A 115,343-nucleotide genomic window follows, 5' to 3' on the forward strand; every position below is an offset into this window, starting at 1 on the left:
ATGGGCACAGGTTGGATCAACCGGAACAGCAAATTCAAATATTGCAGCTAACACTGCATTGAATGGAAGCATAACTGTTACCGGAATTGGAACAGTTACATTACGCTTAACATCAACAAGCAACGCAACACCAAGTTGCGGCACAGCAGAGAATGACGTGGTGTTGACAGTGAATCCAAATCCAACAGCAGATGCTGGTATCGATCAGGCTCTTTGTCAAACAAAACCAAGTGGTCCCACAGTATTCAACATAAGCGGTAGCGGAACAAACGGCACAGGTGTATGGAGTAAGTTCGCTTCTACAGGAACTGCCGACGTGACCTTTGGTAATGTGAACGATGCAGCAACAACAGCAAGTGTGACAGGCGTGGGTACTGTAACAGTTCGTTATACAATAACAAATACAAATTGTGGTACAGCTTTTAATGATGCTGTACTGACTGTTAACCCTAATCCTGTAATTTCATGCAGTGCAACTCCTTCGCTGATTGATATTACATCAGCCGCACATAACTCTCAACTTAATGTTGACCTTAGTGCAAATGCTGATACTGATCCTACACACTATACATATGCATGGACAGAAGATGGTGCTGGTTATTTTAACTTCAATGATATCAAGAATCCTGTTTACATCGCAGCAGTATTAGATGCAGGTCAAACAGTTTCATTTACTGTAACTGTTACACATACTGAAACAGGTTGCTCAACAGTATCGGAATGTTCATTGACAGTAAATACAGCAGGTATATGTCCAATAGTTGAAACCTCATCCATTTGTGCTGGCACAACTACAAGTTATAGCGCAAACAGAGCGCCTGCTGCAAATGAAACATGGACATGGAGCGCTGTCGGAGCGACCATCAATGCGCCAAACGGACAACAAACAGTTTCTGTTACTGCAGGTAATCAAAGCTTTACATTAACGCTTCGAATTGCTTATGCCAATACAGAATTATCGCCTATAGAATGTCCATACGAGGTAACAGTAACATCATGCGCTGTCAATTGTACATATACGCAAGGTAAGTATGGTAATACAAGTCCTGCTTGCGATGCAGATGGATCAAATGGCACAGCATATGTTTACCCAACAGTGGTTGATATGATCAAAGCAATGTTAGGAGTAGGTGGCACTGCAAATCCATTAGTGATAGGTAGCAATGGTAAGTTCGTCACTATTCCTTCAACAGCTAGTGCCGCAACATTGTTGAACGCATCAATGCCAGGCGGAAGTACTGCAAGAGAATTGATTAGTAATTGTACAGTAGATAATGCCGGAGGTTTACCAGCATGCTGGACACCGGGAACAAACCCTCTTGCAACTTATATCACTAAACAAGGAAAGATCAATAATGTGCTGTTGTCACAAACAATAGCATTGGGATTGAATATGCGGTTGAGTGGCGGATTGGCAGGATTTGTTTTGCAGGCCGGTACATTTGCAACTGCAACACGTGATGGTGATTGTAGTTCAAATGTTGCAAAAGTTCGCAGTTGTGTTTACGATCCAATATTGTTGCAATGGGTAGTAACAAATGAATACACTTTCAAAACAATTAAACAAAGTGTAATTGATGCACTCAACTGCAAACAATATTCATTGAATGTTGACGGTTTGTATAAATTGGCAAATGATGCTTTGGGTAATGCTGAAGTAAGTGCGGAAATTGGTAAAGAATGTGGAGCATCACTCAGCGATATCAACGATGCGGTATCTGCTATTAACGAAGGTTTTGATAATTGCAGAATATTCATTGGCTGGAGTGAAACACCATGTGGTGCAACATCAGGCAGAATTGATATTACCGGATCTGGTGTTATCAACAATAGTATCGGCACAATTTCGAAGCTTAGTGTATCAGCGTATCCAAATCCGTTCAGAGATAACGTGAACTTTGTTATTGCTTCACCTGAATCAGGAAAAGCAGTGCTTGAAGTTTATAATCTCTTTGGACAAAAACTGCAAACAGTTTATGAAGGGTTTATTTATGCAGGAAGAAGCCAGGTTGTTCAATTTAATGCGCCAACAACAGCAAGCGGTGTATTAATTTATAAGCTAAGAATAAACGATAATCAGGTTACAGGAAGGATCATCAACAACAAGGAGTAATAGGATAGCAACGGACAATAAAAAAAGGCTGCCTTACAAGGCAGCCTTTTTCCTATCGAAAATTGTTTAGTTAATAGCGTAACAATAAGTTCCTGTTTTTGTTAGGAAGAAATCATAATCTATCCAGCTATAACCTGCATCGCCCCAGGCTGTGCCCCATGAGTTAAACACGAGGTAAGCATTTTTTGCATCATCATATCCGCAAATAACAAGTGCATGTGCAAGTGAACCTGAACCGGAATAGGTTTTCCAGATGAAGCCGGTTTTTGCACTGATGAATGAATTGTCAGCAAGTATGTTGATGATCACCGGATGATTTTGCGACACCATTGCTTTAATAGCAGCTCTGTCGGTAGTATACATCTTCGCATAAGAACTGATCTTGTAGTTCTGCGCTTCTGATGACTGTGAAGACGTTGGTAACAATGAACAGCCGTTACTGCTGCTGTAAGGCATTGACTGGAATGTGCAGATGCCATTCAGCTTAATAAAATCAAGTGCTGTTTGCATTGCTGAACCTGAACTACAATCGGTGCTGAATTTGATCTGGTTGTATAAGAATTCAGGACTGAAAATATTTGTACTGTTACTGTACGATGATGCACCTGATCTGTAATACTGCTCAGCAGAACGTGCAGCATAACCAACTGCAAATGCCACGCATGAACCTTCACTGCCCTGGCTGATAACAGGAGGCATCATTAATCTTACTTCTGAACCAGTAGGAGGCGGAGGAAGAATAACAGTTGTGTTAAGTGTTACACTGATAGAACGTACCGATTGATTACCGGCTGCATCTCTTGCTGTTGCTGTAATTGTGTGAATTCCACTGGCAGCAGAAGATGTATTCCATGAATAAGAGTTAGATGAAGAAGCACTGCTGCTAACTACGTTGCCATTAATGCTGATGCTTAAGTTGCTGATACCAACATTATCAGAAGCAGAAGAACTGATGCTGATAATATCGCCTGTGTTATACGATGCACCATTAGCTGGTGAAAGTAAGTTGACAGTTGGAGCTGTGAGATCGCCTGGAATTACAACTGTGTTGCTTACTGAAACAATGATAGATGCGCTGGTTCTGTTATTGGAAGCATCTCTTGCTGTTAACGTGAGCGTGTGTGTGCCGTTTGCAACGGTAGCAGAATTCCATGTAGTAGTAAAAGGTGCAACGCTGCTGCTTGTAACCGCTACGCCATCAACATCAAGCGATACACTTGATACAGCTACATTATCACTTGCATTTACTGATACATTTACAACCCCTGTTACAGCTGCTCCATAGGCAGGAGACGAAATGCTGATGGTGGGTGCAATTGCATCACGCTTTCCTCTTGCTGCTACGTTTGATAATGTAACCGCTTTTAAAGAAGCATCGGGTGCGTCTTTAATAAAAGCTGATGAAACAATTAATGGAACTTTTGCCTGTAATGCGGCGTTGTCATCTACTACGCCGGGTACGGTTAATGAAGTTACCTCTGTTTCGTTTTCTGGTACTTGTGTTGATTTTTCTTTGGAACAGGATATCCATAAAACTGATACCACTAATAACCATAACAAGCCCTGCGGCCTTGTGACTTTTTTCATTAATCTCTGTTGGTTTTCGAAGTAAATAAAATTGTTGCCTGGTGAAAGGCATAGGTGTGCAACCGTGGTAGATGTTTTCTGTAGTTGGCAAGCACGCACTTATCTCATCTGCAAATACGCTGTACTTGCAGTAAAGTGCTCTTTGATAAGTTTGTTGGAATTACTGGTACTGTCTGTAGGAAAATGGTTCTTCGCTGATCTGGATATTGTTCGCTGGTTCTTTCTTTAAACGTTTCAATCCCGTTTTACTTCAAAGTTTCAATGCTGTTGTTCTTCTCCGTTATTGTTCGCTTATTCTTCAAGAATTATGCCATCTATGTCTAACAATCGTTCTTTGTGCCTTTCGATTGCAAAGATATTTTGTTTTGTATACGCAAATCACTAACTGACTTTTGAGGATAGCAAAATCATCTTTTGTACTACATGCTAAACACAACTTTTGAAGGCACGATTAAACTCTATTTGAGTTGATCTAATTTATCCCACAATTAAAGCGTTGATTAGTTAATATAAATGCATGTAATTAAAATAAACTTTGTTCGTACTTGATCAAACTCAAACGCCCAATTGATTTTGTTAATTTATTCCCACATTCTCCACAATAGAAATTAATGAACTAATGGAATCAGTGATTTGTTTTTTGCAAGCACCCGTTGGACTTATTGCATAAAAAAAGAGAACTATTATGAGTAGCTCTCTTTTATAATATTAGATGAAGTTTTTACCTGCTGTTCGCATCATTCATGCGAATGTTTCTTCCTTTGAATTTTTTGCCATCAATTGCCTTCATCATTTGCTTGGCTGCTTTGCTGTCCACTTCAACCCAGCTGTTCATTTCACGCATATCAATTTTGCCGAGTACTTCTTTTTTCAAATCACTCATATCTAAAATGAATTGCAGGAAACTGGCTTTGTAAAAACCATCTTTAGTACCAAGGTTTACAAACAGTCTTGCATAGCTGCCCGATCCGGCACCATTAAAATCACGGCCCTGTGTATCACGGTAAGGCTGGCGTTCACGAGTGCGGCCGGCACCTGGTCTTTCTCTTTCTGCACCACGACCCCCATCACGTTTGAATTTATCAAACTCACGACCACGTTCACGAATGTTGAGGTCTTCCGCATTTTCGTAATACTTCAGGAAGCGATCGAACTCCATTGAAGCAACACGTTTCAGAATATCTTCTTTGCTGATGTCTGCAAATTTTTCCTGCAGCATCGGCACATAAGTTTCATATTCTTCATTGCTCACATCCATGTTAATGAGCTTATCCATAAATGAGAAAAACTGTTTGCGGCAAACATCTTTACCGCTTGGTATTTCCAGTTTATTAAAACGGGATTGTACAATGCGTTCAATCTGGCGAATCTTGCCGATTTCACGACTATGAACAATGCTCATACAAATTCCTGTTTTACCGGCACGACCGGTACGACCACTACGATGCGTGTAAACTTCAATATCATCAGGTAATTCAAAATTGATCACATGCGTAATATCTTTTACATCAATACCACGTGCAGCTACATCCGTTGCAATAAGCAACTGCAATGTTCTGTCACGAAACTGGCCCATTACAGTGTCACGTTGTTGTTGCGTAAGATCACCGTGCAATGCATCAATATCGTAACCTTCACGAGTTAATTTTTCAGAGATCTGCTGCGCATCAATTTTTGTGCGGGTGAAAATGATCCCATAAATGCCTGGGTTGAAGTCGATCAAACGCTTCAAAGCCTCGTAACGGTGTTGTGATGACACCACGAAATACTGGTGATCGATATTAACGTTCGCCGTATTCATTTTACCAACCGTTACTTCAACCGGCTCTTTCATGTACTTGCGGCTCACCTTGCGAATTTCAGGTGGCATAGTAGCACTAAACAACCAGGTACTTTCTTTCTTAGGCGTGTTCTGTAAGATAAATTCAATATCATCCTGGAAACCCATGTTCAGCATTTCATCTGCTTCATCGAGTACCACGTATTGAATTTCGGCCAGGTTAATGGCTTTACGTTCAATCAAATCAATCAAACGTCCGGGTGTTGCCACTACGATCTGTACGCCACGCTTAATATCACGGATCTGCATGCCAATAGATGTGCCGCCGTAAACAGCCACCACGTTCATGCCCTTCATGTGTTTCTTAAACAGTTCGATCTCTTTTACGATCTGCAAGCAAAGTTCACGGGTGGGACAAACCACCAATGCCTGGGGATACTTTTTGCTTTCATCTAATAATTGCAGCATGGGCAAGCCAAATGCTGCTGTTTTGCCTGTACCCGTTTGGGCAAGGCCGATTAAATCCGTTGTTCCGCTCAAAAGAACGGGGATTGCTTTTTCCTGTATAGGAGTGGGAGTTGTAAAACCGAGTTCACTAATCGCTTTCATCAATCTTTCATCCAGTCCAAGCGCTTCAAATGTGTTCATTCTTATTTTCTTGTTATAATAAGCGGCAAAGGTAAGGTTTTGAGGGGAGAATGAGGCTGGAAGCAGGGAGTATGTAAGCGGGTTGAGGATGGCTGATGGCAACTTAAAGCCCCAATGCATGATTTCTGATGTAGTATTTAAGAGGCACTTGCAACCCATAACCCATAACTCTTAACATCCTAACTTTGCGCCATGCGAAAACTGGGCATGGATGAGCTAAACCGGAAATCGGTTGATGAATTTAAGGAAGCGGAGAAGAACAAAGTGATCGTTGTGCTCGAAAACATCCGTAGTATGCAGAATGTAGGCAGTGTGTTCCGTACCGCCGATGCTTTTTTGGTGGAAGCCATTTACCTGATTGGTTACACGCCTCAGCCTCCTCACCGTGATATTCACAAAACAGCACTTGGTGCAACAGAAACCGTGACCTGGAAATATTTCGCCAAGACCAGCGATGCCATTGTTGAATTAAAAGCAAACGGTTACAAGTTGTTTGGCATCGAGCAAACAGAGGGAAGCATTTTACTCCAGGATTTTGAAAAAGAACAGGAAGAAAAAATTGCGCTCATTTTTGGCAACGAAGCCGAAGGAGTAGAGCAGGAAACATTGCATGCCTGCGAAGGCTGTATTGAAATACCACAGTTTGGGATGAAGCATTCGCTGAATATTAGTGTAGCAGCAGGGGTGGTGCTTTGGGAAATGGCAAGAAAAGGTATATTGAACCAATAATCTGGATTGAACAACATGAGTACAGTTAAGAGCTATTTATCGCTGATAAAGTTTTCGCATACCATTTTTGCATTGCCATTTGCGTTGATTGGATTTTGTTTGGCTTTGTTAAGTGGAGATATTGAGCATGGACATTGGAATCTAAACGAAACCATCGGATGGGGAGCGAGACCTTTTGATCCAGGTTTTCTTGAACATTATGGAAGGGCCATAATTACAAAATTCATTCTTGTCCTCCTCTGCATGATCTTCGCCCGCAGTGCAGCCATGGCCTTCAATCGTTATCTCGATAGAAGTTTTGATGCAAAAAACCCACGTACAGCCATCCGTGAAATACCTGCGGGAATTATTTCGGCTAATAGTGCTTTGCTGTTTACGATCATCAACAGCGTGTTGTTTGTTGTTGCCACTTTTTTCATCAATACACTTTGTTTTGCATTGTCGCCGGTAGCATTATTTGTGGTGCTTGGTTATAGCTATACCAAACGTTTTACTCCGCTTTGTCATTTGGTATTAGGACTTGGGTTATCACTTGCTCCCATTGGTGCATACCTTGCTATAACAGGGGCGTTTGCTGTATTACCGATTCTTTTTTCATTCACCGTTTTATTTTGGGTGAGTGGTTTCGATATTATTTATGCCTTGCAGGATGAAGAGTTTGATAAAAAGTATGAATTAAAATCGATCCCTGCGTGGCTTGGTAAAACAAAAGCATTACGTGTATCTGAATTATTACATGTGCTTTCTGCTTTTTGTGTTACGGCAGCAGGTTACTATGGAGGTTTTGGTGTGTTGTATTGGATCGGTGTAGCTGTATTTATCGGAATGCTTATCTATCAGCATTCCATTGTAAAGCCCAACGACCTCAGTAAAGTGAACATTGCATTTATGACTGCGAATGGCATTGCAAGCGTGGTGTTTGCGGTGTTTGTGATTACAGATATATTGCTCATCAAAGGTTCATGGAATTTAAATGGCTAGAATCATCTGCATCGACTACGGCGGCAAACGAACCGGCATTGCGATAACTGATCCTTTCCAGATCATTGCCACGGGTTTAACCACCATCGAAACAAAAAACTTTATTCCTTTTCTGAAAGATTACTTCAGCAAAGAACAAGTAGAACTGATCCTTATTGGTATGCCCACCAATTGGGATGATTCTGACACGCACGCCACACCGTTAGTGAAACGTGCAATTGAACAATTGAAGAAAAACTTTCCAAATATTCCCATTGAAACAGTTGACGAACGTTATACTTCCAAAATGGCCAAAGATGCCATGCTCGAAATGGGTCTCAAGAAGAGTCAGCGCCGGGATAAAAAACTGGTTGATGAAATTGCAGCTACCATTATGCTGCAGGAATACCTGGCCAGGACGTAGGATGGCGGATTTATGATCTCCGATGTTATCAGCGCTTCGGCCTGAGTGCTTATATTTGCAGCTGTTTTTACTTAATCTGACTGATTTATAAATCCTAAATCAGCCATCCTAAATCAGAAATTCCATGATTCTTCCCATTGTCGCCTACGGCTTTGATGTACTTCGTAAAACAGCAAAAGATATTACGCCGGATTACCCGCGGTTGGAAAAACTGATCGCTGATATGTGGGAAACCATGTATTCATCAAATGGTGTTGGTCTAGCGGCTCCGCAGATCAACAAGGATATCCGTTTGTTTGTTGTTGATAGCGCACAGATGTTTGCAAATATGGATGAAGAAGAAACATTGCTTTATCCGGACAGACCAGGTGTGAAGCAAGTGTTCATCAATGCACAGGTGGAAGAGTTGTTGGGCGATGATTGGTTATACAACGAAGGTTGTTTAAGCATTCCTAAGATCCGTGAAGATGTATACCGTGCCGAAGAAGTAACGATCCGTTACATGGATGAAAATTTCAAAGAGCATGTAAAAACATTTGATGGCATTACCGCCCGAGTTATTTTACATGAATACGATCATATTGAAGGAAAACTGTTCATCGATTACCTCAAACCGTTGAAGCGTAAAATGCTTAAGGGAAAACTGGATGATATTTCAAGAGGAAAAGTGAGTGTGGATTATAAGATGATGTTTCCTAAATAAACTGCGGGATAAATGATCAGCTGATTTTAAGTACAAAGCCCCGATATCAATTGTATCGGGGCTTCTTTTTATTCATCATCTCCAGTGAGATTCTTTGCTTTCGTATACACTCTCCATTTTTCAATTACCTGTTGAATGTCTTTCGCCAGTTCGCTTTCAAACAGCATTCGCTCTTGAGTTTTTGGATGTGTAAATCCCAATGTTTGCGCATGCAAGGTATGGCGTGGACAAATAGCAAAACAATTATCTACAAACTGTTTATACTTGGTATAAACTGTCCCTTTCACAATACGATCGCCACCATAAGTGTCATCATTAAATAAAGGATGGCCGACATGCTGCATGTGTACCCGTATCTGGTGTGTACGTCCGGTTTCCAAACGGCATTCTACCAGTGTAGTGTAGCCGAAACGTTCTAACACCGTGTAATGTGTAATGGCTTCTTTTCCGTATTCGCCATCCGGATATACATCCATGATCTTGCGAAAACGTTGATGCCTGCCCACATGACCAGTGATTGTTCCACTATCTTCTTTAATATCGCCCCAAACCAATGCAACATATTTACGTTCTACTGTATGATTGAAAAACTGTTTGGCTAAATGCACACTGGCTTGTTCTGTTTTCGCCATAATCACTAAACCGCTGGTGTTTTTATCAATGCGATGCACCATGCCAAAACGGGGAAGTTCATCTTCAGTAATGTTTGGTTGTTGCTGTTGAAAATGCCACAAGGCACCATTCACCAACGTGCCTGAATAATTACCACAACCGGGATGCATCACCATGCCGGGTTCTTTATTCACCAGCATTACATGATCATCTTCATAAACGATATTAAGCGGAAGTTCTTCCGCTTTTAAATTCGTATCCTCAGGAGCCGTATCTGTAAACGTAATAATATCATCACCCGGTTTTACTTTATAGTTGGCCTTGACAAGAGTATTGTTAACCAGCACCATACCTGTTTCAATACCACGCTGCACTTTATTACGTGTGGCACCTTCAATTTTTGTCATCAGGTATTTGTCTATACGCAAGGGTTCCTGGCCCTTTGTTACCACAAAACGTTTCTTCTCGAACAGTTCTTCCGAGCCATCACCATTCTCCAGTTCACTGTCTTCGTCTAATAATTCTTCGTCGATCATAATCTGCAAAAGTAAGCCCTGTGTTTCATCCGTTCAAATGATTGTAAATTTGCAGGCTATGACACAATTGGTGCAGTTTGAAGATTTAGGAAATATGCCCTACAAGGAAGCCTGGGATTACCAGGAAACTTTGTTGAAGAAGAATATTGATTTGAAGGCGGAATTACGTAACAGAGCCGGTAGTCCTGAGCCGGCAGTTGATAATGAAAGCCACTCACCACTCACCACTCACCATTCACTTCTTTTCGTTGAACATCCACCTGTGTACACTTTAGGTAAAAGCGGTGATGTGAAAAACATCCTGATCAGTGAAGAGGAGCGTGCTGAAAAAGGGATCGAGTATTATCCAACCAATCGGGGAGGTGATATTACTTTTCACGGACCGCAACAAATTGTTGGTTATCCTATTCTTGATTTAGAAAAATTTGAAACCGACATTGGTAAATACCTACGAAAACTCGAAGAGGTTATTATATTAACGATGGCCGGGTATGGTTTGAAAGGTGAACGCAGCAAAGGTGAAACAGGAGTGTGGCTTGATCCTGATATAAAAGGTAAGGAGCGTAAAATATGTGCAATGGGTGTGCGTTGCAGTCGTTGGGTTACCATGCATGGATTTGCATTCAATGTTAATACAGATCTGAATTATTTCAACTACATCATACCCTGTGGAATTGAAAACAAACAAGTGACTTCTTTAGAAAAAGAACTTGGTCACGCTGTAGATTTTGAAGAAGCAAAAGAAAAAGTGAAGCGAAATTTCGAAAAAGTATTTGATGTAAAATTATAGCGGCTTTGCAAAGTAAAGCAGGGTTTTGTGATCCCCGAAAATCAATTCATCTTTCTCTACTTTGTAAACATACATGAGCCATGAATGATCACCTGATTTTATCTCGATCTGGTTATTGACAACGGTGATAGTGCACGGCAATACTTCAGTTTTATCCTTTGTATAAAAAGTAAGTTCTGCAGTTGCGTTTTTTGTACCGTTAGTTTTTATTGATTTAATATAGCGAATCAGAACAGCATCGTTTGCTACAGCTCCCGGTTTCGAGCGCCGACGGTAAATGGTCCAGTCAACGTTTGAAAGATCTGCAAGATTGGGATCTAACGGAGTATCAAGAATAGGATCAGTCACTGCATTTTTGCCCAACGTTTCTCGCCAGAAAATTTCTTTTTTAATTAGTGTGTGAACGGTGCCATCATCATCGAGCAACCACAATTCATTTGCTGATACAGAGCCAATGGTATACACATCTGCCGCAGCCACCAATATGTTTCCGGGCTCATCTATAAAAGCCACACCACGCATGATTGTTTTTGTGCCGTCTCTTGTTTCTACTTTATCCGCTTCAGTAAAATGTAAATAAATTGTATCATTAATTGGCATTGCTGCCTTATCAGCATCGGTGCGTTTTATTTCCTGCCATCTGCCTTGCAATTGTGCTAATGTAAAATTGTAAACAGCACCTTTTTTTCCGGCAGTTGTGTTAACAGGCGTAACGCCTCTTCTTCCTACACGTTGAGCCAATAAAAATTCGGGAGTTAAAATTAATGCGGCAAGTAGTAAGGGTAAGTACATCTGTTTCATAAGTGGGTATACAGGGGCTATCTGTACGGCAGAGCAAAATACAAAAACAAGGCCATTCTTCAAATAAGTAAAAAAAATAATTAGTAATCCCTTGTAATCAAGAACTTGTTTTTCTCTTTCAGCTTACCATCTTCAAATAATTCAAAATAGTACCAGCCTGATTTCATAAAGTTTACTTTATCCAGCGTGAGGTATGTGTCTGTTATTTTTGGAATAATAAATAATTGGGCGCCGTTTTCTTTCAGGAAGCGTACACTGTATTTTTTTGATAGGGCATCAGGAATGCGAATAACCGGATTGCCATCATCACCTGTAAAAATATACAAGGAGGGTACCCATACCGGCTTAGGAGCAACATATGGTCTGTCTTCCTTTTCGGTTTCCTTTTGTTGTTGAATGGGTTTATTCACCGGTTCTTTAAATACAGCTGTTGCCGAATTTGTATCGAGCACTAATTTTCTTGAAGGAGTAAACACATAGTTTGAACCTTCAAATAAAATGAACACACGATAATAACCGCTATCGTTCTTTGCTGTTTTATCAATATAGCTGTAAGAACGAACATTGGGGTTTGGTAAAGTATGAATAGTGCTGAAGTTGCGTAAACTGTCTTTTGAACGTTGAATATTGATCTGCGAAACGTTTTTGAATGTACTGATCCAGCCAAGGATAATTTCACCATTCAGTTTTTTTACTGCATTAAATTTTGGAAGTGTGTCTTGCTGCGCCGTAGCAGTTAAACCAATAAAAAGAAGAATGGGTAAGATCAGTTTATTCATGGAATTGATGAGTTCTGTTAGTTGTTCTCTGGTGCACAAATATAATGCCGTTCAGAATAATAACGTTCCCTTTGGCAAACTGTTGTTTCCCTGTAAACCACCCGAGTGAATGACCAATACGTTGCTTGTTTCGGGAAAATAGTTTTCTTCCGCTAATGAAATAATGGCCTGCATCAGTTTGCCTGTGTACACAATATCGGTAGGAATAAATGTTTCAGTATAAAATGAATTCATAAAGTTGAGTAAATGCTCATCATACCTGGCGTAACCTTTACCTGCAAACTGAAACAATACAATTTGTTTTGCTGCTGATGTAGCTGTTGCATGCTGCGCTATGAACTGATGCTGTTCTTCTTCTTTTATTTTCAGAGCAGCAATACCGATCACTTTTTGATTTGAATTGGCAGAAGCAGCAATTCCTTTAAATGTGGTGCCGGTTCCCATAGAGCAAACGATATGTGTAAATTTATCTGCACTTTGTATATGCTGTAGAATTTCTTTGCAACCTTTCATTGCCATTTCATTATTTCCTCCTTCGGGAACAAAAAGAAAATCGGGATGTTCACTTGTAAATTTTTGAACAGTTTCACTGGCTGATGAATAATCCTCACGCTTCACAGCTATTAATTTCATTTGATGTTGCCCACAAAATGCGAGCGTGTCATTTAACGGCTCAACTATTTCACCACGCACAATACCAATAGAGCTGACGCCTTCTTCAAAACACGCAAATGCAGTGGCAGCAAGGTGATTGGAATAAGCACCACCCATTGTAATAATCCCTTGCTTGTGTTGTTCTTTTACTTCCTGAAGATTATACTTCAGCTTAAAATATTTATTGCCTGAGATAAAAGGATGCAGCAGATCGAGTCTTGCAACAGTAAAATGAAAAGTATTGCCGTTTTGTAAAGGCCAATCAATCCTATTTTGAACAACTATGCGTGGTATCGTTTGCATGATGTGGCGCAACTTTTGTTTCCTATCTTCGCAACGCTCAAAAATAAAAGAATATATGCAACCTACATTATTGATCCTGGCTGCGGGTATGGCCAGCCGTTACGGTAGTATGAAACAGATAGAGGGATTTGGTCCTTCAGGTGAAACGATCATGGATTATTCCATTTATGATGCTATTCGTGCCGGGTTTGGAAAAGTGGTGTTTATTATACGTAAAGATTTTGCAGACAACTTCAAAGCTATTTTTGAACCCAAGTTAAAAGGTAAGATCGAAACTGATTACGTATACCAGCAACTCGATTCATTAACGAACGATTATGCAACACCTGCCAGTCGCACAAAACCATGGGGAACTGCACATGCGGTGCTTTGTGCGAAAGATGCCATCAACGAACCTTTTGCTGTAATTAATGCCGATGATTTTTATGGTCGTGATGCATTTGAAAAAGCCTATAATTTTTTAATGAACGATTGCACACCTAAACAGCAAGCCATCATTGGATACGAACTTGCAAGAACATTGAGCGCAAATGGCACTGTTAGTCGTGGTGTATGTGAGGTTGATGAAAATAAAAACCTGGTAAGTATTTCTGAACGTACCAAGATTTATGCAGAAGGGGATAGGATCGTGTATGAAGATGCAGCAGGTAAGCATGAAGTGCCTTACAATTCAAGCGTGAGTATGAACTTCTGGTGTTTCGATTCTACCATCTTCGGCATTACTGAAAATATGTTTGCTAACTTTTTGCAAGAGCATGGCCAGGAAGAAAAATCTGAATTTTTTATTCCTATTGTGGCAGACAAATATATTAAGAAGGGGTTCGGTGTTGTAAAAGTAATTCCCACTTTATCACAATGGTTTGGTGTTACGTATAAAGAAGATGCACCAGGAGTTCAGAAAAGTGTCGATGATCTTGTTGCTGCAGGAGAATATCCTTCTTCGTTGTGGGGTTAATTTAAAATCAACTTTCCGTTTACTTTTTTCCCAGAGCTATTTGTTGCTCTGTATATGTACAATCCTTTTTGCAGTTTCAAAACATTAATGCGCTGCGGAAAGGATTGTAATTTTTCCTGCAAAACCAACCTGCCGCTGATGTCGAAAAGCTGAAAGATGTACTCCTCTCTTGTGTTTGATAAAACAAGCACTGGTTCTCCCGCATGCGCAGGATTAGGATAAACAACAATGTCTCTCGACCCCGCAAAATAGACTATGGCCTTGGCGGAATAATAGATCCGTCCATCCAATAAAACAACTGCAACTCTATATGTATTGCTGCCGTTTATCAGTGACATGTCTTCGTAATTAAACAGTAATCCGTTTTGTAAGGTTTGTTCATTTATTGTAACAAATCCGGCAGTAGTTAATTTTTCAAAACGTATTTTACTTACCTGGTAACCTGTGCCTAATTCTAAAGAAAGTAAAACGCTGTTGTTGAGGGTGATGTTTGCAAGAAAGCTTTTAATGTAACATGTTACTCCCTGCAAGTCGTAATTAAAAGTATAAGAAGGAACGGCCGATTTACCATTGAGTAACGGTGTTATGTTATAAAATTTTTCAGGATTATTTTTTTTGGCAAGTAAAAGGAATGTATCGGTTGTTATTAGTAATTGCTCCATGTAGTTTGGTCCAAGCCTGCTAATCTTATATGCAGTTGCTTCATAAATTTTTGGCCATACAAGCAGAAACGAATCTTTGCAATTAAAACCTATTGATGGAATTATACGGTTACCAATTGTAAATGTATCAGACACGTAACGAATTCCATTTGTTGTTACTGCTACTAATGCTTTGCCGAATATATTTGGTGCTGTCCATTTATAATATCCTTTTGAAAGATCGGCTGATGCGTCAATATTTTGCCAACTGTTCCCGTTGTCGAGGCTATATTCCAGTAAACCGGTGCTATTGGTAAAAGATGATTGAAAACGTAGAAAATGCGAGTTAGAAGGAAAGAGATAGTCTGAAGATGTTGGAAAGAGCCAGTTAAACCTGTTTATTGTATCGAATTGATATGCTATCGCAAATGATTGCGGCCCGCTTTGCACTAATGAAGACTTAACAACTATTTGATAGTTGCCCGAAATAGGATCATCGAGAGTAATCTGTTCGGTGACATTAAGTGTATCCTTTTTACGAACAGGCAGTTCTTCCAGTGATGAAATCGAAGGAGACGGATTTAATACCCATGGCAGCCAAGTGGTACCAGTAGCAATGTGCTTTAATTCCAGATCAAGATCATTTGTAAGCGCCTTAGCAACTCCTGGAGATGCGGCAGGATCAGTCCAGGCTAATGTTACTTTGAGTTTTTTTACTCCAGAGGGTACCGTCAGGTTAAAAGTTCGCTGCCCGCTGGCGCTAATGTTTTCTGTCAAGTAATGATTTTGCAAAAGAGTGTTTATTGCACTTACTGCATTTAGTTTTCCAAACCCCGATCTGTAATCAATACCGGTTGAATCAATGTCATCAGCACTGTTGAGCAGAACCGCCTTAATAACTGAAGCGGGAGCGTTATTATTACTATTTAAAGTACGATAGGTATTATGAAGAACTGTCGCTACTCCGGAAACTAAGGCTGCAGCTCCCGAACTTCCATCTTCACCAAAGGCAACAAGTTCTGGTTTTATGCGGCCATCAAATGCGGGTCCTTTAGAACTGGGCGATAACACACGACCAATCGAATCTGTATGTCCGACTGTAATGATATTTTTTGCTTGTTTAAAATTGCCGGTGAGGTTCGCATAACCATTCATATTTGAGTAAGCTCCCGTTGGAGAAAAGGCGTTACCTGAATTGCCTGCAGAGAAAACATGTACAACGGAAGGGTTTACTATTACAGATGCATCATAGGCAGCAGCCTCTGCTCCATAGTAGCTTTCAATAACAGTTCCATAGGAATGATTTTGCACCAGTATAGGCGTTTGATAATAGGAGTTGGGTTCGGGTAAAAGATTTAAAAAACTGGCAGAACTTATCTTTGATTTCCAGCCAGCACCTTTGGTATTATACCAGGCATTGCCGCCACCAGAAACAATTGTTGCAATCAACGATGCGTGTGCACTAACAGAAGAGGCACTGTGTGCCGACGGTAAAATTCTCCCTGTAAAATCAATATCAGAACTATCAAACATCTGTTCTTTAATTGACACATAAATATTTTCCCCGTTTAGCTGAGGAAATCGATTTTGTATAGTTGTGATGTTATTTGCCGAGTAATCGACAAAGCCTAAAAGCAACTCTTCTTTGGCAATCTGTTTTTCATCAGCCCATAAAATATTTTCATCCTGGAGAAGTTCTGTAAGGTCCGCCAACGTGCAAGTGATTACTAAAATATTGGATTGAGTGTAAGTACCAAGTAGTTTTACTTTTTTATAAAGTTTCTTCCAATCAACAGAATCAATTGAACGTAATACTACAGTAAAGGTGGCAGTGGTATTTGTAGTTTGACGATTGTTTAATTTGAGGCGTAATGTTTGCGAAACTTTATACTCAGTTTTTTTGCTTAGTATTTGAGCATGAACATTTTGGAGTAGTAATGCCTGTAACAAAACAACTGCTGTTAAGCGCAGGCAGTTTGCTCTGATAAGTGTACAGATAATTGCATTCATTGATTACTCACAGTCATCGTTTTGTCAGCTAACTTGTTTTTCTTTTACCCGCAAGAAAAAATAACAAGTGTGTATAAAATACTGCGATGTTTAAAATAAAATTAATAATTTAAAGTTCATTTTAAACCTAAATCGAATAAACATGAGAAAAGTATTATTAGGCACGGCTGCAATTTTATTTGCAGGATTATTTATTGTAGCCTGTTCCAAATCGGCGAAGGAAGTAAAGGCCGATGCTGTATCAGATGAAATTTTAAGTTTGATTGCTTACCAGGGATTGTCAACGGATAATGTAAAAGCAATGAATGGCGGCTATTTGGTTGAAGGAGATATTTTCCTTAGCGCAGATCAATTAAAATCTGTACCGGGTGGTGCAAACATGACGATTGCAAGCGAAGAACAGTATCGTACGTTTAACTTGGTTACAGTTAATGGCACAAGAACAGTTAACGTTTATCTTGAGCTAGCTGATCCAAATGCAGGAACGTATTTTGGCCCGGCTTTAGATGAAGCAATTAAACGTTATAACGACTTAAGTTTGACACTTAAGTTTGCCCGTGTTACTACCCCCCCGGGCACTGGTGGTATGACCGTAAAGGCTTATTATGAAAACAGCAATACAATTGGCTTTGGTGGTTTTCCTTCTGGTGGTAATCCTTACAATCTTATTAGTCTTAATACAAAGTATTTTACAGCAAGCGCAAATACCAATTGGTTAGCGACTGTAATAGCTCATGAAATGGGTCATTGCATTGGTTTCCGTCATACTGATTATATGCGTCGTGCTTATAGCTGTGGCTCGGGTGGTAACGAGGGACAAGCTAAAAATGGTGTGGGCGCCGTTCTTATCCCGGGAACTCCCTCAGGTCCCGATGCATTAAGCTGGATGCTGGCATGTTCAGATGGCAGCAACCGCCCATTTAATGCTAATGATATTACAGCTTTAAACTTCCTCTATTAATTAAGTAATCGTATAAAAGCATAAATGAAAAGTCCCCCGTTTTTGCTGGGGACTTTCTTATTTGCGGAATGTTTTGTATTGATTGATGAGTGCGTTGGTGGATGCATCATGTGATGATACTTTATCGTCATTTATTAACTCAGGCAAAATTTTATTTGCTAACTGTTTGCCAAGTTCAACGCCCCATTGATCGAAACTGTAAATGTTCCATATAACGCCTTGCACAAAAATTTTGTGCTCATAAAATGCAACAAGCTGTCCCAATGTGAACGGTGTAATCTGTTTTATAAGAATAGAGTTAGTAGGGCGATTACCCTCAAATACTTTATAGGGCACTAATTCTTCTTTCACTCCTTCGGCAATTACCTCTTCTTTTGATTTACCATTCATGAGCGCTTCTGTTTGTGCAAAGAAATTACTCATGAGTTTATTGTGATGATCACTCAATGGGTTATGACTAATGGCCGGGGCTATAAAATCAGCTGGTATTAAATGTGTGCCCTGGTGAATTAGTTGATAGAATGAATGCTGGCCGTTTGTTCCCGGTTCACCCCAAATAATTGGACCGGTGCTGTATTCTACTTTGTTTCCATTGCGATCAACATATTTGCCATTACTCTCCATATTTCCCTGTTGGAAGTAGGCAGCAAAACGATGCAGGTATTGATCGTAAGGAAGTATTGCTTCGCTCTTTGCATCAAAAAAGTTTACATACCATGTGCCGAGTAACGCCATGATCACCGGAATATTTTTATCGAACGAAGTTGTTTTGAAATGATCATCAGCAGCGTACGCCCCCCTCAAAAGTTGTTCAAAATTATCGTAGCCAATTGTAAGTGCGATGGACAAACCGATTGCACTCCATAAACTATAACGACCGCCAACCCAGTCCCAGAACTCGAACATATTTGTTTTATCAATACCAAACTTCACTACTTCTTTTTCATTGGTAGATAAAGCAGCGAAATGTTTTGCAACAAACAATTCATCTTTTGCAAACTGCAGAAACCAGCTTCTTGCACTATGCGCATTGGTCATTGTTTCTTGCGTCGTAAATGTTTTTGAAGCGATCAGGAACAACGTTTCATCTGCAGTTACTTTCTTTAATGTTTCAGCAATATGTGTTCCATCAACATTGCTTACAAAAAATGTTTCAATGCCTTCAATCCAATAAGGTTTTAATGCTTCAGTTACCATCACGGGGCCAAGGTCACTACCGCCAATCCCAATATTGACAATGTATTTTATTTTTTTTCCTGTATAACCTTTCCATGTTCCGTTGTGAATGTTTGAACAGAAATTCTGCATTTGCACAAGTACCCTTTGTATATCCGGCATTACATCTTTGGCCTCAACCAAAACAGGTTTGCCTGAAAAATTACGAAGGGCTGTATGAAGCACCGCTCGTTTTTCTGTGTGGTTGATCACATCACCGTCAAACAACTTTTCAATTGCTTCCTTCACTTTGCAATCGTCAGCAAGTTGCAGAAGTAACTGCATCGTTTTATTTTCAATGATATTTTTTGAATAATCAAAAATGATATCACCTGTAGCGATATTGAACTGTTCAAAACGAGTGTTGTCTTTTGCAAATAATTCTTTCATGTGCAGCTTCTTCATGTCGGCCGCATGTGCACTTAATTCTTTCCAGGCGTTTGTTGTAGTTGGGTTAATCGATGAAAGCATAGTAAGTAGTTTAGTTTTGTCTTAAGTTCATTGATCAGCCAATTTGCTGATGGAGATTTCTTTGTCTTTGTGCAGTTGCTCGATCAGTTTATCCAGTCCGTCGAATTTCACTTCATCACGTAAATGATATTTTACAAACACTTTTAAGTGACGGTTATAAATGTCTTCTGCAAAATCAAACAGGTTTACTTCCACAGTTCTTGTTGTGCCGTCAACTGTTGGTCTTGTGCCGATGTTCATCATACCTTTCAATATTTTTGGCTCACCTTCAACCTGCGCCTCTACAGCATACACACCATTTGCTGGTACAAGTTTATCTGCATCCTGTATTTGCAGGTTAGCAGTAGGGTAGCCTAATTTGCGACCAAGTTTATTTCCTTCCACCACGTAACCACGAAAGAAATACGTGTAGCCTAACAGTTGATTGGCTTTTTCTACATCGCCCACAGCAATTGCTTCTCTTATTTTAGTGGAACTAACAATCACTTCATTTCTCAATTGCTGCGGAATTTCTTTCACTACGTAATTGTATTCTTCACCCATTTTTTCCAAAAGCCGATAATCGCCTTCACGATTGTTGCCAAACTTATGATCGTAACCTATAATGATCAATGAAGGATGAAACCGATCGACAAGGAAATTCTTGATGTATTGCTGGGCTGTTTGTTGAGAAAATTCTTTGTCGAAAGGAACGACAACGAGATTATCCAGACCCTGCTGTTTTAATAATTCAATTCTTTCTTCAAGCGTAGTTAGTTCTGCAACATGCCGGTCGGGCTGCACAATTTTGCGGGGGTGAGGGTAGAAGCTGATCAGCACCGATTCGCCTCCTTTTTCTTTTGCTTCGGCACATAACTGTCTTATGATTTGTTGGTGGCCGAGATGCACACCATCGAAAGTGCCGATTGTAACAACGGCGTTTGTGAAAACGGGCAACTGCTGCAAACTTCTGTAAACCTTCATAATTTGAAGGCACAAAAGTAACACATTTGATGTGTGGAAGTGTTAGTTTTGCGGCTCACAAACAAAGCGGCATGTCATTATACAACAAACGGGGCGTTTCGGCACAGAAGGAAGAAGTACATAAGGCAGTAGAACATCTCGACCAGGGACTATATCCTAATGCGTTTTGCAAACTCTATCCCGATTATTTAGGGGGAGATGCAGATTGGGTGAATGTAACGCATGCCGATGGAGCCGGAACCAAAAGTATTTTGGCTTATCTGTATTGGAAAGAAACAGGCAATGCTTCCGTTTGGAAAGGGATAGCGCAAGATGCGATCGTCATGAATCTTGATGACTTGCTTTGTGTTGGTATTTATGATAATATTTTATTCTCCTCTACTGTTGATCGTAATAAAACACTCATCCCCGGTGAAGTGCTGGAACAAATCATTAATGGCTCTGCAGAATTGTTTGCACAATTGAAGGAGTATGGTGTAAACATTCACTATCTCGGTGGCGAAACTGCTGATGTGGGTGATGTGGTGCGTACAATAGCAGTAAACGGAACAATGACGGCTCGTTGGCCAAAGAATAAAGTGATCAGTAATGATAAAATAAAAGCAGGTGATGTAATTGTTGGGCTTGCAGGTTTTGGACAGGCGAATTATGAAACATCATACAACAGCGGTTTGGGCAGTAATGGTTTAACAAGCGCACGACATGATGTGTTGGAAAAATATTATGCGCACCATTTTCCTGAAACATTTGAACACAAGCTGAGTGATGATGTGGTGTATATTGGTAAGCATCGTTTGGCTGATGAAGTTCAATTGCCAAACGGTGAAACTTCATTGATCGGCCGATTACTGTTATCGCCCACAAGAACTTTTGCGCCGGTATTAAAAGAAATATTGGAGAATCATTTTGATGCGGTACATGGCTTGATCCACTGCAGTGGTGGCGGACAAACAAAGTGTATGAAGTATTTGCCGGGGCCAATGAAGATTGTAAAAGACAATCTCTTTACGCCACCAATTATTTTTAATTTGATACAGGAAGCTTCCGGCGCTGATGCCCGTGAAATGTACCAGGTGTTCAACATGGGTACAAGACTGGAGATCTATACCAATGAAAAAGATGCTGATACATTGATCAACATCTCAAAATCATTTGGTGTAGATGCTCAGGTGATTGGCAGGGTAGAGGCGAGTGAGAAGAAGGAGTTATTGATTAAGTTGGATGGGGAAGAGTTGGTGTTTTGATTAAGGCATTCTGAATGTTACTTTTTGCCTTCGCCATGCTTTTACCGGTTTTCCGGATTGATAGGCTGGAACCCATTTAGGCCCATCTTTAATAGCTTCCACAAGAATTTTTGCTAAGAGTGAACCTTTCAAAGTAAGTGCTTCCACATTTGTGACGGTACCATCGTTGTCAACAATAAACTGTACCTCGCAAGTGCCAGCACTTTTTTTATTTCTAAAAATCTTGTCAATATTCTTTTCAATTTGTATCTGCACATAGCGGTTCCAGGCATGTTCTCCTCCAGGAAAATAAGCTTCAACTTCAACTTTTTGAAAAATTGAATCTGTGATTTGTTTAGAGGTTGCTAAACTGTCTGCTTGTTGCGCATAAACAATAGAATAGAGTGACAAAGAGAGTAGAAGCAATAACTTTTTCATAAAATCAAAACAGTGTCTTTATAAGTTTGTGAAATGTCTATTTTTGCCAAAAGCCAAATATAATGCCCCCAATAGTAGAAATAAAGAACGCTAATATATACCAGAGCGGTAATCTTATTCTGAATGATGTAAATCTTACAGTGAACCAGGGTGAATTTGTGTATCTCGTTGGTAAAACAGGTACAGGTAAATCTTCTTTGCTAAAAACCTTGTATGGTGAATTGCCTTTAACCGAAGGTGATGCTACGGTGGCTGGTTTTAATCTGCGTGAAATGGATTGGAAAAAAGTTCCCTTCCTGCGCAGGAGCCTGGGTGTGGTGTTCCAGGATTTTCAATTGCTCACTGATCGTAATGTGCACGAGAATTTAAAATTTGTGCTGAAGGCAACCGGTTGGAAAGATGAAAACCTGATGGAAGAAAAGATCAACGATGTATTAGATAAAGTGGGTTTGAAGTCAAAAGGATTTAAAATGACGTTTGAAATGAGTGGTGGCGAACAACAACGTGTTGACATTGCACGTGCGCTGCTCAACTCCCCTAAATTAATATTGGCTGATGAGCCTACAGGTAATCTTGATCCTGAAACAAGTGATGAGATCATGAACTTACTGATACAGGTTGCAAGAGATTACAACACTACTGTTATTATGGCTACGCATGATTTTATGGTGATCAGAAAATTCCCTGCCCGCCTGGTGAAAACTGAAGGCGGTAAAGTGTGGGATAATGCTACTGTAGAGCACGCATAAGCTGCTCTGCATTTTTCTTATTATTAAATTGTTGCTGCAGTAAATTTTCTCTTAATTGAACATCATCGTCCGTGAATTCTTTATGGAATAAACGGAATGCATGGTATTTGAATTCCGTTGGATTATTCGCCAGTTGACAAACGCTTTCAAGGCCTGTACCTTTTATCATAGCATCATTCGCCAGCACATGACGGCCTTTAAATAAAGCGTTCAGCAATTTTAATTTAATACCCGAATGGGTGAACGACGGAAGAATATGAAGCTGGGCTTTTTGAATTAAGTCATTTAATTCAGCTTCGGTAGGATTGGCAACTATACAGGTGTGAGGCCATTTATGAGAAAGTTCAACCAGTTTATCGGATGGATTTTTTCCTGCAATCACCAGTGGTATATCAAGGTCCCGGAAAATTTTTTCCAATAACCACGCAGCAGTCTTTTCATTTTCAGCAACAGATAAGTTGCCATGGTAAAGAATAAAATTTCCTTTACCTGTTTTTCCTGTAACAATATCATTGGGAATAAATGCAGGCAGGTATTGAATATTGCTTGCTTTAAAAAGCTTAACGTATGAAGCACAATCGTCTTGCGACAACGAAAGAATGCAATAGTCTTTTAATTTTTCTTCGTATCGTTTTAACAGGCGGCTTTCATGTTGCATGTAGGCCTTACGAACCAATGAGGTTTCCCACTTGCCCAACTGTTTGTAATACTCAAACTCCGTGTTGTGAAGACGAATAGCAATATTTTTTTTACTGATCGCTCCATTGGTTAATCCATACGTACAATGCACACCTTCAAACAAAATTGGATGATCATCAGCATTCAAACGCTTCCATAGTTGTTCATCATTGCGTGAAGCAACGATGTAGGGGAATTGTAAAGAAAAACCTTTGTGTCCTTCTTGCCTGGAATAATAGTGAACCTCAGCACAATATTTCTCCAGTTCAGGTTGTTCGCCACGACCGTATTCAAAACAATGTAAATGAACTTGTACTCCCGATTCATGCAATGCTTTTACTTTACAAAACACATCAACTACGCCTCCATAATCGGCAGGATAGGGCACATCAAATGAAACAATATGTAAATGTTCAGCCAAGGAGTTTTTTGTAAAAGTTAATGACAATTTTTTCTTCTTCCTGCCAGTTAAGTACCGCTGCTGCTTTCACACAATTTGCTTTCATCCTTTCATGCAACTCTTTATCATTTATCAAACGGGTTAAGCCATTCGCAATTGTTTCCTCTTTTGTATCAGGTATCAACAAAGCGATTTCATATTCTTCATTGATCTTTTGGTAAGCAGGATAATTCATGCACAGCTGTGGCACACCTGCCTGTATATAATCAAAGAACCGATTGGCGAGCGAAAGATAGTTACTCAATCCGTTGTTTTCAAATAATGTAATTCCTGCATGAGCGGTTGATGTAATTTTTCGGAGATCAGCAGGAGAGAGCTTTCCTTTTAATTCAACTTTGTTTTGCAGCTGGTGCTGATGAATTAAAGATCGTGTCTGTTCTAAAAAATTTCCGTCGCCGTAAATGTGTAAAGGAGCGTCAACATTTCTCATTGCAGGAATCAATGTTTCAAAACTTCTTCCTTCGTTTACGGCTCCCTGGTAGAGGAAGAATATTGAAGGTTGAGTATTATGCATTAAAGGTTGTTCGTAACCCTTAACTCTTAACTCGTGATTTTTTCGAAAAGGAACATTACGTACCACTTCATATTTTACCCCATACATCTTTTCAAACTCTTTGGCTATGGGTTCGCAAACTGTATAACCATATTTGAATTTCGGCACTGTAAACCTTTCGATCCATTTCCACATACGATAGCGTGATGGACGTGTTACGATTTCTTTCATCTCACAAAATAATTCATGTGCATCGTAAACACGTTTGCTTTTTCTTAATTGAGATACAAATAAGCAAGGTAGGATTGTATCAAGATCAATGGCGCAAATGCAATCAACTTTTTGAAACAGCAACCAGAAAAATAGGCGCAGGTTATATTCAGCATAAAACAATGCTCCTTTGGTAAAAAAGCAATACAGCCTTTTTTGTTTGAATAATTGTTGTTGTAAAGGAGCTGATGCATTTAGTTTGCGGCCAACCAATGTTACAGTGTATCCTTGTTGGGCAAGTGTTGTGCAGATACGGATCATACGTTGATCGTAGGTAAGATCATTAGTAACTGTACAGATGAAGTTTGCCAAGCGTTAGTTGGTTTTGTGCAAATTAATGAAATGAAAAGGTAATCACTGTTCATGTTTTTTGCCGAGCCATATTCCCAGCGATATATCGGCAATTAAATTGAATTCATTATTAACTATTGGAGCATATAGACCTGGCCCTACACTGCAATCAAGACTAAAGCGATTTTTATAATTACGTTGAATGCCCCAAACAATTCCAAAATTGGCAAGGTTGGAAGCTTGTTTAATAGAATAATTTCCCAGGTCGCCATAATAATAGGTAATACCTGAATAACCATATCTCGCCAAAAATGAAATATAGTTCGCAGAATTATGGTCGATGTTTTTTTCTTTCCGCTCACGTTGAGCAAAGTTGTAATAATATCGGAACTGGCCGGCAATTGCGGCAGTAGGAGCAATGGAATAATTTTGGCCCAATGAAGAGGAGGCAGAAAATGACCAGCCAACCACAAATGCTGCTTTTGCTTTTACGGTAAATTTATTTGCTACCGGATGTTCATAGGTAATACCCGGGGAAAGAAGGGTAGCCGTTAAAACAGGCGTGGTATAAGTCTTTTGTTGAGCAGTTGATGAAAAGGAATTCCAAACGAAGAACATCAGGATAAGGTATCGCATCGATTTTTTTGAGAAAGATAAATAAACAAATCCAACCATGTTTGCTGCCTATTTTTTATCTTGATAGAATGAACATCATTGAAACCTTCTACACTGCATTTGCTAACGGCGACGCACAAACCATGGCGGCCTGCTATCATCCCGAAGCTGAGTTTACCGATGAAGTATTTGTTGGCTTAAAAGGCAGAGAAGTGCCAGCCATGTGGAAAATGTTGATCGAACGAAGCAAGGGAGAAATGGAAATTACCTTCAGCCATGTACAGGAAAACGGGCAAACGGGCAGCGCCGATTGGGTAGCGGTGTATATATTTTCAGCTACAGGAAGGAGGGTGATCAACCGCATTCATGCGGAGTTTGAATTTAAAGACGGGAAGATTTACAGGCATAGGGACAGCTTCAACCTACATAAATGGGCAGCTCAGGCCATGGGGCTCAAGGGTAAATTGTTGGGGGGTACTTCTTTTTTCCGGAAAAAAATACAAAAAACGGCCGGAGATGGCCTCAATCGCTATATTAGCCGGAATATTTAATGCCTCACTTGCTCCTTTTTTTAACTATTTCCCCTACCTTTGCCGCCAATTTATAGATGTACAATTTGGATGTCAATTAAAAAAATCTGAGATGTCAGCAATTACAAAAGAAAAAAAAGCAAGCATTTTCGCAACTTTCGGTGGTTCTGAAAAAAACACCGGTTCTATTGAAGGACAAATCGCTCTTCTTACTGAGCGTATTAACCACATCGCCACTCATCAGAGAGAAAATAAGAAAGATTTCTCTACTAACCGTGGTTTGATGCAGCTGGTTGGCCAACGCAAGAGTTTACTCAGCTACCTGAGCAAAACCGACCTGCAAGGCTACCGTGCTTTGATTGAGAAATTAGGTCTCCGTAAATAATTACGGCTATGTAATAAATCATTATTCCCAACACGTTTTTAATGCGGTTGGGAATTTTGTTTTTCCTACAGGTTTCTCCCTTCATTCATTTTTCACAGAATTGCCTGTAAGGCTTTCTCCCCGCCTGCCTGCTTGTCAATTCACAAACAACATGTTCTATGTTATCACAACCTATCAGTAAATCATTTGATCTGGGTGGTGGACGCATTGTTACCATTGAAACCGGTAAACTTGCCCGCCAGGCCGATGGCGCTGTAACTGTTCGCCAGGGCAATTGCGTATTGCTCGCCACAGTAGTAGCCAATAAAGAACCAAGAGAAGGACAGGATTTCTTTCCATTGTCAGTAGATTACCAGGAAAAGTTTGCATCTGCAGGCCGTATTCCCGGTTCATTTTTTAAGCGTGAAGCAAGATTGAACGATTACGAAGTTTTGACAAGTCGTTTGATCGATCGTGCTTTGCGTCCATTATTCCCTGAAGATTATTTATGCGATGTGCAGGTATTGATCAGCCTTGTTTCATCTGATGCAGAGGTTATGCCTGATGCATTAGCTTGTTTGGCTGCATCGGCTGCATTAGCTGTTTCAGATATTCCCATCAAAGAAATTATTTCTGAAGTACGTATTGCAACAATTGATGGCGAAATGGTGATCAACCCAACACGCTCACAATTGACAAAAGCAACTTCTGAATTCATCATTGCAGCAACTGAAAAAAACCTGATGATGGTGGAAGGTGAAGCGAAAGAATGCAGTGAAGAAGACTTAGTGAAAGCATTGGAATTAGCACATGATGCCATTCGTTTGCAGATCAAAGCACAGCAGGAATTGAGAGATGCAAAAGGCATCACTACCAAACGTGATTATAAAAAGCCGGAAGGAAACGAAGAGATCAACCAAAAAGTTATTGCATTTGCTAAAGAGAAAGTATACCAAATTTCTAAACAAGCCAGTGCAAAGCATGATCGCAGCGATGCTTACAGCGCATTGAAAGATGAGTTGATCGCAAGCCTGGGTGAAGAAGCAACAGATGCAGAAAAGAAATTGGCAAAGAAATATTACGAAGATCTGAAGTGGGAAGTTGTGCGTGATATGATTCTTGAAGATCGTGTACGTTTGGATGGCCGTCAGTTAGACCAGGTGCGTCCATTGGCAATGGAAATTGAACCATTACCAACACCACACGGTTCGGCGTTGTTTACACGTGGCGAAACACAATCATTAACAACAGTAACATTAGGTACTAAGCTTGATGAGTTATTGGTTGAAAGTGCAGCGAACAGCAACTATTCAAAATTCTTCCTGCATTATAATTTCCCACCGTTCTCAACTGGTGAAGTAAAGATGATGCGTGGCGCCGGCCGTCGTGAAATTGGTCATGGTATGCTTGCTCAACGTTCATTAAAACAAATGATGCCTGGTAGTGAATATCCTTACACCGTTCGTGTAGTGAGTGATATTCTTGAATCAAATGGTTCATCATCTATGGCAACTGTTTGTGCAGGTTCATTAGCATTGATGGATGCTGGTGTTCCAGTGCAAAAACACGTGAGTGGTGTTGCAATGGGATTGATCACACGTGGTGATGGTAAGTATGCGATCTTAACTGATATCCTTGGTGATGAAGATCATCTTGGTGATATGGACTTTAAAGTTACCGGTACACGTGAAGGAATTTGTGGTGTGCAGATGGATATTAAAGTTGATGGTTTGAGCATGGATGTAATGCGTGAAGCATTAAACCAGGCGAAAGCTGGTCGTTTGCATATCCTTGATGCAATGTATGAGTGTGTTTCGGAGGCTCGTCCTGAAGTGAAACCACATGCACCACGCATGGAGAAACTGATCATCGATAAAGAATTTATTGGTGCAGTTATCGGGCCCGGTGGTAAAGTGATCCAGGAAATTCAACGTGAAACAGGTACTACAATCACAATTGAAGAAGTAGGTAACTACGGCGAAGTAAGCATCTTCTCTCAGGAAAAATCTGGTTTGGAAAAAGCAGTTGCCTGGGTAAAAGGTATTGTGGCTGTTCCTGAAGTTGGTGCAGTGTACGAAGCAACTGTAAAAGGTATTAAAGAGTTCGGTGCCTTTGTTGAATTCCTGCCGAAGAAAGAAGGTTTATTACACATCAGCGAAATAAGCTGGAAGCGTTTAGATAGCATGGAAGGTGTGTTGAATGTTGGAGATGTGGTGAAAGTAAAACTCATTGGTCTTGATCCAAGAACCGGTAAGTTTAAACTCAGCCGCAAAGTGTTGATGCCAAAACCTGAAAGTGCTCCACGCCCGCAAGCTCAGCCTAAACAGGATGAGAGTAATGGTGAAGAGCGTCTCTAAACTTTCAATGAAATAAGTGAACTTTACAGTCCCGCTGAAAAGCGGGACTTTTTTATTCTTAGGTATGCCATATTTGTTCAACATCAGAAATACTTATACTGCATTACAAAGTATAGCATACCTATATAGCTTTTTATTATGAATAATTACATCAAAATAACACTGCCGGTCAGCAGCGATGAACAGCAAGAGATTTTATTAGCATTGTTAAGCGAAGAAGGTTATGAGGGATTTGAAGAAACAACTGATGTGCTGAATGCTTACATCAGCGAAGAACAATACAATGAAGAACAGTTGATAGAATTGTTGTCAGCTTTTTCAAAAACATTTTCGAAAGAAGTAATAGCGCCCAAGAATTGGAATGCAGAGTGGGAGAGCAATTATGAACCGGTGATCGTTGATGATTTTGTTGCAGTGCGTGCACATTTTCATCATCCTATTGCAACGGTTGAACATGAAATTGTTATTACGCCTAAGATGAGTTTTGGCACGGGTCATCATGCAACCACATGGCAGGTAATGAAACTGATGCAGCGCATTGATTTCGATAACAAGTCAGTTTTTGATTTTGGTTGCGGCACTGCTGTGTTAGCTATTCTTGCAGAAAAGTTAGGGGCAGCTGCTGTACTTGCAGTTGATAATGATGATTGGTGTATTGAAAATTCAATCGAGAACGTGGAAACTAATCGTTGTAACAACATCACTGTGCAAAAAGCAGACACTCCTGTTATGCAACAATTCGATATCATACTTGCAAATATTAACCGCCATATTCTATTACAATACATGGAAACAATGGCCGCTACGCTCAACCCACATGGTTTTATCATCATCAGTGGTTTTTATAAAGAGGAAGATTCGATGCTGATTGATGCAGCCGCTGCTCAGCAATTAACATTGATCGCTTCATCTGATCGTACAAACTGGAGTGCTTTACTGTTTCAAAAGATAGCGTAAGATGAATCTGCTGCTGCTTATAATCTCAGCTTATCTTATTGGTTCAATCCCCACTGCTTACTGGATAGGGAAATGGTTTTTTAATATCGACATACGTGAACATGGAAGTAAGAATATGGGAGCATCCAACACATTTCGTGTGCTTGGATCAGTATGGGGAATTATTGTATTGATTATTGACATGGGAAAAGGCATTGCAGCAGTACAGCTTGCGCATGCGGTTGAGTCATCCGATTGGTTAGGAAGCGAATCATCATTTTGGAAATTGTTGTTCGGATTAGTGGCAGTAGGCGGGCATATCTTCCCCATATTTGCAGGCTTTAAAGGTGGTAAAGGTGTTGCAACTTTGTTTGGCGTGGTATTGGCCATTCAACCATGGACAGCTCTTATAAGTGTTGCTGCGTTCATGATAGTGGTTTTTTTAACAAAGTATATTTCATTAGGATCCATTATCGCCGTTATAGTTTTTGCAGGGTGTGTATGGTTTGCGGTACAGGAAACAAATGTGTACATGCGTTGGTTTTCAATAGTTGCTGCTTTACTTGTAGTGCTAATGCATTGGACAAATATTAAACGGTTGCTGGCGGGGACTGAAAATAAATTTAAAGGGTTGCGTAAGAAAAAATAATCTTAGCCTTTTTTCAAAATAGGTCGTTTTAAACTTGGTACGTAAATTGGAATCAATAAGGGAAATACACATAAGATGAAAAAGATACTCAGCTCATTTACATTAATGGTTTTCCTGATGATCGGTTGTGCAAAGAACCAGATCACAGGCCGTAACCAATTGAAATTACTACCCGAAAGTGAACTGCAGTCAATGGCAACGCAGCAATACCAGCAGTTCCTGGCTGAAAACCGTGTAGTGTCAGTGGGAGTAAATAAAGATGCGGAAATGGTTCGACGTGTGGGTACACGTATTGCATCAGCCATCACCAGGTATTTGCAAGATCAGGGAAAAGGCGATATACTTGAAGGTTATAAATGGGAATTCAATCTCATCGATAATAAAGAAGTTAACGCATGGTGTATGCCAGGTGGGAAAGTGGTAGCCTACACAGGACTGTTACCCGTTACGCAAAACGAAGCAGCACTTGCTGTAGTAATGGGGCATGAAATTGCACACGCTATCGCCCTTCACGGTAACGAACGTATGAGCCAGGGGTTGATACAGCAGCTAGGAGGTGTGGCACTACAAGTAGCCGTGGCGAATAAACCTGCTGAAACACAAAACCTGTTTATGACGGCCTATGGTATTGGTACAACAGTGGGCGGCACATTGCCCTTCTCCCGTAAGCAGGAGTTAGAGGCCGACCAGTTTGGATTGCGTTTCGCAGCCATGGCCGGTTACAACCCACAGGAAGCTATTCCTTTCTGGCAAAGAATGGCGCAGGCCAGCAGCGGACAGAAGCCGCCCGAAATTTTGAGCACTCACCCGTCCGATGAAACACGTATTACTAAAATGCAGCAATATGTAAAAGAGGCAATGCCTTACTACAAACCGATTGGTAAATAATTGATTCGTAGTCTATTAATATAAAATGCCCGGCTCGTTAGCCGGGCATTTCTGTTTCTTTCTTTTTAAAATATTTAGCTAACGACCCGTAGAAATAGTAAAAAACGCCTACCTTTGCAATCCACTTTAGTTCTCATCAAAATTTACATTGGCATGTCTATTTCTCTCTTGGAAAAACTCCAATTGAACGAAGAAAAGAACTTATTAATCCAGGGCTTACCCTCTTCAATCGAAAAGCAATTTGTAAAGTTATCATTCGCTAAGAATGTTACTCCATTGCTGCGTAGTAAGAAGATTGATTTCGCCCTGATCTTTGCGGTAAATCAAAATCAATTAAACGGAATCTTAAAGGAAGTGTTACCAGCTTTGGGCCCCAACGCCAAATTCTGGGTGGCATATCCTAAATCAGCTTCCAAAATTGTGAGTGATTTGAACCGTGATGGAAGCTGGCAATTTGTTTGCCAGTGCGGATTTGAAACTTCAGAAGAAGTAGTGTTGGATCATGTTTGGACAGCAATGCGTTTTGAACGTGCAATTGCGTTAGCTCCAAAACCAACCAGAACAAACAGAACTTCAAGGTTAACTCCAGCTGAAGCTTAAATCCGGTTTCACCAACTAATTACACTAGCCGTCTGCAAAGGCGGCTTTTTAGTTTACATGAGTCATCATAATATCGAAATAAAAGCACGTTGTGCCGATGCTTCGTTTATACGAAACTACCTGCAGCAAAATAAGGCAAGGCTTGTTGGTATAGATGAGCAAACAGACACCTATTTCAACACGGCCAATGGCAGATTAAAAATGCGGCAGGGCCCAATTGAAAATGCACTCATTTATTATAACAGGGAAAATAAAGCAGGTCCAAAATTAAGCGAGGTTAAATTGTTGCCACTTGGCAATAATGCCGAATCATTGAAAGAGTTATTGATGAAGGCGCACGGAATAAAAGTAATTGTAAAAAAGAAACGTGAGATCTGGTTTATTGATAATGTAAAGTTTCACATTGATGAAGTGGAAAGCCTTGGCAGTTTTGTAGAAATTGAAGCCATTGACGTAGATGGAACCTTAGGACTTGAAAAAATAAAACAGCAATGCTATTTTTATTTGCAGCAATTCCAGATCGGTGATGACGATCTTTTAACGCATTCTTACAGCGATCTGTTGCTGAATCAACCTTAGTTTTGTAATTGGTATGAATTGGAAATATAATCATCCCGTACGCAATCTTTTTACATACGCAACAATCTTCTTGTTGCTTTTTGGTGTAGCAGCATTATTCTATTGGAATAAAGAACAGATTTTTATTGCGCTCAATAATCAACACACCGATTTTGCAGATGTGGTATTGAAATATTTCACTTATGTAGGGGATGGAATTTTTATGGCCGCTCTTGGTGTTATTATGTTTTTGATCGGCAAAAGAAAACTTGGCTTGTTGCTGATCTTATCTTTCCTGTTAAGTGGATTGCTTGCACAAACAATTAAACGCATTGAACAACGACCCCGGCCGGGTGCTTATTTCAAACAGCCCGAACGCATTCATCGGGTTGATGAAAAATTGCTGAAAGGAAATAACAGTTTCCCCAGTGGTCACACCACTACCGCATTCGCCACATTTAGTTTACTTGCTTTTGCTACCCGCAATAAAATGGTGCAGCTTTTCTTTTTTGCAGTTGCAGTAATTGTTGGCTATTCCCGTATCTATTTAGGAGCACACTTTGCTGAAGATGTGTTGGCAGGAGCGGCCTTAGGTTTTGTAAGCTCTTATTTTTTGTGTTGGTTGTTGCGAAAGAAAGAGTGGGATTAGCGGAATATAACGGTACCCATCACTTTGGTCAATTCCATTTCAAGTTGTTTCAAATGCTGATGCGTTTTGATGAGCGTCACCAATTCTTCTGATGTATGTTCACGTTCCATGTCACGCTGGTTTTCATCCATCATCTTTTTGATTTTACGCAACTTTAAATAAGTGAGAATCGATTGCATTTCCTGTAAATACAATTCATCTTTTGTAGGAAATGGTTTTTCATAAATGCGTATCCAGTTCGGACTAAGCTCTTCACTAAAATCAGCCAACGAAACAACATGCTTACTTACTGCTTGGTCTTCGTGAAAAAGAAAACCTTTCATGGTCGGTTCTTGTCCCTCATTGTATAACTGGCGATACAACTCAACCAGGTTAACAAGATCAGGATGCTCAACCATACTCCATTCATCAATTTCAGCTAATGCATGTTGGGCAACTGTTGTTTCTTCATCCCATGGCTGTAATCCAAAATCTAGCAAACATCGCACTAGTGCACGCTCATGCACTTCATCTGTATTGAGCAGCTGAAGTGTTGAATCTTCATAATTGTCGGTTCCAGGAAAATCAGGAAGCTGTTCTTTTTCACGTGTGTTTTTTTCTTCCAGCTTCGTCATCCGTTCACGAATGAACTTATTCACCAATGAATGCAAACCTGCTTCATCGATCTTTAACAGCTCCGCACTTTTATGAATATAATCCTGCTGACGGGTGAAGTCTTCAACCTTATTAATTCTGCTGATACTTTCAGCAATAGTATTAACAGCCGCCGCTTTCTTGCTTGTATCGTTGCCTGCATCTTTCAGCATCACCTCAAGCTGAAAGAGAATAACATCTTTTTTATTCTGTTTAATGAAATCAACAAAACCGGAAGCGCCAACTTTGTTAACGTAGCTATCAGGATCTTCTTTATCTGGGATCAATACAAGATGAACATTCAGTCCTTCTTCCAATGCCAGATCTAACCCCCGCATGGCTGCTTTAACACCTGCAGCATCACCATCATATAAGATCGTAAGATTGTTACTGTATTTTTTGATCAATCGTAATTGATCAGGTGTTAATGAAGTACCACCACTTGCAACAACATTTTCGATGCCCGCCTGGTGAAGTGAGATTACATCGGTATAACCTTCCACCAATAAACATTCATCGTTTTTATCAATCGCCTGTCGTGCGAAATAAGTGCCGTAAAGAATTTTACTCTTGATGTATACTTCGTTCTCAGGTGTATTGATGTACTTCGGGGCATTTTCTTTTTTACCAATGATACGTGCACCAAAGCCTATGATCTTGCCGGTGTTATTATGAACAGGAAAAATAATACGCTCACGGTAATTATCCATCAACTCACCATTACGTTCAGCAACAATACCTGTTTTGGTAAGAAGCTCCGCATTGTATTGTTGTTTCAACGCTTCACTTGTAAACGCATCACGCTGGCGTGGTGAATAACCCAGTTGAAATTTGTGAATGATATCTTCTCTGAAGCCACGTTCTTTTAAATAGCTTAAAGCAACAGCTTGTCCCTCTTCTGTGTCAAACAATTGTTTGCTGAAAAATTGCTGAGCAAAAGAGTTAATGATATAAAGACTGTCTGCAGTTTGGCGTTGTTCTTTTACTTCAGGCGAGGAATACGTTTCTTCTACAGTTACATTGTACTTGGCTGCGAGAAATTTTAATGCATCAACATAGCTGTACTTTTCATGCTCCATCAAAAAACTCACGGCATTACCACTCTTGCCACAACCAAAACATTTGTACAATTCTTTGGCGGGAGATACAGTAAACGATGGGCTTTTTTCATTATGAAAAGGGCAGAGGCCAAGGTAATTTGCGCCTCGCTTCTTAAGCTTAACAAAACCGCCTACAATTTCCACAATATCAATGCGGCTTAAAATCTGTTGTATGGTATCCTGTGAGATCAAGGCGGGCAAATTACGAAAAAGATTCTTGCTGCTGTCCATCACTGTGCAATCGTTTGGGCGTGGAAACTGCTGCAATCTCCTTACATTTGCACCCGTTATGACACTAGAAAAATTAAACGATATAAGGGAACGCATTCTTGTCCTGAGGAGGTTTCTTTGACGTCGAGAACCGACTATATAAAATTGCAGAAGACAAGCAACTCTCACTAAGTCCCGGTTTTTGGGACGATAATAAGCGTGCAACCGAAATTCTGAAAGAAACAAAGAACAACGAGTACTGGGTATCTCTCTATGAGGACACCAATACGGCCGTTGAAGACTTTGCTGTACTCTTTGAATTCTGGAAGGCAGGCGATGCTACCGAAGAGGAAACAAAAGAAGCATACGATAAAGCAGTAAATGCAATTGAAGATGCTGAATTTAAAAGCACGCTCAACCAGCCCGAAGATGAATTGCCTGCAGTACTTCAAATAAACTCAGGTGCAGGTGGAACCGAAAGCCAGGATTGGGCCGAAATGCTTGCACGTATGTATCGCATGTACGGCGAAAAGCAGGGCTGGAAAGTAACCGAAATGGATTGGCAGGATGGTGATGGTGCAGGTATTAAAACATGTACTTACCAATTTGATGGTCCGTTTGCTTATGGTTTTCTGAAAGCTGAAAGCGGTGTGCATCGTTTGGTGCGCATTTCGCCATTCGACAGTAATGCACGCAGGCACACTTCTTTTGTAAGCGTGTATGTTTACCCGTTAGTTGATGATACAATTACAATTGAAATCAACCCTGCTGATGTGAAGATGGAAACATCACGAAGCGGTGGCGCTGGTGGACAAAACGTAAACAAGGTAGAAACGAAAGTACAGTTAACGCATATTCCAACGGGTATTGTGGTGGTTTGCCAGCAGGACAGAAGCCAGCTGGGCAACCGTGAACTGGCCATGCAGATGTTGAAGAGTAGATTGTACGAAATGGAATTGCAGAAACGCAATGAGCTGAAGGACGCAACAAATGCCAAGAAGAAAAAGATCGAGTGGGGCAGCCAGATACGCAGCTATGTATTTCATCCATACAAGATGATCAAAGATCATCGCACTGATTATGAAGTGGGGAATGTTGGTCCGGTTATGGATGGTGAGCTCGATGGATTCATCAAAGCTTACTTGATGAGTGAAAAAGAAGCAGAAGCGAATTAGGGAATTTGAAAATTTGAAAATGACTATTGAAAATTGGTCAATGCTCAGTTAGTACGTTTTTTATTTTCAAATTTTCAAATTGATAAATTTTCAAATTACTATTGTATGAATCTTGGTTATTTCAACTATCCTTTACCGGCAAATGAGCCTGTTTTAAATTACGCCCCCGGTTCAGCAGAAAAGAAACGTTTGAAAGAAGTATTAGCTGAATTAAAAAGTGCTGAAGTGGATGTACCCATGTACATTGGCGGAAAAGAAATACGTACTAATAAAAAGTTTGCATTAAGAGCTCCACATGAGCACAAGCATATATTAGGTTATTATCACGAAGGTGAAGAAAAACATGTACGCCAGGCCGTTGATGCAGCCTTAGCAGCAAAGCAAGCATGGGCTGCTATGAGTTGGGAAAACCGTGCAAACATCTTCCTGCGTGCAGCAGATCTAATTGCAACAAAGTATCGTCCTTACATGAACGGCACAACGATGTTGGGCCAAAGTAAGAATGCTTTCCAGGCAGAAATTGATGCTGCTTGTGAGATCATCGACTTCCTCAAATTCAATGTTCATTTCTTAAGCGAAATTTATCGCCAGCAACCTGTCAGCAGTACGGGTATGCATAACCGTATGGAATATCGTCCGCTGGAAGGATTTGTATTGGCTGTAACTCCGTTCAACTTTACGGCAATAGGTGGCAATCTGCCAACCAGTGCTGCTATGTGTGGTAACGTGGTTATCTGGAAACCTGCACACACACAGATCTACAGTGCGCAGATGTTCATGCAAATATTGAAAGAAGCAGGCTTGCCCGATGGTGTTATCAATCTTATTTATGTTGATGGACCAACTGTTGGTAAAGTATGTTTTACGCATAAAGAATTTGCAGGTGTGCATTTCACCGGTTCAACTGGTGTGTTCAATAACATGTGGGAAACAATTGGTAAGAACATGAGCATGTATCGTTCGTATCCACGCATTGTTGGTGAAACAGGTGGTAAAGATTTTGTGATGGTGCATAAGAGTGCTGATCCTGATGTGGTGGCAACTGCATTATTACGTGGCGCCTTTGAATACCAGGGACAAAAATGTTCGGCCGCTTCACGAGCTTATCTTCCGTCGAACATTGCTGAGAAGATAAAGAAGAAACTGGTAGCCGGTGTTAATAGTTTTAAAGTTGGCACCGTTGAAGACTTTACCAATTTTGTAAATGCAGTGATCGATGAAAAGAGTTTTGATAAGATCAAAGCGTACATTGACGGTGCTAAGCGTTCAAAGAAAGCAAGCATACTGGTTGGTGGCGAATGCAATAAGAAAGAAGGTTATTTTGTGCAGCCAACTGTGATTGAAACCACTGATGCGAAATATACAACCATGTGCGAAGAAATTTTCGGACCGGTATTAACTATCTATGTTTATCCTGCAAATGAGTATGAAAAAACATTGGAGCTGGTCGATAGCACTTCACCATATGCATTAACAGGATCCATCATTGCACAGGATCGTTATGCAGTTGAACTGGCAACAAGCAAACTTCGTAACAGTGCAGGTAACTTTTACATCAACGATAAACCAACCGGTGCAGTTGTTGGTCAGCAACCGTTTGGTGGAGCAAGAGCAAGCGGTACCAATGATAAAGCAGGAAGTATTTTAAATCTTTATCGTTGGTTAAGTGCGAGAACAATTAAGGAAACGTTTAACCCGCCAACAGATTATCGTTATCCGTTTTTGGGTGAGGAATAAAAAAATAGGCCGGATAAAATCCGGCCTATTTTTTTATTTATTCTTTTTTGCCTCCTGTATTCAAATGAATCTGGAAGCCCACATTTATTTTAAATACGTTTAGGCGGTCATCAACATCTTCAAATTTCATTGATGAATAGCCGAGGGTAACTTCAAGAGCAGTATGTTGGTTTAAAAAAATGGCCGGACCTGCCATGAACGAATAACCATTCATATTCGTTTTATTATCGCCCATGCCTGCTGAGCCAAAGCCATAACCTGCGTCTAAAAAAACATTTACCCGTTGATTGGAAGCTGCAGGTATAAAATAATACCGGAGAAAAGGAGCGATGCTTGTTGTAACATAAGCATCATCATCGCCTTCCTCTTTTTCAGTATCGATTTGCACTCTTAAACCTCCGGCAAAATTGTTTACAAAAAAGTAACCGATATTGGGTGCAAAACTGAATGCGGTTCCTTTTGAATCGCCCCATTTAGAAGAAGTAAAAGAAGTGGAGCCGCCAAGAAGAAGATTTCCTTTTGTGACTTGGGCATTCATCACATTGACGAAAACGAGCAGTAAGCATACTGCAAGAACTGATTTTTTCATTGTTTAATTTTTTGGGTTAATAAATTATAAGGCACAGAAAAAATCAATCTGTAATCGTATTGTAAGAACTATTACCTATTAAAATTAATAAGTGTTTTGTAGAAATCAAAGCTTTTGCAGGCACTGCAGGTGGATGTGTGTACCCATTAACAGGCATTAAAACTTCAATCTTCCAGAAAAAAATCGGGAGTCAGAGTAATAAAGTTTAAAAGCTAAATCATTTGTGGATAAGCCGTTACGGAAGGTTTCTCATTGCTGAATTGTTGTTTGGCACGGTTTTTTGAAAGTTAGGTTTGTCCCGTGCACGGAACATGTAAACTAAAATCAATTTCAGTGAGATGCGTTAACACATCTACTCTAGAAGTAGAAATAATTGGTTAACGACCTGTCGCTACGATGGGTAACATCTGGCAAAACTTAAAAAATACACAGATGAAACTATTATTTATTTCAGGAGCATTATTATTAGCTGGCTTTGCACATGCACAGCATCACAGTAACGTACATTTTGGATTGAAAGGCGGTTTAAATATTTCAAATCTTAAAAGTTCTCCCGATCAAAACCTGGAATCGAAGGCAGGATTTAATGCGGGTGGTCTGGCTCATATTCACTTGAGTAAATCATGGGCATTGCAACCAGAGATCATGTATTCTGCACAAGGTGCACAGAAGGACGATATGAAGTGGCGGCTTAATTATGTAAACGTACCTCTGCAGTTACAATACATGTTCGATAAAGGTTTCAGAATTCAAACAGGGCCACAGCTTGGCATTTTGGCAACAGCCACAACAAAGCAAGGAGATACTAAAGTTGATGTTAAAGAGGCATTTAAAACAGCCGAATTTGGTTGGACAATCGGTGCCAGCTACGTAGGTGAATCAGGATTGGGTATTGATGGACGCTATAATTATGGGATAACCCGTATTAATGAAAACGATGGAACAGATCTATATAACAGAGGTTTCCAGGTGGGTTTATTTTATGTATTCAAACATAAGTATTAAGAACGACCCATGAAGAACGAAGAGCTGTATGCACTTGTGCATGCAGCTTATTTTTTGTCAATAGGTTCCCTCAAGTTAGAATAAAGAGGAATTAACAGCTGACTGTTACCGTTAGCATTGATGTTACAATGGATGTTCGCTCCGAAAACCTGCAGCAGAATAAGTGCTCAACATCTCCTATCCAAAGTAAACTTGCAACTGTTCAATAAATGCAGGGAACCAAATTGAAGTTTTTACTCCGAAGTGTTTATTTTTATCAAAATTTCGGCAGTGAAGACAATCTTATCAAACGAACAGTTACAACTCACTATACAACGCCTCGGTCACCAGTTGATCGAGAACCATTATCCCTTTACAGACACAGTGATCGTTGGGTTACAGCCAAGGGGAATCTTCCTTGCCGATAAAATTGTGGAAGCTGTTCAACAAAATTATCCCAATATAAAATTGCCATACGGCAAACTTGATATCACGTTTTATCGTGATGATGTACACAAAGAACTGCATGTGGCTAACCAAACCACCATCAACTTCAACATCGAAAATAAAAAGGTGATCCTGATCGATGATGTGCTTTACACCGGCCGCACCATTCGTGCAGCTATGGATGCGTTGGTGGATTTTGGCCGGCCTGCAAAGGTGGAGTTACTTGTGTTGGTCGACCGCCGCTTTAACCGACAGTTGCCCATTCAGCCCGATTATTCAGGTAAAGCAATTGATTCCATCCTTAGCCAAAAAGTAACGGTCGATTGGCAGAAGCCGGAAGTTGTTTTGCACTAAGCGAAGTTTGATAGGAATTACATCCTGGAATTGTTTGGCATTTTGCCTCTTGGCAATTGCCCGTTTTAGTTTTTCCCTTAGCTTTGCTTTTTAATGCAACTATCTACTCGTCATCTGCTCGGCATTAAAGATCTCACGGCACAGGATATTCAACTTATCCTTGATACAGCCGCTCAATTCAAAGAAGTTTTACAGAGGCCTATTAAAAAAGTACCATCACTGCGTGATGTAACGATCGTAAACCTGTTTTACGAAAACTCAACACGCACACGTATTTCTTTTGAACTGGCGGAGAAAAGATTAAGTGCCGATACCATCAACTTCACAGCTTCCGGTTCATCTGCTGCAAAAGGCGAAACACTGCTTGACACGGTGAATAATATACTGAGCATGAAAGTTGACCTGGTGGTGATGCGACACAGCGCAAGTGGTGCACCGCATTTTTTGGCGAAGCATATTCCTGCCGCCATTGTAAATGCAGGTGATGGAATTAACGAACATCCCACGCAGGCCTTGCTCGATGCATTTTCAATTCGTGAACAGTTAGGAACATTGGAAGGAAAGAAGATTGCGATCCTCGGCGATATCATGCATAGTCGTGTGGCATTGAGTAATATTTATTTGCTGAAGAAGATGGGAGCTGAAGTAACAGTAGCTGGTCCGCCTACCTTGATTCCAAAATATCTCCAGCAATCGTTTGGTGTAAACGTATCGTACAACATAGAAGAAACATTAAGATGGTGCGATGTAGCGAATGTACTGCGCATACAACTTGAACGACAAAATCAACCTTTGTTCTCTTCGTTGAGAGAATATAACCTGGCTTACGGCATTAACAGGAAACTTCTAGACTCTTTGCAAAAAGAAATCATCATTATGCATCCCGGTCCTATCAATCGTGGTGTGGAGCTGGACAGTGATGTAGCCGATAGTAAACAATCCATTATTTTACAACAGGTGGAAAATGGAGTAGCAGTGCGTATGGCTGCATTGTATTTGCTTGCAGGAAAACGTTCAGAAAATTAAACCAATGGTTCGTGTTATTATACTCCTCATATTCTCCAACATCTTTATGACGTTTGCTTGGTACGGTCATTTAAAGCAAATGAATGTGCCTATCTGGAAAGCTGTATTGGTTAGCTGGGGCATTGCACTAATTGAATATTGTTTAATGGTGCCTGCCAACCGCATCGGTTACCAGAATGGCGTAAATGCTTTTCAGTTAAAGATGGCGCAGGAGATCATTACACTCGGCGTGTTTACTGTGTTTGCAGTAGTTTATTTAAAAGAACCCTTTCATTGGAAGTACGCCGTCAGTTTTCTTTTCCTGTTAGGCGCAGTTTATTTCATGTTTAAAAAATAAACGTCCTGTTAACCCTTTAGTTCGTCAAATCCATCTTCGTATTCTTCTATCAGGTCGTCGTCTGAATCATTTTTGCTGTATTGATTTACATCATGAAGTGTAAATGCATCCATGCCTGTTGTTTGATGCCATTGACCTTGTTCTTTATGCAGCACCTGTACCGGCAATGCAAAACGACGTTGAAATTCAAATTCAAGATCAGCAACTTTTTCTGATGGCAGAATGTTGATGACGCCATCGATATGAATGTCTTTGATCTCTTTCAGCATCTTATCATCAGGCAATACATCACATTCGTTTGATGATTCGTATAAAAGATGCGGCTTTGAAAAAAACTCAATCTTCAGGTAAGGATAGTGATCTGAAAAAATGTTTTTTATTTCTTTAAGCGTGATATTGTCGTGTAACTGAATATGCATAGGTTTTGTTTTATAAGTGAAGGTAGAAGCCCTTTTTTCAAAACCAAATGTCAGCCATCAAAAAAGGCGATGATTGTGATCATAAAATTCTTTTGATAACAAAGCTGATTGAATATAATAAGCAACGTCTGATAAAAGTTGCTGATGAAACTACAATTGCAATTCATTACAGTAGTAATAGAGTGTAATCAAGGCGAATGCCGAAAACCAGGCTGTATATTGGTTTTCGGGGTCCTTTTTGGTTACTTTTTAAACAAGCAAAAAGTAACAGAAATCGTCACCAAACTAATTTCGCAATTCTTCCCTTACCACCAGCTAAATAAACAGCTTTCCCTTTCTTTGCCTTACGCACTACATGAAAACCAGTTGCTGAAATGTTGCGCCAGTTCATACCGCCATCATCACTTACATCAACACCGGTAATACCGCAAGTGATAAGTTTTGATTTGGATAAATATTCCACACAACTACGATAACCAAACGGCGGAGTAGTGGGAGTGCTAAATGTTTTTCCTGCATTCTTTGTCAATACACAATTCTTTTCAGTAGATGTTGCATTATTAAAATCGCCACCCACTATAATAAATGTTTTTTTATCCCATACTGCAAGCGAGTTAGCACCAGTTGTTTCTTTACCCTGGATAATGGGCAATACAATTTTTTCATTACGAATAAACAGTCGGGAATAAGTACCACCGGTAATAAACAAGAGTTCATTTTTTCCTGCAGAGCGGATATTGGTACCACTGCTGGCAAACATCGCTTCACCTTTTTCTACAGCAGGTGCCATCGCTTCGGGCATTGCACGCCATGTGTTTCCTGCATCAACCGTTACTGCCATAAATATTTTTCCATTGATGGGATCGCCGATGACCATACCACTTTCTTTACTGAAAAATTCCATCGCATCTAAAAACATACCTGCACGTTTATCCTGGAAAACGATCTTCCATGTTTTACCGCCGTCAATTGTTTTAAGGATCACAGCAGGCGTATCAATACCCATAATGATTGCAGTATTTGCATCAAACGCTTCTATATCTCTAAAATCAGTTTTTGCAAAGCCATCTATTTTTGTCCATTTAAACGAAGCGCCACCATCAATTGAACGACCAACCATTCCATTTGCACCACTCACCCAAACAATATTATCATTCACCACACTCAACCCACGAATGGAAGTTGTCTTTGCACTGTCAAGCAATTGAATGGTTTGTGCAGAAGATTGAACACTGCACACAGCAAGCAATAAAAAGGATGCAAATAAATATTTCATGATTTCAAATGTAATTAATGCCAAAACTAAAAGCGCAACAAAGTTTTACATAAATCATGCCTATAAAAACATTTACTGTTACACATAGGATGTTGATGTAATTTCCACAGTAATTCACCACAGTAGTACCCAAGCTTAATCAAGGCTTTCGACGGAACATGGGGGTAATATGTTCCGTCTTGACTTTTTGGTTCTTTTGTGTCAAGACAAAAGAACAGAAAGAGCTGCGGTGCAACCGCCGTCAGAGTGCATGAGCTTCATTGTGTCTGAAACGAGGAGGCCGTACCTCTAACCTTGTATCCCTTACTTCCCACTAACACCAGTTCGCATTCTCTCCATAATTTCCTACTTTCGCCCCGATTGCAATAACTATGACCGAATACAACTATCTCCCCCTCGACGAACAGCAACTCACCTTCGATGAAGTGAAGAATTATCTGCAGTTCAAACAGTTTGTCTCCATTACATTTCGTGCACACCACAAGATCGAAAAGTGCAGACAATACCTCGATCAAAAAGTAGCGGAAAGCGATACGCCCTTTTACGGCATCAACACCGGTTTTGGTTTTCTACAAAACGTGATCATTGCCGATGATCAGTTGGAGCAACTGCAGAATAATTTATTGATGAGTCATGCATGTGGCATGGGCGAAGAAGTGCCCGAAGAAATTGTAAAGCTCATGCTGGCGTTGAAAATAAAATCGCTCAGCTATGGTTACAGCGCCGTGCAGGTTGATACAGTGAAACGGTTAATGGACATGCACAACAACAATGTACTGCCCGTTATTTATCAGCAGGGATCATTAGGTGCAAGTGGCGATCTGGCTCCGCTCAGTCATTTGAGTTTGCCATTGATCGGGATGGGAGAAGTGAAGTATGAGGGTTCAACACACAAGGCGCAAGATGTACTCAATAAATTAGGATGGAACCCCATTCACTTAAAAAGCAAAGAAGGATTGGCACTCATCAATGGTACACAATTCATGAGTGCTTATGGTTTATATTGCTTGGTGCAGGCCGATCGTTTATTGCAATGGGCCGATCTTATTGCCGCCATTTCGTTTGATGCATTTGATTGTATCGATCAACCCTTTCATGAAAAGATACAAGCCATCCGTCCGTATAGTGGACAAATACACACTGCTCAACAGTTAAGAAGCATACTTAGCGGAAGTGAAATTGGTGAGCAGAAAAAACAACAGGTACAGGATCCTTATAGTTTCCGTTGTATACCACAAGTGCATGGTGCAAGTAAAGATGCATTGGCGCATGTAAAGAATGTATTCTTAACCGAGATCAATTCAGTAACGGATAACCCGAATGTATTTCCAGATGAAGACCTCATTGTAAGTGGTGGTAATTTTCACGGTCAGCCGTTGGCGTTAGCACTGGATTATTTTTCAATAGCGATGAGTGAACTCGCCAACATCAGCGAACGCCGCACCTATCAGCTCATCAGCGGACAACGTAACTTGCCGATGTTCTTAGTAAAAGAAGCCGGACTCAACAGTGGCTTTATGATTCCGCAGTACACCGCCGCAGGCATTGTGAGTGAAAACAAACAACTCTGCACGCCTGCAAGTGTTGATAGTATTTCATCGAGTAATAACCAGGAAGATCATGTAAGCATGGGCGCCAATGCAGCCACGAAAGCTTATCGTGTAATGAAGAATGTGGAGAAAGTATTAGCTATCGAATTACTCAGCGCTGCACAGGCATTGGATTTCCGTCGTCCGTTAAAAAGCTCAGCGAAAGTAGAAGAGGTAATGACTGCCTTCCGTCAGCAAGTAAGCTTTGTTGATAAAGATAGGGTGTTGCATGATGATATGTTAATGGCAACAAACTTTTTAAAAGAGTATCAATTAGAAAATCGGCAATGAAATTAATATTAGTACTTGTTCTTCTGTTGCTACTTGGATTCACTTGTCAAAAGAATGATTATGTGAATAAACACAAATGGCAAATTTTAGGCGAGCATAAACGATCTGATTTTATAAAAGGCAAACCTGTTTTTGTTAAAGAGATTTTGCAGTTTACAATTGAAAATGACGTTCGTAGTAAACTACTAGTACAGAACAGTTATGATGAATATCACTTTAGTTCCGCTGGTGATATTACTCATAAACGAACATTTATTACAGATGACTTTTTTTCTAACACCAACTTTAGTTACGATAACAATGGAATGAGTTACTTTCTAATTCTTACGTCCGGTGATAAAGAAAAGCCCAAATATGATACCCTTATTTCAACATCAAGACTTTTGTCAAATGGGAAGTTTAAGCGTATTAATCATAGAAAAGAAGAAATAACAGCGATATTGGAATCTTACCTCAATGGAGGAGGTTTATTAGTAGAAGAGTATTTAAAAGATACAACGGATAATTCTGATGTATTGTTGACATCCAGAAAATATTATAGTAGCGATAAGCTCACAAAAGCAGAGCTTTTACATAAAGATGGTTCAATTAGTACTGAACAGTATTACTATTCGGATAAAGGGCTTCTTGACAGCGTTGTAAGAGTTACAGAAAGGTGGGGATTGAAGAATAGAGATAAACGAGTTTACCAATACAATGAGCAGGGAGATTATAATTTCTTTGCAGAGATTTCTGGCGTTGGTGATACTACAGCTTTAGCAACAGTAAAATATGTATACGATAACAAGGGTAATTGGATTCGGAAATTAGTTGATGAGGAAGGATGGTATGATGGAAAACCTGTTGTAAATAAGATGTTGGAAAAGAACTATTGTCTTTTAAGTAGGGAAATAAAATATCAATGACAAATTGATCAATTCTTTAGATCGGTGTAATTCGATGCAAAAAAATCGGTGTTTATCTGTGTAATCTGTGAGCAATAAAAATCTTCATTCATCTCTTCAATCCTATAAATCATGGTTCAGACAAAATACGACGCCATCAAGTATAAAACACCAACAGGCAGCACACTCACCTGCAAAGGCTGGATCCAGGAAGCCGCATTAAGAATGCTCCTCAACAATCTCAACCCCGATGTTGCAGAACGCCCCGACGATCTCATCGTCTATGGAGGTCGTGGAAAAGCAGCACGCAATTTCGAAGCACTCGATAATATCATTGCTGCGTTGAAAGTATTGGAGAATGATGAATCACTACTCATCCAAAGCGGTAAACCCGTCGGCATATTAAAAACACACACAGATGCACCACGGGTACTCATCAGTAATAGTCAGCTTGTACCCAACTGGGCCAACTGGAAACACTTTGAAGAGCTCGAGAAAAAAGGATTGATGATGTACGGACAAATGACCGCCGGCTCCTGGATCTACATCGGCTCACAAGGCATTGTGCAAGGCACTTATGAAACCTATGCCGCCATTGCCGATAAACATTTCGGCGGCACACTCAAAGGAACACTCAACGTTACTGCCGGACTCGGCGGCATGGGTGGCGCACAGCCTTTAGCAATAACGATGAACGAAGGTGTTGCGTTAATAGCAGAAGTAGAAGAGTGGCGCATCGACAAACGCATCGAAACAAAATATCTCGACGAAAAATATACCAGCATCGACGAAGCCATTAATGCGGCTGTGCATTACCGTAAGGAAGGTATTGCCCGTAGCATTGGTGTGGTATGCAATGCCATTCATCTGCTCGATCATTTGATCTCACGTGATATTATTCCCGATACACTCACCGATCAAACCAGTGCACATGATCCGCTCATTGGATATGTACCGCACACACTCAGCAATGAGCAAGCCAACGAGCTCCGTGAAAAAGATCCCGACCATTACCTGCAACTCAGTTACGAAAGCATGTACCTGCATATACGTTTGATGTTACAGTTACGGGATCAGGGTGCCATTACATTCGATTACGGTAATAACATACGTGCACGTGCCTTAGAGCATGAAGCAAATAACAGCGGAGTGCTCAAAGCTCTCCCTTTAGGGAGCGGGGAGGGGCTTTTCCCCGGCTTCGTTCCCGCCTACATCCGACCCCTCTTCTGCGAAGGCAAAGGCCCTTTCCGTTGGGCAGCACTCAGTGGCGATGCTAATGATATTGCCGTAACCGACGAACTCATCATGAACATGTTTCCCGAAAATAAAGGCATGATCCGCTGGATGCAAATGGCCAAAGAAAAAATTGCCTTCCAGGGATTACCTGCACGCATCTGCTGGCTCGGGCAAGGCGAACGGGAGAAAGCAGGACTTGCCTTTAACGAACTCGTACGCACCGGCAAAGTAAAAGCGCCCATTGTCATTGGTCGTGATCATTTAGATACCGGCAGTGTGGCCAGCCCCAACCGTGAAACCGAAGCCATGCTCGATGGCAGCGATGCTGTTGCCGATTGGCCCATCCTCAACGCACTCGTAAACACTGCAGGTGGCGCCAGTTGGGTAAGCCTGCATCATGGTGGTGGAGTAGGTATGGGTTACAGTATTCATGCAGGTATGGTCATTGTTGCCGATGGTACTGATGATGCAGAGCAACGCCTCAAACGTGTACTCCGCAACGATCCCGGAATGGGAGTGATACGACATGCGGACGCCGGTTACGATATTGCGAAGGAAACATTACAAGAAAACGATCTTGATTTTAAAGAGCGGTTGAAGTAATATTCAACTGCTCAATCTTCTTGTCATTCCGACTTGTCCAGCACAAAGCGGGAGGCACGAGGAATTTGCCCAACATCGCTGTCATCCCGACGCAGGAGGGATCTGCTCAACCCCTGTACAACCGCCCAACAGATTTCTCCTTTCGTCGAAATGACAATTCTGTTTAACTGCAAAGCCAAATACATTTTTTGTAGCATGGGCAAGTGCTGCTATTAAGCTTTACTTGCGTCGCACTCTTTTACGTTTTGTAATTCTATTCAGGAGAATGCTCTGCCGCCATTTGTCTGTTCATGAACTACTCAACATGCCGCACATAGGATGATTGTGTAACTACAAAGCACTTCACCACAGTAGCACAAAAATTTAATCAGGGAACAATCCGATTTCGGGCCGTCATGCGAAATCGGGGTCTTTTTTGTTTCTTTTTGGACAAGCAAAAAAGAAAAGAAAAAACATTTTGGTAAAAGCGTCTTCACTATGCTGTTAAACCTGTCGTGACGACTCAAACCGAGGCATTAAGAAACACATTGTTTCCCTCAAATAATCAAAACCCCGTCGCCACTTTATCCTTCACTATTTGAATACAGGGGCAATCACTGTCCTTACGAAAACGAATACGTTCTGTTCTATGAACGTTATCTTTTTTAAAACAATGTTTAAACGGTTCCCACTCGTACCAATCAGCTCTTGCTGTGCCATCTTTTCTACGCTTAAATTTAAATGTCTGTACAGTACCTGAATCTAAGCGGTCAACGACCGATTGATGCAACATAATGCGATGACTATTCCAGGCAGGGTTCATCGCCTGCCAATATTTATCAATAGCCCTTAACGTATCGCCGGGAGAAGTTCTTCGCAGGTGCCATTTCCTGCGCATATCGTTCACCGTTCCATAAATGTTCGTAGTAATGATCGTATCCCTGAAAAGATGATAAGGCTTTAACGCCGACAACATCCACTTCAACGAAATTCCACTCAGCTGATCTTTTTTCTTATTTCTGATGCCTCCGCCCACATCTTTATGACTTCCGTTAAACCAGACTTCTTCCACAATGGAATCCATGTGCTGTGTGGGCCCAAGTTCTACTTCTTTATGCGTAAACAGCAGGGGTGTGTAATTAAAGGCACGGTTATCGTCGAGTGCTACAGCGTGATAAACTTTCTTTACATTATAAAGTTGGTTCAGGTGATGCGGAACAGGCGTACCCGTTTCAAATTCGTCGTTGATGCTGAATGCTTCCACTGTATCCCAAAGACCCATCACTTCTATCATTGTTACCGACGTGGTATCATAAGCCACTGTTTCACCCGGATGCTTCGCTATCCAGTTGTTAATATAAGTGGCCAGCGTTTTTTTCTTTTGTAAAGCCGGTGTTGAAACATACAGGTCGTATAATGCTAACAACAGGGTTTGTTTTTCTTGTTCCTGTTTTACATGTTCCAGGTCAATGATTCCAATGGTATATATGATACCTGAAAGTATGCGGCATTGGTTGGCACCCCTGCTGAAACCAAATAAGCAAATAGAATCGCCTTGGCTGTAATTGCTGGTCAGGAAACGGTAAGCCCGCATCACCCGTTCATTTGTTGTGCGGGCATAGATGCCGTCTTTCACACGGTAGCCTGCTCCCACACCTTCAATGTAAAGTTTCTTGCTATTGTTGTCGGCTAAAAAATAAGATTTTAAAAGATTGGTGTTTCGCCTTGCTTCTTCATGTAGTTTCTCTCTTGAGCCATCCATAAAAATGCTGATCATTTGCGCACGGCTCTTTGGTTGAGCATGCGTATAGTCAGCGGGCAACGATCGTATACCACGGCATGCCAACAGCACTAACATACTTACGAGCAAGCAACATATTCTGAACATAGAGAAGAGTTTGATTCCACAAGCTAAGGAACCTGCATCATGCAACTTAATTTTACAATACTGATGCCAGCTTTGGATAGTGCGCAATTGTTTACCAATGCTAATTCCCGGGGTCAGCTAAGGCCAGACCCGGGGCTGAGGAAGCTGAAGAAACCGCAAATGCAAATAACATAAACATAATTGATAGATTTAATAAATAAATTAAACTTATTATGATTGAAGAAAGTAAGTTATCTGGAGAACTGGCAACCTATAACCTTTGGAGTTTTTGGCAGGCGCTGGGAGAAGCAAATCAGCAAAAAATTATTCAATATTTCAAAGCGAATCCAACTATGTGGGATTACAACGCCTTGTTTGAAGGCCCGGGTTACACATCACATAATCATGGCCCTATTAACTGCCTAACTCTGCTTCTTGTAATTAAAGACTTAGATATTACGGACAATTTTTTTGAGCAGTTTTTGAAGTACAATAAAGAAAATTATAGTCAAAATTCTGATTGGGGAAAAAACTGGAATTATGAAAAGAATAGAAAAATCAAATTGTATGAAAATTTAATGGAGAAACGAACTAGTGAAGTCGATATTCTGGAGTTGAAAGAAAGCCAGCATTATTATGCTTCCATTGGTATTGAAGATATTTATTGGGCGGACACCCATTATTTTATCATGGAATACTCAAAAATTGTTTATCAGAAATTCCTAAATAATGAATGTTCAATTGAACGGTTTTACAATGCGTATTTGTTGATTTTTAATGGAAGAGAAGCTGTTTACTCTTCTTTAGAAAAGCAGTCGCTTTCTGGAGTGCAATGTCATGTTTTTGAGCAGTATTTAATTTATTTGGAAAAGGCCAAGGAGTATAATAAATGTATTGAGGTTATTAAAACTCTAAAGAATTCGGGTTTTACTAATGATTTTAATAAGAGACTTGTACGGGTAGAAAACAAACTGCATAAATTATCGAAAGGCAATAAAAATTAAAGATCACCTTTTGCCTCTGTACGATTGCTATTTTGCCTGTCCGGAGTCTCACGTAGTTGACCCCGGGATTCAATAACTCCACTACAAATGGTTCGCCCAACATCATATCCTCTTATTCAAAGTATATTTATACAAAATCGCCATTATGAAATTTCTCCTGTTTCTGTTTGCACTCATCCTTTCCGCCGCCTGTTCCACCAAGTACGCCATCCGTAACATCGCCTGAAATTCCCCTGTTACGGATATGAGCAATGCCGAACCGGCTGCTCCAGTCTTTTCCGCCTTCTGTAATACTGTTACCGATAAATACAATTTCATTAAACGTCAAGGGTTCCTTTGCAAACTCTGTGATTCGTTTTGGATAATAATTTTTTGTCCAGTTATTGTGATAGGAAGATGTGTTTTCCTTCTTCGGAAATAATCGCTTCATTTTCCGGGCCGAAGGTTGTGCTGATTGTGCAAAAATGCTGATGCTGAAGAGGAGGAAAAATAAACCTGTACACGCTTTTTTCATAATGTAAAATGCTGTTGTCTAAAAAGAATGAAACGTTAAACTGAAAACGAAATCACCAATTTACAATTTATTTTATGCTTGCTCCAGTCAGCAAAAATCAGGTAAGCCTCAATACAACAGATAACGCAAAGCCCTGTCCCGGTGAAGAACGGATCGTAACCTCCCCGTTAAAAAGAGAAGCCCTTGCTTTGATATTCATCAGCCCGATACCTGTTGCTTTTTTTGACATGTCGAAGCCTATGCCATTATCCTGTATCGTTAATGTTAGTTTCTCATGATCCTGCACAATGTTCAACGATACTGCAGATGCTTTTGCGTATTTCAGAATATTGCTGAACTGCTCCTGTATAATGCGATACACAGTGAGCCTTAGCTTTTCAGACAGCACCGTCTCATCGAGCCCGGCAGTTTCCAGATTAATTTTTATGTCGCTGGTACTTGTTATGTTGTAAATAACTTTTTCGATGGCCTCCTTCAAAGTCGTTTTCTCCATAAACGGAGTGATCATGGAGTGAGATAAATCCCTGATCTCATTAATAGCAGACAAAATCAATTGATCTGTTTGTTGCTGGTATAAAGAAGCTGGTTCCGAACTGTTCTCTTTATTGACCATTGAAAGAAAGAGGCGGGCACTGGCCAGTATCTGTTGAATATTATCGTGCAGTTCACGGCCTATTTCCTGGCGTTCGTTTTCTTCAGCAGTTATAACAGCATCAGTGATCTGCAGTTGCCGTTCCATTCTTTCCTGTTCGAGCTGAATTTCTAACTGCTTTCGTTCTGTGATATCTGTACATGCAAGCACAAGACCAAATATCTCTTTCTCTTCATTGGGGATAGGAAAAAGTCTTATATCATACCAGAAGAACAATTTGTTTTCAAGATCATACCTCGTTTCAAATCTTACTTGTTCTCCTCTTACTGCTCTATGCACCCTGTCTGCAAGAAGCACTTTCCTGTCGGCTGTAAGAAAATCTTGAATATTGTCTCCTGTTTTCAGATCCCAGGAAAATACCTTTCTCACATAGTCAGATGCCCGTTGGTTAAAAAGAAGAATGGTCAAGTCAGGTTCAAGTAATAAGTAAGCTGTATCAGTTGCGTCAAATACTGTGCGGAGCCGGGCTTCGGTTCGTAGCAGCACATCACGGGTTCGTTTGTGCTGTTCTATTTCCTGTATCAATTTTGTATTGATCAGTGAAAGTTCCTTCGTACGTTCTGTTACTTTTTCTTCCAGTTCTTTTTTATCGCTTGCCAGTTGCGATTTTGTTTTTTTGATTGCCGGCACTTCTACAATTTCCCAATTGCCTTTTCTTTTCGACAGGGCTATCTCGTGTACCTGCGATACATCAAATACTGCCTGTGCATCACATTTGTGAAGAGGATAGGTACAAAGAACAATCATGCGATGACCTTTGAGGCTGTTGTTCAAGCTTCGTTCATAGTCAATGAAATTTTTCCATAGATCCCGGTCGAGCCAGGCCTCGTTGCCGCTTACACGCATGCCGTCAAATCCTTTGTTCAATGATAGGTTCAGTTGTTCATACCAGCCATTGATTACAATATCCGGTACAAATGTTTGGTCTTTCAAATACCAGTCGGTGTGGGAAAGAATAATGATCTGCTGATTTTTTTGATAGTCATCAAAGTCGTGAATCTCATTTCGCAAAGCGTCGTAAGCATCATCCACCGATACAGGATCAGATGTTATCCAGAGACAAAATTCATTATTCAGTAATCCGGTCTTGAAATAGGGAACAAGTATTTGCAGCAGGTCTTGTTTCGATTCAAAAAAATTACAAAAATGTGAACCCCATGGTAGTTCTCCTAGAACTTCTATCCCTGAACTTCTAAGTTCAAGCTGATCGCCCTCATTTGCTGAATTGCTGGGCATGGGAGAGTATTTCTCTTAAATATACATTTTTTGTTTCTGAAAGACTGGCATTGTTTTGCAGAACACTTTCCCGGCAGCTATTGTACATTTTTCTATCAATGCTCAGCTTTTGTAATGGTAGATCCCCGGGTCCCCATCTGGCCCAAGTATAGTAAGGCTGTCGCAGGAATAAGCGCAGGTTTTGTGTATTGGCTTCTTCCCGTAAAGCGTGGCAAGTAGTGCCTGAATCACACACTGTTTAAATTTGTTGGTCAATTGTGGGTAAGGCTCTCATACCCTCGAAATGACAATACGTAATAGTCAGCACATCATTTCACAAACCTTCAATAATGGCTTTCTCAAATTGCACCCATCGCTCATAACCCTGGTCATTTAAATGAACGCCGTCCTTCGTTAGTTCCTGCATCAATTCGCCGGATGCGTCTGCAAAATGAGTGTACAGATCAATCACCTGGTAATAGCCTTTCGCCGTATTTTTTTTAATGAGTTCGTTTACCAAAATAATATCGTCTTTCAAAAAAGGCCTGTTGGTTGGTGGCAGTGTGCGCACATAGATTTTTGTAGTGGGCGATTTACGGTGAATTCGCTTTGCAATTTTCAAGATGTTTGTTGCAATATACTCGGCTGATGGAACAGTTTTATCATACACAAGCGCACGATTATCTTCAGTATGATGAAGACTGAACAGATCATTAATTCCAATTAAAATAAAAACAGCTTTTGGTTTGAAGTAAATAATTTCATCTAAACGTTTGAGTACGCCATCCGTAACATCGCCTGAAATTCCCCTGTTACGGATATGAGCAATTCCGAACCGGCTGCTCCAGTCTTTTCCGCCTTCTGTAATACTGTTACCGATAAATACAATTTCATTAAACGTCAATGGTTCCTTTGCAAACTCCCCGATTCGTTTTGGATAATAATTTTTTGTCCAGTTGTTGTGATAGGATGATGTGTTTTCCTTCTTCGGAAATAATCGCTTCATCTTCCGGGCCGAGGGTTGTGCTGATTGTGCAAAAATGCTGATGCTGAAGAGGAGGAAAAATAAACCTGTACACGCTTTTTTCATAATGTAAAATGCTGTTGTGTAAAAAGAAGTAAACTGAAAACGAAATCAACAATTTACAAATTATTTCTTGGCGTTGTTGGTCTTCCTTGCTCAATAATAATTCCATTACCCGCCGCCGTTGTTTGTACTGAGCGAAGTCGAATGTATCACCAACGGCTTATGCCTTGCAGCAACATAGAATTCTTCCTGTCAATTCATCACCCCAGTTTCAAATCAAACTTATCTGCAGATGCCAGCACGTCATCCATCTGTAAAGCTCCTGTTAAGATATTTTCTTAACAGTGATACAACCCACAACAGGCACAGATTCTGCGTCTATCTCAGCATGAAAAACATATTAATCTACCTCTTATTATTCATCGCTCCTGCGCTTACAAAAGCACAGAATTACGACCATACTTCAAGCGACTTCGCAACAGTTGAAGACGCAGCATCAATTGCTCAACAAATTGTTAAAGCCAGCGGCATGAAGATCAATTTTATGATCGCCGAAGGCAGGGTGCCTAATGCTGCAGCAGTGTTGGTGCGTGGACAGCGCTTCATTCTCTACAATCCAAATTTCATGAATGCACTTAACCGCAAAGCCGGTACCGATTGGGCTGCAGTAAGTGTGTTGGCACATGAAATTGGTCATCACTTATATGGAACCGGAACAGCCATGGCATCGGAAACAAAAGCTGATGAATTCTCCGGTTTTGTATTGGAGAGAATGGGTGCATCATTGGAAGAAGCACAGGCTGCATTGAACGTATTGCCAGCAGGCGCAAGTAGTGCCGCACATCCCATACCTGCCGACCGCATGGATTATGTTGCAGCTGGTTGGAATAAATCTGCTGCTGATGAACTAATGGCAAGGGATGAGCCGAAACAATCTCCAAAAGGTGAGCTGATCCGTTCGAACAGCCGCAATTACCCTTACATCTGGAAAGGCAGCGATGGTAATTTATTATACGTTCATACATCGGGTGCGTTGGTAGATGAAAATGGTAAAGTTGTAGGTAAGATCAGGATGAGGCAATCGTAAATGAAGAGAATTGTGTTCTTAGCGTAAGACGGTTAAATTTTAAAACAATTAAATTCAAAGTTATTAGAGATCCCTCGTTCCTCGGGATGACGTTCTATTGAACTATAGAACAAACTGCATCACCTAATCAACATGCACCACAAAGGATGATCGTGTAGCTACAAAAGCATTTCATCACAGTAGTACAAAAGCATATTCAAGGAACAATCCGATTTCGGGCCGTCATACGAAATCGGGGTCTTTTTTGTTTCTTTTTTGACAAGCAAAAAGAAAAGAAAAACATTTTGGTGATTGCTTTATCATCATGATATTGATAAAGTCGGCAGTAATTATTTTCTACAGTTTACAAAGAGTAACAAATGCCGTGTTTTCCACATTGCATTATTTCCTTTTAATTTCTACATTGTTCCAAAACACTGCAAATGAAAAACAGAAAGTACAATGTTGTTCCTGATAAAATTGATATCAGGGACAGAATGTATCAACCCGCTGTTACCACAGCTCCACGTAAAGAGTTTATTCAAAAAACAAAACTTCCTGTACTACATCAAAAAGAAACCAGTGCATGCACAGGCTTTGCATTGGCTACCATGGTGAATTATCTCGCAAGGAGAATTGATCCTGAAAATAACCAGGGCTTTGCTGCATCGCCGTTTATGCTGTATTCAATGGCTCGTCGTTACGATGAATTTCCGGGTTATGTAAAAGATGAAGGATCGAGTTTAAGAGGCGCCATCAAGGGCTGGCATAAGCATGGTGCATGTGAACAGCGTTTCTGGACATCGCTTGAAATGCCTAAACCTGATATCGTTTCTGCAGAAGGCGACTGGTGGCTTAATTCAGTAAACTATCCATTGGGAGCCTATTACAGGGTGGAGCCGAAAAGTATTGAAGACATGCATTGCGCCATCAACGACCTGGGCATTTTATATGCAAGTGCTGTTTGTCATGCCGGTTGGGATGCGTTAAAAAAATCAAACCATCATCCATACAAAGAAATTCCAAACACAAAAGTAAAAGAGAGCGATGGTGGTCATGCGTTTGTGATTATCGGGTATAATCAAACGGGTTTTATTATTCAGAATTCATGGGGCAAGGGTTGGGGCACCGATGGACTTGCTGTGTTAACTTATGAAGACTGGCGGGTAAACGCCATGGATTGTTGGGTTGCCCAGATGGGTGTTACCACTGATCTGCATCTTGCTATTGCTGGATCGGCCACATTGCGGCTCGATAAAAAAAACAAAGTCGCCATTGCTACTGATCCTATTCTAAAGAAAAGAGAACTCGATCCCTTTATCATCGACATGGAAAATAATGGGAGGTTGAGTAACTCGGGAGAATACCGCACTACTGAATTAGATATTGAAGCATTGGTAAATCAGCATGCAGGTATTGCAAGAGAACGATGGGGATTAAAGAACAAACCAATGGATGTTGCTATTTATGCGCATGGTGGTTTGGTGGGCGAAAAATCGGCAGCAGATAGTTACGCTGTTTGGTGTAAGAAATTATATGATGCGCAGATATTCCCCATTATGCTGATGTGGGAAACAGATATTTTCAGCACCGTCAAAAGTATGTTGGAAGATTTGTTGCTGGGAAAAGAAGAACGTGCAACGGGTGGCATTACCGACTGGATCGTAAATTGGAAAGACGAACGGCTTGAACGGCTGGTAGCACCTATTGGAAATAAAGTGTGGAAGGAGATGAAGGAAAATGCGAAAGCCATCAGCTATCAAAAGGATAGCGGTGGCCAGTTGTTGTATAAATATGCAACAGCACCCAAAAGCGAATTAAAAAGTCATGTAAACATTCATTTGATCGGGCACTCGGCCGGAAGTATTGTGCATAGTCATTTGGTGGAGAAACTGATCAGCCTTGGATGGTCATTTAAAACCGTTCAGTTTATGGCACCTGCAGTTACCAATGAATTATTCGATACCACAATTCTTAAAGCGGTGCAGAGTAAAAAAGTAAAAAATTATTACCAGTATCATTTGAGTGATGAAATAGAACTGAAAGATAATTGCTCCATTTATTCGAAGTCGCTCTTATATCTTGTTTCCAATTCATTTGAGCCAGGCAAAAAAACACCCATCCTTGGTATGCAGAAGTTTTTTGATAAAGACAGCAGGTATGGGTTGCCTAATATAAAATCGTATCATGGTCCTGGTGTGTACACAAAAAGTACTTCACATGGAGGCTTTGATAATGATATGGCTACCATAGAAACGATCATTAAGAATATCAAGAAGTAGGATTGTAAACGTTTTCGACATGTAGACGTTAGGAGACATCTCTATAATTTTATTGCTGCTTTTAAGTTTAATTGCATGTTATTTGCACTTCGTTTTATAAACTTAAAAAAGCAACATGTCAAAAACAAAAATTACGGTTAACAGCAATGGATCGCTGAAAGTGGAAGGTGATTTTGAAGTGGTGGATAAAAATGGTAACGTGTACAATTTGCAGGGAAGAGAAGTAGTTTCATTCTGCCGCTGCGGTCTGTCGAAAAACAAACCCTTCTGCGATGCTTCCCATAAAGGTCATTTTGAACATGAAGCCATTGCTTTCGATTTGCCACCAAAAAAGACGGTGTAAACCTGAACGGTTAAACATAAAAAAATCTCCGGTGTTTCTGCCGGAGATTTTTTTATGTATTTAACTTTTTCTAAAGCTGAGGTAAAAGTAATGAGATAACTTAGTTAAACATTTTTCTTGCCAGCTTATTATCATGCTCATAAATATCTTCCCTGAAATTAAGCTTACCATCTTCACCTGCCCATGCAGTGTAATAAGTAACAATTACCGGGATAGGATCTTTTACTTTTACAAATTTCTCTACACCTGCATTCATGGCTTCTGAAATTTTTTCAGGTGTCCATTCTGGTTGATTACGCAATACATAGTTGGCCATTTTCTCCGGTTCTTTCAATCGGATACAACCATGACTGAAGGCACGTTTATCTTTTTCAAACAAACTTTTTGAAGGAGTATCGTGGAAATAAATATTGAAACTGTTAGGAAACAAAAACTTTACTTTTCCCAGGGCATTGTCACCGCCGGGTAATTGACGAATTTCCGGAACGTCGCCATCATTGTTTACAATTTCCATGTTCTGCGATGCAAGATAATTGCTGTTCTTTGCCATTGCAGGTAGTATTTCATTTTGCACAATACTTTCAGGTACATTCCAGTGCGGACTAAATACAACCTGGTTTAAATCGCCATTAAACATCATTGTATTGTGTCCTTCTTTACCAACTACCACCACCATATCAAATACTTTATTGCCGCCTTCATACATGTGTAAAATAAATTCTGGAATGTTTACCACAATCAGTTGTCCCTTTGGCTCTGCTGCCAGCCAACGCATGCGATCCATATTCATCAACACTTGTTTTAAACGGGTGATGGCAGGCACATTCATTTCTTTTGCCACCGCTTCGGTTAATACACCATCAGGAGTAAAGCCATGACGTTGCTGAAAGCTTTTAATTCCATTTACAACGGTATCGTTGAATACCTGCGATGTATCTGCACCCGGCATATCACCCGATATCGCCAATCTTTTTTTAAGTGTTACAACAGCAGGTGAAGCAGCACCTTTTTTAAAAGCAGCTTTTGAAAAAGGAACCACGGGCCAGCCGCCATTCTTTACAATATCATGGTATGTTTTTAAATGTTCCTTTAATCCACGATACGATGCATTTACATCTTCAAAATATTTATCGTCTTTATGTTTTTTGTTGATAAGCGAATCCGCAAGTTTCACCGGATCCTGTTTGCGTGCAGGAATAAACCGTTCCATTTCTTTCCGTTTCACATAGCCTTTCTCATAATTATTCAGCATGTACTGAATAAAATGTTTTGTGAGTAACAGCTCTGTGTTGATATAAGTTTTAGAGGCAGAAACAGAAAGTTCTTCAGCCGCTGTTAAACGACCCATTGTTTTCTCCAGGCCTTTATGATTTAAAGTTGTGTCGCCATCATAACTGGTAACATACTGGTGAAGGTTCCAGAAACCACGGGCCTGTTCTGTAAGACCATCCGCACTAAACCACGCAAACTGGAAATTTCGGGCATTGTAAAAACTCCTGATACGATTTGCCAGGCTATCAGCCAATTTTTCGTCTGCAATAAATTTTTCTACAACCGCACTATCGATGAACAACGAACTGTAGGCATTCGATGCGGTAATGCTCATATCTCTTTTCGTTACATTTTTTTTACGTTCTTCTTCACGTTCTTCGGCAGAAGAGGAGGAGGAAGAGTTGGTACAGGCCAATAACAGATTGCAGGCTGCAATAAACAATAATATATTTTTCATATTTCGTATTATACAAAAGCTGTGCCCTCCGTTACGTACTGCTGCACGGAAGGATTTTGGGAATGATAACTCCACACTTTTCGGGTCTCCACCGGTATAAGACAACCCTTATGCCAAAAAAACTCTACACTTCTCATTTCCTTTGTCAATTACAACTCTTCTTATCTTTGCGCCACTCATGGGGTGCCATACTTGTAAGCTGTTTACTTGCACTGATTAACACAGTTTTCACAGGGCTGAGATTATACCCAAAGAAACTTTGGTTTCTGCTACCTGATCCGGGTAATGCCGGCGTAGGAAATTAAGTGACCTGTGCATGCCCGTGAGTAGTTAAACAAACAGTTATGAATGTTCACGAATGGGCGCAGGCATTTATGTTGCAACTGAAAGCAGTTCCCTTGTTAGAATGGGTAGGCGTTGGTTTTGGCGTTGCTGAAGTTTTGCTGGCAAGGGCTAATAAAATTGCATTGTATCCCTGCGGTATTATTGCGGTTGTTATTTCCACGTATATCTTTTTTGATGCCGGCCTCTATGCCGAAAGTGCATTGAATCTTTATTACTTCATCATGAGTGTGTATGGCTGGTGGTGGTGGTTAAAACGAAAAGATCATGCGGCTCCTGCCATCAGCAGGGCAGCAAAACGTGATTGGATGATTACGCTTGGAATTGTTGTAACAGCATTTGTGTTGCTTTATACGGTCCTGGTGAACTTTACCGATTCTACCGTTCCTCTTGCGGATTCATGGGTTAGTGCAACAGCATGGGCAGGTATGTGGTTGCTGGCAAAACGTAAAATTGAAAACTGGATCCTGCTCAATATCAGCAATGCGTTTGCCATTCCTTTGTTGTTATACAAACAACTGCCATTGTATGCAGTGCTCACATTGTTCCTGTTTATTGTCGCCATACTTGGATATATCGATTGGAATAAAATACTTAATAAAAAAACGAATGAACATGCGGTTGAGTAAAAAGGAGATAACGGAGCTACGGAGTTTGTGTGGCATTGCTGAACAAAAAGGGGAATTAACGCCTGCATTATTGCGCATTATTTATCGCAAAAAATGGTTTAAGTTGTTTATTCCAAAAGAACAGGGCGGGCTTGCAATGAATTTACCCGAGGCATTAAAACTGGAGGAACAGCTTGCGTATGTTGATGGCAGTCTTGGCTGGACAGTTACACTTTGTTCAGGAGCAAATTTCTTTGTGGGCTTTATGGATAAGAAAAAGACCGGGAAACTGTTTCATGCAAAAAATGTTTGCCTCGGAGGGAGTGGTGCCACCAGTGGCGTTGCAACAAAAACAAAAGATGGTTATGTGGTAACGGGCCGATGGAAATATGCAACAGGTGCAGCACACCTTACTCACTTTACTGCTAATTGTATGATAGAAAAAAATGGAAAACCGGTTTTGCAAAAAGACGGAACAGCTTTGTTTCGTTCGTTTTACTTTAAGCGAAGCGAAGTAACTATTTACAACGATTGGGATGCAATGGGATTGAAAGCAACATCGAGCCGGAGTTTTAGTGTGAAGAACCTGAAGGTAAAAGAGGAACGTAGTTTTGTTATTGATCATGCACATGTAACACTTGATCACCCCGTGTACACTTACCCGTTTCTGCCTTTTGCTGAAACAACACTTGCGGTTAACACGCTGGGTATGATGAATCATTTACTTGATGAAGCGTCTGCTATCTTAAAAGAAAAAAGTATAACTGATTCACAATTACAATTAGCAGAAGATGCATTGTACAGTGCAAGGCACGAGATCAATATGTTGAGGACTGATTTTTATAACGCCGTTGAAAGTTCATGGACTGAATTGATGGTACACAAACGACTTTCTAAAAAAACAACAAGACAATTAAGTAATATCAGCAGACAGTTGGCGAAAGTTTGCCGAAGCCATGCTGCAGTGGTTTATCCGTATTGTGGATTGGCCAAAACATCACAACATTCTGATTTCAACCGGGTTTTCAGGGATATTTTTACTGCCAGCCAGCATGCATTATTAACGTATGGAAAATAAATTAAGTTAAATTGGAAAACTGATCTCCAGTGTAAATCCTTTTCCGGGTGCTGAACGCACTGATGCTTTACCATTGAACAAACCAAGCCGGCCGTTGATATTGCGTATGCCAATGCCTTCAATTTTCTGATCAGGTTTCATGCCTGCACCATCGTCAGTAATGGTCATTGTAAAAATATCGTGTGCTGTAGACAACGTGATATACACATTAGTAGCTTGTGAATACTTGATGATATTAGTGCATTGTTCCTGCGCAATGCGATAGATATGGATCTTATGTTCATTGCCCAGGTATTCTTCTTTAAAATCCTCAATATGAAAATGCGCCTTCATGCCTGCGGCTTCTATCATGTTTTTAAAGAGCTTGTCTAGTTGCTCGGCTAAGGTATTCGATTGCAGATCGGGTGCTACAAAGAAGTGTGCAATTTTCCTGTTTTCATCAATCGCTTCCCTGATGCTATCCATCGCCTGCGAAATCAGCTCTTCTGTTTTTTCCTGCTTTAATTTTGCCATGGAGAGCATAAGATTGCTGCTCACGAGTATTTGGTTTACATTGTCGTGCAATTCTTCACCAATTGCATTGCGTTCTTTTTCCTGGCCCTGCAGCATTGCTTTTGTAATTTTCTTTTGCTCATCCATTTCCATTTGCAAACGCTCCCGCTCAAGCCGTTTTAATTCTGAAATATCAAGATGCATTACAACAACGCCTGCATATTCTTTTTCTTTTAACGGTGCAACCACCATCCTGTACCAACGCAACTGGCCCGCCGATTGACATGAATATTCAAAAACAAATTCATCATCTTTTCCCGTTAATACCGATCGAATGCCCATTGATATCAACATGGCATCATGTTCGTCATCGCACTTTGCATGTTCTGCTGCTGCGATATAATCGTCGCCAATGCTGTAATCATTTCCAATAAAACCATTTTCATCAGCAAAATTTCGCCAGGCATCGTTTACATCCATCACTATTCCATTCTTATCAAGCAAGGCAATGTTCGCAGGCAGTGTATTAATGATAGCTGATAGACGTTGAGCAAGCGATTGTTTTTCGAGCAGGCTGTTTTTTAGTTGTTGTTCAGCCATTTTCATTTCGGTAATATCCTGCTTAGCTCCCAACATACGTTTGGGCTTGCCATTTTCCCTGATGATAAACACCCGGTCGTTTATATAAGCATAGCTGCCATCTGCTTTTAAAAAACGATATTCCGTAGCCGACTGCACTTTGTTTTTATCCGCCAATGTTTCGGCAAGCTCCGTCAATACTCTTTTTTTATCATCGGGATGAATATGATCTTCCCAATAACCATCTTCGCTATAACCATTCACTACATGGTAACCAAACAATTGCTGGTAACCTGTACCCGGAATAAAAGTTTTACCTGTTTCAAAATCATAATCCCAAATGGCATCGCTGGTTGCTTTCGCAACAGTTTCATACCGGTCGTTGGAAGTTTTGATATGATATTCTGCCGTTTTCTTTTCAGTGGTATCCCTCGCAGTAATGCAGATACCAGTTATTGTGTTTGATTTATAAACCGGCGTATACGTATAATCGATCCAGGAAAGCGTTCCTTCCGGTTTCAGGTAGGAGCGATCGTAATTCACAGTTTCACCTTGCAACACCCTGCTTACCACAGATGCAAAAAAGAGTTCACGCTCGGGTTCAACCAAATCAAAAATACTTTTACCTACAGCGAGTTTCAGGTTAGCGTTATTGAAAATATTTTCTTCAGCTGTTTTATTAAATGCCTTTACAACGGCGTGTGTGTCTAGTAAAACAAAACCTTCGGACGTGTTATCAAAAATTGTTTTTAGATTTTCTTCGGATTGAATGATCCTCGTTTTTGTTTCGTTTTCGAGCGTAATATCTCTTGCAATAGTTGATACGCCAATAATTTCTCCATTCTCATCTCTTAACGGTGAAGCGCTAAGCGAAATGGTGATCATGTTGCCGTTTTTTTTGAGGCGTTGTGTTTCGTGCCGGTGGATTGATTCACCTTCTTTTATTTTATTTACAATATCCGTTTCTTCTGATTGCAGGTGAGCAGGCAGTAGCTTGCGGATGTTTGAACCAATAATGTCTTCAGCAGTGTAACCAAAAATTGTTTCGGCAGCTTTGTTCCAACTGGTGATGTTTCCTTCTAATGAACTACTAAAGATGGCATCGTCGGAAGAGTTTACGATAGAGGTGAAGAGGTTTCGTTTTGCTTCGGCCTGCCTGCGGTCGGTAATGTCCACAGATAATATAAAGATGCCTTCCGGTACAGGTTGCAAACTCAGTTCAAACCAGCTTTTTGTTTTATCAGGAAATTCAAATTCCTGTTCAATCTGTATGGTTTCCCTTTCAACTAAACATTTTTGAAAATGCTTGTACAATTCTGTTTGATCAAAACCGGGATAAAGCTCAAGTACAGGTTTGCCGATCATTTGTTCCTTCGTATATTTTCCCTGTTTGCTTGCTGCATCGTTGACATAGATATAGACCATGTCGAAGCTGATGAGCTGCGCAGCTTCAAGCATATTATCGAGTGTATTACGAAACTGCCGTTCTGTTTTCAGGATTTCTTCTGTGCGCTCTTTTACTTTTTGTTCAAGCTCTTCGTTCAATTTTTTTAATTGCTCCTCCGCTCTTTTTTCACTACTGATATCCCTGATAATAATGGCATAAGAAGTAGTTTCTCCCTGCTCATTTTTTATTGAATTCAATGTTACACTCCCAATGAAAGGAGGTTTGTTCTTGGGGAAGTATTCTATTTCTCCTTTACCGCTTCCATTTATTGCTACCAGCTTGTCAAAAGCTTCCTGTTGTTCTACTGATATAGCAAAGAGGTGCAAATCGGCAGGAGTTTTTCCAATTGCTTCTTGTTTACTGTAGCCCAGTAATTCTTCTGCGCCCTCATTCCAGCTGATAATGCGATTATCAAGCCCCCGTGAAATAATTGCATCTGATGAATGCTCTACGAGTGTTGCCAGGTGATCGATCTCGGTAATTAACTTTTTTTGATCGGTGATATCATAGCTCACCGCAACATAGCCTGTAATTTGTCCCCTGGTATCTTTTATCGTAGTGGTGGATGAGCGTACATAAATAATTTCACCATTTTTTTTAGTTCGCATTAGCTCTCCGCTCCAATAGTCTTTTTCATGTATGATCTTCAATGCTGAATCAATTTCTTCCTCGCTGATGGCTGTTTGTAATAGCTCAGTGGAATTTTTTCCAAAAGCTTCTGTTTTTGTAAAACCATATAATAGTTCGGCGCCACGATTCCAGCTTACTATTTTAAGATCCTTGCTTATCATAAAAATAGCATCATGTGCATCTTCTATCTGCTTATTCAGCATTTCTAACTCCCGTTGAACTTTTTTCCTTCTTGCAATATTATTTTTTATGTAAAAGATAAAATAAAGGCCAAGCAGTAACACCAGCAAAAGAATGCTATAGAGAATTATATTTAACTGTTGTATTGAGTCATCATTTGTTTTTTGTTTTGTTAATAGAAGATTTGAAGCACTTTCTTCCATCTCACTACCAATGTCACGAATCTTGTCAGTATAAAATTTTCCCAGTCCGCTTTCAACCAAGGTTACGGCGGCTTGAGTGCCAAGCTTATCCTTAGTGGTAACCATTTTCCTGGAATATTCAATCCGCTTGTTCACATAATAGCCAAGTGAATCAAATTGCCGGGCAAGTGGTTTGTTATCTTTTAGCAACGTTTGCAACAGGGTTAGTTCGTTGCTGAAATTATTTTCCGAAATGCGCAGCGGCTCCAGGAATTTTTGGTTACCCGTGATGAGGTAACCTCTTGCACCAGTTTCGCTGTCGAGCGCTGTGGCGATAATTTTTTGGATATGACGCAGGATATTTTCGGTGTGCGATACCGCCTGTGAACTATCTTTTATTTTCCTGGATTGAAAAAACGTAATAGAAGAGATAATTGCTACTGATAGCAGTACGAGAAAGGCAGTAATAATTAAGGTTTTATTTATCGACAATCTCATAAGTAGTTAGCAAATTGAAATGATGTCTTTCTTACCCTTACAGGTAATTGCGAACGGGTAAATGTTTTTTTTATTCCTGATCCTGAATAGGTAAGTACCAGGGATGTTCAATGTGAATGTTACACAGCTTTTCAACTTTGCTGTTGAAATGAATGTTGCCATCAGCTGAAAATAAATTTAATTAAATAGTTTGTAATTTTTTACTATCATCAACAAGTAATTTGCAACGGGTTTAAAAAGGAGTTGATGGAAGCTATGAACTAAACTGATGAATAAATAAGAAGACACATTATGATCAACTGGGGAATCATTGGTTGCGGCGATGTGACCGAAGTAAAAAGTGGTCCGGCATTTAATAAAGTACCCGGCTCAAAACTAGTAGCGGTTATGCGCCGCAATGCCGATAAAGCAGCTGACTATGCCAAACGGCACAATGTACCACGCTGGTACAATGATGCAGAGCAACTCATTAACGATGCGGAAGTTAATGCCGTTTATATTGCCACGCCACCCTCATCGCATGAAGCATATGCATTGGCGGCTATTAAAGCCGGTAAGCCGGTGTATGTTGAAAAGCCAATGACAGTGAGTTCTGCTGCTGCACGAAATATGGCAAGGGCAGCTAATGCTGCCAACGTAAAACTCACGGTGGCACATTATCGCAGGCAGTGGCCTTTGTTCCAAAAAATAAAAGCACTGCTTACTGAAAAAGCAATTGGTGATGTACGCCTGATTCAGCTGAAACTATTCAAACAACCGGCAACACTTGCTGAGATGACTGATGAAAAAACAGCCTGGCGTTTTGATGCTGCTGTTGCAGGTGGTGGACTCTTCCATGATCTTGCACCGCACCAACTGGATATTTTGTATTGGTTGTTTGGAGATGTTGCTTCTATCAATGGCATTGCTATTAATCAAGGTAATTTTTATAGCGTGCCTGATTTGGTAAGTGGCCAGGGTGTATTTAAGAATGGGGTTGTGTTTACAGGCAACTGGTGTTTTACTGCACCCGAGGCAATTGATGAATGTGAGATTATTGGCAGCAACGGTTCCTTACGTTTCAGTTTCTTTACCGATAACGGCATTGAATTGGCGAGCAATAATGAAAGAACAAGAATTGATTTTGATCGTCTGCAACATGTGCAGCAACCAATGATAGCAGAAGTAGTTAATTATTTTTCAGGAACAGCTGTTAATCCATGTTCAGCAGAAGAAGGTGCAGAGATCATGCGCTGGATGGATGAGATGTCAAAATAATCTGAAAATAATTGTGAGCCTTTGGTTGATCATGCGATCAACCAAAGGCTCACAAAGTTTTTTCTTAGTTGACAGCGATAATTAAGTCAGTATTACTTTCTGCATAACGTCGCCTGCACGAATTTCGTCTACAAGCTCTACACCTTCGGTAATGCGTCCAAAGCAGGTATGTACGCCATCAAGATGTTTTACACCATTGCGGTTATGACAAATGAAAAACTGGCTTCCGCCTGTGTTTCTTCCACGGTGCGCCATCGACATTACACCACGGTCGTGTATTTGTTTACTTCCGTTTAACTCGCATGGGATTGTATAACCCGGTCCGCCAGCGCCTGTACCATCGGGGCATCCTCCCTGTATCATAAAGTTGGGAATTACACGGTGAAACTTCAACCCGTTGTAAAAGCCTTCGCTTACTAATTTTTTAAAGTTGCCTGCAGCAATAGGGGCATCGTCATCATATAATTCAAATTTCAAAATTCCTTTAGCGGTGTGTATTTCACCCGTAGTTAATTTTACTTCACTCATCGTTCATAATTTTTAAGACTGCGAAAGTAATATTTAGCAACGAATTGGCTGGTTTGTGCCGGTCATTTTTCTGTTTTATCACCTTGGTGGCCAGGCGTTTTCTGATCTTAACAATATTTTGCCGGCAACAACTTTTAAGTGAAGATGGCGTTTTCTATTTTGTATCCAATTAAAACGTCACCCTATGGCTTCAACTCTACTCAAGTATGGTTGGTTATTATTCTTCATTACCGCCTGCGCCACCGTTTCCCAAGAGCATTTAAGTAGTAACAACAAACAGGTTGAAACAAAAAAGCCCATAACAAAATCTTTTGTTGATACTATACTCGACAATCAACATCCATTGCCACTTACGGATCTTTCACAAACAGAGGAAGGGGAAATTGTTTTGGCTGAGGGCTTCTATGAAGCAACGTATAAAAGTTATTGTCTGCAACCAGGTACTCCGGATCCATCGGATAGGGATGCATACCTCCAGGCTCCTTTGCAAACACATCGAAAGGATATTGTGGAAACAGTTTTGCGCACTTCGCTGCAGAAGCAACATCTTAATCAAAAGAATATTCAGTTATTGTTGTGGTCGGTTGTAAGTGGCTCTGATTATAACAAGCTATCCTGGCCGGTGCAATTAACAGCACAGGAATTGCTCACACGCAAACAGATCTTTCAACTGAAAGGCGGAGTAGTGGGTGTGATGAAGACCGTTGCGAAGCAGTTACCCGATGCACGCATTACCGGTGCACAGGTAAGTATGAAACGATTATTTGAATCAGGAACAAGTACGTATGAATCTTTTGAACGGCTAGCTGTGTTAAGAGAAAAATCGACGGTTCACAAAGCCGATTACAAAAAAGAACAATGGTATAAACAAACGGGCGGATACTTCCTGCGTTATTTTCCTAACGGATACCAGCACGTGAAAATACAAGTGTATGTACCAAAAGGATTACTTGATTCCTCCGGTATGCAAGACGGGAATTATTTATTGTTTGATCCTGTTACTCAAATGGCAACACCTGCCAACTCAAACGCACAACGTCTCGGAATTGGATCACCTGTTGCGGATATTATACGTAAGATCATCCGCATACAAAAAGATATTCCGCAGCCAAAACAGCCGGCACCAAAACAACAACCAAAAACCAGTAAAGAACAACAATAGTTTTTTGTTTCTTGTTATTTTTGCCCGGTGATTCATCCTTTACACAATCCTGTTTTCTCTGCTTTATCTACAGGTGATAAACATTTAAGTTTTGGTAACGAACGGGTAAAATATTTTCACGAAGAAGTTTCTCCTTATGCAGGCTTCGATGAAGATAATGTCCAAGGTTTTGAAGAGCTTTACGAGTTGCTTTCAACAGGAAGACGGATTTTATTTGCAAAGCCAACTGCGATCACTACTCCAAAAGGCTGGGAATTGCAACATAAAGTAAAAGGATTGCAATTTGTATATGAAGGTGGAACCATTCACGAATCATTTTCAACTATTGTTCCTTTAAATGATGAGCATGTTGATGAAATGATCAATTTGGTAAAGCTCACTAAGCCGGGGCCCTTCGGCAAAAGAACGATCGACTTTGGTTATTATCACGGCATTTTTGATCATAGTAAACTAGTTGCCATGACAGGTCAGCGACTTCATGCTGAAAAATATACCGAGCTCAGCGCTGTATGCACACATCCTGATCATTTAGGAAAAGGGTATGCTTCTGCATTAATGAAACATCAAATCCAGATCATTTTAAATCACGGTCAAAAACCTTTTTTGCATGTGCGTGAAGATAATGACCGGGCCATTGCAGTTTATGAGCGCTTAGGTTTTGTAGTGTCAGGCCCAATGAATTTTTATTTTTTGAAGAAGAAGCAATAAGTTACTGAAATGTTTAAAACAAAAAGAGCGACTGAAGATTCAGTCGCTCTTTCTTTGAACATGTGTTTTACAAGTAGCTTATTTGCGTAGTACGAATAGGAGCTCTCCATCGTGCTGGGCTATCAATACCCAATTCACTGGTTGCTTAGTTGAAGCAGGTGTGGAGTTTTGCTCTTCATTCTTTTCAACAGGTGTAGCAATATCTTTTAGGGTGGCGAAGTATGCAGTTCGTTCAGCTTTGGTTAACGTTACAGGGCTTCCTTTTTCTTCGTAATAAAAATGCGTAGCAATAAAACGTTTTACATGATCCCTGCTTTCTTTTGGTAAGTAACGTTGCAGTTTCCAGAAGTCCCTGCTTCCTGAAAGTTTAATAGCCTTGCACACATTGCCGGCACCACAGTTATAAGCGGCAACAACCAATAACCAATCATCAAATTGTTTATACAAATCGTTGAGATACTCAGCAGCGGCAGCAGTGCTATGATAAATATTTCTTCTTTGATCGTTTTGTGCATTTACTTTTAAGCCGAGTATTTGGGCGGTAACCGGCATCAGTTGCCAAACTCCTGCAGCACCAGCGCCCGATGTAGCCGTGTTTTTTAATTTCGATTCAACAATTGCCAGGTAAATCATTTCTTCAGGCACACCATGCTTCACCAATATTTTTCTGATGAGTTTAAAACTCGATGCATTTCGCTGCTCAATTTTTTCAAGCAGTTCGTCGTGCTCTTTCAAATAAACATCAACAAAAGTTTTTACAGAAGATTGCAATTGAATGATTGATTCAAAGCCTGGAGTTACTGTTGATGTTTTCACAATCAACGAATCGTGCAAAGCAAAATTTGCATGATGTAGTAACTGTTGTTCGTGTTGTTCACCTGCATATGCAGAATGAAGTGCAACAAAGGGTAAGCTTAATAAACCAATTTGTTTCCATAGAGTCGTTTTCATTGTACTGTTTTTAGTAAAGAAATACTCACGGGAAATGGATTTCTAAAAACAGTTTTTCTATAAAGTATTGGAGGAAAACTACAATTACAAAACAGTGATCGGGTTACGAATTAAGAGTACGGTTGTAATTGCATGCATCATTGTAAGCGATGCGGAAACAAAAGTAGAATGCATTTCCGGCGAATCATAATAAACAGGGCTAGTAAAACTACGCTGACAGGTTAAACCGCTGAGTTACATGCCACTAACTTTTCCACAGAAATTATGTCAGGGATATTTACGTAAGCATTGAAATACAATACTGTTCTCCGTTAGACTGGAAAGAAAATTGTTGATTACCATATCTTTAGTTACATAGAAGATATGTGGAATCAATTGGTCGATTTTTTAGTTACGGCCATTTACTTTACTTCATAAATAGCTAATTCCTATTTCATGATGAGTTGAATTTCGCCCACGTTTGTCACTTCGCCCTGCTTTACGGGTATGTTGGAGAGAAGTTTATGTTGATAAGGAGGAATGGCTTCAATGATGAGTTGATAAGTGCCGGGTTTAAGATCGGGCAAAACAAATTTTCCTCCCACAATATTGCTTTTGATGCTGTCTTTATCTAGAATGGCGATAGCGCTGAATGCATTTTCTATTGGCAACACTGTTCCTTTTATGGAGCCTGCGTGTTGAAACACAAATGCTGATAAAAGCATAACAGCGATCAGCATGAATGAAAAGCCCAAATATTTTGCTTTCATATTATAGGAGTTTAAGGTTATAAACGATTAACTCCATAGGTGAAACAATCATCATGCCACCTGGAAAGATGTTCATAACTGCATGCCGGAATATTTAATACAGCATTGGTTACGAGTAAAATATATTCACTGATTCTTTTATTTTTAGTGCATGGAACAAGCTTACATTATTGCCCGCTTAAAAGAAATAACAATGCCTGAATTGCTTGATGCACTTGCCGAAGCACACGCAGGAAGGCGCATTGATATTTATGAACATCTCGATCCTACGCTCATCGACAAAACAACCGATACTATCTGGGAATTTATAGAAGCTGTAAAGCAACTGAAAAAGTAATATATCATTTGCAGTTGCTTTAATAGTAGTTGTGTTAATAAATGCTGTTGATTACCTTTTCATTGGTTGCAGTTGCCAGTAGGTTAATGAACGCCATAGCCATTCAAACGGCCCAAAGCGGAAATACTTCAACCATATAGTAGAAAAAATAAGTTGAAACAGCCATACAGAAAATACAACGTAGTACAGTTCGTAAAAATTCAATTTGTTATACCATGCAAACCCATAGCCATAAAAAAACCATGTACAAATGATCGATTGCATAAGGTAATTGGTGAAAGCAAGTTGCCCCACATTTGCCAATGCTCTCATTAACCATGGAACAATATTACTCCTGAAAATGACCATCAGCAAACTCGCATGGCCTAACGATAATAACACTCTTCGAACATCATAAAGCAAGGTATGTGTCACATAGTACTGATCGGCGTAGAGCCCCACATTTCTTGCTTCTTCCAGGCTGGCTTTAAAAACTAACCAACTGATGGGGATACCAATTCCATAACCAATAAGTAACCACATGCCATAAGTAGATGTAGAAAGTTTATTGCTAAAAAATCCCCACCCGAATAAAGCCATACCAATAAACATCATTGTTAAACCATCCCAAAACCATTGGTGATATAAACCCCATGTTTCACTGTCAGCATTTTTTGGAATCCAGTATTGGTAAATGGTAAGATATCCAGATCGCATTGTGCGCAGGTTACGATTGGTGAATGAAGTATCCGGCTTTCGTCTTTTCTCCATTTCTGTCCATTCTTCCTTTGCGGCTTGCTGTTCGTCACTTAATTGTTTACCTGTTTTGCCAGCTGCTACTGCTTCGTTGTAAGCTTTCCTCTTGTCAGTTATTTCATTCCAGTTCAACTGGTTTTTAAACATTGTTACCGCCATGCAAAAGAAACCCAGCAACAACAACCATTTGGGATTTGTGTTGCGGAACACATACAGCATCATACCACACATACCATAGTAAAACAAAATATCACCAAACCAAAGCAAAACAAATGCATTGAACACACCGAATAAAACGAGCCACAATAATCTCCTGTAATAGTATTCAGTAACGGTAGGGCCTGCCGCTGTATCTTTTTTATTGAGTGTAAACAAGATCATACCCGCACCAAAGAGCATCGAAAAAAGTCCACGCATAGTGCCTTCAAAAAATGTAGCGATTGCTGCAAAAGCATAATAGTCTTTTGTGTTTTCTGGGCCCGTCATGATCCTGTGCCATGCATCCCAGTTAATACCAAAGCCGGGAATGTTCATGAGTAAAATGCCGAGTAAGGCAAAGCCACGAATCATATCCACTGTTTTTATACGGTCAGCTTGCTGTACCGGTTTTAAGTGATTGTCGGCTGAATATGTTTGCATGAAGTAGAATTTGAGTTGTTTCTGAATAATGGTTATAATGCTTGCAGGTTTTCTTTTCTGTTCTTAAAACGTTTACGATAGACAAGGCTTCGCCATAACCATTCAACGGGGCCGTATTCATAAAACCTTAACCAGAATACAGAGAAAACCATTTGTACGATCCATACTTCAACCACAAAAAAGTAAAGTTGTGCTTGCGTTAATCTTCCAAAATAACCAAACCCATAACCATAAAAGAAAAGTGTGCAGATGATGGTTTGCATAAAATAATTGGTGAATGCAAGCCGCCCCGTTGCTGCAAATGCATGCCATAACCACTGCAATATTTTCATTCTTAGAAGGAGCATGATCACACTCGCATAACCTAATGCAAGGGCTAATCTTTCAATGGGAAAGAATTGCATAGGAGAGAAGGGCTTTTTGCCCAGGTATCTGATATAATCAAGATGCTTACTCTGTTGGAGATCGAGACGCCACCATCCTAAAAATATTCCGAAAGCAATGCCAATAACAGCAAGCAATACATAAGTGCTTGTAGAAAACCTGTTGCTGAAAAAACCAAAGCCAAAGAGTGCCATACCTAGCAGCATCATAGAACTAATGTCCCAAATGCCAATCCTGTAAAGCCATGCCGCTTCTTTTCCTTGTGCACGCTGGTAAAGATGTTCCCAAACTTTTTTATAATTGCCCCACATTGCTGTTTTTTCACCTTTCTCCGGGCCTTTCGTTGAATCATATTTCAATCCTTTTACTACTCCTTCCCATCTTGATTTATCTCTTTCCTGGATAGTAGTAAGTTTCGTTTTTTCTTTAAACAATGAATCTTGTTTTGCCAATTCCGCTTTCGACATTCCTGATAAACTGTCTTTAATATGATTGGCAGCGCTGTCTTTTTTGTTTTTCTTTTCAATTACCTCGATGGCTTGAAATTTTCTGTATGCTTTATGATCATCGGCATAAAACCAATACATTTTTCCGCAGTAAATAAGTGTTGCAATAACAGCTGCTATCAGCAAACCTTTCTTGCTCATCCTGAAGAAAGGGAATAGCAGGATACCCATCACTCCATATTGAAAAAGAATATCACCGGGCCATAAAAAAAGAAATGCATTGATCACCCCAAACCCCATTAGCCACATTTGCCGGCGTATATATAATTCCTGTGTTGAAGGCAAACCGGGCTGGTTGGGCTTTTGCATATAAAGCACTATGCCGGCACCAAACACCAGCGAAAAAAGTGCACGCATTTTACCTTCGAAAAGCAACAGGACTGAAGCAAATAAATTGAAATTAAAACCCTTGCCCAACAAACGCAACCTTGTTTGTTCGTTATTACTAAAACCACCGAACTCCCAGATGCTGATGAGTAAAATGCCAAGGAGAGCAATGCCTCTGATAACATCCAATGAAAAAAGCCTGTCCTGGGTTGAGTTGTTTGTAGCGGGAGAGGGAACAGCATGATCCTGTTCCATGTCAACAGAATTGTTCGACATACGCAGATTTTGGGTGATGAAATGAGGGAATAGATAAACTTAGAAATTAGAATCGGTAAATGCAAGCGGTATTTTTTGCTGTTACAGGCGCTTAATCGATAGGGCGTGCAAGTATTGCTTTAAGCAACGTAGATTTGTTTCTCAAAATTTACATTATGGATAATGCAGCTACACAATTGAACCTCGTAATAAAAATGGCCATCAGTGCCTGGGAATCGCAAAACAAACAGTTGAATAAATTACTGGATACTTTAACTGATGAACAACTGCAAAATGAAATAGCTCCGGGACGTAATACCGGCACTTATCTTTTAGGTCATCTGATTGCGGTAAGTGATGCCTTGTTCCCTCTCTTCGGCTTTAGTGAACGTATGTACCCCGAGTTAGACGAGGCGTTTATTAAGAATCCGGATAAATCAGGATTTGCAATGCCAACGGTTGCGGAGTTAAGAGAAAAGTTGCAGGCTGTGAATGCGAAGCTCACCACGGTGTTTGATACAACTGATGCTGAAGAATGGCTCGACAGGCATACAGCTGTTTCGCCGGAAGATTTTGCAAACGAACCGCACCGCAACAAATTAAATGTGCTGATGAACAGAACAGGGCACATGGCGAATCATCTTGGACAAATGTTGTTATTGAAACATAAATGATAGAAACAAAACAGCCCCTTGTATTTGCATGGGCTGTTTTGTTTTACCGTTATCTTTATACAAATACACTCCATGAAATTTCTTTCCCTGCAGCCATTTGTTCCTTCAGGAAGTAAGTTTGCCGAATCAAAGGCATTTTTCCAGGAAATTGGTTTTAAACTGGCTTGGGATATGGGAGATTATGCCGGTTTCGAAAACAATGGCTTTCAGTTTATTCTCCAGAAGTACGACGATAAAGCATTTGCCGAAAACTTTATGCTGAGCGTGGGCGTAGAAAATGCAGATGCCTTTCGTGCATTTGTTCTTGAAAAAGAATTGCCACAGAAATATGGTATTCGCATTGGCGAAGTATCCAATCAACCTTATGGTCGTGAAGTAAACGTTATTGATCTTGCAGGCGTATGCTGGCATTTTGTTCAGCAATAATTTATTCCCGTATTTAATTTCTTTTCTCAACACTCACTAAGTGTAATCATTCATTTAATGCATTATTTAGTTGTTGTGCAATTGTTATATGCAATGAATAAATATATTTATGCGTAACCGCATTAAAAACGTACCTGTCCCTGCTGCCTCCACCAATAATAAACCAACCAATGGAGTTTCAGTCCTCATCAACTATACCAGCGCCGGTGCAGCGGGCCAATCGAATTGAATCACTTGATGTATTACGTGGCGCAGCCATATTGGGTATTCTACTTATTAATATTGTCGGCTTTGGTTTATCAACCGGCGGTAATTTCAGCAGCAAACTATTTTCCGATTTGTCCAGCAGCAATTTTGTTGCCTATGCGGCTGTATATGCTTTTTTTGAAGGGAAAATGAGAGCGATGTTTTGCCTGTTATTTGGCGCCGGAATTTTGTTATTCAGCATTAATAAAAAAACGGTTGACGCCAAACGGGTGACATTGTTGTTTTACTTACGTATGAGCTGGCTTGTATTGTTTGGATTATTGCATGCGCATGTACTATTATGGTCAGGTGATGTGCTTTTCTTTTATGGTTTGTTTGGCATGATCGTTTTCCTGCTACGAAATATGAAGCCACGATACATGGTATTAGCCGTACCCTTTGTTACAGTCATTTGGTTTATAGCAGGTACTTTGTTTTATCGTGATGTAAGGGAAAAACGATTTGCATTTAAAGCAGCAGTGAAAGTGCAGCAGGAGGGAAGACAGCTTTCCGTTGTTCAGCAGCAATCAATTGACGAATGGATGGAAGTAGAAAAAACGATGTTGCCAAATGAAGCAGAGGCGCAGGCGAGTGCTGCGAATATGCGTGGCAGCTATGCAAGTGTTGCAGCAGAAGTTCGACCAAAAGCACTGAAAGCAGAAACCAGTTATCTTTTAGTTGAAATGGCCGATAATATTGCTTTGATGTTATTGGGCATGGCTTTGCTGAAATGGGGATTCTTCAATGGGAAATGGACGGGACGTCAATACAAGTTGATGATGATTATTGGTTATGCCGTTTCACTGCCTGTTACTGCTTATGAATTATGGTATATGGCAAACTATACCTCTTCTATACCTGCCATTATTAAACATATGGAGCAAACGCCCATTCCGTGGAAGAGTTTGTTATATCCAATACAACGCATATGCATGGTGCTGGCCCATTGTGCAGCGCTGATGCTGCTGATAAGGTCGGGATATTTAAAAGCAATAACAAAATGTTTACAGGCAGTTGGACAAATGGCGCTCAGCAATTATCTTATGCAAACGTTATTATGCAGCTTATTTTTCTTTGGATATGGTTTTGGTTTTTACAATAAGCTGGAGATACATCAACTATACTATGTTGTTGCAGCTGTTTTAGTGTTGCAATGGATCTTTAGCCAGCTTTGGTTAAAGCATTTTAAATTCGGCCCTGTAGAATGGCTATGGCGATCGTTAACGTATAAGCAAGTGAAACTAAATTTTCCCCGCTGGTTTGTTACAAGATTCCCTTCATTGAGAATGATGAATAAATGATGATGTCGTTATTTAAACAAACGCATGCGATAAGCATTCATAGCTGTTGTGCCCAGTTTTTTCAGTAAACGATAATTAACGATGAGGCCAACCGGAGCACCAATAAGTGGAATTAATTGCGCCATTTTAGCCAAATCAATATAGTCCCTGTATTCCTGTTGAAAGTTGCGCCAGTCGAATTGATTGATGTCGTCAGGAAGTTCAAGCCGCTTCAATTCCCAATCCGTCATCTTCAGATACACTGTTTTACGATGTGCGTGACTTGAAAATGCAAGTTCAAAAATATGGAGCAGGTACACACGCTCTTTATAATCCTTTACATCAAAACCGTACAAGCTGGCAATATCAAAAAGTAATTTCATTTTAATACCGATCAGCACAGGAAAATCTGCCAGGCCCAATAGTATTCCTCCTGCACCTGCAATACCACCTTCAACTGCAGCGGTTTTTTTATAAGTTTCGATTTTCTTTTCAATAGCCAGTTCTCTTTCCTGCAAACCTGCATCTGCCAGAGGTTTAGAGGTAGTTAGTTTGGCACCAAACAATACACCCTTTATTAGTTGCTTGATAGTTGCGGTAATGGCTACATGAATTTTCTCAGGTATCCAGGTGTTGATCTTTGTTTGTACACCTTTCGACAAGTTATTCAGCAAAGAGGGTTTACGCAACATTTGTTGTTGCCATTTCCTTAGTTCAAGTTTTGCTGCATTATTGTAGATATCATCACTTGTTAGCATATCTGTATGTTGTTGTCAGAATTTGATCATCGTATAGCCATTCAGTTGATAAGTGCTGATGGCCGTTAATCCTGAACTTGCAATTTTTGTGCCCGGCATTAATTCTTCTTCTTTTGTATTTCGCTTGATCATGGTTTGGCCACATACATAAAATTCTACGCCTGCATCAGTTAGTTCTTTTATGAGTTGACGGTTGGGATTATCAACTTTAAAGTATTTTTTATACAGCTCATCGCCAAATACCGCATAAGTGGCGCCTTTACGGAGCACTACCACCATCTTAATGTTTTTTTGTGGCACGGCTTCTGCTGCATGCAGGTTCACCAATGTGGCAATGGCTTCGAGATAAATATTGAGTGAATCAGGCTTCGGTGTGTTTTCAGTAAGTTCAACAATAATCTTGTATTCCATTGCAGGATCTGGTTTGTGATCGGCAGTTGGAATTTCGAAGACTGTGCCATAAGATTTAATAATGGGATTGACTTTGTTTTGAGCAAACGTACATGCTGTAAGCATCATCAAAAAAATACTGAGCAGATAAGGTTTCATTTTTTTCTTTTAAAGTAAACAAATAGATGGGTGTGTGAGTAGAAAAAAACATAAGCGGTTTGTTTTCCTTACAGAAACATAGTTTGCATTAATAAAAAAAAGGATATATTTTAATGCACGAAACGATCTGTGACGGTAAATAATTTTCTTTATCCCTTAATGTAACGTTATGATCAATACAGATGTTTTACTGGCATGGGGTGCCGCCTATAAGAAAATAATACCTGGAGAAATTCTTTTTAAAGAAGGAACCGCCTGTAACTTTTATTACCAGCTTGCAAGTGGTCAAATGCGATGGGTGAATGTAGATGAAAGCGGGAAAGAGTATTTACAGTTGGTCATCTTACCCGGTCAGTGTGTGGGTGAACTAGGCTTGTTCGATAATGGTTTATTTGCTGCCACCGCCATTGCCGATAAAGAATGTTTGCTGCTTCGCCTGCATAAACAGGATTTTCAACAGTTACTGCTGGCTCATCACGATATTCATTTTCAATTCACGGAACTATTGGTAAAGCGGCTGCGGTTTAAGTTTCACTTACTAAAGTCGCTCGACAATCACGAACCTGAAAAAATTATTCTCTCCTTTATCAATTACCTGCAACAAACCGGCGAACATCTTTGCAGCGTTTGCAGGAAAATCAACTTAACAAGAAAGCAAATTGCTGAAATGACTTGTTTGCGTGTAGAAACAGTTATTCGTGTAATGCGCAGGTTAGAATCGAAACAAATAGTGCGTATCGATAAAGGCAAAGTATATATTGGTAATGCCGCCAGTTGTGGAAAAGCTTCCTGCATTTCACAGGCAAACGAAGTGGAAGGAAGTGTATTTGCGGTATCGTAACGAAACCTTATAAATAAAAAGCCCGGCAAAAACTGCCGGGCTTTTTATTTTAAAACAGAAGCGCTTTTATTGCTTGCTGATTTTATAAATACTGCCGCCATCAGTAACAGCATAGAGCATATCATTAAAATAAGCAACATCACGAAAACGTTCGCCTTTATCAGCAAGCAGACGTTCTTCGCCCACTACCTTATTGTCTTTAATGATCAGTCGTGCAATATGTGAACTGCTTAAACCACCAATGAAGAGGTTGTTTTCCCATTCAGGAATTGCTTTGCCTTTGTAAAAAGCCATACCGCTGGGAGAAAGAACAGGATCCCAATAATAAATAGGTTGTTCCATTCCTGCTTTTTGCTGAATAGCATCACCAATTTTTTCACCACTATATTCAAGACCATAAGTGATGGTCGGCCAACCGTAATCTTTTCCGGGTTTAATAATATTTAATTCATCACCACCACGGGGGCCGAATTCTGCTTCCCATAATTCCCCTGTTACAGGATGTATATCCAGGCTCTGCACATTACGGTTTCCGTAAGAATAAATCTCCGGCATTACCCCGCTTTGATTCAGGAATGGATTGCCGGGAGCAGGTTTACCATCGGTTGTAATTTTAAAAATCTTTCCAAGGCCGGAAGATAATTTCTGAGCCTGCACTCTTCCATCGAGGTTTGAACGTTCACCTGTACTTACAAACATGTTACCATCTTTATCAAATACAATACGTGAACCATAATGCAATGTGCTACCTGCAAGTGCAGGAGTAGCACGAAAGATCACTGTAACATTTTCAACCTTACCTGCAGCTTCGTTTAGTTTTCCTTTTGCAACAGCCATCAGGTTGCCCACATCATATTTTTCTGAAAACGACCAATAGATCATATTATTTGTGCTGAAAGAAGGATCGAGTGCCACATCAAGCAAACCACCTTGTCCGCCTGCATCTACTGCAGGTAATCCTTCGATCTTTTTTACCAATGCTCCGTTAGCGTCGAATATCTGTAAGAAACCACCACGCTTATCGGTCACCAATAAACGACCATCAGGCATCGGGGTAATAGCCCATGGGCGGCCAATACGTTCAGCAATCTTTTCTGCTTTGTAAGCAGTAGTTGTTTTAACGCCGCCAATTCTTGTTTGACCAGGAAAAGCTGGTTTGTAATTGGTGTTTGCTGCTTTTGTTTCTACCGGCGGAAGTTTTGTAGTATCACCGTTAGCTAGATTGGCAGCCGGCGTTGATTTGTCAACACAAGCTGCGGTATAACCGCCCAACACAAAAACAGAAGTATAGAAAAAGAATTTTGCCCGCATGGAATTTGATTTAGATGAATGTTAAATGTAAAGAAACTCTGCAAACAAGCATGGCTTCAATTTTATTGCCAAACTTTGCTGTAGAAGAATGTTGTAATTTCAAAGCAAAACAAAACTAAACAAAAATGAATTTGATAGACGGGAAAGTAGCTTATATAACCGGTGGTACGAAAGGCATCGGGTACGGCATCGCCAGGGCATTATTAGAAAAGGGAATGAAAGTAGCCATCACTGGTCGTTCACTTGAAGCAGGTGTAAAAGCAGCAAAAGAATTAAGTGATGATCCGTCAAATATATTGGCATTACAATCAGATGTAAGTTCACTTGAGTCGGAACAAAAAGCAATAGCAGCAACCATTGCCCACTTTGGAAAACTTGATCTGCTGGTGGCAAATGCGGGAGTTGGTCATTTTGCATCCATTGAAACATTGAGCGAAGAACTTTGGAAAGAAACCATCGATACAAACCTTACCGGTGTATTTAATAGTGTGAAAGCAAGCATTGATGCGTTAAAACAAACCAAGGGATACATTGTAACGATTGCCAGTCTTGCAGGCACTAACTTTTTTGAAAATGCATCAGCCTACAATGCCAGTAAATTTGGATTGGTTGGATTTACACAGGCAGTGATGCTGGATTTGCGCAAGTACGGCATTAAAGTGACCACCATTATGCCCGGCAGTGTGGCAACCTATTTCAACAATCACACACCTAATGATGCAGATGCCTGGAAAATACAACCCGAAGATATTGGTGAACTGGTGGTTGATATTCTGCAAATGAATCCACGTACGTTGCCAAGTAAAATAGAAGTAAGGCCCAGTATGCCGCCAACGAAATAAACAAAGCCATCATCATGACACATGACCGGAAAGATTTCTTACGAATAGCAGGAACTGGATTGCTTGCTGCAGGGTTGCCTGCTGTTGTAATGGCGAATGATGATGTGTTGATCGATGGTAAAGATTTTATTGCTGAAGGTGATGCTGCAGATGAAAAGTATTGGAAGAAGATGGCAAAGAAATATTATGATGTTGCCGATGATCATATTAATCTTGAAAATGGTTTTTACGGTATTCAGCCAAAGCCTGTGTTACAGGCCTTTCAACAAAATGTTGCGAAAGCAAATAAGCAAGCTGCAAGATTTGCCCGTAAAGATTACCCGGCTATTGCTGCTGCTGTCAAAAAGGAAGTGGCAACATTTTTAGGTGCCAGTGATGAAGAGATCATCATTACACGCAATGCAACAGAAGCATTAAATATCGCTATACAGGGTTACCCGTTTAAACCAGGAGATGAAGTGATCTTAAATCAACTCGATTATTTCAGCATGATTGAAACATTCCGCATGCTGGAGAAAAGAGGGGAGATCGTTGTAAAGGAATTTGAGATGCCTTTACATCCTGCAAGTGAAGAAGAGATTGTTGAATTATACCGTAAACAGATCACGCCTAAAACAAAAGTGATTCTGTTAACTCATGTATCAAATATCAACGGGCTCATTGTTCCCGTTGGGAAAATTGCAGCAATGGCTAAAGAGAAAGGTGTTGATGTGATGACCGATTCGGCACATGCACTCGGACAAATTAAATTCAACGTAAAAGAATTGAATTCAGATTTTGTTGGCATGAACCTGCACAAGTGGATCGGCAATCCTGTTGGTGCGGGCATTCTTTATGTAAAGAAAGAACGCATCAGAGAAATGAAAGCATTGTTTGGTGATACTAGTGCTGCCGAAACAAGCATCAACAAGCTGGCGCATTTTGGTACTACACCTTTCGCCGTCATCATGACCATACCCACAAGCCTGGCATTTCAGCAACAGTTGGGTATTGAGCGTGTTTCTGCACGATTGCATTATCTCAAAAGCAGTTGGGTGAATGAACTAAAAGAACATCCGAATGTTGAAGTAGTGGTGCCTGCTGAATTTTCATGTGCCATTGCATCGTTTCGCATAAAAAATAAAACTGCAGCAGAAGTAGCTGACTATTTATTTAAGCAGCATAAGATATTTACAGTAGCCCGTACACTTGGTAAAGATGGTTGCGTGCGTGTAACACCTGCGGTATATAATTCTATTGAGGATATCAGGAAATTTGTTACTGCTGTAAAAGCCTGTGCTGCCTCTTGAATGAACACCACATCATTGATATTAAAAAATTGTAGTATGAAAAAATGGTTAGTCGGTACCGGTAGTTTAAGATCAGCCCTCATCGCCTTTGTTTGTTTCCTGTCCCTTGGCCGGGCAGAAGCTTTAGACAGAACTTATTACCAGCTCACAGTTTACTCTTATGCAACAGTGGAACAGGAGCAGCTGCTTGACAACTACCTGCAATCGGCTTTGTTGCCAGCTTTACATAAACAGCAAATAAAACAGGTAGGTGTATTTAAAGCCATCAGTAATGATACTGCGGCTGTAAAGAAATTATATGTACTTATTCCATTTAAAGCACTGGAACAAATAATGACTGTTACTTCAAAATTGCAAAAGGATAAGGAATACCTGGCGAAAGGAGCAAGTTATCTCGATGCAGTTTACAATGCAGCACCGTACGCAAGAATGGAAACAATTTTGTTACATGCTTTTTCATTAGCACCAGCATTGGAAACGCCACAATTGAAATCGCCAAAGAAAGAACGGGTGTATGAACTACGCAGTTACGAAAGTGCAACAGAAAAGATATTCCAGAACAAAGTACATATGTTCAACGAAGGCGATGAAATTGGTTTGTTCAAACGGTTAAACTTTAATGCTGTTTTTTATGGAGAAGTGATAGCTGGTGCTAAGATGCCTAACCTCATGTACATGACCAGCTTTGAAAACAAAGCCGACCGTGATGCACATTGGAAGAGTTTTGGTGAGGATGCCCAATGGAAAAAACTATCGGCCATACCGGAGTATAAAAACAATGTCTCGCATATTGATATCATGTTTCTTCGGCCCACCGACTATTCAGATTACTGATAAAAAAAAGTCCGGCAATTGCTCTGCCGGACTTTTTTGTTATTTACATTTAACCTTTACCGTTCTTTTTTTCCTTCTTTACTTTTTCCTCTTTTTCTTTCTTCTCTTTCTGTTTGTCTTTTACTTTATCATCCTTGTCTTTTACCTTTTCTTTCATTTTGTTTTTCCCGTTATTTTTCATGCCTGCCCAGTCTTTTGCTTTGTCCTGTCCTATAAGATTATGAATTTCATCAACACGGCGTTTATTCAAGACTTGCATTTGTTCCCGTTTTTGTTCCTGTGTAAGTGCGTCATTTTTTGAAATAGCCTTGTGTTCATCTTTATAACGGTCATTGATGTCTTTCACCTGTTGGCTCTGGTTATCGGCAAGGTCTAGATCACGTATCATTTCTTTTTGTTCCTGCTTGATGCGTTTCTTCTCTTTTTTGTAATCAGTATCCTGAGCCATAGCTGTTATGGTGATGAACAGGAATGATAAACTGAACATGGTTAATTCCTTCATAAAATGTTGTTTAATGTGAGCGATTAATTCTGCTGTTATAACTGGCAGAATAGATGATAGCATTTAAACTCTTTCAAGAATTGTGCCTGCTGTTAAAAATATCCTGTTACTCTCTCACCAATTGACCACTGAACTGGCAGTTGTTGAAAGTAGCTTTTCCCAAAAACTTCATAGCATCAGTTTTACCATAGTAACGCAAGATGCAGTTGTTGAACGCCACTTTTTCATTGTTGCTGTTAAGCAATATTTGTCGGCCGATCTTGTTAGGATATACAAAATGAAATGTACTGTTGCTGATGTTCACTGGAATTTGAGTGCTGATGTTTCCAATGCTGCCTAAACTCTCTGCAAAAATGTTGCTGATGTTTGTGCTGTACCAGCCTGCTTGTGAAATATCAAACAAACGAATACATCTGCCTGCAATATTTCCACCATCAATAGTATAACTGCCAGCTTGTGCTTTTCCATACTTGCCTGCAACATATAGCGTGTGAATGCTTCCCCAACTATAAATGCCACGGATCACATTTCCTTTTTCCTGCGCTTGTCCCGTAGCAAAACCAACCTTTGCATTACCGCAACGTATGTTTTCAAACAAAAGAATATCGGCGTTTACAGTTTTACCATTTGGACTGATAGAGTAGTTGATGGTGAAGTTGCCCACATTCATATCGTGTATTTTAACACCGGTTGAACCACTTTGATTTTTACTTCCGTCATAATCGATCACGAGGCCTGCATAAGACGGACTACATTTTCCATTCACATCATTAAATTGTTCAAAAGGAACATTGTAATAAACCGAATCAGCATCGGCCGGTGCTTTAAACATGCCGGTGATTGTAAGATGATCAATCTCTGTTCCTTTATTGAGTTGAAGACCCAAGGCAAAACCATCGGGGGCCGTGTATTGCAAGGTTGTGCCTGCGCCGCTATCCCAAAACGATGATTCACCATAAATATGAATAGTGCAACCTGTGTATTGTTCTTTGTAGATGCTTGCAACCATTAACGGTTTGCTGAACGCATACACGCCACGTGGAATAAAAAAGTTGCGGAGTGTGCTGCCGTTGGCCAATACGGTATTGATCCCTTTTTGTAATACGCCAGCATTATCTTTTACAGATCCTGCACCAAACCATTTTGCACTGAATACATTGTTATAAGTGCCCTCAGGCGATACCGTTAGTGTACTGTCGAAGATCCATTGTGTGTAAGCCGCATCAATAATGCCGCCTTTGATGCTGCCCGTGCCACTGATCTTGCCTTTACTGCCGAATTTAAGAATGGCTCCTTTGGGAATGTTCCAGGTATTGTTGATGGTTGTGTCTTTGTTGATATAAATATCCTGTGCGTGTAATGGGGATGCAAACAGGAATAACAATGGAGCGAACAGTACAGATAAATTCATAAATGCCGGTTGTTTCATAAAGGATGAGGTAATGGCTGTAAAAGTAAGAAAGGGAATGTTAAGACCGCCGGGCCACAAAGACGCCAAGGCAGAAAGAGCACAAAAAATAGTTCTGTGTGCATCCGTGTAATCAGTGAGCAACCCCTGCACTAATCTTTTGTGCCTCTGTTTCTTTGCGCTCTTTGCGTGAAGCGAACGCTCAGCTCCTGAAAAACCGTTAAAACACCCTCTCCTCCAAATCCCATCGTGTTTATATTGCCGTAGCAGGTAAGGGGTTAGTGCGTCGTTAGTGCGTCAGTTAACGCAGTAACAACACAGCAACTGCAGCCTGCAACCGAAGCAGATACATGCTGCTAACTAAGCAACTGCCTATGGCCAAACAAATTGCCAATTTTATTAAAGGACGTATCAACAACCTGGTGTTTTACCAGTTGGGTGATAATTATGTGGCGAGAAGCCTGCCTGCACAAATGCCCCAAACAGAAGCCACCAAGGCACGAAGCCGCAATTTTGGAATGGCTGCTGCTGCAGGCCGCATACTCCGCAGTTACTGGCAAGGGTTATTGCCCAACCCCAAAGATAAAAACATGCAAAGCTGTTTTTCAGGGGCTATTGCCAAATGGCTGGCACAAACAAGTGTGCAGGAATTGCCGCCACAGGAGAACCTGCCTTTTATCAGTGGCTTTTCTTTTACAACTGAAACAAATTTAGGCGAGCGTTTACGGGTGCCCCTTACTGTTAGCACAACAGATAGCGGACTTAGTATTGCTTTGCCTGCTTTTGTACCCATGCAATGCATAAGAGCACCTGTACGTATGGTTGCCGTGGAATTAGTTGTTGGCACTGCTGCCTGTGGTTTACAGCAAAGAGAATACAGGGGAGGGGCACTGGCACAACTGCAGCTACCCTTTACCGATACGGTGCAACCTGGCCAACAACTATTGCTTGAACTACCACTAACTAAAGGCAGACTCGTAGTAACGGCAGCGGCAATACGGTATATACTGGCCGATGGAAAAGTGGAACAACGGGCTGCGTTTTTACCGGCGGGAGTGGTGGATGCCAGGTGGATGAAATAAGAGAACTGAAACAAGAAAAAGATCCAAAGCAGAAATGCATTGCGAACCGTGTGCAAACGTTTAATAAACATTTGCACACAGTTAGTGGCTTTAGCGGATTGTACTAACAACAATACAAAATGTATAATACTAATTTGTTGGTTTACAAGCTTTGTGTTTTGAAAGATGTTGCGTATAATAGCAGAAATATATGTGTTAGCAGCAATTTTATTATGTCTCTACAAACTCAAAAAAATTTTCTTGACAAACTCGCCCAATATGAGACCGAGAATAGCTCAATTGAAGGGGCATATATAAGACATAATCATTTCTCTGGAGAAGGTTTAAAGGACGGAGAAAGGCTTTTGATTGAAAAACAAACCTTCACGAAAAAGAAATTAAGGAATATTACTTTTGACTTCATTCACTTTAAAGATTGTGAATTTATCGATTGTCAAATTTACGACATAAACTCTTGGGGAGCCATTTACGAAAATTGCGTTTTTACTCATTCCACTTTAAGTAAAGCTGGATTTTACGAATGCGATATCATTAACTGCAGTTTTAATGGTTGCATGGCAAATTATTTTCTCTTTTCGGATACATCATTAAGCGATGTACAATTCAATTATTGCGGTGAGTTATTAGAATTTTATTTTGGTGGGACAGCTGCATCAAATGTCAGTTTCAGGAACTCACATATTGCTCATTCAAGGTTCGAACCTAATCTAACGGGTGAAGAAAAAAGTAATTACATATTTGACAGTTCCTTGGTTACAAGCTGTTACTTTGATAATAACAATTTAAGCAAGAGCTTCTTTACTAATTGTGCCTTAAACAAAAGCATCTTTGCAAACTGTTATTTATCTTCTTCAACTTTCTCCTCCGATAATATTACTGAAAATAATGAGTTTGCCTCTATCGATTTCCACACGATAAATCAAAGTGACCGATTGAATGAAGACACTCTTAGAAAAGTATTTGGCATAGTTGAAGCTGACGTCAAATCGTTCACCTTAGGATTAAGTAACGAGGTTGTCTTGCAAAGTGTTTTCATTTCCTACAGCTTTAAAGACAAATTGTTTGCAAACCGCTTGAACGAAGCATTAAGATCGAAAGGCGTACTTACTTTTCTATGGGAGAAAGATGCTCCTGGCGGGAGACCTCTTAAGCGAATTATGATGGAGAACGTTAAGAGTTTCGACAGGTTGTTATTTATCGCATCAACTAATTCAATTAAAAGCCGGGCTTGCCAATTTGAGCTAAGCGAAGGACGCAAAAAGCAAGACGTAAATTGGACAACAGTTTTCTTTCCAATTCACATAGATAGCTACCTATTCGAAGTTCAAAAAGATGATGTGAGACCAAGAGAAAAACAAAATGAGTATTGGAAAAACATTTGTGAGTTAAAAGAAATAAACTCAATAGATTTTTCTGATTTTAATTCTGACAAGTTTGACGCAACTGAGTTCGATAAAGCTGTATCAATATTAAGAAACAACTTGATTGAAAGAAAAAAAGCTGCTAACATCGGCTTTGTTCAATAGCGGCTCGACGTTCTTAATCCAAGCATTTGAATGAATATTTTACTTTAGTAATCGTTTCGGTAGACAGTACGCTGTTACCGCTACTGCACAAAGCCGTTAACCGTTACAAGCCATTTAATTCAGCAGTGAAACTACTATCAACAACGACATTAATTTTTATTCTGTTTTCCTGTCAGACACAATCTAGAAAGCTGAACAGCAAAATTCAGACTGTAGAATTTCACTACATAATGTGGGCCTGTGAGTGTGCCAATTGGGCGACACTTGACGACATAAATAAATATCAAGACACAGGCAAACTTTCCGACCATTGCGTATTTGTTGAGCCAGCCGACAGTTCATTAGTTTTACCAGATACATTAGGTTACAGCAGCGACATAGTACAATTCACAGGACAGTATTACGTTGACAAAGGTTATCCAAACGAGTATGTAAAAGGTGAACAACAGGTAGACAAAGCCAAAGTATTCAGATACACTTCATTTAAAATTATAAAGAGTAATTACAGACAAAATTTAGCCGACCAAATTGACAGTACGAAATATTTGGTTGACAAAGGACCTTTGAACGGACAGACAGAAACTCTTGATGTTTCTTATGCTGCAATTATGTGTACTTGTCCTCAATGGTTTGAGACAAAATATGCAAATGACACTTTCAGTATAAACGAGTTTTATCTTGAACCAGCAAACGACAAATTAATTGCAGCGAATAAACTTTACGATGGAACCAACATTCCTTTACGCATTTCTGTGACAGGACAATTTTATTCAAAGAATGGTTTTCCTGCAAACTATTTTTCAACAAAGGGTGACCCAGAACCAGCAAGAGTATTTCGGTATGACAAAATAAAAATAATTCAAAATGGTAGCGGGGCGACACAAAAAAACGGCTTGTAACATTGGGTTTGCTGCTATGCTGACTGACGAATAAATCCTCATCTTTTTGTTTTCTATCAGCAGCAGTTCGGTCAGACGTAATTCTATTCGGCTTTAGTTCTTAACTTCAACATCAGTAATAATATCAGGCTTCAGTTCGGGCTAGACGTTATAACTCAAACATCACAAATCATCAACGTTCTTCGGTTGGCCGGGGCGGACACAGCATCTATTCCGTACAGACACAAATACCCTGGGCGTTCGGTATAATTAAATTGACACTATGAAACTCAGGCATATCTCTTTGGTTTTTATCCTTCTTTTTTCAGCTTCTTTTATTGTGATAAAACCTTTATATCGGACAAATTCAGGCGACGATTGTCAAGAAATCATTGACTCGGCAACGGTGTTCATAAATACAAACGAATATGCTATAAATACCAAACCGACAATCAGAGACCGGCAAAGAAATCTCAAGCTTGACAATTGGTTACGAACATTGTCATTTAAAAAACTTTTGTGTTTGTTAGACAACGAAAGTGTTTCTCTTAAAGTATTAGGGTTTGTGTATGCTGCTAATTCTAATGGAGATAGTTTGATGAAAAGTTACTCATACTTATTGACAGATACAACCACTGTGCAGTTTATTGCGACAGATGGAAATGCCAGCCCTAAGATGAAACTTGGCGAACTTCTATCAACAATGACACAGAAGATTAAAGATGATAAAGACAATTTTTCAAAAAGACCTGAAATTGAAAACTTGGTGTCGAAATTCATAAAGCAATATTCTACTTATCCCGAAACCTACAAACCAATTTCTTTTCCATATTTCTCTGTCTCTTCAGGCAATGAAGGAATTTCTGGATTTAATATTCGGCATGAATATGAGATAAAAAACAACGAGGCGAAAACTGAACGAGTAGTAAATGCATTTATTCTTGACAGGAGTTTGAGGATAAATGTCATCGAAAAAGACAGTAGTTCTTATATTTCATCTTATCCACCAAAATTGGAATATTGGTTGAAAGAATTTGCACGAAAACTAACGAAGGCCGACAGTGCAGCATTGAGAGTACGATGAACTAACCCACTTTCTTTAACGCTCCTCTAACAGCATCTTTTCGTAACTTATAGTAACAAAAAACGTGGGTTATGAAAACGAAGATGATGCTATTGATATTATTGTTGTGTACTGCTTTTGTACAGGCACAACGTTACAATGGCCAGCAAACAATTACAAAAGAAGAACAACTGAACGAGCAATATTGTACCGGTATGTTTAAGAGTGCACACGGTACTGTTTTCGATTTTACCGATGAGGTTACTGCACAGGGATTCACCAATGTGCTTTACTGGTTGCAGGGTCGTGTTGCCGGTTTAAATGTATATACTTCAGGAACAGGAACGGCAGTGCCGGTTATCCGTAATCAACGTGCAACAGTGTTTCTCGATGAAATGCCGGTTCAGCTGTCAACTGTTAACATGCTTTCTGTTGCCGACATTGCCATGATCAAGATCATTAAAGGGCCATTTGGAGGTAACATGATTTATGGTAGTGGCGGAGCCGTTGCCATTTATACATTCGAAGGCGAAGAAGAAGAAGAGTGATCTGTTGGCCTAGCCCACCACGTGAGCATATAACCCTTCAGGCAAAAAATTTATTCACTTTTTTTTCGCTTGCAAATGATCAGCTCCTGGTTGTTTTTGTCTGATAGTTCAGTGGGTGTTAAACCAGCAGGTGCAATCACTAGCTTCAGCGAATCTCCTTTCAACTCATAACCAACGCTCACAGGATTTGTATTGACCGGGGTATCCAGCGGCAGAATGGTCACTAATTTAAGATGGCCGGTAGTGTCAAGCTTAAACGAATACTTCACCTGCTTACTGTTTTCGTCGATAAACGTAATCGTATCTCCGCTGAAGATGTATTGAAAAGTGACATCTTTTTTAATGCCGTTTAGGCTTTCTGTTTGCGCTAGCCATATTCCCTGTATGTTTGCCTCATCGGTAGATGTTGATGCATCTTTGGCAACATCACAAGACAAAATACAAACCAGAATAAGTGTGGTGAAGAAGGTTTTCATACAATTCAGTTACTGTATTTAATTAATGTATTGTGAAGTACGCTGCAAATAACATTATGTTACAAATGAATCGAAATTAAAATCTTGTAAATAGGGGGCGTCCGGGACATTCGCTCATGCGCTCATACCCTCACGTTACTTCATATCCAGCTGTTCACACAAGTTTTGCTTTTTTTGTTTTGCTGGCTTATTTTAAAGAAGAGGCCGAACCATGGGGTCATCTTTCTTGTGTTAAGACTTCTTCACCAACTCCGATACTTCTTTTGCAATCTGCCATTCTTCATTGGTAGGCACGATCAATATTTTTACTTTGCTTGCTGCTGTTTGTAGTCCAACAGGTACATCAGTATGATTCTTTTCAAAGTTCAGTTCTTCATCAAGCTCAATGCCTAATCCATCCAGATTTTTACAAGCATAGCTGCGTGTAAGAACAGAATTTTCACCAAGCCCTGCAGTAAAGATCAATGCATCCACACCATTGAGTGCGGCCATGTATGCACCAATGTATTTGCGAATACGATAACCATACAGTTCAAACGTAAGTTTGGCATTACTGTCACCTGCTTCATACTTTGCTGCCACATCACGTGCATCGCTGCTACCTGATAAACCCAGCATGCCACTTTCTTTGTACAGGATATTTTTTACTTTATCCAACGGCATCTTCATTTCTTCCACCATGTGAAAAATAACTGAAGGATCAATATCACCACTGCGTGTACCCATCACCAATCCGCACAATGGTCCAAAGCCAAGACTTGTATCAACGCTATTTCCGTTCTCATCAATCGCCGCCATGCTGCTTCCATTACCAAGATGAATGGTAATCGCTTTCAGTTTGTCATTCTGCAAATATTTTTTTGCTTCGTTGTACACATACTTATGGCTGGTGCCATGAAAACCATACACACGTATTTTATCTTCAGTATAAAACTTTTCAGGGATGGCATAACGGAAAGCATGTTCAGGAAGTGTTTGATGAAATGCCGTATCGAACACCGCCACCTGCACTGCTTTCGGAAAGAATTTTTCAGCAGCTTCCACACCAATTAAATTGGCAGGGTTGTGCAATGGTGCCAAAGGGATTAATGCACGGATGGTATCTTTTACTTCAGGTGTGATCACTTGCGTATCGGAAAATTTTTCACCACCATGTACAATGCGATGCCCAACAGCAGTAATGGCTTCAGGCGATGCGATCACCGCATCTTCTTTATCCGTCAATAGTTCTGTAATAAGTTCAAACGCAACATTATGATCAGGAAGATCCTGCTCAACAACTTTTTCTTTTGATGTTCCGTTTTTCGTGAACTGGTGTTTTACCCTGCTGCCTGCAATGCCAATACGTTCTGCAAGACCTTTTGCTAAAACTGTTTTATCATCTGTTTCTATCAGCTGGTATTTCATGGATGAACTACCGGCATTGATCACTAATATCTGCATAGCTTATTTGTTCGTTGATTGAATAGCTGTAATCACTACAGTATTATAAATGTCTTCAATAGTAGCACCACGGCTCAGATCGTTGATCGGTTTATTTAAACCTTGTAACATTGGTCCAACTGCCAACGCACCTGTTTCACGTTGCACGGCTTTGTAGGTATTGTTGCCGGTGTTAAGATCGGGGAAGATGAGTACATTGGCTTGACCTGCAACTTCAGAGCCCGGCATTTTACTTCGACCAACAACAGGATCAACTGCTGCATCGTATTGAATAGGACCTTCCACTAAAATATCAGGCCGACGTTCTTTTACAAGTTTTGTTGCAGCACGCACTTTCTCTACTTCTTCACCTGTTCCTGATGAGCCCGATGAATAGGAGAGCATTGCTACTCGTGGAGTATCAATACCAAATGTTCTTGCTGAATCAGCTGATGAGATTGCGATCTCTGCAAGTTGTTCTGCAGTAGGATTTGGAACAATGGCACAATCGCCATACAACACAACCCTGTCGGGCAATAACATAAAGAACACAGATGACACAGTATTGAAACCCTGTCTTGTTTTCACAAACTGCAATGCAGGTTTAATGGTATGTGCAGTTGTATGTGCAGCACCTGATACCATGCCATCTGCATCGCCTTGGTACACCATCATCGTTCCGTAATAGGATGAGTCGGTCATAAGATCGGCAGCTGCATTCAATTCCATTCCTTTTGATTTACGGAGTTCGTACAACGTGGTATAATACTGTTCGTATTTCTTACTGTTGAGCGGATCAACGATCTGTATGCGTTCATCATCCCAATACAAACCCAGTTCTTTTACTTTCAGTTTCACTTCATCTGCTTTACCCAATAACGTGAGGTGAGCGATCCGGTCTTTTGCAAGACGTGAAGCTGCTTTTAAAATCCGCTCATCTTCACTTTCGGGTAACACAATATGCTTCTGTGCTTTTTTTGCCTTCACCAGTAAATTATGCTGGAACATGATGGGTGTGATGGCTTCTGATTTTACAGAGTTGATTCTTTCACTCAATGCATCGGTATCAACAGATGATTCAAAAATTTCAATCGCCAGTCTGATTTTATATTCATTTCCAGCATAGATCTTTGGTTGTATGTTGGCAATGCGTGATGCCGTTTCAAAAGTGCCCGTACTTACTGCTAATACAGGAAGTGTTTGTTGTGTGCCATCCATCAGGTTTACGACAGAGCGTTCAGGTAAAAAACCACCTGTTAATACAAGACCCGCCACACGAGGATAGTTGGGCGACATATTTGCCAGCATGGTGCCAATCACAAGATCAGATCTGTCGCCGGGCATCACCGCTACGCAATCAGGAGAAATGCGGTTGAGATAGTTGGCCAGCTGCATACCACCAATGATGGAATTGCGGGCAATTGTATCGAGCTTATCGTTGCCAAATAACACATGCGCTTTTAATTCGTCGGCAATTTCTTTCATCGTAGGATGACCTAATTCCTCACTATTGGGAATCAGCGCCACGATCAGGTCTTTCGGTAGTCTTGCTTTGAGCGCTTTCTCTGCTTTTACAACATCCTTGGTGCAGCGGCTTACAAATACGCCGATGATCTTGATGTTTTTCGCAATAAAGGAATGCAATTGCAATTGCACATGTTCCACTAATTCATCACAGGAATCGAAATTATCCTTGATCACCAGCAGCGCAGGCATACCCAGTGAAGTGGCGAGTGATGCATTGAAGTCTACTTCAAATACAGAGGTCTCTTCATTGAAGTCGCTGCCCTCCACCAGTACAAAATCAAATCGTTCTTCCAGTTTCTTGTATTTTTCAATGATCTCATCGTACACATAATTGATGCGGCCCTGGTTGCGCAACTCATTCAATTCACTTCTCGAAAAAGCATAGGCTTCTTCGTATTCCATGGGAATTTTGAAGTGCGAAAGAACAGCGTCGATATGATTATCCTTTTCTTCTTTGTCTTCAACCACTGGTTTAAAGAAAGCTACTTTAGGCGTGGTGCGTTGCAGCATTTGCATAAGCCCGAGGCTGATGATGGATTTGCCGCTTTGGTTAGATGGTGTGATGATATAAACCGATCGATTCATAAAGTAAAAATTAGGTGAATACAGCTAATAAACCGCCTTTTACGGGTAGATTTATTTGATGCTGCAAATTTATTACCGTTGGGCAGGCGAGAAAATGGAATAGACTGTTTGAAAAACTGATTATTATCATGTTTCAGGAGGTTGCAATGCATTAAGGCCGATTAAAAAATTGAAAACGATAACCACACGAAAGCTGGCACCTGCCTTTATGCTGTGGGTTTAGAATACAAAATGTCTTTATTGCTCTCGATGGGGATTTTCTTGCCGGCTATTAATCTATCATGCCTGTTCGCTTCTATATTCTTCCTGTAAACCAGAATTCTCAAGCTGGAACATTTGTTGTGGCAATCAAGGTTTATTTGAATCGCTATTTTTTAATTGATTAAAGAAGAAGTTATGACAACAGGTTATCACACACACCAGGCTTGTATAGATGCATGTTTGCAATGCGCAGCAATTTGTAATCATTGCGCTTCATCCTGTACACAGGAAGAAGATGTAAAAATGATGGCGACATGTATTCAACTCGATATGGAATGCGCAGCCCTTTGCTATGCAGCCGCACAACTGATGAGTTTAGGCAGTACAAAAGCAATGGCAGTCTGCAAGATCTGCGCAGACATTTGTGAAGAATGCGCTGCTGAATGTTCACAACATCACACCGAACATTGTAAAGAATGTGCGGATATGTGTAAACGCTGCGCAGAGGAATGCAGGAAGATGGCTGCATAATATCATAACATAAGTCAAAGGTCACTATGCGGCATTAAATCAAGTGTGTGGTTTAAGTGATAAAAAGTTTGCGTAACTTTCTTTTACATCTGCATGCAAACGAAATTTTACATACCGCATCCCTTACTGCAGGAATTTGTACAATGCATTATGCTGGTGCACGCAGAAGTTGATCCCGATGCCGGGCCGGTATTATGTCCTTATCCACCCACCCCTCAAAATTCATTGTTCTTTTATATCAATGATCGTATAAAAGTGCAACAGGAAGGAAGCGATACGTTCATCATACAACCACGCAGCGTAATTGTAGGGCCACAATTGAATCGTGTTACCATTGATATCAACAAAGATCACAAAGCCGTACGTGTAGGTTTTCATCCCGGCGGATTATATCGCTTACTTGGTTTATCAATGGCCGAAATAATTGATGACAGTTTTGATGCTGCCGATGTTTTCGGCAATGAAATGAATGAACTCAATGAAAAAATGCAGGAAGCAAAAAGTTTTGATGCCATTAAAGATGTGGTGGAACTATTCCTGTTGAAAAAAGCAAAAAGCTTAAAAGAACTTTTACCGTTTGATAAAGCTATGCAGGAGTTATTACGGGTTGAAGGCAATGTATCCATCGAAAAGATTGCATCGATGGCCTGTTTAAGTCTGCGCCAGTTTGAACGGGTGAGTAAGGATCGAATTGGTCTTCCTCCTAAATTATTTTCCAGGATCGTTCGTTTTTCCAAAGCATACAGGTTGAAAGAACAGATGCCGGGCATCAGCTGGACGAAGATCGCCTATGAATGTAATTACTTCGACCAGATGCACCTGATCCGTGACTTTAAACAATTTGCAGGTGTTGCACCGGGCATCATTGAAAAAGAACTGGATGTTACGCCTGTGCGTTTACAGGCGAGTCTTCGTTTATAATGTCGTTTTCATACTATTTATGGTTTTCAGGCATGGCGAGTTTTGCATAAACTTAATTACCATGCAAAAAAGAATTTTCCTGTCGTTGCTGTTATTGGTCTCATTGCTGCAGATTTTACCTGCACAGAACTTTGAAAAGCTGACTGTATACGAAAGCAAAAGTATGCGGGTGTATTACAGTTCAGGTCATGCGCAAAAAGCAGGCATGATTGCACAAAGGGTAGAAAAGGCCATGAACTTTCACGGTCAACTGCTGAGCTTTAAACCGACTGTTACATTGCTGGTATTATCAGCGGCCGACTGGAGTAGTTATACAAAATTTCCTGTGTATGGTATGCCGCATTACAATGATGAGCAAACACTAATTGTAGCAGCAGAAGACAATGCCATGTGGAAAGGTTTTCTTCCGCCACTTGATCAATTACCAACTGAGTTGCGGAAACAAATTGAAACCGTGTATCGTAATGCCGATGGCAACATCAGCATGGAAGCATTTTTTGATCTGCTGGCTTTGCATGAACTCGGTCATGCGTTTCACATTCAAGGCGGGCTCACTATGCAACGCAAATGGATGGGTGAACTGTTCTGCAATATTTTACTGCATACATACATTGCAGAAAATGAACCGGGGCAATTACTTGCCCTCACCGTTTTTCCCCGCATGGTGATCAATAATGGAACAAATGGATTTAAGTTTACCAGCCTGCAGGATGTACATGAACACTACAATGAAATTGGTCAGTTTCACGGTAAGAACTATGGTTGGTACCAATGCCGCTGGCATAAAGCAGCATGCGATATGTATGATGCAGCCGGTACAGAATTGACAGTAAAACTCTGGAAGGCATTCAAACAGCAAAAAGAAAAACTAACCGATGAACAGTTGATCTTATTTCTTGAAACTGCCGGTCATAAAAGTGTTGCCGATATGATCCGTAATTGGGATATAGATACGGTCAGGTAATAAAAACCCAAAACCCAAAAGGCAAAATCAAAAAAGCAAAAGTCAGGGTACACAGTAACATACTCCTGTGACTATCTGCGCAATCTCTGAACCAGCTTTCGTGTGCATTCGTGTAATTCATAGCTTACCTATTTGTGTTCATCTGCGGCTGATTTATATAATTCGTGTTTCATCTCTGCCCAACTTGTTTTATATTCCCGTTCCAAAACAATACGCATGCAGAAATATCTCATCGCTGTTCTTTTAATTTCCTCAGCAGCAGTTAACGCACAAACAAAACCCGACACCAGCAAACCCGATCTCAACAAACAATTCTCTGCTGTTAAATGGCGCAGCATTGGACCTTTCCGTGGCGGACGTTCCAATTGCGGCACAGGTGTACCCGGCGACATCAACACCTATTACATGGGAACTACTGGTGGTGGTTTGTGGAAGACCGATGATCTTGGGTTAAACTGGAGCAATATATCTGATGGTTATTTTAAAACCGGAAGTGTGGGTGCTATTGCTGTTCCGGAGAGCGATGCAAATGTTGTATATGTTGGTATGGGCGAGCATGCAGTGCGTGGAGTAATGACGCATCATGGCGATGGCGTTTACAAAAGTACTGATGCAGGAAAAACATGGAAGCAAATGGGGCTCGAAGCCACACAGCATATTGCACGTATTGTGGTGCATCCAAAAGATCCTAATACATTATTGGTGGCAGCACAGGGTGCACTGTACAGCAAGAGTAAAGAACGTGGTATTTATAAAAGTACCGATGGTGGTGCAACCTGGAAGAATGTATTATTTGTAAATGAAAATACAGGTTGCAACGAATTAAGTATGGACATGAACAACCCACGTATCATTTATGCATCGATGTGGGAGCATGGCCGCAAACCCTGGCAGGTGATCAGCGGTGGTGCAGGAAGTGGATTGTATAAATCTGTTGATGGTGGTGATACATGGCAGAAGTTGACAGCAGGACTGCCAACAGAAATGGGTAAGATGTCCATTGCCGTTAGTCGTTCGAATCCTGAGAAGGTATATGCATTGATCGAAAGCGACAGCGAAAAAGAAGCTGGGGGTTTGTTTGTGAGTAATAACGCCGGTGCAAGCTGGAGCAGAATTACTGATGATCATCGTTTGATACAACGTGCATGGTATTACATTGAATTGTTTATCGATCCCAATAATGATCAAACGATTTACGTGTTGAGTGCACCTGCACTTCGCTCGAAAGATGGCGGTAAAACATGGGAAAATTTAAGTGGAACACATGGCGATTATCATGATCTCTGGATCAACCCAAAGAATTCAAATAACATGATCATCAGCAATGATGGTGGCAGTGCTGTGTCAGTGAACTTTGGTAGAACATGGAGTCCGCAAAATCAAATGCCAACGGCACAGTTCTATCGTATCAATGTGGATAATCAATTTCCGTATCGTATTTATGCTGGTCAGCAGGATAATACGTCTGTTTCAATTCCTCACCGTGCTTTTGGCGGGAGTTCTATAACAGCCAGCGACTGGGAAGCATCAGCAGGTGGCGAGAGTGCATTCCTTGCATTTGACCCTAACGATCCCCGTTATGTATTGGGTGGCAGTTACCAGGGCACTATTGAAGTGCTCGATACAAAAGCAAAAGCTTCAACCAACATCATGCCTGCACCTATTCAGTATCTCGGTCGTGATGCAAAAGATATTAAATATCGTTACAACTGGAATGCGCCCATCATCTGGAGTAAGCATGAACCGAATACTTACTATCACGGTTCGCAATTATTGTTGAAGACAACCGATATGGGTCGCACATGGAAAGAAGTATCACCTGATCTTACACGCAACGAAAAAGAAAAACAAGGTAAGGGAGGTGTGCCCTACACCAATGAAGCAGTGGGAGCCGAAAATTACGGAACGCTGGCTTATGTAATGGAATCAACACATGAGAAAGGAGTTATTTATACCGGTAGTGATGATGGTTATGTGCATATCACCAAAGATGCCGGTGCCAGCTGGACGAATATTACACCGGCCGGTTTGCAGGAATGTTTGATCAATGCCATTGAAGTATCACCACACGATAAAGCAACCGTGTATATTGCAACAACACGTTATAAATTTAACGATCATACGCCCGGTTTATACAAATCAACCGACTATGGCAAAACATGGACAAAGATCAACAACGGCATTCCGAACAATGCATTTACCAGGGTTGTTCGTGAAGATGATGTACGGAAAGATCTCTTGTATGCAGGAACAGAATTAGGCGTTTACATTTCATTTGATGGCGGTAAACAATGGCAACCGTTTCAATTGAATTTGCCTGTTACACCTATTACCGACCTGCGAGTGCACAAAGGCGATCTGATTGCCGCAACTTCCGGACGTAGTTTTTGGGTGCTGGATGATTTGCATGTGTTACGTACATACAAAAAAGAACAAACAAGTTTGCAGTTATATCAACCCGAAGATGCGTATATCGCCAATGGATTTAGCGCCATGAACACCGCTAACCCAACCGGTACTGCACGTGGTGCAGGTGTAAATCCTGCTAACGGTGTGGTGCTGTATTACAACTTGCCGGAACTAAAAGCGACAGATACAGTAACAATGACGATCACTGACGCAAAGGGGAAACTTATTCGCAGCATTAGTTCAGTAGCGGAGAACACAGCTTACTATGATGGAGCGCCTCCCGGCAACCCAACACTCAGCAAACAAAAAGGATTGAATCGGTTTGTTTGGGATATGCGTCACGTAACCATGCCCGGTATACCCAATGTATATATTGAAAGCAGTTATGCTGGACATAAAGCGATCCCGGGTACTTACACAGTTACAATTAAAGCAGGCACACAACAGGCAACTACCACTGCCGTGATTGCTGCTAATCCATTGTACACAGCAACCGCTGCCGATTACACTGCTTATGATGCTACAATGAGTACAATGGAAGCTGATGTAACCACCATGCATAACCTTATCAATAAGTTAAACGGTAAACGTTTGAAAATCGATGAACTGGTAAAGAATTTAAGCGATGCAAAATATGCAGCGTTGAAAAAAGAAGCCGAGGCATTAAGCAAAGACATGAAGGCTTGGGACGAAGACATGGTGCAGCGCAAAAGCAAAGCTTATGACGATGTAGAAAATTTTCCGAATAAGTTTACTGCTGATTATTTGTTCTTAATTAATCAAACCGAAAGTGACATTCCACGTGTGAACCAACCAAGCCTCGAGTTGAAAAAAGAATACGATGCTAAATGGACAGCTTTAAAACAAAGAGCCGATGAATTGGAAGTAAGGTTGAATGCATTGAATAAGAAATTGAGTGAAGCGGGAGTGGGGGCGATTTGGAAGTAATGTTTGGTTGACGGTTTATCGTTGATAGTTCATAGAAAAGCCCGACTGCAGATGATGTTGTCGGGCTTTTGTTTTACCCTCACTGGCGCAAAGTGTTCCACCTCAGTGGATCTCTCGATGCCAATTGATTCGACCCCGATTGTATCGGGGAATTTAAAAAAAAGAAGCCCGGCTCTGTGAACCGGGCTCTCTGTGTTTTTTACCTTAGCGTCGTGCTTTTTTCTTTGGATCCGCTTTTTTCTGTGCGGAGCTTTTCTTTTGAGTAGGCTTATTCTTTCTGGGTTCAACTTTCTTTTTCGACATAGATTTAAATTTAAGATTAGTGAATTACTTACTGGTGGCTGCAGCGTATTTCTTCCTGTTCTTACATGTTGTGTTTTCAGAAACGGCAACTGTACAGCCAGGGCGTAAGTGGATAAAGATATGCCTATATCGGTAAATCGAAATTTAAGAAAGGTTCGCCCTCCACTTGCGCAAGTGTTCCATTTTGCTGGTTTACTTCGGGTTTTGTTTATAAATTTAGCTTCAGTTACAGGCCGACACTTGGTTAATTTCCCAACCGAGAAAACTCGAACGATTGCATAAATTTTACTGCACCACAAAAGAATATCTATGGTTTTACATATTCAACTCTACAATAAATGAACACAGTTCATAAGCTAATTCAGGAAGTAGCAACTGCCCGAACATTTTTTTTGGATAACGTATCCAACATTTCAGACATAAAGGCTGAGTGGAAACCAGGCCCGGAAGTCTGGAACATAATAGAAATTACAGAACATCTTTTTTGGGCCGAGCATGGTGCAATCGCTGGCATGTGGAAGACCCTGCACGCTATCAGAAATAACCAGGTGGAAAGAAATTACGAATCCATTCACAAGAATATGCCGATTGAACAAGTCATCGAATTGACATGGCAGCCAAAAGAGAAAGTGCCTGCAGTTGCTGCACCTCGTATTGGTGGCCCCTTGATCTTTTGGAAAACATCTCTGAAAAGCCTGCAGGATGTACTCAATGAATTTGGTAATGATATAGCAGAAGATGAATTACGCCTGCAGGCACATCCGCATCCCATTTCAGGATCTTTAGATTTCCATCAACGCCTGGAATTTTTACGTTTTCATATTTATAGACATACTAACCAGGCTTCACAAATACTTAGCAACATAACTGACTTGTAATATTGCCGGCATTACATGCTGTTCAATAACCCGGACATTAAATTGCTCTATCTTTTTTGCGTTATTCGTAATTTAACTGTTTAACGTTTTTAACCTAATCAACAAGAAAATGCAAACAACAAAAGAACACGATGAACGCATTGCAAAAATGACCTTTGCTTCGGTATATCCCCACTATGTAAACAAAGTGGAAAGAAAGGGACGTACAAAAGAAGAACTGCATAAAGTAATTGAGTGGCTCACCGGCTTCGATGAAAAAAAACTCCATGAGCAAATGGATAAAAAAGTTACGTTCGAAACATTTTTTAAGAACGCTAAATTGAACCCCAATGCAAAATTAGTTACCGGTGTTATTTGCGGTTACCGTGTGGAAGAAATTGAAAATCCACTTACTCAAAAAGCCCGTTATTTAGATAAGATAATTGACGAGTTGGCCAAGGGAAAAACGCTGGAAAAAATAATGCGTCAGCCATAATTATAGCGTGGTAAAAACCGGAATAATAAAAATTCTGTAGCGAAAATTCAGTGGAAACATTTATATATAAATTGGTAAAAATGAAAGCCCTGTACGGTAACGGGGAGGGGTAGGTGCAAGGAGAGGCATTTGCAAAAAGCATTTTCAAAAAATGCTAAAAAAAAATCGGCACAGCATTTGTAAAATCTCATTTCAGATTTCTAATTTTAAGTACGATTTTTTTAACAGTTTACCCTTCACACTAGTAAAATGGCCACTATTCTTGTTTTGGACGATTCCATTGAATTGCTGGAAATGTTCGAAATGCTTTTTAAGCTAAAAGGATTTGGTATAAAAACCGCCAGCAATCTCAATACTTTTTTACGGCTGATCGGTGAGCAGAAACCCGATTTGATTATTATGGATATTATGCTGGGTGCCGAGGATGGCAGAGATGTTTGCAAGCAACTTAAATCGCAGGAAGACACGAGGAAAATTCCTATCATCATTATGTCGGCAAGTGCAAGCAAATTGCTGGGGCACGGGGATCATCTTGCTGATGAAATACTTGAAAAACCTTTTGCGCTAACTGACCTGTTAGGTAAAATGAATAAACTGCTGGGGCTGGAAAAACAGCCTGTTACAAAGGAAGAGTAAAGTGGAAAACGGAGCCTTCGCCTTTTTTACTTTCAACATGAATACTACCCTCGTGGTTTTTTATAATTTCCGAAGTGATGTATAAACCTAAACCCATTCCGGGATAGTTGTTCATAGTAGCATTATCAACCCTGTAAAAACGTTCGAATATCTTATTGAAAAGTTCAGGTGCAATGCCAATTCCTTTATCGGCTATGCTTATCTTCACTTCCTTTTCAAGCAGGCTGCTTTTAATATTAATTGCGGTGCCGTTGGAGGAATACTTGATGGCGTTAGATAAGAAATTAGTGATCACCTGGCCTATACGATCTCGATCCGCATATACCTGGGTTGTTTCACTAAGCTGTAAATCTATCTGGTGAGAGCCTGCCACCAGCTGCATTTCTTCAACACGGTCCTTCAGTAATTGATTGATATCAAAATGCGTTTTATTGTACTCAATGCGGCCTTCCTGCGCACGTGTGGTATCAAGCAGGTTATTGATAAGGTTGGTGAGCCTGTCGATCTGCTGATTTAATTTTACCAGCAGCTTTGTATTCACAACATCCGGGTGCTGACCAAGCATCTCTTCAATGATCTCAGCATAAATTTTTATACTTGTCACCGGGGTTTTTAACTCGTGACTGGCAATACCGAGGAAATCATCTTTTCTCTGTTGAAGATTTTTAGTGTCAGTAATGTCAAACATTACACCCACCATCCGGCTTGCTTTATTTGCTTTCCATTCCATCACCGTTCCCATGCCACGCATCCACCGAATGGAATTGTCGTTTGCTTTTATAATACGATATTCTGCCTGGTAAACGGTATTGTTCTCAAGGGCGTTCAAAAAAAGACGCTGCACATTGTCCCTGTCATCGGGATGAACAAACTGCATGAAATTGAATACATTTTTTTCTTCTCCATCAGGTTCTAACCCAAGCAAAAGGTAGTGTTGTTGATTCCAGGTAACACTGTCGTTTATCAAATCCCAATCCCATGAAGCCATACCCGCCGATTCCAGAATAATGCGGTTACGTTCTTCTGACACGTATAATGCCTGCCCGGCTTTCGCACTCTGAATCGCCGTCCATTTTCGCTCGGCAATTTGCGCAGCCAATGCAATTTCGCCATCCGTCCAGTTTCTGGGCTCCCGCTGAGAAAGGCAAAAAATGCCCACTGCTTTTCCATGCTTGATCACCGGCACCGTGAGGACGGAAATAACCTGTAATTGCCGGCAGATTTTTTTCAACTCTTCGTCTACAATGGCTGAATTATTTACATCGTGGATAGTTACCGGTTTGCCGGAATCGATGACAGACTTAAAAATAGAGAAATCGCTTAAGGAATACTTGCCCGAAACAGAAGATTGTTCTCCCCTGAATGCATCTTTTTTAATAATGGCCTCATCGCCTGAAATATCGCAACAGTAACAACGGTCGGCATTAAAAAAAACCATTGTTTTCAGCGTCACTGCAGCTTCTATCTCACCGGGGTCGCTTAGTGAACGTATTTCATCACTCAAATCCAATAAAAATGTTTGGCGTTTTAATTCCAGTTTACGTTCTCTGATGTCTTTAAAAAGAACAGCTACCTGGTGCTCGGCCGGTTTGCCAATAGAAAAAGCATATACTTCGTAATAATGACCAATTGATTTTGCTTCGTTTTCAAAACGCTCAGGTTCGCCTGTTTTTGCAATTCGTCCGTAAATATCAAACCAGTGTTGTTCGTGGCCGGGAGCCAATTCCTTCATGGTTTTACCCACTGCATTTATTAAACCTGTTTGTCCTTCAAAAGAATTGTTTACTTCAAGAAAGCGATAATCGTAAGGTTGGTCTTTATCATCGAATAAAACTTCTATAATGCAAAAACCCTCGTCAATAGAATTGAAAAGTGAAAGATATTTATTGGTGGCTTTGTGGGCCAGCTCATCTTTTAACCGGAGTATCTCCAGTTCAGCATTTTTTTGTTCGGTAATATCTTCCCACCTGTGTACAATGCGATCGGTGCTTAATGGCGAATTAGCAAACGATATCCAACGTGGTACACCATCAAAATTGGCTGATTTAACATACTTCACCGTTTTGCCCGTTTCTACAGCTTCAATAAACTGCGGTAATTGTGAAATACCATTTTCGCCATGATCAGATAATAATTTTCCTGTGAAATCCTCTCCTAATACCTCCAGTGTTTTTGGATGGATGTATTCATGCGTAAAATCAACGATAACACCTTCATCATTACGTACTGCTTTGTAAATCGCAAAATTCATATTGGACGCATCCATTATGGTTTGCAGCAATTCCCTGTTTTTTAAAATCTGGAGGTCGGCTCTTTTTTGGGCAGTGATATTTCTTGTTGTCATTAGTATACCATCCTTGTATTTAACAATGGCCTGGTAATACCACTGGTCTTTTAATTTTTTGTGCGAATACAGTTGTTCCTGTTCCCAGGGAATACCCGTTTGAGTAACCCTGAGCATGTGACCAAAAATTTCGGAAGTAATCATACCCGGTTCTTGTTCAAGAAGGCGTTTACCAATAACATCGCCTGTTTGAACTACTGCCTTGCTGTTAGTAACCAACCAGGTAAAGTCTACAACCTTTCCTTTTTCATTTCTAACGGCTTCAAATATTTGAATGCTGTCGAGGGAATTATTGAGTACTGAGTTAAGAAATTCATCACTTTTTGTTAGATCGTGTGGAGCAACGTTAAGATTAAAACGGCTTTCGTTAAAATTCGCCTGGCTCTTCTGTAACTCTTGCTGACTGACTTTTAAACTTTGTTCGCTTTCCTTCAATTCCTGCTCACTCACTATTAAGCCACCCACGTCTTCCCTCACTTGTTGCTCAGGGTTTGAATTTGACTCAACATTAGTTGATGGCAGATTGTTTTGTGTATTTTTTTCGTCCAACATGCGTGCAGTAGGCGTCAGTTGCAGTACAAGTTAATGAATTGTACGTTTTTACCTTTTTTTTAGCCGCAAAGTTTGAGCCAACGATGCGAAAAGGAACGCATTCTCTGAGATAAACTGCTGCGGCTGATCAGGTTGGTTGATTCAGATGCAGCAGTACTTAACAAAAGCTTTTGCTGAATGTTCGGGAGTATTTTTAAACTACTAATCGTTTGTGGAAATTAGATGCGCTTTACGATTGCTTATTGAGATATTGATGTTACTGCAGAAAAATGGTTTGGGTAAACGCTCCGTTGGCAGCGGCATCCCATACTTCAACCCTTATCCACTTTTTGTTAGTAAGATCAATAGTTTGTGCAAAGGTTTGCACCCCAAAAGCAAGACTATTGTGCAGATCAATCTTATGCCGATAAGTTGTTTTCCCATCGCCATAAACGAGTTCAGCAAATAGTAAGGGGAAGGTCCAGTTTACTTTAAAAGAGACAGTTGTTCTTGCAGCATTGCTTAACGTTACCGGTTTACCGATGGGTTGATTATTTACAGTGAAAGAAGGAATAAGTATTTCTCCTGTTGTTGTAAAAAACTTCCCTGACTGCATTGCATCAAGAACCGGTTGCCATCCTTCATTGAAAGAAGGAATTTTATCTAATTGCAGGTAGTTTACATTGAGGTGTGCATACATTTCATTTTCGGGTTCAATGGTAAACAGATCGGCTTCGCCAATTACTTTTTTCTTATGTCCCCAATTGTTCATGTCGTCCATTAAATCGAGGACACGGCCATTGCCCAACTTTTGTTGCGAAAGATCAGCAGGCATGGCTTTCCATGCGGCTCCTAGAAAACGGTCGGATGTAAAGAACGGCTCTGTTTTGTATTTGTCGGGATAACCCGTTGAACCTTTTGTGCGTGCATGTGCTGTCCATGCAAGTCCTTTTTCCTTTTCAAGCAATTGCAACATGTCATTTGCGTTGCCAATGTTATACACAGTACCGTAGACTGGATGTTGCGAAACTATCGGCGCATCTTTTTTCCTCGACATGATCCAGTAAACAGGTTTTGGAAAAATCTGCAACCAGTGTCCGCCAAAGAATTCGTTCGGTTCTTCACCGGGCATCAACAGAAATTCTTTATCCGAATATTTCTTACACATATCAAACAAATACTTTAGTTCAAGTAATCTCAATTCATCAGGTCCTTTCGGATGCGCCGTGTAATGGAATTCTGCTAAATGAACCATGTCAATCCCTGCTGACTTAAATACTTTTACGAAGCTTGCTGTATCAGGCATGGGTTTGTTAGCGATCATGACGTTTACCACAAACTCGTTATGAAAATGACTCGACATGGTTTTATAACCGGGCAATGGAACATAGCGATCGTTATGCGTCCATTTCTTTACCTGTGTTAATACATCACTTGCATCATTAGCCGATAGCTGGCAAAAGAAATTTAAACGTTGTGCCGTATTCGGTGGTGCATTAAACCAGGGAACAAAACGTTTATCGCCCTGCAGTTCCTGCCTTATACCAATACCATATCCATCAAATGATTTTTTGTAGTTGTTGCCATACCAGGTAAACTTTAAATTGAATGCTTCATCTAACGGATAAAAATATTGATGTGGAGCAGGAAATACAGCAATGGTTCCATTGTTACTGTTGCCAATGATGGTGCGGTATTTTACAGCTTGTGCTTTTGCAGTGTCATTTGTTTGCGCAGTTACTGTTTGGAGTTGGTCGTATACATCGGCATAAGAAATAGTTTTCCAGTTTTGTTCTTTGCTCACTAATCCCGCATCGTACACGATGGCTGTAGAATCGTTGGGAGTAGATAACATTGCTGCAATATTAAACAACGGGCTTCCATTGTATAAAGTAATTTCAAGTGCCCCTGAAAAATGCTGGGCGGTTAAATCGCCGATACGGATAATAGTGCGTGAACCATCACTGATCACTGTTGCATTGTTTTTGTTGAGGTTGACTTTATACGATTGATGTGGTTTTAAATGCACTTTATCGAAGAAGATATTCCAGCCGTTTTGCGATACGAGATCACGTTTGCCGATAGTGAGCCAGAAGAGTGGATCAACTTCTTTTGCAAGTTCATGTGCTGTTGTACCTTTTATTAATTGAATGCTTTTAAACAATGCACTGCTTTTATTTAAACTTATTTCCACAAGTCCATATTCCTTATTTCCTGTAGGCCATTTTACTGAAAGCAAATCATTTTTGCCGGTAGAAACTGTTGCCCCGTTTTTTTTGTTGAACTGCTTTGTATTTACAACCATTTGTGCATTACATAAAAAAGAAGAAAGCAGGAGAACGATCAGCAAAAGTTGTTTCATGTTAAAGTGATAGCTTTTGAAATTTAGCGCTCGAGGCCGGGGGAGCAATCGCTCACAAAATATTTGTATTCTTTATGTATGGGTGGCTCAATTGTTTCTAAAGTTTGTAGAAATGTTTCAACTGCAGCTGAAATTCACCTTCATTTTATGATTGTATTTTCAAATAGTTTCTCCTTCCACCGAAGGAGTATAAATTCATTTTAGAAGAAACCAATAGAAAAAACAACAACGAATTTATTTCGATAAAACTATCTAACATTTATTAAAGAATATGAATAACAAACCATACAACGTACTTGTCATTAACGGCAGTGCCAGCGAGCGATCGGCCAATCAAAAACTGATCAACATCTTTGCTGAATCAACAAAAGAATATTTCAAGGTGATTGTTTATGACAGGCTGAAATCGCTTCCGCATTTTGATCCTGAATTATCAATTGAGAATACCCCAGCCTCCATACTAGAATTAAGAGATGAAATCGAACAGGCTGATGCAGTGGTGATATGCACGCCGGAGTATGTTTTCAGCATCCCCAGCGGATTAAAAAACGCCATTGAATGGTGTGTATCAACAACTGTTTTTTCATACAAGCCCATCGGTTTAATTACTGCGTCCGCCAGCGGCCGAAAGGGGCATGAAGAATTACAATTGATCATGAAAACGGTGATGGCTGAATTTACAGATAAAACTACCTTGTTGATTCCCGGCATAAAAGGAAAACTAAAGGAAGAGGGTCAGATAACTGATGGGAAGACAAAAGAAGAGTTTGAAGCATTTATCGAGGCGTTCAGAATTCAGCTTGACAGAAAATATCCTACACCATGATCTTTTTTTATAAAAAGTAAAGCCGTATGTTTTTCATACGGCTTTAATTTTTTATGTGTATTTAGTTCGTCTTTTTAATTAGCTTATGCGTGCTGATTATACCATCCTGGTCGATCTTAATACTGTACAAACCTGCAGGCCATTTTCCTGAAACTACAGGTATTACATTGTCACCCGTTCTGATATTCCTTGTGAAGGAGGTTACCTTTCTGCCGTGCATATCAAGCACTGTTATCTGTGCATTTCCTGTTTGCAAACTTTGAATCGAAATGCTGAAATTTTCAGAAACAGGGTTGGGCATTATTCTAATATCGGATGCTAAATTAAAACTGATGAGTTTAATACCGTAATAAACAGATTTATTATCGAGATCGAATTGTACTAAACGATAATAGTTCTTTGCGTTTAGCGGGCTTGCGTCGGTATAACTATATTGATGCCCGACAGTAGTGTTACCCTTTGAACTGATCTTTGCAATTTGTTTAAAGTCCCGGCCATTTGCACTTCGCTCAATAATGAAATGACTATTGTTTTCTTCAAAGTTGGTGCTCCATTCCAGCACGGCAGAAGTGGATACTTTTTTTGCTTCATAGCTCGTGAGTTTTATAGGCAGAGTTGAACTTGGCGTAACCAAAGACCATGCTTCATTGCTGATGATATAGCTTGTTGCCTGGTTTCTTCCGGCAACAGCATAGCCATTAACGCCATCACCATTGGCAACACCCATAGTGGCGGTGTAGCCTCCCGGAATTCCGGTTAAGCTGCTCATCACTAACCTGATCTCGTTACTGGTTTCAAATAATTGAATTTCGCCCGTCATTCTATCGCCAGATGAAATATGTTGCACGTTTTCGTAGTGAACAACAAAGACTCGATTGGGAGCTGAACCTGTAACTGCGTAAAAAATGGTCCCTTCAGCCGGAGAAGATGGATACCAGTCAGTTTGCGTTAGCGCAATAAATGGGTTGGTGATTCCTGGATCATCAGGAATCGAAAAGCCGTTACAGCAGCCTTGATCGCCGGCATCGGTTAACCATATAAAACCGTTTGTGCTTATACGGGCAACTGTATACGTTGATCCATAAAAACCAAAGTTAAAAGGGATGTTTGCATCGATTGTTACATCATCGCCTGCCGGGCCGGCCGTGCCACTTGCAATGAGTAAACCTGTATAGGGAATACTGGAGGCTTGTGCATTTAAATAGATGTAACTAAAAAGAAAGCAAATGGAAAAGTAGAACTTTTTCATAGTGGTTGGATTTTGGATTTTAATTTGGGTTTTACGCAACAAGATTAAATAAATTTTGCACGCACTAAATTGTTCTTTTTTACATTTAGTGTTTTACCCTTAAAGGGTTCTTAAGTTTTTTATTTGTTATGTTAAGTGGGGGTGTTTAAAAAGTAATCTTGATTAAATGGGGTTGAGGTGTTTTTGTTTCCCGATGAACTGGAAGCCATGAAATGTAGGGTTTTGAACTTCCTGCTGGATTACTGTATCTTCATTTTTTGGTGTCAACGACCGATATTGATTTACAAAATATGTTTGATCAATGAAATCATTTTTTTCTTTTGTTCTTCTTTTTGTTTCCATTGCAATACATGCTCAGCAGGTTGATGAAATTGACCGATTCGTTGCCAAACAAGTAAGCGACCAGAAGATCACCGGCCTAAGCATCGGAATCATTGTGAATGGTAAAGTTGTGCTTGCAAAAGGATACGGCCTGGCGAATGTTGAGCATCAGGTTCCGGCTTCGCAAACAACGGTCTATAAAATCGGATCGCTGAGCAAACAATTTGTGGCAGCAGGCACCCTGAAGTTGATCCAATCGGGAAAAATTAAACTCACCGATACTGTTACAAAATATTTTAAAGATGCACCTTCTTCGTGGAGCAGTATTACTATTCGGCATTTGTTGAATCATACCTCTGGTTTGGTAAGAGAATCACCAGCTTTTCTACCTATGTTAATTCAACACGATACCGTGTTGATCAAAGCCGCTTACAAAGTTCCCCTGGTTTTTGCAACAGGAACGAAGTGGCAGTATTGCAACCTTGGGTATTTTATGTTGGCCGATATCATCAGGCAGGTGAGTGGTAAGTCGTTCACGCAATTTATGCAGGAGGAGGTTTTTTTTCCCAATGACCTGCGGGTAACTCAGCCCACTTCAACACGAACTCTTGTGCCGGAAAGAGCTGATGGTTATGTATTGGCGGCGAAAGATTCGTTGTTTAATGCAACGGACTATCTTGCCTTGCGGCCAAGTGGTGCTTTTTTATCAAGCATCAATGATATGTTGAAATGGGAATTGATGATGCAGAACAACCAATTGTTGTCAAAACAAAGCTGGCAACAAATGTGGACGGATACGGTAAGAACAGATGTAAACAGCGTTAACGTTGAATACTACGGTTACGGATGGGGCGTGAGGAAATTTAAAGATCGCTCATTGGTGAACCACGGAGGTTCATTGCCCGGTTTTCGTAGTATTTATTATCGGTTCCCGGCAGATAAAACGGCTTTCATTATTCTCACAAATTCAGATCATACCAATGCAGGTATTATTGCCCAAGGTATTGCAGAGATATTGTACAAAAATTAATTTCAAATCATTGTTGTTTAAATCGGAGCATGAACTTACAACCCGGCAATATCATCATCAGCACCTCTTTACTCGACGAAACTGATTTTGAAAAAGTGGCGATCGTCATTGCCGAGCATAATGAAAATGGCTCGATGGGTTATGTTTTCAACAAGTCCTTTTCAAGAAACTTCAATGAACTGGAAGAATTTAAACATTCCATTCCAATTAATCTTTATACCGGCGGACCAGTACAAACCGATATGCTTTATTTTATGCATCGCCGGCCCGATCTTATTGCAAATGCCCAACAAGTTGTGGGTAATGTACATATGGGCGGAGATTTTAAAAAAGCGGTTCAACTATTAAATACATTTCATTTAAGCCCAAACGACGTAAGGCTTTTTATTGGTTATTGCGGCTGGGATGCAAATGAACTGGAAGAAGAAATAAAAGAAGGAAGCTGGCAATTGACCAACGCTACTGTCGATCTTGTTTTCTCTTCTTCAACTGATTTAACATGGAAAGAATTGAATTCAACCATAACGAATTAATTTCAAATTCAGATAAACACACACATGCAATTTGATCATTTTAGTAAGAGCATTTCAGCATCGGCACCGCCTACAGATTGTAGCATTTACCTGCAATCGATGTGGTACGATGCAAAAGATGATTGGCATGAAGCACACTCGCTCGTTGATCACCTGCACGATGAAACAGCTTGTTGGGTGCATGCCTATCTCCATCGCAAAGAAGGCGATATGGCCAATGCGGATTACTGGTATCGTCGGGCCGGTAAAACACGACCATCAGTTTCCTTAGAACAAGAATGGGAAACAATCGTTAAAGCATTACTCTGATGCTCTTTTTTTCATTCATCGGTTCGGGGATTCTTTTCAAATTCACATATTCATGTGGGTTGTAGAAAAATAAGGTCTTGTAGTTTCGCCACTTATAAGCCGCAGTTGTAAAGGCTTATTTGTTGTAAAACTTATCATCATGAACCGCATTACTCTTTTTTTTGTTTTGATCTGGTTAATCGCTGCTGTTTCCTGTCGCAAACCTGTTGAAGAGATCCCTGATCCTCTTACAGAATCAAGTTTATCACGTGTTATAGTTCTGCCAAATCAAGGCAATCTTATAAAGCAGTCGCTTTATATTAATTCCGAAAAATTAAAGTTGAGAGCTGGAGTTGAAAACGATCAATTGTTTTTCTTTTTTGATGCCACTCCAACAGTTAATAACAGTACCGGTGATGCATTGTTACTTACAATCAACGCTTCTAATCTTACAACAGGCCTGGTGAAAACATATTCGTTCAATCAAACTTCCTTAGCAATGCATGCGAGGTATGTTTATTTGTCGCAGCAATCAACCGGCGACGTATGGTCGAGCATTACCGATTCAAGGTTAGGAATTGTGTTTGAAGGAAACCTAACCATTACCGCTTATGATCCAAAACGAAAACTCATCAGTGGACAATACGAAATAAAAGCAAAAAATCTCATAAATGATCCCACGATACAATCTGTTGGACAGCCTATAGATCCCATTAATCAATGCGATCTTACTGTCAGTGGTTCATTTAAGAATGTAAAATTGCCGTAACACAACTGATTGCCGGTTTACTTCCTTTCACCTGGTTTTTATTGTATATTCAGTATCTACAATTTCATCATCCAAAATTGCTGAATATGAAAAAAAGAATAACCCCAGGTCATTCATTGGTTGCTTTATTATTTCCAGTTGCATTGTTTACTGCCTGCCAAAAACAAATCAACAGATCAAATGCATCAACCGGGAGTGAAACTTCTTCCGCTGTTGTGGCACGCAACACCTATGTGAACGCAACCGCTGTATGCGATTATTCCTTCAATGAAGCTGCAGTAATTGCAGCAGGATACACAAAACAATTTGAAGATAATTTCGATACCGATCTCAGTCAATGGAACGTTTGGACGGGAGGTGCTTTCAATAATGAATTGCAACACTACCAGGCAGCTAATATGCAACTACAAAATGGCAACCTTGTTATTACCGCCAAAAAAGAAACGGTTACCGGAAATACAAATCCCTTTGATGCAACACCTAAAACATTTGCCTATACTTCCGGGCGCATTGAATGCAAGACAACTGTTTCTGCTTCGGCAACAACACCCAAAGTACGCATGGTAGCTCGTGTGAAATTGGCTCCCGGCTATGGCATGTGGCCTGCGTTTTGGAGTTATGGAGATCCTTGGCCAACACAAGGTGAAATAGACATCATTGAAGCAAGAGGGCAAGAGCCGTTCCAGTACCAAACCAATTACTTTTATGGTAGAACAGCCGGCCGTAATCTTGTAAAGAACCAGGTGGGATTTATTACATCAAATGTAAATCTTACAACCTGTTATCACGTGTATGAAATGATCTGGTCGCAAAACAGTTTAACCTCATTGCTTGACGGTAACGTGATTGAAACAAAAACAGGCGGTTATATTCCTGACCTTTTTGGCAAAACTGAACGTGTTGTACTTAACCTTGCTGTTGGGGGCAACTTCTTTTCAAATCTTAATACTTCACAAATTGTAACCGGTAGTATGTATGTGGATTTCGTGAAAGTGTTTACTTCAAATTAGGGTTTACTAAATCTTTATATGAATTACTAGGATAGCTGGATGAATGTTGTAACTTTAAAGAACTACTTACTGCTTGTCCATTAAACTCATTCGATGTTCAACTTCTTATGAGGAACCGTAAATAATCATTCTAAAAATTTACGGTATGAAAAAATTCTACTTTGGCTCTGCCTGGCAGACCCGTTTACTTTTATTTCTATTTATCAGTTGCAGCGTTCTGGCTGTAAAAGCTGAACGTTTCCCATTTTCCGCTACTTATTCGGGTGCTAATGAAGTGCCGCCTAATGCATCAACCGCAACGGGAACCATTGTTGGCGTTTACGACGATGTCAACAACACTATTTATTACAATATTGTTTTTAGTGGCTTATCGGCCAACGCTACAGCAGCGCATTTTCATGCACCGGCGGTGCCGGGAGTTAACGCTGGTGTAACGCTTGGTCATGCAGGCTTCCCTACCGGAGCTACTTCAGGTAACTATAGTAAAATTGATGTGTTTACCGATGCACAGGAAACGAATCTTAAAGCTGGTTTAATGTATTCAAACATTCACACATCCCTTTTGCCAGGTGGTGAAATAAGAGCACAGATTATTCTGGGCGCTGCATCAACCGAGATATATACTTTCACCAGGACTTATAGCGGAGCAAACGAAGTACCGCCAAATACTTCTACGGCCACAGGAACAATTATGGGGGCGTACAACGCAGCAACCAATACCATTTTTTACAACATACAGTTCAGCGGCCTTTCTGCAAATGCTGTTGCAGCACATTTTCATGCACCTGCGACGCCTGGCGTTAACGCAGCTGTTACACTTGGTCATGCGGGCTTCCCTACTGGAGTTACAAGTGGTAATTACAGTAAAACCGATGTATTTACCGCTGCGCAGGAAACAAACTTATTAGCTGGTTTAATGTATTCCAACATTCATACAACTGCATTGCCTGGTGGTGAAATAAGAACGCAAATATTTCTTAATGCACCATTTGTGGCGCCTACACTTACTTGTCCTGCTAACATTGTGGCGTCTAATGACAAGGGTTTATGTTCCGCATCCGTTTCATTTGCTGCAGCAGTTACAGGTTCACCTGCACCGGTTGTTACTTATCGAATAGGCAGTAACATTATTACTTCACCACATGTATTTCCACTTGGCACCACTACCGTAACTGTCACCGCTATTAACGGAGGCGGATTTGCTACTTGCTCCTTTACCGTA

The 115,343-nt window shown here is 40.3% G+C and carries 103 protein-coding genes (1 of these 103 running past the window's edge); 64 read left to right on the plus strand and 39 right to left on the minus strand.

Features of this window, described 5'->3' with window-relative positions; genetic code table 11:
* A partial coding sequence (locus ACO1QW_RS13765) for a T9SS type A sorting domain-containing protein (protein ID WP_486259434.1) occupies nt 1-2,113 on the plus strand: 2,113 nt, incomplete at its 5' end.
* Nucleotides 2,114-2,179: 66 nt separating this feature from the next.
* Here the strand turns inward: ACO1QW_RS13765 and ACO1QW_RS13770 are convergent.
* Both ACO1QW_RS13770 and ACO1QW_RS13775 read right to left on the minus strand, forming a co-directional pair.
* Nucleotides 2,180-3,700, minus strand: a complete 1,521-nt coding sequence (locus ACO1QW_RS13770; protein ID WP_486259436.1) for an Ig-like domain-containing protein — start codon at nt 3,698-3,700, stop codon at nt 2,180-2,182.
* Between the two features lie 721 nt (nt 3,701-4,421).
* On the minus strand, nt 4,422-6,128 hold the full coding sequence (locus ACO1QW_RS13775; protein WP_486259438.1) for a DEAD/DEAH box helicase: 1,707 nt from the start codon (nt 6,126-6,128) through the stop codon (nt 4,422-4,424).
* Nucleotides 6,129-6,320: 192 nt separating this feature from the next.
* On the opposite strand from ACO1QW_RS13775, the gene ACO1QW_RS13780 reads away from it, so the two are divergent.
* The 4 genes from ACO1QW_RS13780 to def all read left to right on the plus strand — a co-directional run bounded on the left by ACO1QW_RS13780 (nt 6,321) and on the right by def (nt 8,944).
* Nucleotides 6,321-6,857, plus strand: a complete 537-nt coding sequence (locus tag ACO1QW_RS13780; protein ID WP_486259440.1) for an RNA methyltransferase — start codon at nt 6,321-6,323, stop codon at nt 6,855-6,857.
* Nucleotides 6,858-6,872: 15 nt separating this feature from the next.
* Nucleotides 6,873-7,838: a UbiA-like polyprenyltransferase gene (locus ACO1QW_RS13785; protein ID WP_486259442.1), complete on the plus strand. Its 966-nt coding sequence runs from the start codon at nt 6,873-6,875 to the stop codon at nt 7,836-7,838.
* Complete coding sequence (gene ruvX, locus ACO1QW_RS13790; protein WP_486259444.1) at nt 7,831-8,241, plus strand: Holliday junction resolvase RuvX; 411 nt, start codon at nt 7,831-7,833, stop codon at nt 8,239-8,241. The genes ACO1QW_RS13785 and ruvX overlap by 8 nt, the downstream gene beginning before the upstream one ends.
* A gap of 124 nt (nt 8,242-8,365) precedes the next feature.
* Complete coding sequence (gene def, locus ACO1QW_RS13795; RefSeq protein ID WP_486259446.1) at nt 8,366-8,944, plus strand: peptide deformylase; 579 nt, start codon at nt 8,366-8,368, stop codon at nt 8,942-8,944.
* Nucleotides 8,945-9,012: 68 nt separating this feature from the next.
* On the opposite strand, the gene ACO1QW_RS13800 is transcribed toward def, so the two are convergent.
* The gene (locus tag ACO1QW_RS13800) at nt 9,013-10,092 is read right to left on the minus strand and encodes an RluA family pseudouridine synthase (RefSeq protein WP_486259448.1); all 1,080 of its coding nucleotides are present in this window, start codon (nt 10,090-10,092) and stop codon (nt 9,013-9,015) included.
* Nucleotides 10,093-10,150: 58 nt separating this feature from the next.
* Here ACO1QW_RS13800 and lipB point away from each other — a divergent pair, with 58 nt between their 5' ends.
* The gene (gene lipB, locus ACO1QW_RS13805) at nt 10,151-10,882 is read left to right on the plus strand and encodes a lipoyl(octanoyl) transferase LipB (protein WP_486259449.1); all 732 of its coding nucleotides are present in this window, start codon (nt 10,151-10,153) and stop codon (nt 10,880-10,882) included.
* On the opposite strand, the gene ACO1QW_RS13810 is transcribed toward lipB, so the two are convergent.
* The 3 genes from ACO1QW_RS13810 to ACO1QW_RS13820 form a co-directional block, all read right to left on the minus strand.
* Nucleotides 10,877-11,683 (minus strand): hypothetical protein, encoded by an 807-nt coding sequence (locus tag ACO1QW_RS13810; RefSeq protein ID WP_486259451.1) that lies wholly within the window; start codon nt 11,681-11,683, stop codon nt 10,877-10,879. The genes lipB and ACO1QW_RS13810 overlap by 6 nt on opposite strands.
* An 80-nt stretch (nt 11,684-11,763) precedes the next feature.
* Nucleotides 11,764-12,462 carry a hypothetical protein gene (locus ACO1QW_RS13815; protein ID WP_486259453.1) on the minus strand — a complete coding sequence of 233 codons (699 nt, stop codon included), beginning with the start codon at nt 12,460-12,462 and terminating at the stop codon, nt 11,764-11,766.
* A gap of 51 nt (nt 12,463-12,513) precedes the next feature.
* On the minus strand, nt 12,514-13,419 hold the full coding sequence (locus ACO1QW_RS13820) for a 1-aminocyclopropane-1-carboxylate deaminase/D-cysteine desulfhydrase (protein WP_486259454.1): 906 nt from the start codon (nt 13,417-13,419) through the stop codon (nt 12,514-12,516).
* 55 nt (nt 13,420-13,474) lie between these two features.
* Here ACO1QW_RS13820 and ACO1QW_RS13825 point away from each other — a divergent pair, with 55 nt between their 5' ends.
* Complete coding sequence (locus tag ACO1QW_RS13825; RefSeq protein WP_486259455.1) at nt 13,475-14,374, plus strand: sugar phosphate nucleotidyltransferase; 900 nt, start codon at nt 13,475-13,477, stop codon at nt 14,372-14,374.
* Here ACO1QW_RS13825 and ACO1QW_RS13830 read toward each other — a convergent pair.
* On the minus strand, nt 14,371-17,025 hold the full coding sequence (locus ACO1QW_RS13830) for a S8 family peptidase (protein WP_486259457.1): 2,655 nt from the start codon (nt 17,023-17,025) through the stop codon (nt 14,371-14,373). The two genes, ACO1QW_RS13825 and ACO1QW_RS13830, sit on opposite strands and share 4 nt — an antisense overlap.
* Nucleotides 17,026-17,167: 142 nt before the next feature.
* Between ACO1QW_RS13830 and ACO1QW_RS13835 the strand changes: the two genes are divergently transcribed.
* Nucleotides 17,168-17,986 (plus strand): M57 family metalloprotease, encoded by an 819-nt coding sequence (locus tag ACO1QW_RS13835; RefSeq protein WP_486259459.1) that lies wholly within the window; start codon nt 17,168-17,170, stop codon nt 17,984-17,986.
* Between the two features lie 57 nt (nt 17,987-18,043).
* Here ACO1QW_RS13835 and pgi read toward each other — a convergent pair whose 3' ends face one another.
* Together pgi and ACO1QW_RS13845 are read right to left on the minus strand one after the other, a co-directional pair.
* Nucleotides 18,044-19,672 (minus strand): glucose-6-phosphate isomerase, encoded by a 1,629-nt coding sequence (gene pgi, locus ACO1QW_RS13840; protein WP_486259461.1) that lies wholly within the window; start codon nt 19,670-19,672, stop codon nt 18,044-18,046.
* Nucleotides 19,673-19,699: 27 nt separating this feature from the next.
* Nucleotides 19,700-20,635, minus strand: coding sequence for a bifunctional riboflavin kinase/FAD synthetase (locus ACO1QW_RS13845; RefSeq protein WP_486259462.1), 936 nt, complete (start codon nt 20,633-20,635; stop codon nt 19,700-19,702).
* Between the two features lie 71 nt (nt 20,636-20,706).
* On the opposite strand from ACO1QW_RS13845, the gene ACO1QW_RS13850 reads away from it, so the two are divergent.
* Nucleotides 20,707-21,879 (plus strand): AIR synthase related protein, encoded by a 1,173-nt coding sequence (locus ACO1QW_RS13850; RefSeq protein ID WP_486259464.1) that lies wholly within the window; start codon nt 20,707-20,709, stop codon nt 21,877-21,879.
* On the opposite strand, the gene ACO1QW_RS13855 is transcribed toward ACO1QW_RS13850, so the two are convergent.
* On the minus strand, nt 21,880-22,296 hold the full coding sequence (locus ACO1QW_RS13855; protein ID WP_486259466.1) for an energy transducer TonB: 417 nt from the start codon (nt 22,294-22,296) through the stop codon (nt 21,880-21,882).
* 62 nt (nt 22,297-22,358) lie between these two features.
* Here ACO1QW_RS13855 and ACO1QW_RS13860 point away from each other — a divergent pair, with 62 nt between their 5' ends.
* Nucleotides 22,359-23,045, plus strand: coding sequence for a cell division ATP-binding protein FtsE (locus tag ACO1QW_RS13860; protein ID WP_486259468.1), 687 nt, complete (start codon nt 22,359-22,361; stop codon nt 23,043-23,045).
* Here the strand turns inward: ACO1QW_RS13860 and ACO1QW_RS13865 are convergent.
* The 3 genes from ACO1QW_RS13865 to ACO1QW_RS13875 are packed head-to-tail and all read right to left on the minus strand — an operon-like array spanning nt 23,026 to nt 25,873.
* Complete coding sequence (locus tag ACO1QW_RS13865; RefSeq protein ID WP_486259470.1) at nt 23,026-24,144, minus strand: glycosyltransferase family protein; 1,119 nt, start codon at nt 24,142-24,144, stop codon at nt 23,026-23,028. The two genes, ACO1QW_RS13860 and ACO1QW_RS13865, sit on opposite strands and share 20 nt — an antisense overlap.
* Complete coding sequence (locus ACO1QW_RS13870; RefSeq protein WP_486259472.1) at nt 24,137-25,258, minus strand: glycosyltransferase; 1,122 nt, start codon at nt 25,256-25,258, stop codon at nt 24,137-24,139. The genes ACO1QW_RS13865 and ACO1QW_RS13870 overlap by 8 nt, the downstream gene beginning before the upstream one ends.
* A 42-nt stretch (nt 25,259-25,300) precedes the next feature.
* Nucleotides 25,301-25,873 (minus strand): DUF3575 domain-containing protein, encoded by a 573-nt coding sequence (locus ACO1QW_RS13875; protein ID WP_486259474.1) that lies wholly within the window; start codon nt 25,871-25,873, stop codon nt 25,301-25,303.
* 68 nt (nt 25,874-25,941) lie between these two features.
* On the opposite strand from ACO1QW_RS13875, the gene ACO1QW_RS13880 reads away from it, so the two are divergent.
* The 9 genes from ACO1QW_RS13880 (at nt 25,942) to ACO1QW_RS13920 (ending at nt 33,383) form a co-directional block, all read left to right on the plus strand.
* Nucleotides 25,942-26,403 carry a nuclear transport factor 2 family protein gene (locus tag ACO1QW_RS13880; RefSeq protein ID WP_486259476.1) on the plus strand — a complete coding sequence of 154 codons (462 nt, stop codon included), beginning with the start codon at nt 25,942-25,944 and terminating at the stop codon, nt 26,401-26,403.
* Nucleotides 26,404-26,494: 91 nt separating this feature from the next.
* On the plus strand, nt 26,495-26,767 hold the full coding sequence (gene rpsO, locus ACO1QW_RS13885; protein WP_486259478.1) for a 30S ribosomal protein S15: 273 nt from the start codon (nt 26,495-26,497) through the stop codon (nt 26,765-26,767).
* A gap of 158 nt (nt 26,768-26,925) precedes the next feature.
* A complete protein-coding gene (gene pnp, locus ACO1QW_RS13890) occupies nt 26,926-29,103 on the plus strand; it encodes a polyribonucleotide nucleotidyltransferase (RefSeq protein WP_486259480.1) in 2,178 nt (725 codons plus the stop codon).
* Nucleotides 29,104-29,241: 138 nt separating this feature from the next.
* Nucleotides 29,242-30,060 (plus strand): 50S ribosomal protein L11 methyltransferase, encoded by an 819-nt coding sequence (gene prmA, locus ACO1QW_RS13895; protein ID WP_486259482.1) that lies wholly within the window; start codon nt 29,242-29,244, stop codon nt 30,058-30,060.
* A gap of 1 nt (nt 30,061) precedes the next feature.
* The gene (gene plsY / locus ACO1QW_RS13900; RefSeq protein WP_486259484.1) at nt 30,062-30,688 is read left to right on the plus strand and encodes a glycerol-3-phosphate 1-O-acyltransferase PlsY; all 627 of its coding nucleotides are present in this window, start codon (nt 30,062-30,064) and stop codon (nt 30,686-30,688) included.
* Nucleotides 30,689-30,763: 75 nt separating this feature from the next.
* A complete protein-coding gene (locus ACO1QW_RS13905) occupies nt 30,764-31,576 on the plus strand; it encodes a M48 family metallopeptidase (protein ID WP_486259486.1) in 813 nt (270 codons plus the stop codon).
* Nucleotides 31,577-31,729: 153 nt separating this feature from the next.
* Nucleotides 31,730-32,176 carry a hypothetical protein gene (locus tag ACO1QW_RS13910; protein WP_486259488.1) on the plus strand — a complete coding sequence of 149 codons (447 nt, stop codon included), beginning with the start codon at nt 31,730-31,732 and terminating at the stop codon, nt 32,174-32,176.
* A 57-nt stretch (nt 32,177-32,233) separates the two neighbouring features.
* A complete protein-coding gene (locus tag ACO1QW_RS13915) occupies nt 32,234-32,755 on the plus strand; it encodes a class IV adenylate cyclase (RefSeq protein ID WP_486259490.1) in 522 nt (173 codons plus the stop codon).
* 13 nt (nt 32,756-32,768) lie between these two features.
* Nucleotides 32,769-33,383 (plus strand): phosphatase PAP2 family protein, encoded by a 615-nt coding sequence (locus ACO1QW_RS13920; RefSeq protein ID WP_486259493.1) that lies wholly within the window; start codon nt 32,769-32,771, stop codon nt 33,381-33,383.
* Here the strand turns inward: ACO1QW_RS13920 and dnaG are convergent.
* Nucleotides 33,380-35,443, minus strand: a complete 2,064-nt coding sequence (gene dnaG / locus ACO1QW_RS13925) for a DNA primase (protein WP_486259495.1) — start codon at nt 35,441-35,443, stop codon at nt 33,380-33,382. The genes ACO1QW_RS13920 and dnaG overlap by 4 nt on opposite strands.
* Between dnaG and prfB the strand changes: the two genes are divergently transcribed.
* Both prfB and pruA read left to right on the plus strand, forming a co-directional pair.
* A protein-coding gene (gene prfB / locus ACO1QW_RS13930; RefSeq protein ID WP_486259497.1) for a peptide chain release factor 2 occupies nt 35,406-36,501 on the plus strand; the annotation gives its coding sequence in 2 pieces (ribosomal slippage) (nt 35,406-35,453 and nt 35,455-36,501; 1,095 coding nt in all). The genes dnaG and prfB overlap by 38 nt on opposite strands.
* Nucleotides 36,502-36,606: 105 nt before the next feature.
* Complete coding sequence (gene pruA / locus ACO1QW_RS13935) at nt 36,607-38,238, plus strand: L-glutamate gamma-semialdehyde dehydrogenase (RefSeq protein ID WP_486259499.1); 1,632 nt, start codon at nt 36,607-36,609, stop codon at nt 38,236-38,238.
* Nucleotides 38,239-38,275: 37 nt separating this feature from the next.
* On the opposite strand, the gene ACO1QW_RS13940 is transcribed toward pruA, so the two are convergent.
* Nucleotides 38,276-38,827, minus strand: a complete 552-nt coding sequence (locus ACO1QW_RS13940) for an outer membrane beta-barrel protein (RefSeq protein WP_486259501.1) — start codon at nt 38,825-38,827, stop codon at nt 38,276-38,278.
* A gap of 432 nt (nt 38,828-39,259) precedes the next feature.
* Between ACO1QW_RS13940 and ACO1QW_RS13945 the strand changes: the two genes are divergently transcribed.
* The 4 genes from ACO1QW_RS13945 (at nt 39,260) to ACO1QW_RS13960 (ending at nt 41,975) form a co-directional block, all read left to right on the plus strand.
* Nucleotides 39,260-39,832, plus strand: a complete 573-nt coding sequence (locus tag ACO1QW_RS13945; protein WP_486259503.1) for a porin family protein — start codon at nt 39,260-39,262, stop codon at nt 39,830-39,832.
* Between the two features lie 270 nt (nt 39,833-40,102).
* Nucleotides 40,103-40,612 (plus strand): bifunctional pyr operon transcriptional regulator/uracil phosphoribosyltransferase PyrR, encoded by a 510-nt coding sequence (gene pyrR, locus ACO1QW_RS13950; protein WP_486259505.1) that lies wholly within the window; start codon nt 40,103-40,105, stop codon nt 40,610-40,612.
* A gap of 93 nt (nt 40,613-40,705) precedes the next feature.
* The gene (locus ACO1QW_RS13955) at nt 40,706-41,638 is read left to right on the plus strand and encodes an aspartate carbamoyltransferase catalytic subunit (protein WP_486259507.1); all 933 of its coding nucleotides are present in this window, start codon (nt 40,706-40,708) and stop codon (nt 41,636-41,638) included.
* A 4-nt stretch (nt 41,639-41,642) separates the two neighbouring features.
* Entirely contained in the window at nt 41,643-41,975 is a 333-nt protein-coding gene (locus ACO1QW_RS13960) for a DMT family protein (RefSeq protein ID WP_486259509.1), read from the plus strand.
* Nucleotides 41,976-41,983: 8 nt separating this feature from the next.
* Here the strand turns inward: ACO1QW_RS13960 and ACO1QW_RS13965 are convergent, their stop codons facing one another.
* Together ACO1QW_RS13965 and ACO1QW_RS13970 are read right to left on the minus strand one after the other, a co-directional pair.
* Entirely contained in the window at nt 41,984-42,394 is a 411-nt protein-coding gene (locus tag ACO1QW_RS13965; protein WP_486259511.1) for a hypothetical protein, read from the minus strand.
* Nucleotides 42,395-42,671: 277 nt separating this feature from the next.
* Nucleotides 42,672-43,670 (minus strand): WD40/YVTN/BNR-like repeat-containing protein, encoded by a 999-nt coding sequence (locus ACO1QW_RS13970; RefSeq protein WP_486259512.1) that lies wholly within the window; start codon nt 43,668-43,670, stop codon nt 42,672-42,674.
* Nucleotides 43,671-44,041: 371 nt separating this feature from the next.
* Between ACO1QW_RS13970 and hutH the strand changes: the two genes are divergently transcribed.
* The 3 genes from hutH (at nt 44,042) to hutU (ending at nt 48,273) form a co-directional block, all read left to right on the plus strand.
* Nucleotides 44,042-45,550, plus strand: coding sequence for a histidine ammonia-lyase (gene hutH, locus ACO1QW_RS13975; RefSeq protein WP_486259514.1), 1,509 nt, complete (start codon nt 44,042-44,044; stop codon nt 45,548-45,550).
* Nucleotides 45,547-46,455, plus strand: coding sequence for a hypothetical protein (locus tag ACO1QW_RS13980; protein ID WP_486259516.1), 909 nt, complete (start codon nt 45,547-45,549; stop codon nt 46,453-46,455). Before hutH ends, ACO1QW_RS13980 begins: the two co-directional genes overlap by 4 nt.
* Before the next feature lie 111 nt (nt 46,456-46,566).
* A complete protein-coding gene (hutU, locus tag ACO1QW_RS13985; protein ID WP_486259518.1) occupies nt 46,567-48,273 on the plus strand; it encodes a urocanate hydratase in 1,707 nt (568 codons plus the stop codon).
* A 544-nt stretch (nt 48,274-48,817) separates the two neighbouring features.
* Here the strand turns inward: hutU and ACO1QW_RS13990 are convergent.
* Nucleotides 48,818-50,140 carry a phospholipase effector Tle1 domain-containing protein gene (locus ACO1QW_RS13990; RefSeq protein WP_486259520.1) on the minus strand — a complete coding sequence of 441 codons (1,323 nt, stop codon included), beginning with the start codon at nt 50,138-50,140 and terminating at the stop codon, nt 48,818-48,820.
* A gap of 212 nt (nt 50,141-50,352) precedes the next feature.
* On the opposite strand from ACO1QW_RS13990, the gene ACO1QW_RS13995 reads away from it, so the two are divergent.
* Nucleotides 50,353-51,123: a hypothetical protein gene (locus ACO1QW_RS13995; protein ID WP_486259522.1), complete on the plus strand. Its 771-nt coding sequence runs from the start codon at nt 50,353-50,355 to the stop codon at nt 51,121-51,123.
* Between the two features lie 127 nt (nt 51,124-51,250).
* On the opposite strand, the gene ACO1QW_RS14000 is transcribed toward ACO1QW_RS13995, so the two are convergent.
* The 3 genes from ACO1QW_RS14000 to ACO1QW_RS14010 form a co-directional block, all read right to left on the minus strand.
* A complete protein-coding gene (locus ACO1QW_RS14000) occupies nt 51,251-51,637 on the minus strand; it encodes a hypothetical protein (protein WP_486259524.1) in 387 nt (128 codons plus the stop codon).
* Between the two features lie 97 nt (nt 51,638-51,734).
* Nucleotides 51,735-53,525, minus strand: coding sequence for an MEDS domain-containing protein (locus tag ACO1QW_RS14005; protein WP_486259526.1), 1,791 nt, complete (start codon nt 53,523-53,525; stop codon nt 51,735-51,737).
* Nucleotides 53,526-53,838: 313 nt separating this feature from the next.
* Nucleotides 53,839-54,594 carry a DUF459 domain-containing protein gene (locus ACO1QW_RS14010; RefSeq protein ID WP_486259528.1) on the minus strand — a complete coding sequence of 252 codons (756 nt, stop codon included), beginning with the start codon at nt 54,592-54,594 and terminating at the stop codon, nt 53,839-53,841.
* Between the two features lie 325 nt (nt 54,595-54,919).
* Between ACO1QW_RS14010 and ACO1QW_RS14015 the strand changes: the two genes are divergently transcribed.
* From ACO1QW_RS14015 to ACO1QW_RS14025, 3 genes are all read left to right on the plus strand, one after another.
* On the plus strand, nt 54,920-55,618 hold the full coding sequence (locus tag ACO1QW_RS14015; protein ID WP_486259530.1) for a hypothetical protein: 699 nt from the start codon (nt 54,920-54,922) through the stop codon (nt 55,616-55,618).
* Nucleotides 55,619-56,040: 422 nt separating this feature from the next.
* Nucleotides 56,041-57,879: a C1 family peptidase gene (locus ACO1QW_RS14020; RefSeq protein WP_486259531.1), complete on the plus strand. Its 1,839-nt coding sequence runs from the start codon at nt 56,041-56,043 to the stop codon at nt 57,877-57,879.
* Between the two features lie 115 nt (nt 57,880-57,994).
* Entirely contained in the window at nt 57,995-58,222 is a 228-nt protein-coding gene (locus ACO1QW_RS14025) for a CDGSH iron-sulfur domain-containing protein (protein WP_486259533.1), read from the plus strand.
* 100 nt (nt 58,223-58,322) lie between these two features.
* On the opposite strand, the gene ACO1QW_RS14030 is transcribed toward ACO1QW_RS14025, so the two are convergent.
* On the minus strand, nt 58,323-59,951 hold the full coding sequence (locus tag ACO1QW_RS14030) for a L,D-transpeptidase family protein (RefSeq protein WP_486259535.1): 1,629 nt from the start codon (nt 59,949-59,951) through the stop codon (nt 58,323-58,325).
* Between the two features lie 344 nt (nt 59,952-60,295).
* On the opposite strand from ACO1QW_RS14030, the gene pnuC reads away from it, so the two are divergent.
* Both pnuC and ACO1QW_RS14040 read left to right on the plus strand, forming a co-directional pair.
* The gene (gene pnuC / locus ACO1QW_RS14035) at nt 60,296-60,922 is read left to right on the plus strand and encodes a nicotinamide riboside transporter PnuC (RefSeq protein ID WP_486259536.1); all 627 of its coding nucleotides are present in this window, start codon (nt 60,296-60,298) and stop codon (nt 60,920-60,922) included.
* Entirely contained in the window at nt 60,909-61,979 is a 1,071-nt protein-coding gene (locus tag ACO1QW_RS14040) for an acyl-CoA dehydrogenase family protein (protein ID WP_486259538.1), read from the plus strand. The genes pnuC and ACO1QW_RS14040 overlap by 14 nt, the downstream gene beginning before the upstream one ends.
* Before the next feature lie 6 nt (nt 61,980-61,985).
* Here ACO1QW_RS14040 and ACO1QW_RS14045 read toward each other — a convergent pair whose 3' ends face one another.
* Nucleotides 61,986-65,987: a PAS domain S-box protein gene (locus tag ACO1QW_RS14045; protein ID WP_486259540.1), complete on the minus strand. Its 4,002-nt coding sequence runs from the start codon at nt 65,985-65,987 to the stop codon at nt 61,986-61,988.
* 291 nt (nt 65,988-66,278) lie between these two features.
* Between ACO1QW_RS14045 and ACO1QW_RS14050 the strand changes: the two genes are divergently transcribed.
* The gene (locus tag ACO1QW_RS14050; protein ID WP_486259541.1) at nt 66,279-67,244 is read left to right on the plus strand and encodes a Gfo/Idh/MocA family protein; all 966 of its coding nucleotides are present in this window, start codon (nt 66,279-66,281) and stop codon (nt 67,242-67,244) included.
* Between the two features lie 81 nt (nt 67,245-67,325).
* Here the strand turns inward: ACO1QW_RS14050 and ACO1QW_RS14055 are convergent, their stop codons facing one another.
* A complete protein-coding gene (locus tag ACO1QW_RS14055) occupies nt 67,326-67,772 on the minus strand; it encodes a peptidylprolyl isomerase (RefSeq protein ID WP_486259543.1) in 447 nt (148 codons plus the stop codon).
* 184 nt (nt 67,773-67,956) lie between these two features.
* Here ACO1QW_RS14055 and ACO1QW_RS14060 point away from each other — a divergent pair, with 184 nt between their 5' ends.
* Both ACO1QW_RS14060 and ACO1QW_RS14065 read left to right on the plus strand, forming a co-directional pair.
* Nucleotides 67,957-68,934: a hypothetical protein gene (locus ACO1QW_RS14060; protein ID WP_486259545.1), complete on the plus strand. Its 978-nt coding sequence runs from the start codon at nt 67,957-67,959 to the stop codon at nt 68,932-68,934.
* 27 nt (nt 68,935-68,961) lie between these two features.
* The gene (locus ACO1QW_RS14065; RefSeq protein ID WP_486259546.1) at nt 68,962-69,642 is read left to right on the plus strand and encodes a GNAT family N-acetyltransferase; all 681 of its coding nucleotides are present in this window, start codon (nt 68,962-68,964) and stop codon (nt 69,640-69,642) included.
* 78 nt (nt 69,643-69,720) lie between these two features.
* On the opposite strand, the gene ACO1QW_RS14070 is transcribed toward ACO1QW_RS14065, so the two are convergent.
* Together ACO1QW_RS14070 and ACO1QW_RS14075 are read right to left on the minus strand one after the other, a co-directional pair.
* A complete protein-coding gene (locus tag ACO1QW_RS14070; protein ID WP_486259548.1) occupies nt 69,721-70,593 on the minus strand; it encodes a lytic transglycosylase domain-containing protein in 873 nt (290 codons plus the stop codon).
* 428 nt (nt 70,594-71,021) lie between these two features.
* Nucleotides 71,022-71,342, minus strand: coding sequence for a carboxypeptidase-like regulatory domain-containing protein (locus ACO1QW_RS14075; protein ID WP_486259550.1), 321 nt, complete (start codon nt 71,340-71,342; stop codon nt 71,022-71,024).
* Between the two features lie 151 nt (nt 71,343-71,493).
* On the opposite strand from ACO1QW_RS14075, the gene ACO1QW_RS14080 reads away from it, so the two are divergent.
* Nucleotides 71,494-71,679, plus strand: a complete 186-nt coding sequence (locus ACO1QW_RS14080; protein ID WP_486259552.1) for a hypothetical protein — start codon at nt 71,494-71,496, stop codon at nt 71,677-71,679.
* 51 nt (nt 71,680-71,730) lie between these two features.
* On the opposite strand, the gene ACO1QW_RS14085 is transcribed toward ACO1QW_RS14080, so the two are convergent.
* Together ACO1QW_RS14085 and ACO1QW_RS14090 are read right to left on the minus strand one after the other, a co-directional pair.
* On the minus strand, nt 71,731-73,053 hold the full coding sequence (locus ACO1QW_RS14085) for a DUF418 domain-containing protein (protein WP_486259554.1): 1,323 nt from the start codon (nt 73,051-73,053) through the stop codon (nt 71,731-71,733).
* Between the two features lie 32 nt (nt 73,054-73,085).
* On the minus strand, nt 73,086-74,546 hold the full coding sequence (locus tag ACO1QW_RS14090) for a DUF418 domain-containing protein (RefSeq protein WP_486259555.1): 1,461 nt from the start codon (nt 74,544-74,546) through the stop codon (nt 73,086-73,088).
* A 155-nt stretch (nt 74,547-74,701) separates the two neighbouring features.
* On the opposite strand from ACO1QW_RS14090, the gene ACO1QW_RS14095 reads away from it, so the two are divergent.
* From ACO1QW_RS14095 to ACO1QW_RS14105, 3 genes are all read left to right on the plus strand, one after another.
* Complete coding sequence (locus ACO1QW_RS14095; protein WP_486259557.1) at nt 74,702-75,199, plus strand: DinB family protein; 498 nt, start codon at nt 74,702-74,704, stop codon at nt 75,197-75,199.
* A 72-nt stretch (nt 75,200-75,271) separates the two neighbouring features.
* The gene (locus ACO1QW_RS14100; protein WP_486259559.1) at nt 75,272-75,625 is read left to right on the plus strand and encodes a VOC family protein; all 354 of its coding nucleotides are present in this window, start codon (nt 75,272-75,274) and stop codon (nt 75,623-75,625) included.
* Between the two features lie 170 nt (nt 75,626-75,795).
* The gene (locus tag ACO1QW_RS14105) at nt 75,796-77,172 is read left to right on the plus strand and encodes a DUF418 domain-containing protein (RefSeq protein WP_486259561.1); all 1,377 of its coding nucleotides are present in this window, start codon (nt 75,796-75,798) and stop codon (nt 77,170-77,172) included.
* Between the two features lie 8 nt (nt 77,173-77,180).
* Here ACO1QW_RS14105 and ACO1QW_RS14110 read toward each other — a convergent pair whose 3' ends face one another.
* The gene (locus tag ACO1QW_RS14110; RefSeq protein WP_486259563.1) at nt 77,181-77,909 is read right to left on the minus strand and encodes an EcsC family protein; all 729 of its coding nucleotides are present in this window, start codon (nt 77,907-77,909) and stop codon (nt 77,181-77,183) included.
* Between the two features lie 15 nt (nt 77,910-77,924).
* Nucleotides 77,925-78,458: a DsrE family protein gene (locus ACO1QW_RS14115; protein WP_486259565.1), complete on the minus strand. Its 534-nt coding sequence runs from the start codon at nt 78,456-78,458 to the stop codon at nt 77,925-77,927.
* A 169-nt stretch (nt 78,459-78,627) separates the two neighbouring features.
* Between ACO1QW_RS14115 and ACO1QW_RS14120 the strand changes: the two genes are divergently transcribed.
* The gene (locus tag ACO1QW_RS14120) at nt 78,628-79,299 is read left to right on the plus strand and encodes a Crp/Fnr family transcriptional regulator (protein WP_486259566.1); all 672 of its coding nucleotides are present in this window, start codon (nt 78,628-78,630) and stop codon (nt 79,297-79,299) included.
* Nucleotides 79,300-79,365: 66 nt separating this feature from the next.
* On the opposite strand, the gene ACO1QW_RS14125 is transcribed toward ACO1QW_RS14120, so the two are convergent.
* The gene (locus ACO1QW_RS14125) at nt 79,366-80,610 is read right to left on the minus strand and encodes a PQQ-dependent sugar dehydrogenase (protein WP_486259567.1); all 1,245 of its coding nucleotides are present in this window, start codon (nt 80,608-80,610) and stop codon (nt 79,366-79,368) included.
* Nucleotides 80,611-80,735: 125 nt separating this feature from the next.
* On the opposite strand from ACO1QW_RS14125, the gene ACO1QW_RS14130 reads away from it, so the two are divergent.
* From ACO1QW_RS14130 to ACO1QW_RS14140, 3 genes are read left to right on the plus strand one after another with little or no spacing between them, the layout of a single operon-like run.
* Nucleotides 80,736-81,452, plus strand: a complete 717-nt coding sequence (locus ACO1QW_RS14130; protein ID WP_486259569.1) for an SDR family oxidoreductase — start codon at nt 80,736-80,738, stop codon at nt 81,450-81,452.
* A gap of 14 nt (nt 81,453-81,466) precedes the next feature.
* On the plus strand, nt 81,467-82,741 hold the full coding sequence (locus ACO1QW_RS14135; RefSeq protein ID WP_486259571.1) for an aminotransferase class V-fold PLP-dependent enzyme: 1,275 nt from the start codon (nt 81,467-81,469) through the stop codon (nt 82,739-82,741).
* 36 nt (nt 82,742-82,777) lie between these two features.
* Entirely contained in the window at nt 82,778-83,575 is a 798-nt protein-coding gene (locus ACO1QW_RS14140; RefSeq protein WP_486259572.1) for an NIPSNAP family protein, read from the plus strand.
* A 49-nt stretch (nt 83,576-83,624) separates the two neighbouring features.
* Here ACO1QW_RS14140 and ACO1QW_RS14145 read toward each other — a convergent pair whose 3' ends face one another.
* Together ACO1QW_RS14145 and ACO1QW_RS14150 are read right to left on the minus strand one after the other, a co-directional pair.
* Nucleotides 83,625-84,077, minus strand: a complete 453-nt coding sequence (locus ACO1QW_RS14145; protein ID WP_486259574.1) for a hypothetical protein — start codon at nt 84,075-84,077, stop codon at nt 83,625-83,627.
* Nucleotides 84,078-84,183: 106 nt separating this feature from the next.
* Nucleotides 84,184-85,488, minus strand: coding sequence for a hypothetical protein (locus ACO1QW_RS14150; RefSeq protein WP_486259576.1), 1,305 nt, complete (start codon nt 85,486-85,488; stop codon nt 84,184-84,186).
* A gap of 371 nt (nt 85,489-85,859) precedes the next feature.
* Between ACO1QW_RS14150 and ACO1QW_RS14155 the strand changes: the two genes are divergently transcribed.
* The 5 genes from ACO1QW_RS14155 (at nt 85,860) to ACO1QW_RS14175 (ending at nt 90,582) form a co-directional block, all read left to right on the plus strand.
* Entirely contained in the window at nt 85,860-86,567 is a 708-nt protein-coding gene (locus ACO1QW_RS14155; RefSeq protein WP_486259577.1) for a hypothetical protein, read from the plus strand.
* Between the two features lie 212 nt (nt 86,568-86,779).
* On the plus strand, nt 86,780-88,093 hold the full coding sequence (locus ACO1QW_RS14160; protein WP_486259579.1) for a TIR domain-containing protein: 1,314 nt from the start codon (nt 86,780-86,782) through the stop codon (nt 88,091-88,093).
* Between the two features lie 26 nt (nt 88,094-88,119).
* On the plus strand, nt 88,120-88,992 hold the full coding sequence (locus ACO1QW_RS14165) for a hypothetical protein (protein ID WP_486259581.1): 873 nt from the start codon (nt 88,120-88,122) through the stop codon (nt 88,990-88,992).
* Between the two features lie 262 nt (nt 88,993-89,254).
* Nucleotides 89,255-90,055 carry a hypothetical protein gene (locus tag ACO1QW_RS14170; RefSeq protein ID WP_486259583.1) on the plus strand — a complete coding sequence of 267 codons (801 nt, stop codon included), beginning with the start codon at nt 89,255-89,257 and terminating at the stop codon, nt 90,053-90,055.
* Between the two features lie 71 nt (nt 90,056-90,126).
* Nucleotides 90,127-90,582 carry a TonB-dependent receptor plug domain-containing protein gene (locus ACO1QW_RS14175; protein ID WP_486259585.1) on the plus strand — a complete coding sequence of 152 codons (456 nt, stop codon included), beginning with the start codon at nt 90,127-90,129 and terminating at the stop codon, nt 90,580-90,582.
* Nucleotides 90,583-90,632: 50 nt separating this feature from the next.
* Here ACO1QW_RS14175 and ACO1QW_RS14180 read toward each other — a convergent pair whose 3' ends face one another.
* From ACO1QW_RS14180 to pta, 3 genes are all read right to left on the minus strand, one after another.
* Nucleotides 90,633-91,058, minus strand: a complete 426-nt coding sequence (locus ACO1QW_RS14180) for a hypothetical protein (protein WP_486259587.1) — start codon at nt 91,056-91,058, stop codon at nt 90,633-90,635.
* Nucleotides 91,059-91,289: 231 nt separating this feature from the next.
* Nucleotides 91,290-92,501, minus strand: coding sequence for an acetate/propionate family kinase (locus ACO1QW_RS14185; protein WP_486259589.1), 1,212 nt, complete (start codon nt 92,499-92,501; stop codon nt 91,290-91,292).
* A 3-nt stretch (nt 92,502-92,504) separates the two neighbouring features.
* The gene (gene pta / locus ACO1QW_RS14190; RefSeq protein WP_486259591.1) at nt 92,505-94,592 is read right to left on the minus strand and encodes a phosphate acetyltransferase; all 2,088 of its coding nucleotides are present in this window, start codon (nt 94,590-94,592) and stop codon (nt 92,505-92,507) included.
* A 396-nt stretch (nt 94,593-94,988) separates the two neighbouring features.
* Here pta and ACO1QW_RS14195 point away from each other — a divergent pair, with 396 nt between their 5' ends.
* From ACO1QW_RS14195 to ACO1QW_RS14225, 7 genes are all read left to right on the plus strand, one after another.
* Entirely contained in the window at nt 94,989-95,324 is a 336-nt protein-coding gene (locus tag ACO1QW_RS14195; protein ID WP_486259593.1) for a four-helix bundle copper-binding protein, read from the plus strand.
* A 93-nt stretch (nt 95,325-95,417) separates the two neighbouring features.
* Entirely contained in the window at nt 95,418-96,245 is an 828-nt protein-coding gene (locus ACO1QW_RS14200; RefSeq protein WP_486259595.1) for a helix-turn-helix domain-containing protein, read from the plus strand.
* 61 nt (nt 96,246-96,306) lie between these two features.
* Nucleotides 96,307-97,209 (plus strand): hypothetical protein, encoded by a 903-nt coding sequence (locus tag ACO1QW_RS14205; RefSeq protein WP_486259597.1) that lies wholly within the window; start codon nt 96,307-96,309, stop codon nt 97,207-97,209.
* 216 nt (nt 97,210-97,425) lie between these two features.
* The gene (locus ACO1QW_RS14210) at nt 97,426-100,566 is read left to right on the plus strand and encodes a VPS10 domain-containing protein (protein WP_486259599.1); all 3,141 of its coding nucleotides are present in this window, start codon (nt 97,426-97,428) and stop codon (nt 100,564-100,566) included.
* Between the two features lie 641 nt (nt 100,567-101,207).
* Nucleotides 101,208-101,747, plus strand: coding sequence for a DinB family protein (locus tag ACO1QW_RS14215; RefSeq protein ID WP_486259601.1), 540 nt, complete (start codon nt 101,208-101,210; stop codon nt 101,745-101,747).
* A 109-nt stretch (nt 101,748-101,856) separates the two neighbouring features.
* Nucleotides 101,857-102,222, plus strand: coding sequence for a DUF2200 domain-containing protein (locus ACO1QW_RS14220; protein WP_486259603.1), 366 nt, complete (start codon nt 101,857-101,859; stop codon nt 102,220-102,222).
* Between the two features lie 249 nt (nt 102,223-102,471).
* A complete protein-coding gene (locus tag ACO1QW_RS14225; protein ID WP_486259604.1) occupies nt 102,472-102,858 on the plus strand; it encodes a response regulator transcription factor in 387 nt (128 codons plus the stop codon).
* Here the strand turns inward: ACO1QW_RS14225 and ACO1QW_RS14230 are convergent.
* Both ACO1QW_RS14230 and ACO1QW_RS14235 read right to left on the minus strand, forming a co-directional pair.
* A complete protein-coding gene (locus ACO1QW_RS14230; RefSeq protein ID WP_486259606.1) occupies nt 102,842-105,754 on the minus strand; it encodes an ATP-binding protein in 2,913 nt (970 codons plus the stop codon). The two genes, ACO1QW_RS14225 and ACO1QW_RS14230, sit on opposite strands and share 17 nt — an antisense overlap.
* Before the next feature lie 256 nt (nt 105,755-106,010).
* A complete protein-coding gene (locus ACO1QW_RS14235) occupies nt 106,011-108,095 on the minus strand; it encodes a CehA/McbA family metallohydrolase domain-containing protein (protein ID WP_486259608.1) in 2,085 nt (694 codons plus the stop codon).
* A 271-nt stretch (nt 108,096-108,366) separates the two neighbouring features.
* Between ACO1QW_RS14235 and ACO1QW_RS14240 the strand changes: the two genes are divergently transcribed.
* Complete coding sequence (locus ACO1QW_RS14240; protein ID WP_486259610.1) at nt 108,367-108,921, plus strand: NADPH-dependent FMN reductase; 555 nt, start codon at nt 108,367-108,369, stop codon at nt 108,919-108,921.
* A gap of 61 nt (nt 108,922-108,982) precedes the next feature.
* Here ACO1QW_RS14240 and ACO1QW_RS14245 read toward each other — a convergent pair whose 3' ends face one another.
* The gene (locus tag ACO1QW_RS14245; RefSeq protein WP_486259612.1) at nt 108,983-110,170 is read right to left on the minus strand and encodes a T9SS type A sorting domain-containing protein; all 1,188 of its coding nucleotides are present in this window, start codon (nt 110,168-110,170) and stop codon (nt 108,983-108,985) included.
* A 301-nt stretch (nt 110,171-110,471) separates the two neighbouring features.
* Here ACO1QW_RS14245 and ACO1QW_RS14250 point away from each other — a divergent pair, with 301 nt between their 5' ends.
* From ACO1QW_RS14250 to ACO1QW_RS14275, 6 genes are all read left to right on the plus strand, one after another.
* Nucleotides 110,472-111,521 (plus strand): serine hydrolase domain-containing protein, encoded by a 1,050-nt coding sequence (locus ACO1QW_RS14250; protein ID WP_486259614.1) that lies wholly within the window; start codon nt 110,472-110,474, stop codon nt 111,519-111,521.
* Between the two features lie 29 nt (nt 111,522-111,550).
* Complete coding sequence (locus ACO1QW_RS14255; protein WP_486259616.1) at nt 111,551-112,054, plus strand: YqgE/AlgH family protein; 504 nt, start codon at nt 111,551-111,553, stop codon at nt 112,052-112,054.
* Between the two features lie 24 nt (nt 112,055-112,078).
* Complete coding sequence (locus ACO1QW_RS14260; protein ID WP_486259618.1) at nt 112,079-112,363, plus strand: hypothetical protein; 285 nt, start codon at nt 112,079-112,081, stop codon at nt 112,361-112,363.
* Between the two features lie 139 nt (nt 112,364-112,502).
* Nucleotides 112,503-113,111 carry a hypothetical protein gene (locus ACO1QW_RS14265; protein ID WP_486259620.1) on the plus strand — a complete coding sequence of 203 codons (609 nt, stop codon included), beginning with the start codon at nt 112,503-112,505 and terminating at the stop codon, nt 113,109-113,111.
* 86 nt (nt 113,112-113,197) lie between these two features.
* Entirely contained in the window at nt 113,198-114,121 is a 924-nt protein-coding gene (locus ACO1QW_RS14270) for a glycoside hydrolase family 16 protein (protein ID WP_486259622.1), read from the plus strand.
* A 145-nt stretch (nt 114,122-114,266) separates the two neighbouring features.
* Nucleotides 114,267-115,343, plus strand: partial view of a CHRD domain-containing protein gene (locus tag ACO1QW_RS14275; RefSeq protein ID WP_486259624.1) — the 5' portion only. Its footprint extends 627 nt past the window's final position; the window shows 1,077 of its 1,704 coding nt (coding positions 1-1,077); the start codon lies at nt 114,267-114,269; its stop codon lies beyond the right edge, outside the window.

Source organism: Lacibacter sp. (assembly GCF_057361365.1).

Excerpts from the sequence above, each read along its gene's own strand:
- ACO1QW_RS13820 (WP_486259454.1), bottom strand. The coding sequence starts at position 13,419 with ATGCAAACGATACCACGCATAGTTGTTCAAAATAGGATTGATTGGCCT.
- ACO1QW_RS14015 (WP_486259530.1), top strand. The coding sequence starts at position 54,920 with ATGAAAAACATATTAATCTACCTCTTATTATTCATCGCTCCTGCGCTT.
- ACO1QW_RS13860 (WP_486259468.1), top strand. The coding sequence starts at position 22,359 with ATGCCCCCAATAGTAGAAATAAAGAACGCTAATATATACCAGAGCGGT.
- ACO1QW_RS14070 (WP_486259548.1), bottom strand. The coding sequence starts at position 70,593 with ATGAAAACGACTCTATGGAAACAAATTGGTTTATTAAGCTTACCCTTT.
- ACO1QW_RS14000 (WP_486259524.1), bottom strand. The coding sequence starts at position 51,637 with ATGAAAAAAGCGTGTACAGGTTTATTTTTCCTCCTCTTCAGCATCAGC.
- ACO1QW_RS14160 (WP_486259579.1), top strand. The coding sequence starts at position 86,780 with ATGTCTCTACAAACTCAAAAAAATTTTCTTGACAAACTCGCCCAATAT.
- ACO1QW_RS14010 (WP_486259528.1), bottom strand. The coding sequence starts at position 54,594 with ATGAAAAAAGCGTGTACAGGTTTATTTTTCCTCCTCTTCAGCATCAGC.
- ACO1QW_RS14265 (WP_486259620.1), top strand. The coding sequence starts at position 112,503 with ATGAACCGCATTACTCTTTTTTTTGTTTTGATCTGGTTAATCGCTGCT.
- ACO1QW_RS14225 (WP_486259604.1), top strand. The coding sequence starts at position 102,472 with ATGGCCACTATTCTTGTTTTGGACGATTCCATTGAATTGCTGGAAATG.
- ACO1QW_RS14005 (WP_486259526.1), bottom strand. The coding sequence starts at position 53,525 with ATGCCCAGCAATTCAGCAAATGAGGGCGATCAGCTTGAACTTAGAAGT.
- ACO1QW_RS14145 (WP_486259574.1), bottom strand. The coding sequence starts at position 84,077 with ATGAAGGAATTAACCATGTTCAGTTTATCATTCCTGTTCATCACCATA.
- ACO1QW_RS13965 (WP_486259511.1), bottom strand. The coding sequence starts at position 42,394 with ATGCATATTCAGTTACACGACAATATCACGCTTAAAGAAATAAAAAAC.
- ACO1QW_RS14250 (WP_486259614.1), top strand. The coding sequence starts at position 110,472 with ATGAAATCATTTTTTTCTTTTGTTCTTCTTTTTGTTTCCATTGCAATA.
- ACO1QW_RS14060 (WP_486259545.1), top strand. The coding sequence starts at position 67,957 with ATGGCTTCAACTCTACTCAAGTATGGTTGGTTATTATTCTTCATTACC.
- pnuC (WP_486259536.1), top strand. The coding sequence starts at position 60,296 with ATGAATGTTCACGAATGGGCGCAGGCATTTATGTTGCAACTGAAAGCA.
- ACO1QW_RS14025 (WP_486259533.1), top strand. The coding sequence starts at position 57,995 with ATGTCAAAAACAAAAATTACGGTTAACAGCAATGGATCGCTGAAAGTG.
- ACO1QW_RS14075 (WP_486259550.1), bottom strand. The coding sequence starts at position 71,342 with ATGAAAGCAAAATATTTGGGCTTTTCATTCATGCTGATCGCTGTTATG.
- ACO1QW_RS14050 (WP_486259541.1), top strand. The coding sequence starts at position 66,279 with ATGATCAACTGGGGAATCATTGGTTGCGGCGATGTGACCGAAGTAAAA.
- ACO1QW_RS14270 (WP_486259622.1), top strand. The coding sequence starts at position 113,198 with ATGAAAAAAAGAATAACCCCAGGTCATTCATTGGTTGCTTTATTATTT.
- ACO1QW_RS13990 (WP_486259520.1), bottom strand. The coding sequence starts at position 50,140 with ATGTTCAGAATATGTTGCTTGCTCGTAAGTATGTTAGTGCTGTTGGCA.
- ACO1QW_RS14205 (WP_486259597.1), top strand. The coding sequence starts at position 96,307 with ATGCAAAAAAGAATTTTCCTGTCGTTGCTGTTATTGGTCTCATTGCTG.
- ACO1QW_RS14230 (WP_486259606.1), bottom strand. The coding sequence starts at position 105,754 with ATGTTGGACGAAAAAAATACACAAAACAATCTGCCATCAACTAATGTT.
- ACO1QW_RS14215 (WP_486259601.1), top strand. The coding sequence starts at position 101,208 with ATGAACACAGTTCATAAGCTAATTCAGGAAGTAGCAACTGCCCGAACA.
- ACO1QW_RS13955 (WP_486259507.1), top strand. The coding sequence starts at position 40,706 with ATGCAACTATCTACTCGTCATCTGCTCGGCATTAAAGATCTCACGGCA.
- ACO1QW_RS13855 (WP_486259466.1), bottom strand. The coding sequence starts at position 22,296 with ATGAAAAAGTTATTGCTTCTACTCTCTTTGTCACTCTATTCTATTGTT.
- ACO1QW_RS14240 (WP_486259610.1), top strand. The coding sequence starts at position 108,367 with ATGAATAACAAACCATACAACGTACTTGTCATTAACGGCAGTGCCAGC.
- ACO1QW_RS13770 (WP_486259436.1), bottom strand. The coding sequence starts at position 3,700 with ATGAAAAAAGTCACAAGGCCGCAGGGCTTGTTATGGTTATTAGTGGTA.
- pruA (WP_486259499.1), top strand. The coding sequence starts at position 36,607 with ATGAATCTTGGTTATTTCAACTATCCTTTACCGGCAAATGAGCCTGTT.
- ACO1QW_RS14130 (WP_486259569.1), top strand. The coding sequence starts at position 80,736 with ATGAATTTGATAGACGGGAAAGTAGCTTATATAACCGGTGGTACGAAA.
- ACO1QW_RS14085 (WP_486259554.1), bottom strand. The coding sequence starts at position 73,053 with ATGCAAACATATTCAGCCGACAATCACTTAAAACCGGTACAGCAAGCT.
- ACO1QW_RS13910 (WP_486259488.1), top strand. The coding sequence starts at position 31,730 with ATGTCTATTTCTCTCTTGGAAAAACTCCAATTGAACGAAGAAAAGAAC.
- ACO1QW_RS14235 (WP_486259608.1), bottom strand. The coding sequence starts at position 108,095 with ATGAAACAACTTTTGCTGATCGTTCTCCTGCTTTCTTCTTTTTTATGT.
- ACO1QW_RS13830 (WP_486259457.1), bottom strand. The coding sequence starts at position 17,025 with ATGAATGCAATTATCTGTACACTTATCAGAGCAAACTGCCTGCGCTTA.
- ACO1QW_RS13980 (WP_486259516.1), top strand. The coding sequence starts at position 45,547 with ATGAAATTAATATTAGTACTTGTTCTTCTGTTGCTACTTGGATTCACT.
- ACO1QW_RS13775 (WP_486259438.1), bottom strand. The coding sequence starts at position 6,128 with ATGAACACATTTGAAGCGCTTGGACTGGATGAAAGATTGATGAAAGCG.
- ACO1QW_RS14210 (WP_486259599.1), top strand. The coding sequence starts at position 97,426 with ATGCAGAAATATCTCATCGCTGTTCTTTTAATTTCCTCAGCAGCAGTT.
- pnp (WP_486259480.1), top strand. The coding sequence starts at position 26,926 with ATGTTATCACAACCTATCAGTAAATCATTTGATCTGGGTGGTGGACGC.
- ACO1QW_RS14155 (WP_486259577.1), top strand. The coding sequence starts at position 85,860 with ATGGCCAAACAAATTGCCAATTTTATTAAAGGACGTATCAACAACCTG.
- ACO1QW_RS14185 (WP_486259589.1), bottom strand. The coding sequence starts at position 92,501 with ATGCAGATATTAGTGATCAATGCCGGTAGTTCATCCATGAAATACCAG.
- ACO1QW_RS14135 (WP_486259571.1), top strand. The coding sequence starts at position 81,467 with ATGACACATGACCGGAAAGATTTCTTACGAATAGCAGGAACTGGATTG.
- ACO1QW_RS14045 (WP_486259540.1), bottom strand. The coding sequence starts at position 65,987 with ATGAGATTGTCGATAAATAAAACCTTAATTATTACTGCCTTTCTCGTA.
- ACO1QW_RS13800 (WP_486259448.1), bottom strand. The coding sequence starts at position 10,092 with ATGATCGACGAAGAATTATTAGACGAAGACAGTGAACTGGAGAATGGT.
- ACO1QW_RS13960 (WP_486259509.1), top strand. The coding sequence starts at position 41,643 with ATGGTTCGTGTTATTATACTCCTCATATTCTCCAACATCTTTATGACG.
- ACO1QW_RS13850 (WP_486259464.1), top strand. The coding sequence starts at position 20,707 with ATGTCATTATACAACAAACGGGGCGTTTCGGCACAGAAGGAAGAAGTA.
- ACO1QW_RS14220 (WP_486259603.1), top strand. The coding sequence starts at position 101,857 with ATGCAAACAACAAAAGAACACGATGAACGCATTGCAAAAATGACCTTT.
- ACO1QW_RS13815 (WP_486259453.1), bottom strand. The coding sequence starts at position 12,462 with ATGAATAAACTGATCTTACCCATTCTTCTTTTTATTGGTTTAACTGCT.
- ACO1QW_RS14115 (WP_486259565.1), bottom strand. The coding sequence starts at position 78,458 with ATGAAACCTTATCTGCTCAGTATTTTTTTGATGATGCTTACAGCATGT.
- rpsO (WP_486259478.1), top strand. The coding sequence starts at position 26,495 with ATGTCAGCAATTACAAAAGAAAAAAAAGCAAGCATTTTCGCAACTTTC.
- ACO1QW_RS14030 (WP_486259535.1), bottom strand. The coding sequence starts at position 59,951 with ATGAAAAATATATTATTGTTTATTGCAGCCTGCAATCTGTTATTGGCC.
- ACO1QW_RS14095 (WP_486259557.1), top strand. The coding sequence starts at position 74,702 with ATGGATAATGCAGCTACACAATTGAACCTCGTAATAAAAATGGCCATC.
- hutU (WP_486259518.1), top strand. The coding sequence starts at position 46,567 with ATGGTTCAGACAAAATACGACGCCATCAAGTATAAAACACCAACAGGC.
- ACO1QW_RS14125 (WP_486259567.1), bottom strand. The coding sequence starts at position 80,610 with ATGCGGGCAAAATTCTTTTTCTATACTTCTGTTTTTGTGTTGGGCGGT.
- ACO1QW_RS14055 (WP_486259543.1), bottom strand. The coding sequence starts at position 67,772 with ATGAGTGAAGTAAAATTAACTACGGGTGAAATACACACCGCTAAAGGA.
- ACO1QW_RS14040 (WP_486259538.1), top strand. The coding sequence starts at position 60,909 with ATGCGGTTGAGTAAAAAGGAGATAACGGAGCTACGGAGTTTGTGTGGC.
- ACO1QW_RS14200 (WP_486259595.1), top strand. The coding sequence starts at position 95,418 with ATGCAAACGAAATTTTACATACCGCATCCCTTACTGCAGGAATTTGTA.
- ACO1QW_RS14260 (WP_486259618.1), top strand. The coding sequence starts at position 112,079 with ATGCAATTTGATCATTTTAGTAAGAGCATTTCAGCATCGGCACCGCCT.
- ACO1QW_RS13905 (WP_486259486.1), top strand. The coding sequence starts at position 30,764 with ATGAAAAAGATACTCAGCTCATTTACATTAATGGTTTTCCTGATGATC.
- ACO1QW_RS14140 (WP_486259572.1), top strand. The coding sequence starts at position 82,778 with ATGAAAAAATGGTTAGTCGGTACCGGTAGTTTAAGATCAGCCCTCATC.
- ruvX (WP_486259444.1), top strand. The coding sequence starts at position 7,831 with ATGGCTAGAATCATCTGCATCGACTACGGCGGCAAACGAACCGGCATT.
- ACO1QW_RS13880 (WP_486259476.1), top strand. The coding sequence starts at position 25,942 with ATGAACATCATTGAAACCTTCTACACTGCATTTGCTAACGGCGACGCA.
- hutH (WP_486259514.1), top strand. The coding sequence starts at position 44,042 with ATGACCGAATACAACTATCTCCCCCTCGACGAACAGCAACTCACCTTC.
- ACO1QW_RS14150 (WP_486259576.1), bottom strand. The coding sequence starts at position 85,488 with ATGAATTTATCTGTACTGTTCGCTCCATTGTTATTCCTGTTTGCATCC.
- ACO1QW_RS14170 (WP_486259583.1), top strand. The coding sequence starts at position 89,255 with ATGAAACTCAGGCATATCTCTTTGGTTTTTATCCTTCTTTTTTCAGCT.
- ACO1QW_RS14110 (WP_486259563.1), bottom strand. The coding sequence starts at position 77,909 with ATGCTAACAAGTGATGATATCTACAATAATGCAGCAAAACTTGAACTA.
- ACO1QW_RS13835 (WP_486259459.1), top strand. The coding sequence starts at position 17,168 with ATGAGAAAAGTATTATTAGGCACGGCTGCAATTTTATTTGCAGGATTA.
- ACO1QW_RS14105 (WP_486259561.1), top strand. The coding sequence starts at position 75,796 with ATGGAGTTTCAGTCCTCATCAACTATACCAGCGCCGGTGCAGCGGGCC.
- dnaG (WP_486259495.1), bottom strand. The coding sequence starts at position 35,443 with ATGCGTTCCCTTATATCGTTTAATTTTTCTAGTGTCATAACGGGTGCA.
- ACO1QW_RS14090 (WP_486259555.1), bottom strand. The coding sequence starts at position 74,546 with ATGTCGAACAATTCTGTTGACATGGAACAGGATCATGCTGTTCCCTCT.
- ACO1QW_RS14255 (WP_486259616.1), top strand. The coding sequence starts at position 111,551 with ATGAACTTACAACCCGGCAATATCATCATCAGCACCTCTTTACTCGAC.
- ACO1QW_RS13875 (WP_486259474.1), bottom strand. The coding sequence starts at position 25,873 with ATGCGATACCTTATCCTGATGTTCTTCGTTTGGAATTCCTTTTCATCA.
- ACO1QW_RS14100 (WP_486259559.1), top strand. The coding sequence starts at position 75,272 with ATGAAATTTCTTTCCCTGCAGCCATTTGTTCCTTCAGGAAGTAAGTTT.
- ACO1QW_RS13785 (WP_486259442.1), top strand. The coding sequence starts at position 6,873 with ATGAGTACAGTTAAGAGCTATTTATCGCTGATAAAGTTTTCGCATACC.
- def (WP_486259446.1), top strand. The coding sequence starts at position 8,366 with ATGATTCTTCCCATTGTCGCCTACGGCTTTGATGTACTTCGTAAAACA.
- ACO1QW_RS14080 (WP_486259552.1), top strand. The coding sequence starts at position 71,494 with ATGGAACAAGCTTACATTATTGCCCGCTTAAAAGAAATAACAATGCCT.
- ACO1QW_RS14120 (WP_486259566.1), top strand. The coding sequence starts at position 78,628 with ATGATCAATACAGATGTTTTACTGGCATGGGGTGCCGCCTATAAGAAA.
- ACO1QW_RS13970 (WP_486259512.1), bottom strand. The coding sequence starts at position 43,670 with ATGAAATATTTATTTGCATCCTTTTTATTGCTTGCTGTGTGCAGTGTT.
- ACO1QW_RS13915 (WP_486259490.1), top strand. The coding sequence starts at position 32,234 with ATGAGTCATCATAATATCGAAATAAAAGCACGTTGTGCCGATGCTTCG.
- ACO1QW_RS13780 (WP_486259440.1), top strand. The coding sequence starts at position 6,321 with ATGCGAAAACTGGGCATGGATGAGCTAAACCGGAAATCGGTTGATGAA.
- ACO1QW_RS14245 (WP_486259612.1), bottom strand. The coding sequence starts at position 110,170 with ATGAAAAAGTTCTACTTTTCCATTTGCTTTCTTTTTAGTTACATCTAT.
- plsY (WP_486259484.1), top strand. The coding sequence starts at position 30,062 with ATGAATCTGCTGCTGCTTATAATCTCAGCTTATCTTATTGGTTCAATC.
- prmA (WP_486259482.1), top strand. The coding sequence starts at position 29,242 with ATGAATAATTACATCAAAATAACACTGCCGGTCAGCAGCGATGAACAG.
- ACO1QW_RS13995 (WP_486259522.1), top strand. The coding sequence starts at position 50,353 with ATGATTGAAGAAAGTAAGTTATCTGGAGAACTGGCAACCTATAACCTT.
- ACO1QW_RS13945 (WP_486259503.1), top strand. The coding sequence starts at position 39,260 with ATGAAACTATTATTTATTTCAGGAGCATTATTATTAGCTGGCTTTGCA.
- ACO1QW_RS13845 (WP_486259462.1), bottom strand. The coding sequence starts at position 20,635 with ATGAAGGTTTACAGAAGTTTGCAGCAGTTGCCCGTTTTCACAAACGCC.
- pta (WP_486259591.1), bottom strand. The coding sequence starts at position 94,592 with ATGAATCGATCGGTTTATATCATCACACCATCTAACCAAAGCGGCAAA.
- ACO1QW_RS13940 (WP_486259501.1), bottom strand. The coding sequence starts at position 38,827 with ATGAAAAAATCAGTTCTTGCAGTATGCTTACTGCTCGTTTTCGTCAAT.
- ACO1QW_RS13810 (WP_486259451.1), bottom strand. The coding sequence starts at position 11,683 with ATGAAACAGATGTACTTACCCTTACTACTTGCCGCATTAATTTTAACT.
- ACO1QW_RS13920 (WP_486259493.1), top strand. The coding sequence starts at position 32,769 with ATGAATTGGAAATATAATCATCCCGTACGCAATCTTTTTACATACGCA.
- ACO1QW_RS14180 (WP_486259587.1), bottom strand. The coding sequence starts at position 91,058 with ATGAAAACCTTCTTCACCACACTTATTCTGGTTTGTATTTTGTCTTGT.
- ACO1QW_RS14195 (WP_486259593.1), top strand. The coding sequence starts at position 94,989 with ATGACAACAGGTTATCACACACACCAGGCTTGTATAGATGCATGTTTG.
- pgi (WP_486259461.1), bottom strand. The coding sequence starts at position 19,672 with ATGCTTTCATCGATTAACCCAACTACAACAAACGCCTGGAAAGAATTA.
- ACO1QW_RS13825 (WP_486259455.1), top strand. The coding sequence starts at position 13,475 with ATGCAACCTACATTATTGATCCTGGCTGCGGGTATGGCCAGCCGTTAC.
- ACO1QW_RS14020 (WP_486259531.1), top strand. The coding sequence starts at position 56,041 with ATGAAAAACAGAAAGTACAATGTTGTTCCTGATAAAATTGATATCAGG.
- ACO1QW_RS14175 (WP_486259585.1), top strand. The coding sequence starts at position 90,127 with ATGAAAACGAAGATGATGCTATTGATATTATTGTTGTGTACTGCTTTT.
- lipB (WP_486259449.1), top strand. The coding sequence starts at position 10,151 with ATGACACAATTGGTGCAGTTTGAAGATTTAGGAAATATGCCCTACAAG.